This is a genomic window from Kitasatospora sp. NPDC093806, from assembly GCF_040683335.1.
In the GTDB taxonomy this organism is placed as follows: Bacteria; Actinomycetota; Actinomycetes; order Streptomycetales; family Streptomycetaceae; genus Kitasatospora.
The window spans coordinates 1-109,596 of the sequence record NZ_JBFBDO010000013.1 but is presented as its reverse complement, the minus strand read 5'-3'; the positions used below and the strand labels follow the sequence as shown (position 1 = coordinate 109,596).

The 109,596-nt window shown below is 73.8% G+C and carries 98 protein-coding genes and 3 tRNA genes; 45 read left to right on the top strand and 56 right to left on the bottom strand.

Annotation, left to right across the window (positions count from 1 at the left end; translation table 11 throughout):
• On the top strand, window positions 1-217 hold a 217-nt coding region (locus AB0N76_RS10515; RefSeq protein ID WP_363555315.1), incomplete at its 5' end, for a hypothetical protein.
• A gap of 73 nt (window positions 218-290) precedes the next feature.
• On the opposite strand, the gene AB0N76_RS10510 is transcribed toward AB0N76_RS10515, so the two are convergent.
• Window positions 291-1,895, bottom strand: a complete 1,605-nt coding sequence (locus AB0N76_RS10510) for an MFS transporter (protein ID WP_363555313.1) — start codon at window positions 1,893-1,895, stop codon at window positions 291-293.
• A 214-nt stretch (window positions 1,896-2,109) separates the two neighbouring features.
• Here AB0N76_RS10510 and AB0N76_RS10505 point away from each other — a divergent pair, with 214 nt between their 5' ends.
• The 6 genes from AB0N76_RS10505 to AB0N76_RS10480 all read left to right on the top strand — a co-directional run bounded on the left by AB0N76_RS10505 (window position 2,110) and on the right by AB0N76_RS10480 (window position 11,000).
• Entirely contained in the window at window positions 2,110-2,775 is a 666-nt protein-coding gene (locus tag AB0N76_RS10505) for a TetR family transcriptional regulator (protein WP_363555311.1), read from the top strand.
• 66 nt (window positions 2,776-2,841) lie between these two features.
• The gene (locus tag AB0N76_RS10500; RefSeq protein ID WP_363555309.1) at window positions 2,842-4,203 is read left to right on the top strand and encodes a sensor histidine kinase; all 1,362 of its coding nucleotides are present in this window, start codon (window positions 2,842-2,844) and stop codon (window positions 4,201-4,203) included.
• Complete coding sequence (locus tag AB0N76_RS10495; RefSeq protein WP_363555307.1) at window positions 4,200-4,874, top strand: response regulator transcription factor; 675 nt, start codon at window positions 4,200-4,202, stop codon at window positions 4,872-4,874. Before AB0N76_RS10500 ends, AB0N76_RS10495 begins: the two co-directional genes overlap by 4 nt.
• A 253-nt stretch (window positions 4,875-5,127) precedes the next feature.
• Window positions 5,128-7,101 (top strand): galactose oxidase early set domain-containing protein, encoded by a 1,974-nt coding sequence (locus tag AB0N76_RS10490; protein WP_363555305.1) that lies wholly within the window; start codon window positions 5,128-5,130, stop codon window positions 7,099-7,101.
• Window positions 7,102-7,126: 25 nt separating this feature from the next.
• A complete protein-coding gene (locus tag AB0N76_RS10485) occupies window positions 7,127-9,529 on the top strand; it encodes a Dyp-type peroxidase (protein WP_363555303.1) in 2,403 nt (800 codons plus the stop codon).
• Between the two features lie 259 nt (window positions 9,530-9,788).
• Window positions 9,789-11,000, top strand: a complete 1,212-nt coding sequence (locus tag AB0N76_RS10480; protein ID WP_363555301.1) for an alpha/beta hydrolase — start codon at window positions 9,789-9,791, stop codon at window positions 10,998-11,000.
• 90 nt (window positions 11,001-11,090) lie between these two features.
• Here the strand turns inward: AB0N76_RS10480 and AB0N76_RS10475 are convergent, their stop codons facing one another.
• Window positions 11,091-12,059: a WYL domain-containing protein gene (locus tag AB0N76_RS10475; protein WP_363555299.1), complete on the bottom strand. Its 969-nt coding sequence runs from the start codon at window positions 12,057-12,059 to the stop codon at window positions 11,091-11,093.
• Between the two features lie 100 nt (window positions 12,060-12,159).
• Here AB0N76_RS10475 and AB0N76_RS10470 point away from each other — a divergent pair, with 100 nt between their 5' ends.
• Entirely contained in the window at window positions 12,160-12,738 is a 579-nt protein-coding gene (locus AB0N76_RS10470; protein ID WP_363555297.1) for a TIGR03086 family metal-binding protein, read from the top strand.
• A gap of 16 nt (window positions 12,739-12,754) precedes the next feature.
• Here the strand turns inward: AB0N76_RS10470 and AB0N76_RS10465 are convergent, their stop codons facing one another.
• Window positions 12,755-13,216: a MerR family transcriptional regulator gene (locus tag AB0N76_RS10465; RefSeq protein WP_363555295.1), complete on the bottom strand. Its 462-nt coding sequence runs from the start codon at window positions 13,214-13,216 to the stop codon at window positions 12,755-12,757.
• A gap of 84 nt (window positions 13,217-13,300) precedes the next feature.
• Between AB0N76_RS10465 and AB0N76_RS10460 the strand changes: the two genes are divergently transcribed.
• Window positions 13,301-14,134, top strand: a complete 834-nt coding sequence (locus tag AB0N76_RS10460; protein ID WP_363555293.1) for a serine hydrolase domain-containing protein — start codon at window positions 13,301-13,303, stop codon at window positions 14,132-14,134.
• 2 nt (window positions 14,135-14,136) lie between these two features.
• Here AB0N76_RS10460 and AB0N76_RS10455 read toward each other — a convergent pair whose 3' ends face one another.
• On the bottom strand, window positions 14,137-14,913 hold the full coding sequence (locus tag AB0N76_RS10455) for a pirin family protein (RefSeq protein ID WP_363555291.1): 777 nt from the start codon (window positions 14,911-14,913) through the stop codon (window positions 14,137-14,139).
• A gap of 217 nt (window positions 14,914-15,130) precedes the next feature.
• Here AB0N76_RS10455 and AB0N76_RS10450 point away from each other — a divergent pair, with 217 nt between their 5' ends.
• The 5 genes from AB0N76_RS10450 (at window position 15,131) to fabF (ending at window position 20,143) form a co-directional block, all read left to right on the top strand.
• Complete coding sequence (locus AB0N76_RS10450; protein WP_363555331.1) at window positions 15,131-16,327, top strand: helix-turn-helix domain-containing protein; 1,197 nt, start codon at window positions 15,131-15,133, stop codon at window positions 16,325-16,327.
• Between the two features lie 90 nt (window positions 16,328-16,417).
• Entirely contained in the window at window positions 16,418-17,368 is a 951-nt protein-coding gene (locus tag AB0N76_RS10445; RefSeq protein ID WP_363555289.1) for an ACP S-malonyltransferase, read from the top strand.
• The gene (locus tag AB0N76_RS10440) at window positions 17,365-18,414 is read left to right on the top strand and encodes a beta-ketoacyl-ACP synthase III (RefSeq protein WP_363555287.1); all 1,050 of its coding nucleotides are present in this window, start codon (window positions 17,365-17,367) and stop codon (window positions 18,412-18,414) included. Before AB0N76_RS10445 ends, AB0N76_RS10440 begins: the two co-directional genes overlap by 4 nt.
• Before the next feature lie 79 nt (window positions 18,415-18,493).
• The gene (locus AB0N76_RS10435) at window positions 18,494-18,736 is read left to right on the top strand and encodes an acyl carrier protein (protein ID WP_363555285.1); all 243 of its coding nucleotides are present in this window, start codon (window positions 18,494-18,496) and stop codon (window positions 18,734-18,736) included.
• A 141-nt stretch (window positions 18,737-18,877) separates the two neighbouring features.
• Window positions 18,878-20,143 carry a beta-ketoacyl-ACP synthase II gene (fabF, locus tag AB0N76_RS10430; RefSeq protein WP_363555283.1) on the top strand — a complete coding sequence of 422 codons (1,266 nt, stop codon included), beginning with the start codon at window positions 18,878-18,880 and terminating at the stop codon, window positions 20,141-20,143.
• Window positions 20,144-20,235: 92 nt separating this feature from the next.
• Here fabF and AB0N76_RS10425 read toward each other — a convergent pair whose 3' ends face one another.
• Entirely contained in the window at window positions 20,236-20,730 is a 495-nt protein-coding gene (locus AB0N76_RS10425) for a DUF3145 domain-containing protein (protein WP_363555281.1), read from the bottom strand.
• A gap of 352 nt (window positions 20,731-21,082) precedes the next feature.
• Complete coding sequence (locus AB0N76_RS10420; protein ID WP_363555279.1) at window positions 21,083-22,129, bottom strand: NADP-dependent oxidoreductase; 1,047 nt, start codon at window positions 22,127-22,129, stop codon at window positions 21,083-21,085.
• A 90-nt stretch (window positions 22,130-22,219) separates the two neighbouring features.
• Between AB0N76_RS10420 and AB0N76_RS10415 the strand changes: the two genes are divergently transcribed.
• Together AB0N76_RS10415 and AB0N76_RS10410 are read left to right on the top strand one after the other, a co-directional pair.
• Window positions 22,220-22,684, top strand: a complete 465-nt coding sequence (locus tag AB0N76_RS10415; RefSeq protein ID WP_363555277.1) for a MarR family transcriptional regulator — start codon at window positions 22,220-22,222, stop codon at window positions 22,682-22,684.
• Between the two features lie 152 nt (window positions 22,685-22,836).
• Window positions 22,837-24,366 carry an LCP family protein gene (locus AB0N76_RS10410; RefSeq protein WP_363555275.1) on the top strand — a complete coding sequence of 510 codons (1,530 nt, stop codon included), beginning with the start codon at window positions 22,837-22,839 and terminating at the stop codon, window positions 24,364-24,366.
• Window positions 24,367-24,375: 9 nt separating this feature from the next.
• On the opposite strand, the gene AB0N76_RS10405 is transcribed toward AB0N76_RS10410, so the two are convergent.
• The 3 genes from AB0N76_RS10405 to AB0N76_RS10395 form a co-directional block, all read right to left on the bottom strand.
• Complete coding sequence (locus AB0N76_RS10405) at window positions 24,376-25,290, bottom strand: pyridoxal-phosphate dependent enzyme (RefSeq protein ID WP_363555273.1); 915 nt, start codon at window positions 25,288-25,290, stop codon at window positions 24,376-24,378.
• 74 nt (window positions 25,291-25,364) lie between these two features.
• Window positions 25,365-25,751 (bottom strand): peptidoglycan-binding domain-containing protein, encoded by a 387-nt coding sequence (locus tag AB0N76_RS10400; protein WP_363555271.1) that lies wholly within the window; start codon window positions 25,749-25,751, stop codon window positions 25,365-25,367.
• Between the two features lie 335 nt (window positions 25,752-26,086).
• Window positions 26,087-26,160, bottom strand: a tRNA-Ile gene (locus tag AB0N76_RS10395).
• Between the two features lie 289 nt (window positions 26,161-26,449).
• Between AB0N76_RS10395 and AB0N76_RS10390 the strand changes: the two genes are divergently transcribed.
• Window positions 26,450-27,196, top strand: coding sequence for a trypsin-like peptidase domain-containing protein (locus tag AB0N76_RS10390; RefSeq protein ID WP_363555269.1), 747 nt, complete (start codon window positions 26,450-26,452; stop codon window positions 27,194-27,196).
• A gap of 110 nt (window positions 27,197-27,306) precedes the next feature.
• On the opposite strand, the gene AB0N76_RS10385 is transcribed toward AB0N76_RS10390, so the two are convergent.
• A tRNA-Asn gene (locus AB0N76_RS10385) sits at window positions 27,307-27,379 on the bottom strand.
• A gap of 60 nt (window positions 27,380-27,439) precedes the next feature.
• Window positions 27,440-27,512: transfer RNA gene (locus AB0N76_RS10380), tRNA-Asn, on the bottom strand.
• Between the two features lie 240 nt (window positions 27,513-27,752).
• On the opposite strand from AB0N76_RS10380, the gene AB0N76_RS10375 reads away from it, so the two are divergent.
• The 4 genes from AB0N76_RS10375 to AB0N76_RS10360 all read left to right on the top strand — a co-directional run bounded on the left by AB0N76_RS10375 (window position 27,753) and on the right by AB0N76_RS10360 (window position 32,722).
• Window positions 27,753-28,049: a hypothetical protein gene (locus tag AB0N76_RS10375; RefSeq protein ID WP_363555329.1), complete on the top strand. Its 297-nt coding sequence runs from the start codon at window positions 27,753-27,755 to the stop codon at window positions 28,047-28,049.
• 88 nt (window positions 28,050-28,137) lie between these two features.
• Window positions 28,138-29,571 carry an FGGY family carbohydrate kinase gene (locus AB0N76_RS10370; RefSeq protein WP_363555267.1) on the top strand — a complete coding sequence of 478 codons (1,434 nt, stop codon included), beginning with the start codon at window positions 28,138-28,140 and terminating at the stop codon, window positions 29,569-29,571.
• A gap of 136 nt (window positions 29,572-29,707) precedes the next feature.
• Window positions 29,708-31,114, top strand: a complete 1,407-nt coding sequence (locus AB0N76_RS10365; RefSeq protein ID WP_363555265.1) for a glutamate decarboxylase — start codon at window positions 29,708-29,710, stop codon at window positions 31,112-31,114.
• Window positions 31,115-31,612: 498 nt separating this feature from the next.
• Window positions 31,613-32,722 (top strand): DUF2690 domain-containing protein, encoded by a 1,110-nt coding sequence (locus tag AB0N76_RS10360; RefSeq protein WP_363555263.1) that lies wholly within the window; start codon window positions 31,613-31,615, stop codon window positions 32,720-32,722.
• Here the strand turns inward: AB0N76_RS10360 and AB0N76_RS10355 are convergent.
• From AB0N76_RS10355 to AB0N76_RS10335, 5 genes are all read right to left on the bottom strand, one after another.
• On the bottom strand, window positions 32,719-33,906 hold the full coding sequence (locus AB0N76_RS10355) for an RNA polymerase sigma factor (protein ID WP_363555261.1): 1,188 nt from the start codon (window positions 33,904-33,906) through the stop codon (window positions 32,719-32,721). The two genes, AB0N76_RS10360 and AB0N76_RS10355, sit on opposite strands and share 4 nt — an antisense overlap.
• Before the next feature lie 177 nt (window positions 33,907-34,083).
• On the bottom strand, window positions 34,084-35,991 hold the full coding sequence (gene dnaG / locus AB0N76_RS10350; protein WP_363555259.1) for a DNA primase: 1,908 nt from the start codon (window positions 35,989-35,991) through the stop codon (window positions 34,084-34,086).
• A gap of 81 nt (window positions 35,992-36,072) precedes the next feature.
• Window positions 36,073-37,389: a deoxyguanosinetriphosphate triphosphohydrolase gene (locus AB0N76_RS10345; protein ID WP_363555257.1), complete on the bottom strand. Its 1,317-nt coding sequence runs from the start codon at window positions 37,387-37,389 to the stop codon at window positions 36,073-36,075.
• Between the two features lie 159 nt (window positions 37,390-37,548).
• On the bottom strand, window positions 37,549-38,583 hold the full coding sequence (locus AB0N76_RS10340; protein ID WP_363555255.1) for an SGNH/GDSL hydrolase family protein: 1,035 nt from the start codon (window positions 38,581-38,583) through the stop codon (window positions 37,549-37,551).
• Between the two features lie 174 nt (window positions 38,584-38,757).
• Entirely contained in the window at window positions 38,758-39,702 is a 945-nt protein-coding gene (locus tag AB0N76_RS10335) for a PAC2 family protein (RefSeq protein WP_363555253.1), read from the bottom strand.
• A 722-nt stretch (window positions 39,703-40,424) separates the two neighbouring features.
• On the opposite strand from AB0N76_RS10335, the gene AB0N76_RS10330 reads away from it, so the two are divergent.
• Window positions 40,425-41,153, top strand: a complete 729-nt coding sequence (locus tag AB0N76_RS10330; RefSeq protein ID WP_363555251.1) for a GNAT family protein — start codon at window positions 40,425-40,427, stop codon at window positions 41,151-41,153.
• A gap of 3 nt (window positions 41,154-41,156) precedes the next feature.
• On the opposite strand, the gene AB0N76_RS10325 is transcribed toward AB0N76_RS10330, so the two are convergent.
• Window positions 41,157-42,392: an ADP-ribosylglycohydrolase family protein gene (locus tag AB0N76_RS10325; RefSeq protein WP_363555249.1), complete on the bottom strand. Its 1,236-nt coding sequence runs from the start codon at window positions 42,390-42,392 to the stop codon at window positions 41,157-41,159.
• A gap of 112 nt (window positions 42,393-42,504) precedes the next feature.
• Between AB0N76_RS10325 and AB0N76_RS10320 the strand changes: the two genes are divergently transcribed.
• A complete protein-coding gene (locus AB0N76_RS10320; RefSeq protein ID WP_363555247.1) occupies window positions 42,505-43,506 on the top strand; it encodes a hypothetical protein in 1,002 nt (333 codons plus the stop codon).
• 30 nt (window positions 43,507-43,536) lie between these two features.
• On the opposite strand, the gene AB0N76_RS10315 is transcribed toward AB0N76_RS10320, so the two are convergent.
• From AB0N76_RS10315 to AB0N76_RS10280, 8 genes are all read right to left on the bottom strand, one after another.
• Window positions 43,537-43,851 (bottom strand): transcriptional regulator, encoded by a 315-nt coding sequence (locus AB0N76_RS10315; protein WP_363555246.1) that lies wholly within the window; start codon window positions 43,849-43,851, stop codon window positions 43,537-43,539.
• Complete coding sequence (locus AB0N76_RS10310) at window positions 43,851-44,321, bottom strand: hypothetical protein (RefSeq protein ID WP_363555244.1); 471 nt, start codon at window positions 44,319-44,321, stop codon at window positions 43,851-43,853. The genes AB0N76_RS10315 and AB0N76_RS10310 overlap by 1 nt, the downstream gene beginning before the upstream one ends.
• A gap of 108 nt (window positions 44,322-44,429) precedes the next feature.
• Entirely contained in the window at window positions 44,430-44,969 is a 540-nt protein-coding gene (locus AB0N76_RS10305; protein WP_363555242.1) for a ribonuclease, read from the bottom strand.
• Between the two features lie 236 nt (window positions 44,970-45,205).
• Window positions 45,206-47,959 (bottom strand): pyruvate, phosphate dikinase, encoded by a 2,754-nt coding sequence (gene ppdK / locus AB0N76_RS10300; protein ID WP_363555327.1) that lies wholly within the window; start codon window positions 47,957-47,959, stop codon window positions 45,206-45,208.
• A gap of 520 nt (window positions 47,960-48,479) precedes the next feature.
• Window positions 48,480-49,586: a tRNA dihydrouridine synthase DusB gene (gene dusB, locus AB0N76_RS10295; protein WP_363555325.1), complete on the bottom strand. Its 1,107-nt coding sequence runs from the start codon at window positions 49,584-49,586 to the stop codon at window positions 48,480-48,482.
• A 335-nt stretch (window positions 49,587-49,921) separates the two neighbouring features.
• The gene (locus AB0N76_RS10290; RefSeq protein WP_363555240.1) at window positions 49,922-50,767 is read right to left on the bottom strand and encodes a DUF4097 family beta strand repeat-containing protein; all 846 of its coding nucleotides are present in this window, start codon (window positions 50,765-50,767) and stop codon (window positions 49,922-49,924) included.
• Between the two features lie 2 nt (window positions 50,768-50,769).
• On the bottom strand, window positions 50,770-51,414 hold the full coding sequence (locus tag AB0N76_RS10285) for a response regulator transcription factor (RefSeq protein WP_363555238.1): 645 nt from the start codon (window positions 51,412-51,414) through the stop codon (window positions 50,770-50,772).
• On the bottom strand, window positions 51,402-52,634 hold the full coding sequence (locus tag AB0N76_RS10280; protein ID WP_363555236.1) for a sensor histidine kinase: 1,233 nt from the start codon (window positions 52,632-52,634) through the stop codon (window positions 51,402-51,404). Before AB0N76_RS10280 ends, AB0N76_RS10285 begins: the two co-directional genes overlap by 13 nt.
• A 134-nt stretch (window positions 52,635-52,768) precedes the next feature.
• Between AB0N76_RS10280 and AB0N76_RS10275 the strand changes: the two genes are divergently transcribed.
• Window positions 52,769-53,446 (top strand): hypothetical protein, encoded by a 678-nt coding sequence (locus AB0N76_RS10275; protein ID WP_363555234.1) that lies wholly within the window; start codon window positions 52,769-52,771, stop codon window positions 53,444-53,446.
• 443 nt (window positions 53,447-53,889) lie between these two features.
• On the opposite strand, the gene AB0N76_RS10270 is transcribed toward AB0N76_RS10275, so the two are convergent.
• On the bottom strand, window positions 53,890-54,777 hold the full coding sequence (locus tag AB0N76_RS10270) for a helix-turn-helix transcriptional regulator (RefSeq protein ID WP_363555232.1): 888 nt from the start codon (window positions 54,775-54,777) through the stop codon (window positions 53,890-53,892).
• A 101-nt stretch (window positions 54,778-54,878) separates the two neighbouring features.
• Between AB0N76_RS10270 and AB0N76_RS10265 the strand changes: the two genes are divergently transcribed.
• Window positions 54,879-56,363 (top strand): MFS transporter, encoded by a 1,485-nt coding sequence (locus tag AB0N76_RS10265; protein WP_363555230.1) that lies wholly within the window; start codon window positions 54,879-54,881, stop codon window positions 56,361-56,363.
• A gap of 104 nt (window positions 56,364-56,467) precedes the next feature.
• On the opposite strand, the gene AB0N76_RS10260 is transcribed toward AB0N76_RS10265, so the two are convergent.
• The 4 genes from AB0N76_RS10260 to AB0N76_RS10245 all read right to left on the bottom strand — a co-directional run bounded on the left by AB0N76_RS10260 (window position 56,468) and on the right by AB0N76_RS10245 (window position 60,613).
• Window positions 56,468-56,734 carry a hypothetical protein gene (locus AB0N76_RS10260; protein WP_363555228.1) on the bottom strand — a complete coding sequence of 89 codons (267 nt, stop codon included), beginning with the start codon at window positions 56,732-56,734 and terminating at the stop codon, window positions 56,468-56,470.
• Window positions 56,734-57,273, bottom strand: coding sequence for a sigma-70 family RNA polymerase sigma factor (locus AB0N76_RS10255; protein ID WP_363555226.1), 540 nt, complete (start codon window positions 57,271-57,273; stop codon window positions 56,734-56,736). Before AB0N76_RS10255 ends, AB0N76_RS10260 begins: the two co-directional genes overlap by 1 nt.
• A 266-nt stretch (window positions 57,274-57,539) precedes the next feature.
• Window positions 57,540-57,920: a VOC family protein gene (locus AB0N76_RS10250; RefSeq protein WP_363555323.1), complete on the bottom strand. Its 381-nt coding sequence runs from the start codon at window positions 57,918-57,920 to the stop codon at window positions 57,540-57,542.
• Between the two features lie 245 nt (window positions 57,921-58,165).
• Window positions 58,166-60,613, bottom strand: coding sequence for a hypothetical protein (locus tag AB0N76_RS10245; RefSeq protein ID WP_363555224.1), 2,448 nt, complete (start codon window positions 60,611-60,613; stop codon window positions 58,166-58,168).
• A gap of 201 nt (window positions 60,614-60,814) precedes the next feature.
• On the opposite strand from AB0N76_RS10245, the gene AB0N76_RS10240 reads away from it, so the two are divergent.
• The 3 genes from AB0N76_RS10240 (at window position 60,815) to AB0N76_RS10230 (ending at window position 63,974) form a co-directional block, all read left to right on the top strand.
• Window positions 60,815-61,399, top strand: a complete 585-nt coding sequence (locus tag AB0N76_RS10240) for an NADAR family protein (RefSeq protein WP_363555222.1) — start codon at window positions 60,815-60,817, stop codon at window positions 61,397-61,399.
• Complete coding sequence (locus tag AB0N76_RS10235; protein ID WP_363555220.1) at window positions 61,396-62,544, top strand: hypothetical protein; 1,149 nt, start codon at window positions 61,396-61,398, stop codon at window positions 62,542-62,544. Before AB0N76_RS10240 ends, AB0N76_RS10235 begins: the two co-directional genes overlap by 4 nt.
• 68 nt (window positions 62,545-62,612) lie before the next feature.
• Window positions 62,613-63,974, top strand: a complete 1,362-nt coding sequence (locus AB0N76_RS10230) for a hypothetical protein (RefSeq protein ID WP_363555218.1) — start codon at window positions 62,613-62,615, stop codon at window positions 63,972-63,974.
• A gap of 94 nt (window positions 63,975-64,068) precedes the next feature.
• On the opposite strand, the gene AB0N76_RS10225 is transcribed toward AB0N76_RS10230, so the two are convergent.
• The gene (locus AB0N76_RS10225; RefSeq protein ID WP_363555216.1) at window positions 64,069-65,451 is read right to left on the bottom strand and encodes a glycine--tRNA ligase; all 1,383 of its coding nucleotides are present in this window, start codon (window positions 65,449-65,451) and stop codon (window positions 64,069-64,071) included.
• Between the two features lie 194 nt (window positions 65,452-65,645).
• Here AB0N76_RS10225 and AB0N76_RS10220 point away from each other — a divergent pair, with 194 nt between their 5' ends.
• Genes AB0N76_RS10220 through AB0N76_RS10205 form a run of 4 tightly spaced genes read left to right on the top strand, consistent with a single transcriptional unit; the run spans window position 65,646 to window position 68,762 of the window.
• On the top strand, window positions 65,646-66,608 hold the full coding sequence (locus AB0N76_RS10220) for a metal ABC transporter substrate-binding protein (RefSeq protein ID WP_363555321.1): 963 nt from the start codon (window positions 65,646-65,648) through the stop codon (window positions 66,606-66,608).
• An 11-nt stretch (window positions 66,609-66,619) separates the two neighbouring features.
• Window positions 66,620-67,396: a metal ABC transporter ATP-binding protein gene (locus AB0N76_RS10215; RefSeq protein ID WP_363555215.1), complete on the top strand. Its 777-nt coding sequence runs from the start codon at window positions 66,620-66,622 to the stop codon at window positions 67,394-67,396.
• Complete coding sequence (locus AB0N76_RS10210) at window positions 67,393-68,313, top strand: metal ABC transporter permease (protein WP_363555213.1); 921 nt, start codon at window positions 67,393-67,395, stop codon at window positions 68,311-68,313. Before AB0N76_RS10215 ends, AB0N76_RS10210 begins: the two co-directional genes overlap by 4 nt.
• A 35-nt stretch (window positions 68,314-68,348) precedes the next feature.
• Window positions 68,349-68,762 carry a Fur family transcriptional regulator gene (locus AB0N76_RS10205; RefSeq protein ID WP_363555211.1) on the top strand — a complete coding sequence of 138 codons (414 nt, stop codon included), beginning with the start codon at window positions 68,349-68,351 and terminating at the stop codon, window positions 68,760-68,762.
• Between the two features lie 125 nt (window positions 68,763-68,887).
• On the opposite strand, the gene AB0N76_RS10200 is transcribed toward AB0N76_RS10205, so the two are convergent.
• The 4 genes from AB0N76_RS10200 to leuA all read right to left on the bottom strand — a co-directional run bounded on the left by AB0N76_RS10200 (window position 68,888) and on the right by leuA (window position 73,389).
• Window positions 68,888-69,724 (bottom strand): isoprenyl transferase, encoded by an 837-nt coding sequence (locus AB0N76_RS10200; RefSeq protein WP_363555209.1) that lies wholly within the window; start codon window positions 69,722-69,724, stop codon window positions 68,888-68,890.
• A gap of 4 nt (window positions 69,725-69,728) precedes the next feature.
• Entirely contained in the window at window positions 69,729-70,475 is a 747-nt protein-coding gene (recO, locus tag AB0N76_RS10195) for a DNA repair protein RecO (protein ID WP_363555207.1), read from the bottom strand.
• Between the two features lie 194 nt (window positions 70,476-70,669).
• Window positions 70,670-71,197, bottom strand: coding sequence for a TerB family tellurite resistance protein (locus tag AB0N76_RS10190; RefSeq protein ID WP_363555205.1), 528 nt, complete (start codon window positions 71,195-71,197; stop codon window positions 70,670-70,672).
• 395 nt (window positions 71,198-71,592) lie between these two features.
• A complete protein-coding gene (gene leuA / locus AB0N76_RS10185) occupies window positions 71,593-73,389 on the bottom strand; it encodes a 2-isopropylmalate synthase (protein WP_363555203.1) in 1,797 nt (598 codons plus the stop codon).
• Window positions 73,390-73,752: 363 nt separating this feature from the next.
• On the opposite strand from leuA, the gene AB0N76_RS10180 reads away from it, so the two are divergent.
• Both AB0N76_RS10180 and AB0N76_RS10175 read left to right on the top strand, forming a co-directional pair.
• The gene (locus AB0N76_RS10180; RefSeq protein ID WP_363555201.1) at window positions 73,753-74,772 is read left to right on the top strand and encodes a M4 family metallopeptidase; all 1,020 of its coding nucleotides are present in this window, start codon (window positions 73,753-73,755) and stop codon (window positions 74,770-74,772) included.
• Window positions 74,773-74,861: 89 nt separating this feature from the next.
• A complete protein-coding gene (locus tag AB0N76_RS10175; RefSeq protein WP_363555199.1) occupies window positions 74,862-75,128 on the top strand; it encodes a protealysin inhibitor emfourin in 267 nt (88 codons plus the stop codon).
• Between the two features lie 24 nt (window positions 75,129-75,152).
• Here the strand turns inward: AB0N76_RS10175 and AB0N76_RS10170 are convergent, their stop codons facing one another.
• The 16 genes from AB0N76_RS10170 to hrcA all read right to left on the bottom strand — a co-directional run bounded on the left by AB0N76_RS10170 (window position 75,153) and on the right by hrcA (window position 90,203).
• The gene (locus tag AB0N76_RS10170) at window positions 75,153-75,869 is read right to left on the bottom strand and encodes an alpha/beta fold hydrolase (RefSeq protein WP_363555197.1); all 717 of its coding nucleotides are present in this window, start codon (window positions 75,867-75,869) and stop codon (window positions 75,153-75,155) included.
• Between the two features lie 25 nt (window positions 75,870-75,894).
• Window positions 75,895-76,824 carry a GTPase Era gene (gene era / locus AB0N76_RS10165; protein WP_363555195.1) on the bottom strand — a complete coding sequence of 310 codons (930 nt, stop codon included), beginning with the start codon at window positions 76,822-76,824 and terminating at the stop codon, window positions 75,895-75,897.
• Window positions 76,825-76,879: 55 nt separating this feature from the next.
• Window positions 76,880-77,050: a hypothetical protein gene (locus AB0N76_RS10160; RefSeq protein WP_363555193.1), complete on the bottom strand. Its 171-nt coding sequence runs from the start codon at window positions 77,048-77,050 to the stop codon at window positions 76,880-76,882.
• Window positions 77,051-77,158: 108 nt separating this feature from the next.
• Complete coding sequence (locus AB0N76_RS10155) at window positions 77,159-77,512, bottom strand: cytidine deaminase (protein ID WP_363555191.1); 354 nt, start codon at window positions 77,510-77,512, stop codon at window positions 77,159-77,161.
• A 43-nt stretch (window positions 77,513-77,555) separates the two neighbouring features.
• Window positions 77,556-78,095, bottom strand: a complete 540-nt coding sequence (locus AB0N76_RS10150) for a DUF4383 domain-containing protein (protein WP_363555189.1) — start codon at window positions 78,093-78,095, stop codon at window positions 77,556-77,558.
• A gap of 30 nt (window positions 78,096-78,125) precedes the next feature.
• The gene (locus AB0N76_RS10145) at window positions 78,126-78,362 is read right to left on the bottom strand and encodes a hypothetical protein (protein ID WP_363555187.1); all 237 of its coding nucleotides are present in this window, start codon (window positions 78,360-78,362) and stop codon (window positions 78,126-78,128) included.
• 32 nt (window positions 78,363-78,394) lie between these two features.
• Window positions 78,395-79,720 (bottom strand): hemolysin family protein, encoded by a 1,326-nt coding sequence (locus AB0N76_RS10140; RefSeq protein ID WP_363555185.1) that lies wholly within the window; start codon window positions 79,718-79,720, stop codon window positions 78,395-78,397.
• Window positions 79,721-79,739: 19 nt separating this feature from the next.
• Complete coding sequence (gene ybeY / locus AB0N76_RS10135) at window positions 79,740-80,234, bottom strand: rRNA maturation RNase YbeY (RefSeq protein WP_363555183.1); 495 nt, start codon at window positions 80,232-80,234, stop codon at window positions 79,740-79,742.
• A gap of 14 nt (window positions 80,235-80,248) precedes the next feature.
• Complete coding sequence (locus AB0N76_RS10130; RefSeq protein ID WP_363555319.1) at window positions 80,249-81,262, bottom strand: PhoH family protein; 1,014 nt, start codon at window positions 81,260-81,262, stop codon at window positions 80,249-80,251.
• A 269-nt stretch (window positions 81,263-81,531) separates the two neighbouring features.
• A complete protein-coding gene (locus tag AB0N76_RS10125) occupies window positions 81,532-82,470 on the bottom strand; it encodes a ribonuclease Z (RefSeq protein WP_363555181.1) in 939 nt (312 codons plus the stop codon).
• A gap of 168 nt (window positions 82,471-82,638) precedes the next feature.
• Entirely contained in the window at window positions 82,639-82,992 is a 354-nt protein-coding gene (locus AB0N76_RS10120; RefSeq protein ID WP_363555179.1) for a histidine triad nucleotide-binding protein, read from the bottom strand.
• A 43-nt stretch (window positions 82,993-83,035) separates the two neighbouring features.
• Complete coding sequence (locus tag AB0N76_RS10115) at window positions 83,036-83,671, bottom strand: RDD family protein (RefSeq protein ID WP_363555177.1); 636 nt, start codon at window positions 83,669-83,671, stop codon at window positions 83,036-83,038.
• 118 nt (window positions 83,672-83,789) lie between these two features.
• Window positions 83,790-87,026 carry a PDZ domain-containing protein gene (locus AB0N76_RS10110; RefSeq protein WP_363555175.1) on the bottom strand — a complete coding sequence of 1,079 codons (3,237 nt, stop codon included), beginning with the start codon at window positions 87,024-87,026 and terminating at the stop codon, window positions 83,790-83,792.
• An 80-nt stretch (window positions 87,027-87,106) separates the two neighbouring features.
• Window positions 87,107-87,856 carry a 16S rRNA (uracil(1498)-N(3))-methyltransferase gene (locus AB0N76_RS10105; RefSeq protein ID WP_363555173.1) on the bottom strand — a complete coding sequence of 250 codons (750 nt, stop codon included), beginning with the start codon at window positions 87,854-87,856 and terminating at the stop codon, window positions 87,107-87,109.
• A 93-nt stretch (window positions 87,857-87,949) separates the two neighbouring features.
• Complete coding sequence (dnaJ, locus tag AB0N76_RS10100; protein ID WP_363555172.1) at window positions 87,950-89,092, bottom strand: molecular chaperone DnaJ; 1,143 nt, start codon at window positions 89,090-89,092, stop codon at window positions 87,950-87,952.
• A gap of 76 nt (window positions 89,093-89,168) precedes the next feature.
• On the bottom strand, window positions 89,169-90,203 hold the full coding sequence (hrcA, locus tag AB0N76_RS10095) for a heat-inducible transcriptional repressor HrcA (RefSeq protein WP_363555170.1): 1,035 nt from the start codon (window positions 90,201-90,203) through the stop codon (window positions 89,169-89,171).
• A gap of 262 nt (window positions 90,204-90,465) precedes the next feature.
• On the opposite strand from hrcA, the gene htpX reads away from it, so the two are divergent.
• From htpX to AB0N76_RS10075, 4 genes are read left to right on the top strand one after another with little or no spacing between them, the layout of a single operon-like run.
• The gene (gene htpX, locus AB0N76_RS10090) at window positions 90,466-91,383 is read left to right on the top strand and encodes a zinc metalloprotease HtpX (protein WP_363555168.1); all 918 of its coding nucleotides are present in this window, start codon (window positions 90,466-90,468) and stop codon (window positions 91,381-91,383) included.
• 39 nt (window positions 91,384-91,422) lie between these two features.
• The gene (locus tag AB0N76_RS10085) at window positions 91,423-92,007 is read left to right on the top strand and encodes a hypothetical protein (RefSeq protein ID WP_363555166.1); all 585 of its coding nucleotides are present in this window, start codon (window positions 91,423-91,425) and stop codon (window positions 92,005-92,007) included.
• A 43-nt stretch (window positions 92,008-92,050) separates the two neighbouring features.
• On the top strand, window positions 92,051-92,830 hold the full coding sequence (locus tag AB0N76_RS10080; RefSeq protein WP_363555164.1) for a DUF2785 domain-containing protein: 780 nt from the start codon (window positions 92,051-92,053) through the stop codon (window positions 92,828-92,830).
• Window positions 92,831-92,850: 20 nt separating this feature from the next.
• Window positions 92,851-93,684 carry a DUF3097 domain-containing protein gene (locus AB0N76_RS10075; protein WP_363555162.1) on the top strand — a complete coding sequence of 278 codons (834 nt, stop codon included), beginning with the start codon at window positions 92,851-92,853 and terminating at the stop codon, window positions 93,682-93,684.
• On the opposite strand, the gene AB0N76_RS10070 is transcribed toward AB0N76_RS10075, so the two are convergent.
• From AB0N76_RS10070 to AB0N76_RS10060, 3 genes are read right to left on the bottom strand one after another with little or no spacing between them, the layout of a single operon-like run.
• Window positions 93,675-94,232 (bottom strand): Uma2 family endonuclease, encoded by a 558-nt coding sequence (locus tag AB0N76_RS10070; RefSeq protein WP_363555160.1) that lies wholly within the window; start codon window positions 94,230-94,232, stop codon window positions 93,675-93,677. The two genes, AB0N76_RS10075 and AB0N76_RS10070, sit on opposite strands and share 10 nt — an antisense overlap.
• Window positions 94,233-94,272: 40 nt before the next feature.
• Window positions 94,273-95,502, bottom strand: coding sequence for a radical SAM family heme chaperone HemW (gene hemW / locus AB0N76_RS10065; RefSeq protein ID WP_363555158.1), 1,230 nt, complete (start codon window positions 95,500-95,502; stop codon window positions 94,273-94,275).
• 58 nt (window positions 95,503-95,560) lie between these two features.
• On the bottom strand, window positions 95,561-97,483 hold the full coding sequence (locus AB0N76_RS10060) for a long-chain fatty acid--CoA ligase (RefSeq protein WP_363555156.1): 1,923 nt from the start codon (window positions 97,481-97,483) through the stop codon (window positions 95,561-95,563).
• 380 nt (window positions 97,484-97,863) lie between these two features.
• On the opposite strand from AB0N76_RS10060, the gene AB0N76_RS10055 reads away from it, so the two are divergent.
• From AB0N76_RS10055 to AB0N76_RS10040, 4 genes are all read left to right on the top strand, one after another.
• Entirely contained in the window at window positions 97,864-99,597 is a 1,734-nt protein-coding gene (locus AB0N76_RS10055) for an ABC transporter ATP-binding protein (RefSeq protein ID WP_363555154.1), read from the top strand.
• Window positions 99,598-99,725: 128 nt separating this feature from the next.
• Entirely contained in the window at window positions 99,726-101,624 is a 1,899-nt protein-coding gene (locus AB0N76_RS10050) for an ABC transporter ATP-binding protein (RefSeq protein ID WP_363555317.1), read from the top strand.
• A gap of 121 nt (window positions 101,625-101,745) precedes the next feature.
• Window positions 101,746-102,675 (top strand): sigma-70 family RNA polymerase sigma factor, encoded by a 930-nt coding sequence (locus AB0N76_RS10045; protein WP_363555152.1) that lies wholly within the window; start codon window positions 101,746-101,748, stop codon window positions 102,673-102,675.
• A gap of 114 nt (window positions 102,676-102,789) precedes the next feature.
• Window positions 102,790-103,869, top strand: a complete 1,080-nt coding sequence (locus tag AB0N76_RS10040; protein ID WP_363555150.1) for an FAD-dependent oxidoreductase — start codon at window positions 102,790-102,792, stop codon at window positions 103,867-103,869.
• A 77-nt stretch (window positions 103,870-103,946) separates the two neighbouring features.
• On the opposite strand, the gene lepA is transcribed toward AB0N76_RS10040, so the two are convergent.
• Window positions 103,947-105,815: a translation elongation factor 4 gene (lepA, locus tag AB0N76_RS10035; RefSeq protein ID WP_363555148.1), complete on the bottom strand. Its 1,869-nt coding sequence runs from the start codon at window positions 105,813-105,815 to the stop codon at window positions 103,947-103,949.
• A gap of 273 nt (window positions 105,816-106,088) precedes the next feature.
• Here lepA and rpsT point away from each other — a divergent pair, with 273 nt between their 5' ends.
• Together rpsT and AB0N76_RS10025 are read left to right on the top strand one after the other, a co-directional pair.
• Entirely contained in the window at window positions 106,089-106,355 is a 267-nt protein-coding gene (rpsT, locus tag AB0N76_RS10030) for a 30S ribosomal protein S20 (protein WP_363555146.1), read from the top strand.
• Between the two features lie 380 nt (window positions 106,356-106,735).
• The gene (locus tag AB0N76_RS10025; protein ID WP_363555144.1) at window positions 106,736-107,554 is read left to right on the top strand and encodes a hypothetical protein; all 819 of its coding nucleotides are present in this window, start codon (window positions 106,736-106,738) and stop codon (window positions 107,552-107,554) included.
• A 73-nt stretch (window positions 107,555-107,627) separates the two neighbouring features.
• Here the strand turns inward: AB0N76_RS10025 and holA are convergent, their stop codons facing one another.
• Window positions 107,628-108,626, bottom strand: a complete 999-nt coding sequence (gene holA / locus AB0N76_RS10020) for a DNA polymerase III subunit delta (protein WP_363555142.1) — start codon at window positions 108,624-108,626, stop codon at window positions 107,628-107,630.
• 71 nt (window positions 108,627-108,697) lie between these two features.
• Here holA and AB0N76_RS10015 point away from each other — a divergent pair, with 71 nt between their 5' ends.
• The gene (locus AB0N76_RS10015; RefSeq protein WP_363555140.1) at window positions 108,698-108,994 is read left to right on the top strand and encodes a hypothetical protein; all 297 of its coding nucleotides are present in this window, start codon (window positions 108,698-108,700) and stop codon (window positions 108,992-108,994) included.
• Window positions 108,995-109,596 lie beyond the last annotated feature (602 nt).

Below are 109,596 nucleotides of genomic sequence, written 5' to 3'. Positions count from 1 at the left end.
CCGGAACCGTTCCACCACCGCCGCCGCGGCCGGAGCGGTGGTCCTGACCGGCGCCCTGGTGCTCGCCGGATCGGGCAGCGCCGCCGCGCAGACCACCGCCCCGACGACCCCCGGCCACCCGGGCGGGACCCTGTCCGAGGAGGAGTACTGGCAGCGGGCCGAGGCCTGCTGGAGCGCGGCCGAGACCGATCCGACCCTCGACTGCCCGACCTCCTGAACCGCACGCTCCCGCGCGATGCCCGACGGCCCCGGACTCCGCCGAGTCCGGGGCCGTCGGGCCGAGGGCGCCGTCAGATGTGGACGGCGGGCCCCGCGTCGGTGCTGCCGCGCCGGGTGAGCAGGCCGAGCAGGGCGGCGGCGAAGGCGACCACCGAGGCCACCGCGAAGGCCAGCGACATGCCGCTCACGAAGGACTCGTGGACGGCCCCGGCCATCGCGTCGACCACCTGCTGCGGGGTGCCGGCCGGGGCGGGCGGGGCGATGCCGAGTTGGGCGGCCAGGTTGAGGCCCTCGGCGTGCGCCGGGTCGACCGGGGGCAGCCCGGCCCCGGCCCAGTTGCCGGGCAGCACGTCGGTGACCTTGGCGGCCATCATCGCGCCCAGCGCCGCGGTGCCGAGGCTGCCGCCGACCTGCATCGCGGACTGCTGGAGGCCGCCGGCCACGCCGGAGAGCTCCAGCGGGGCGTTGCCGACGATGACCTCGGTGGCGCCGACCATGACCGGGCTGATGCCCAGGCCCATCAGGATGAACCAGAGCGACATCACGCCGGTGCCGGAGCCGGTGTCCAGGGTGGACATGCCGAACATCGCGACGGTGGTGAGCAGCATGCCGGTCACGATCGGGATCCGCGGGCCGAGCTTGCCGATCGCGATGCCGGCCACCGGCGAGCCGACGATCATCATGCCGGTCATCGGCAGCAGGTGGACGCCCGCCTGGACCGGCGTCATCCCGTGCACGTTCTGCAGGTAGAAGGTGACGAAGAAGATCGCGCCGAAGAACGAGAAGGCCATCAGCACCATCAGCAGGGTGCCGGCCGACAGCGGCACCGAGCGGAACAGGCCGAGCGGGATCAGCGGCTCCCGGGCCACCCGCTGCCAGAGCGCGAAGGCCGTCATCAGCACGACCGCGCCGCCCAGGAAGAGCAGGGTGGAGACGTCGCCCCAGCCCCACTCGGGGGCCTTGATGATGCCGAAGACGAGCGCGAACATCGCCGCCGAGAGCAGCACGATGCCGGGGATGTCGAAGGACTTGGCGGCGTTCTCGGCCCGCACGTCCTTGACCACCCACAGGCCGAGGGCCAGCGCGAGCAGGCCGACCGGGATGTTGATGAAGAACACCGACTCCCAGTTGACGTGCTCGACCAGCAGGCCGCCGACGATCGGGCCGGCCGCGGTGGAGGCGCCGATCACACCGCCCCAGATGCCGATCGCCATGTTGAGCTTCTCGGCCGGGAAGGCCCCGCGCAGCAGCCCGAGCGCGGCGGGCTGGAGCAGCGCGCCGAACAGGCCCTGCAGGACCCGGAAGGCGATCACGGTCTGGATGTTGCCGGCGAAGCCGATGGCGGCCGAGGTGGCGGCGAAGCCGACCGCGCCGACCAGGAAGGTGCTCTTGTGGCCGAACCGGTCGCCGATCTTGCCGGCCGTGATCAGGAAGACCGCGAGGGCCAGCAGGTAGCCGCTGGTCACCCACTGGATCTCGGAGGGCGCGGCCTTGAGGTCGGCCTGGATCACCGGGTTGGCGATCGCGACGATCGTGCCGTCCAGGGCGACCATCATCACGCCGACGGCGACCGTGAGCAGGGTCAGCCAGGGGTGCCCCTTGAGGCTCCTCCCGGCGGGTGCGGTGGGCGGCGGCGGTCCGTCCGCCGTTGCGCTCTTGGTGAGGGACTGGCTCATCTGGGCCCTCCGGGGGCTGGCAGCGGACGGACGTGGTCGTGGCGCCCCCGGCCCACCCGTCCCCACGAGTGCCCGGCCCGAGGGGCGCCACCCGGCAGATTATGGCAGGCTCTGCCATTCGGCAAACACTGACTTCTGACCTGCTCTGCCATTTGTCAGAGGGCTACAGTAGTTTTCGGAACGCCCGCTCCAGCACCCTCCGGAAGGCCCCGCCATGGCCGTTCAGCCCGCCCCTCCCCCCGCCACCCGGGAGCCCGGACTGCGGGCGCGCAAGAAGCAGCGCACCCGCGAGGCCCTGATCGAGGCCGCCCACCGGCTCTTCCTCAGCCAGGGCTTCGCCCGGACCACCGTCGACGAGATCGCCACCGCGGTCGACGTCTCGCAGCGCACCTTCTTCCGCTACTTCGCCAACAAGGACGAGGTCGCCCTGGCCGTCCTCGCCGACGCCGAGGACGACTTCATCGCCCGGCTGCGGACCAGGCCCGCCGAGGAGAGCCCGCTGCGGGCGCTGCGCGCCGCGATCGTCGAATCCTGGCGCGAACTCGGCTCCTCGCACCGCACCGGCACCGGCACGGTGACCGCCGCGCTGGAGCTGCTCCGGCTGATCGAGGGCACCCCCACCCTGCTCGCCGCGCACCTGTGCCGGGTCACCGAGCAGGAGCGGGTGGTCGCCCGGGTGATCGCCGAGCGCGAGGGCCTCGACCCGGCCACCGACCTGCGGCCCACCGTGGTCGCCGCGGCCTTCGGCGGCGTCCTGCGCACCGCCCACCTCTCCTGGACCGCCGACCAGGAGGAGACCGGGCCGGAGGGCATGATCGCGCTGATCGACCGCCACCTGGACCAGCTCGGCCCGGCCCTGGCGGGCGACTGGCGGCACTGAGGCCCGGCGCCCGGCACCTGACGTCCGGCAGCTGACGTCCGGTCGGCCCCGCCCTACCCTGGCCGAATGATCAAGCCATCCGCCGGGCCGCCCCCGGGCGGGCGCGGACGCGCGCTGCTCGCCGCGCTCACCCGGCCGTCCGCCGACCGCACCCCGCTGCTCGCCCGGGCCGCCCGGCGCCCGGTCCGCGCCCTCCCGTACGCGCTCGCGGTGGCCGCGATCCTCGCCCTGCTGCCCAGCGCGGTGAACGTCCTCGGCCACGACTACGGGCTCGGCACCGGACCCGCCGTCGCCCTCGCGGCCGGCCAGACCGTGCCGCTGCTGCTCGCGGTCACCCGGCCGCTGCCCGCCTGGTGGCTGATCGGCGGCACCGACCTGCTGGCCTCCGTGCTGATCCTCGCCACCACCGACGGCGGGGGCGGGAGCACCGACCCCTGGCCGTGGCCGCCCACCGCGCTGGTCGGCTACCTGCTGCTGATGGTGCCGCTCGCGCTGCGCGAGTCCCGGCCCACCCTGGTCGCGGTCTGGCTGGTCACCGCCGTGGCCGGCCCGGTGCTGTCCCTGCTCGGCTCCGGCGACCGCTCCGGCGTCGACAACAGCGGGCTCGCCCTGGTCCTGACCGGGCTCGTCCTGCTGCTCGGCTGGTCGGTCCGCGACCGGGCCGAGACCCGCCGGCGGCTGGTCGAGCAGGAGCACATCAGCGAGGCCGAACGGGAACGGCGGACCCTGCTGGAGGAGCGCTCCCGGATCGCCCGCGAGCTGCACGACGTCGTCGCCCACCACATGTCGGTGATCGCCGTACAGGCGGCCAGCGCGCCGTACCGGATCACCGGTGTCCCGGCCGAGGCCGCCGAGGAGTTCACCGCGATCGCCGGCACCGCGCGCGAGTCGCTGGCCGAGATGCGGCGGCTGCTCGGGGTGCTGCGCAGCGAGGACTCGGACGCCGAGAAGGCCCCGCAGCCGGGGATCGGGCAGCTCCCCCAGCTGGTCGAGACGGTCCGCCGGGCCGGGGTGGCGGCCGAGCTGGCACCCGCCCCGGAGCCGGGCGTCGGCACCCTGCCGCCGGCCGTCGGGCTCTCGGTCTACCGGATCGTCCAGGAGGCGCTGGCCAACGTGGTCCGGCACGCCCCCGGCGCCGAGGCCCGGGTCTCGCTGACCGCCGCGGACGGATCGCTGCTGGTCACGGTGGTGAACTCGGCCCCGCCCGAGCGCACCCGGTCGCTGGAGGCCGCGGCCGAGGGCACCGGCCAGGGGCTGGTCGGGATGCGCGAGCGGGTCCGGCTGCTGGACGGCCGGCTGGAGACCGGGCCGCTGCCCGACGGCGGGTTCCGGGTGGCCGCCGTCCTGCCGGTCGGCGAACTGACGGATACTCGGTCCGATCGGCCGCAGGACGGACCGCGGCACACCCCGGGGGAGAACACCGTATGAGCATCCGCGTGATCATCGTCGACGACCAGGCGATGGTGCGGGCCGGCTTCGCCGCACTGCTCGGCGCGCAGGACGACATCGAGGTGGCGGGGGACGCCGCGGACGGCGCCCAGGCCCTGGAGCTGAGCGGCCGCGTCCACCCGGACGTGGTGCTGATGGACGTCCGGATGCCCGTGCTGGACGGCCTGGAGGCGACCCGCCGGCTGCTCGCCCCGGCGGCGGACGGCACGCACCGCCCGAAGGTGCTGATGCTCACCACCTTCGACGTCGACGACTACGTCTACGAGGCGCTGCGGGCCGGCGCCAGCGGCTTCCTGCTCAAGGACGCGCCGCCGGCCGACCTGATCGCCGCCGTCCGGGTGGTCGCGGCCGGCGAGGCGCTGCTCGCCCCCTCGGTGACCCGCCGGCTGATCGAGGACTTCGCCCGGACCAGGCCGGCCAAGCGGCACGACCCGACGCTGCGGGTGGACGGGCTGACCCCGCGCGAGACCGAGGTCCTGGAGCTGATCGCGCGCGGCCTGTCCAACCAGGAGATCGCCGCCCGGCTGGTCCTCGCCGAGCAGACCGTGAAGACCCACATCGGCCGGATCCTCGCCAAGCTCGACCTGCGCGACCGCGCCCAGGCGGTGGTGCTCGCCTACGAGTCCGGCCTGGTGACCCCGGGTCAGTAGGGGCGCTCCGAAGCGACGGACGGGCGCGGGCCGGACGGCTCGCGCCCGTTCGCGCGTTCCCGCACGCGCCCCCCGACAGCCCGCACACCCCCGCTCACCCGCTTGCGGCGCCCACCCGTCGAACGCAGTGACTCCGCATGCGAACCACCACCCACCGTGATGTCCTGTGACGGTCGGCGACCGCCCCTGCCCGCGCCCGCCCACGGCCCGGCCGCCCCGCGCGCCCACCACCCGCCCCGCTCAGAGGAGATCCATGTCCCCGTCCCCACCGCGGCCCACCACCGGACCGCGGCCCCGCCGGCGGTTCCCGGCCGGCCTCGCCACCGCCGTGGCCTGCGCCCTGACCACCGGCACCGTGCTCGCCTCGGCCGGCCCGGCCGCCGCGCTGACCGGCACCCACGGTCCCGGCGGCCACGGGAGCCCCGCCACCGACAGCCCGGCCGCCACCGCCCCGCGGATCACCGACCCCCGGGTCCAGGCGGAGCTGCGCGACGACGAGGTCGCCGCGCTCGGCCAGGAGCACGCCGAGGAGCACGCCCGGCTGCGCGCGGCCGTCCGCGGCGTCGGCGACTACCCGCAGACCACCCGCACCAACCGGTTCAACGCGCTGACGGAGTCCCAGGCCACCCACAACCGGGCCTTCGCCCCGGGCACCTTCGGGAAGTTCGACCAGTACTTCCCCTCCCCCGACTTCGGCGACCACATCGCGCTGCTGCCCACCGGCAAGGTACTGCTGTTCTCCTTCGAACGGATCGAGACCAACCCGGAGAAGGAACCCGCCCCCACCCAGACCATCGGCAAGGAGAACGCCGGCCGGGCCTTCCTCTGGGACCCGGCCAAGGGCTACGGCAAGGACTCCTTCAAGCAGGTCAACCCGCCGGTGGTGAACATGCCGGACGGCCTCGACCAGCCCCGCCCGGCGCCGTTCTTCTGCGCCGGCCACTCCTTCCTGCCCAACGGCATGCTCGGTGTCTTCGGCGGCAACCTCGGCGGCAACGGGGGCACCGGCGCCAAGCTGTCGCTGGTCTTCGACCCGTGGACCGAGACCTGGACCAGGAACCCCGACATGGCCGTCGGCCGCTGGTACCCCTCGGTGGTGACCGGCGCGGACGGACGGCAGCTGATCATGTCCGGCCAGTCCGAGCTCGGCTACGGCACCCCCACCCCGGTGGTGGAGCGCTTCCCCGCCAAGTCCTTCCCGGTGCCGCTGAAGAAGACGGACGTCCCCCGGGACACCCCGGTCGAGCGGTTCAAGGCCGACGCCCCGTTCAGCTTCGACTACCCGCACCTGTTCTCGCTCAACGACGGCAACGTCTACGGCTTCGGCCGCGCGGCCGGCGAGCAGTGGCGGTTCGACCCGGTCGCCGAGTCCCGCAGCGACCTGACCGCCCGGCCCGACGGACGCAAACGCAACTACGGCTCGGCCGTGCCACTGCCCGCCGGCGTCAACGGCCCGGACTCCGCGCTGATCCTCGGCGGCGACCGGGACAACCCGAGCACCCTGCGCTTCTCCAACGGCAACTGGACCGCCGAGAAGCCCCGCGCCTTCGGCCGCACCCAGGACGACACCCTGCTGCTGCCCAACGGCCGGCTGATGACCGTCAACGGCGCCTACGACATCCGCGACTACGGCAACGGCCCGTACAACCCGAACTCCGACCTCAAGTACCGCCAGGTCGAGCTCCGCGACGACCAGGGCAACTGGACCCTCGGCCCGGTCCAGCGGCTGCCCCGCGGCTACCACTCCAACGCCGTGGTGCTGCCCGACGGGCGGGTCCTGGTGACCGGCGACGAGCTCCAGCAGATCGCCAACAACCCGGACATCGACGGCACGGTGAGCGGCATCCCCGGCACCACCGGCCCGACCACCATGAACGGCACCATCGAGATCTACGAACCCGCCTACCTGCACCAGGGCGACCGGCCGGCCCTGGCCAACCCGCCCACCACGCCGGTCGGCTACGACAAGCGGTTCACCGTCACCAGCACCACCCCGGGCCTGGCCGCCAAGGCCGTCCTGCTGGCGCCGACCACCTCCACCCACTCGGTCAACACCAGCCAGCGCCACATCGAGCTGCGGCTCACCAGCCGGGCCGGCAACCGGCTGGAGTTCCAGGCCCCGCCGGACGCCAAGGCCGCGCCGCCCGGCTGGTACCTGCTCTACCTGCTCAGCGACCGGGGCGTGCCCAGCGTCGCGCAGTGGATCCAGCTCGTCCCCCAGTCCTGACTCCTCCCCCAGAAAGGAACCCGCCATGGCAACGGATCCGGTCCTGCGCGACAGCGAGGAGATCCAGGGCGACATCCTGGCCGGCTTCAAGAAGGACAACGTCAGCGTGCTGTTCCTCAAGTTCGAGGACGCCGCCCGGGCCCGCGACTGGCTCCGGCAGCTGACCCCGCAGATCGCCCACACCCGCGAGGTCGCCGCCTTCAACGCGGCGTTCAGCGAGGCCCGCAGGACCTCGGGCGGCGACGACCCGAGGACCCTCAAGGCCACCTGGCTGGGCGTCAGCTTCACCTACGACGGCCTGCGGACGCTCGCCGGCAGCGACCCGTTCCCGCAGCCCCCGCGGGTCGGCGGCGGCCTGGAGGCGTTCAAGGAGGGCTCGGCCGGCCGGGCCGGCGCGCTCGGCGACACCGGCGACAACTCCCCGGAGAACTGGCTCTTCGGCAACGGCCGGACCCAGCCCGTGCACGCCGTGCTGAAGCTCTCCGCGGACACCGAGGACGACCTGCGGGCCGCCGTCGAGGCGCAGCGCATCGCGGCCGCCGAGTGCCGGGTGCTGATCGTCTACCAGCAGAACGCCCAGACCCTGCTGGGCAGCCGCCGCGGCAAGGAGCACTTCGGCTTCAAGGACGGCATCAGCGAGCCCGGCGTCCGGGACTTCGACCGGCCCGACCCGAACCGCCCCGAGGAGGCCGAGGGCCACCCGGGCACCCGGCTGATCCCGCCCGGCGAGTTCGTCTGCGGCCTGGACAACGACCCGTTCAGCGGTCCCAAGGAGCAGTACCCGGACTGGGCCCGCCTCGGCTCCTTCCAGGTGGTCCGCCGGCTCGCCCAGGACGTCCCCGGCTGGTGGTCGCAGGTCTCGGTCAAGCTGCGGGAGCTCAAGCTCGCCAAGGCCGTCCCGGACGGCGTGACCACCGAGTGGCTGGCCGCCCGGATGGTCGGCCGCTGGCGCTCCGGCGCCCCGGTCTGCCACTTCCAGGACCGGGACGTGCCGAACAACCCGAGCGCGGCCTCGGACAACGACTTCGACTTCCGGGACGACCCGGAGGGCCTGGTCACCCCGCTCTGGTCGCACCTGCGCAAGACCAGCCCGCGGGCCGGGCTGCAGGAGGACCCGGACAAGCCGCCGTTCGACGCCGGGATCCTCGACGGCCGGCGGATCATGCGCCGCGGCACGCCGTACGGGGCGCCGTTCGACCCGGCCGCCGAGGGGCCGGGCGGCCCCGACGACCCGCGCGGCCTGCTCTTCATCTGCTACCAGGCGGACATCCAGCGGCAGTTCGAGTTCATCCAGGCCGACTGGATGGACCAGCCGAACTTCCCGCCGAACCGGGCGACCGACCCCGCCCCGCCCGGGCACGCCGATCCGCGGCCCGTGCCCGGCAAGGACCCGGTCACCCAGGAGGCCCCCGACGTCGACTTCGAGAGCCGGGACGCGAGCGGGCTGATCAAGCACACCCCGGTGAGCTTCCAGCAGTTCGTGCAGACCACCGGCTCGGTGTACGCCTTCATGCCGTCGATCAGCACCCTGAAGGGGCTCTGCGACGGCCGGCTGGTCGGCCCGCCCCAGGGCCAGACCTCCTCGGGCAGCACCGGCAGCCAGAACGGTGGGCAGACCGGCACCGGAACGCAGACCGGGACGCAGACCCAGCAGGGCGGCCAGACCACCCCGTCGTCCGGCCCCGGCTACCCGTGCGACGACATCGTCGCCGTCCCGGACCAGTGGCGGCGCGGCAACCAGAGCCAGTTCTGGGCCTGCCACGGCGACCGCTACCGGAAGATCTCGGTGGCCGACGGCGCCGCCCACACCGACCGGGTGGTCAACGGCGACCGCCCGCTGAGCAGCCACCCCTGCTTCCAGGGCATCGACCGGATCGACTGCGTCCTGCCCATGCCCGACCGCCAGGACCCGGGCGGCAAGAGCTGGTACTGGGTGTTCCACAGCACCGGCGGGCGCCAGCGCTACCGGGCCGTCTCGATCACCTGCGGCAGCACCCACACCGGCACGCTGGAACGCCCGGACCGCGACCTCACGGCCTGGGGCTCGCTGGGCGGCGTCGACCGGGTGGACTGCTTCCTCCCCGTCCCCGACCAGCAGCGGGTCGGCGGCAAGAGCTGGTACTGGTGCTTCCACAGCACCGGCGGCCGCCAACGCTACCGGCTGATCTCGGTGGCCGACGGCGCCGCCCACACCGACGTCCTGGAGCGCACCGACCGGGAGCTCTCCCAGTGGGGCTCGCTGACCGACGTGGCCAAGGTGGACTGCTTCCTGCCCGTCCCGGACTGCCAGCGGACCGGCGGCAAGAGCGAGTACTGGGTGTTCCACGGCGACACCTACCGCCGGATCTCGGTGGCCGACGGCAGCGGCCACCCGGACCGGCTGGTCGGCGGCGCCCGCTCCTGCGCCGCCTGGAACTCGCTGAGCTGAGCCGCCCCGCCCCGACCCGACCCGAGTCCGTCCGCCCCCGCCGCCACCCGGCCGCGGGGGCGGACCGGCGTCCGCGGGCGGTGCCCACCCGAACGATCCGGGACCGCCCAGGACACTCCGCGTTCATGTGATCCATCCCACAGTTTAAGGAAGGCCGGGTACCGCTCCGGCCCCCTACGCTTGCGGTGGGAAGTTGGCAGTCGTACCACCCTTCGGGCCCCGCCCGTGGATCGGTGACGGGACTCTGGGAGTTGAGGCGATGCGCCGTCGGCGGTGGAAGCACGTCCTGATCGGCGCCTTCGCGGGCGCCGCCGTCCTCGCCGACGCCGGCGCGGCCGCCGCCCAGGCCGCGGCCGCCACCGAGCAGTTGGCGATCTCCACCCCGCCGGCCGGCAGCGCCGCCTGGGTCGAGGACCACTCCTACGGGCTCGACCTGCCCGACCCGGCCACCACCGCCCCGGCCGCCGCCGCCGAGTTCTTCGCCCGGCTCACCCCCGCCGAGACCGACCGGCTGGTCGAGGCCTACCCGCTGGTGGTCGGCAACTTCGACGGCGCCCCGCTCGCCCTGCGCTACCGCGCCAACCGGGTGGCGCTGGCCGCCGAACGCGACCGCGCCCGGGCCCGCGCCGCCGACCCCAAGCTCGACCGGGACCTGCGCGCGCTCGCCGTCTCCCGGGCCAACGACGTGCAGAGCCTGCTCGCCCCCGGCCGGCAGATCCTCGCCTTCGACCCGCGCGGCCGCGGCCTGCTCACCGAGGTCTGGGGCGACCTCGGCGCCGCCGACCGGGTCGCGGTGATCGTCCCCGGCTCGGACGCCGACCTCGGCCACTTCGACCAGGCCGTCGAACCGCTCCGCTCCCCCGCCGGGATGGCCCGCGCGCTGTACGAGGAGGAGCACCGGCAGTCCCCGGGCACGCACACCGCGGTGGTCGCCTGGACCGGCTACGTCACCCCGTCCGGCCTCGGCCCGGACGCCGTCACCTCCCGGCTCGCCGACGTCGGCGCGCCCCGGCTGCGGCGGCTGCTCGCCGGGCTGAAGGAGACCACCCGGCCGGAGGCGCCGCCCGCGCTGTTCTGCCACTCCTACGGCTCGGTGGTGTGCGGCACCGCCGCCCCGGACGTCCCGCGCGCCGCCGCCTCGCCGTCCGACACCTCCGGGATCACCGACCTGGTGGTGTTCGGCTCCCCGGGCATGGGCGTGGAGAGCACCTCGGAGCTGGGCGACGGCGTGCACGTCTGGGCCACCCGCAACGAGAGCGACTGGATCGGCAACGTGCCGTACCTGGAGGTCGGCGGGCTCGGCCACGGCGCCGACCCGACCTCGGCGGACTTCGGCGCCGAACAGCTCTCCTCGGCCCGCTCGGCCGGCCACAACGGCTACTTCGCCCCCGGCACCGACAGCCTGCACAACTTCGCGGCCGTCGCCCTCGGCACCTACCAGGACGTCATCCGCCCGAACCCCGAGGCCTGAGCCATACCCCCCGTTCCCCGCCCCGAGCCGCACACCGTCGGCGAGCGGGCGACCCCGCCCCGAGCCGCACACCGTCGGCGAGCGGGCGAATTACTGGTACAGCCGGACGGCCTCCGCCGCGGCGCGGGCCAGCTCGCGCCGGGCGGCCGGCGGGGAGAGCACCTCGGCGTCCGCGCCGAAGGCGAGCAGCGCCCGGACGGCCGGCAGGGACTGGAAGCCCAGCGCGAGCTCGATCCAGTCCTCCGGCGCCCCGCCCCCGTGCTCCGGCGGGGGCGCGGTGAGCCGGGTGCCGTGGATCCGGACGAACATGTCCAGCCGTCCGCGCCGCACCCGCACCTTCACCGGCACCTCCTTCGGCAGCCGCTCCACCTGCTCGCGCAGCACCCCCCACACCTCGCCGAGCCCCACCCCCGGCCGCCGCCGCACCGGCTCCTCGGAGGTCTCCGCCTCCACCACCCGGTCGGCCCGGAACAGCCGCGGCTCGCCGTGCAGATCGGCCACCAGGTACCAGACCGCGGCCTTGCTGACCAGGCCGTACGGGTCGACGGTGTACTCGACCGGGGCGGGCGTGCCGCTGTGCCGGTAGCGCAGCCGCAGCCGCCGGTCGGCGAACACCGCGTACTGCAGCTCGCCGAGTTCCGGCCCGGGCGGGGCGCCGGCCTGGAGCCAGCGCGCCGGATCGACCAGGACCCGCTCGCTGATCCGTTCGGCGCCCGGCCGGTGCGGGGCGGGCAGCGCGGCCATCACCTTGCGCAGCGCCGAGCCGAGCGCCCCGTCCAGCCCGAGGTCGCTGTGCGCGCCCTGGGCGGAGAGCACGAACAGGGCGCGCGCCTCATCCGCGGTCAGTCCGCTGACGTCGGTGCGGTAGCCGGGCAGCAGGCTGATGCCGCCGTGCCGGCCCCGTTCGGTGTAGACGGGCACGCCGGCCGCGGAGAGCGCCTCGACGTCGCGGTAGATGGTGCGCACCGAGACCTCCAGCCGTTCGGCCAGTTCGGTGGCGGGCACCCGGCCGCGGGTCTGGAGCAGCAGCAGGATCGAGAGCAGGCGGTCGGCCTTCATGACACGAGGATCCCAGCAATCCTGACGGCGGTTGTCAGGTTTTACCGGGAGATTGCCTCCCGAAACGAAAAACCTTCGGTACCGATGGAGTTGACACCGCATGGACACCACCCAGGACCCGCGCCCGCTGTACCTGCTCGCCCTCGACCAGCTGGAGAAGCTGATCGCCGAAACCGGCCCGGAGAACCTGGACCGGCCCACCCCGTGCAGCGAGTACGACCTGCGCGCCCTGCTCGGCCACGTGGTCGGCGGCATCCACCGGCTCGCCTACCTGGGCGAGGGCGGCCGCTCCGAGGACGTCGCGGCGATGACCGGTGAGCTGGCCGACGACGCCTGGCCGGCCGCCCTGGACCGGGCCCGCGCCCGGGTGACCACCGCCTGGGCCGAGGACGCCAAGCTGGACCTCCCGGCCGTCGCCCCCTGGGGCGAGGTGCCCGGCCGGGCCGCCGTCGGCGGCTACGTCCTGGAGACCACCACCCACGCCTGGGACATCGCCCGGGCGCTCGGCAGCACCGTCCCGCTGGACGAGCGGCTGGGCGAGGCCGCGCTGGCGATCGCGCTCGCCGTGGTGCCGACCGAACCGCGCGGCGGCGCCGTCCCGTTCGGCCCGGTCCGCCCCGCCCCGGCCGACGCCGACGCGTACACCCGGCTCGCCGCCCACCTCGGCCGCGAGGTCTGACGCCGGCCCTCCCGCGCTACCGGGCCGGGTCGCCCGCCGCGATCCGCCCGGTGTAGTGGTCGATCTTGTGGTCGAGCACGGCCAGCGTCGCGTGCAGGTCCGCGATCTGCTGCCGCACCGCCTCCCGGTGGGCGAGCAGCAGGTCGCGGCGCCGCCCGGAGGTCCGCTCGCCCTCCCGGGCCAGCTCCACGTAGCGCAGCATGTCGGCCACCGGCATCCCGGTCAGCCGCAGCCGCCCCAGGAAGGCCAGCCGGTGCAGGTCGGCGTCGCGGTACCGGCGCTGGCCGGAGGAGGCCCGGTCCACCGGGTCGAGCAGGCCGATCCGCTCGTACCAGCGCAGGGTGTGCGCGGTCAGCCCGCTGGCCGCCACGACCTCGCCGATGGTGTGCCGGGGCGTCCGGTCGGGTTCGCCGACCGGATCCCCGAACACCTCGTCGCAGCTGCGCAGGCCGATCGCGATCGGTGCGAGGACGGGCATGGTCGGACCCCCCGGTGACGTCGAGTGCACTCGGGGCAAGCCTGCCATCCCGGCGGCCCCGGCCGCCCGGTTAGAGTCGGCGCCATGGAGAGCTTGCGGATGATCGAGACCTGGCCGGTGCCGAACGCGGCGGCGGCCGTCGTGCGGGGCGCGGACGGCGCGGTGCTGGGCGCGCACGGTCCGCAGGACCACCTGTTCCCGCTGGCGTCGGTGACCAAGCTGCTCACCTCGTACGCCGTGCTGGTCGCGGTCGAGGAGGGCGTCTTCGAGCTGGACGACCCGGCCGGCCCGGCGGGCTCGACCGTGCGGCACCTGCTGGCCCACACCTCGGGCCTGGCCTTCGACGAGCACCGGGTGATGGCCGAGCCCGGCAACCGCCGGCTCTACTCCAACGCCGGCTTCGACGTGCTGGCGCGGACCCTGGAGGAGGCCGCCGGGATCGAGTTCGGCCGGTACGCCGCCGAGGCCGTGTTCCAGCCGCTCGGCATGCACGCCACCCTGATCAACACCGCGCACCGCTCCCCGGCCGGCGCCGGCGGCCTGTCCACCGTCGCCGACCTCACCCGGTTCGCCGCCGAGCTGCAGTCCCCCAAGCTGCTGGACCCGGGCACGCTGCGCGCCGCCACCCGCGAGGTCGCCTTCCCGGGCACCAGCGGCGTGCTGCCGGGCTACGGCCACCGCCGGCCGAACGACTGGGGCCTCGGCTTCGAGATCCGCGACGGCAAGGCGCCGCACTGGACCGGCACCGGCAACTCCCCGGCCACCTTCGGCCACTTCGGGCAGTCCGGCACCTTCTTCTGGGTGGACCCGGAGGCCGGCGCGGCCTGCGTGGCGCTCACCGACCGGGACTTCGGCCCGTGGGCCGCCGAGGTCTGGCCGCAGCTCTCCGACGCCGTCCTGGCCGAGCTCGGCGCCTGAGCTCAGCCGTACGAGACCGGCGAGTGCATCTCCCACAGGAGCAGCTCGGCGCCGGTCTCGCCGGCCGTCGGCGCCGCGAAGGCGTCCCCGGTGATCCGCACGCTGTCGCCCGGCACCATCGAGCGGCCGCCGCCCTGCGGCCCGGGCACCGTCCGGTAGCCGAGCGAGCCGGCCGTCAGGTGCGCGTACCGCCAGGCGGCGGCCGGCAGCGCGGGCAGCGGCTGCCAGGGGCCGGCGGTCACCAGCCAGAGCGCGGCGTCGCTCCGGCGCAGCCGCAGCGCGTCGGTCGCGGCGTCCCGGTCCAGCCCGGAGGCGAGCAGCGTCAACCCGTCGTCCGCCCGCTCCACCCTGCGCAGCCCGTACGCCGGGGGCGCGTCGAAGACGTCCGGCTGCAGCCACATCTGGACGAAGCGGACCGGGCCGTCCGCGCCGCCGACGTTGCGCTCGGTGTGGGTGACGCCGGAGCCGGCGCTCAGGTGCTGGACCAGGCCGGCCCGGACCACGCCGCTGTGGCCCTGGGAGTCCCGGTGGGCCAGCGCGCCCTCCAGCACCCAGGTGAGGATCTCGGTGTCCCGGTGCTTGTGCTCCTCGTACCCGGCGCCGGGGGCGAGCAGCTCCTCGTTGCACGCGAGCAGCGCGCCGAAGTGCGTGTTCTTCGGGTCGTAGTGCCCGGAGAAGGAGAAGGCGTGCCGGGTCTCGACCCCCTCGGCGGGGTGCGAGAGGTAGCGCTCGGCGGTGCGGCGCTGGTCGGCACGGGGGCGGGCGGGCGCGTCGGTCACGGCCCCACCGTAGTGGGTGCGGGGCGGGTGTGACCGGTACCACGGTGCCGCTCCGCCGGGGCCTGTGCACGAGCAGTCACTCCGGTGAGGCAGTCTTGTCCCTGTGCCAGCCGCTTCCGCGAACTCCCAGAGCGATCCGACCGCCGCCCCCGACAAGAGCGGGAAGGCCCCGACCCCCGGCGCCGGGAGAGACCGGCCCGGGCGGGCGGCGCCGCGCCTGACCGCGCAGGAGCGCCGGCTCGCCGCCGAGCGCGCCGAGCGCCGGGCCGCGACCCTCAAGCGGCTGGAGAAGTCCTCGGGCAAGCTCGCCTCCGCCGCGATCGCGCGGATGGACGACCAGCTCGGCTGGTACCGGCGGATGCCGCCGGAGCACCGCTCCTGGATCGGTCTGGTGGCCCAGGCCGGCATCGCCGCGTTCACCGAGTGGTACCGCAAGCCGGACGCCCCGCAGGCGATCTCCACCGACGTCTTCGGCACCGCGCCGCGCGAGCTGACCCGGGCGATCACCCTGCGCCAGACCGTCGAGCTGATCCGCACCACCATCGAGGTGATGGAGGAGGCCATCGAGGAGGTGGCCGCCCCCGGCGACGAGGCCGACATGCGCGAGTCGGTGCTGGTCTACGCCCGGGAGATCGCCTTCGCCACCGCCCAGGTGTACGCCCAGGCCGCCGAGGCCCGGGGCGCCTGGGACGCCCGGCTGGAGGCGCTGGTGGTCAACTCGCTGCTCTCCGGCGACGCCGACGAGGGCGTGCTGTCCCGGGCCGCCGCGCTCGGCTGGGGCCAGCCGAGCCAGGTCCGGGTGGTGATGGGCTCGGCGCCGGACGGGGACAGCGAGCTGGTGGTCGAGGCGATCCGCCGGGCCGCCCGGTACGCCAAGCTGCACGTGCTGACCGGGGTGCTGGGCAAGCGCCTGGTGGTCGTGGTCGGCGGCGAGAAGGAGCCGGTGCACGCGGCCCGGGCGCTGATCGGCCAGTTCGCGCCGGGCCCGGTGGTGGTCGGCCCGACCGTGCCGGACCTGCTCTCGGCCACCCGTTCGGCGCACGCCGCGGCGGCCGGTCTGCGGGCCTGCGCGGCCTGGCCGGACGCCCCGCGCCCGGTGCTGGCCGACGACCTGCTGCCGGAGCGGGCGCTGGCCGGCGACCAGGCGGCGCGGCGCCAGTTGGTGGAGGAGATCTACACACCGCTCGACGAGGCCGGATCGGCGCTGCTGGAGACGCTGAGCGTCTACCTGGAACAGGCCTCCTCGCTGGAGGGAGCGGCCAGAATGCTCTTCGTCCACCCCAACACAGTGCGCTACCGGCTCCGACGTGTGACCGACGTCACGGGCTACGCTCCCTCGGACGTTCGTTCGGCCTTCACCCTGCGGATCGCACTGGCGCTGGGACGGCTCACGGACGCCGGGGAGTCAAGCTGACCCCGATGTAGGGACCTTACAATCCCGGATGCTTTTCTTCGTTACCGTCGCCTACCCGCCCCCGGGCGTCTGGCGAGAGAGGGTTGAACCGTGCTCGTAATCGTCGCCCCTGGACAGGGTGCTCAGACCCCCGGTTTCCTCAGCTCCTGGCTGGAGCTCGACGGTGTCGCCGACCGCCTGAACGGCTGGTCGGAGGTCGCCGGTCTCGACCTCGTGCGCGCGGGCACCGAGGCGGACGCCGAGGAGATCAAGGACACCGCCGTCGCCCAGCCGCTGCTGGTGGCGGCCGGCCTGGTGACCGCCCGCGAGCTCTTCCCGGACGAGGCCGCCGCCCGCGCGCTGGTCGGCGCCGTGGCCGGTCACAGCGTCGGCGAGATCACCGCCGCCGCCGGCGCCGGTGTGCTGAGCGCGCACGACGCGCTGACCTTCGTCCGCGAGCGCAGCCTGGCCATGGCCGAGGCCGCCGCCGTCACCGAGACCGGCATGATCGCCGTGCTCGGCGGCGAGCCGGAGGTCGTCGCCGCGAAGCTGGCCGAGCACGGCCTGACCGCGGCCAACAACAACGGTGGCGGCCAGATCGTCGCGGCCGGCACGATCGCGCAGCTCGACGCGCTGCGCGAGGACCCGCCGACCGGTGCCCGGCTGATCGCCCTCAAGGTCGCGGGCGCCTTCCACACCGAGCACATGGCCCCGGGCGTGGAGCGGCTGGCGAAGCTGGCCCCGACCCTGACCGTGGCCGACCCGCAGGTCCGCTACGTCTCCAACCGGGACGGCGGGGTCGTCGGCTCGGGCACCGAGGTGCTGGACCGCCTGGTGTCGCAGGTCTCCAACCCGGTCCGCTGGGACCTCTGCATGGAGACCCTGCGGGAGCTCGGCGCGACCGCCGTCATCGAGCTCGCGCCGGCGGGCACCCTCACCGGACTGGTCAAGCGCAACCTCAAGGGTGTGGCGACGCTTGCCCTCAAGACCCCCGCCGACCTGGACAAGGCCCGCGCGCTCGTCGCGGAGCACGGCGGGCAGGAGCAGGAGCAGCAGGCATGACCGACACCCCGCAGATCCGCCCGGCCACCGGCGCGCAGTACTCGCGCATCCTCGGTGTCGGCGGCTACCGCCCGGTCCGGGTGGTCACCAACGCCGAAGTGCTGACCTGGATCGAGTCCTCGGACGAGTGGATCCGCACCCGCAGCGGGATCGCCGAGCGCCGCTGGGCCGGTCCGGACGAGTCGGTCACCGAGATGTCGGTGCAGGCCGCCGGAAAGGCGATCGCGCAGGCCGGGATCGACCCGGCGCAGATCGGCGGCGTCATCGTCGCGACCGTCTCGCACCTCAAGCAGACCCCGGCCGTCGCCACCGAGATCGCCGAGCGGCTCGGCTGCGGCACCGCCCCGGCCTTCGACATCTCGGCCGCCTGCGCCGGCTTCGGCTACGGCCTGGGCCTGGCCGACGGCATGGTCCGCGGCGGCAGCGCCGAGTACGTGCTGGTGATCGGCGTGGAGCGGCTCAGCGACCTGACCGACACGTCGGACCGCTCGACCGCGTTCATCTTCGGCGACGGCGCGGGCGCGGCGATCGTCGGCCCGTCCGAGACCCCCGGCATCGGCAAGGTCATCTGGGGCTCGGACGGCTCGCAGAAGGACGTCATCACGCAGACCAAGGCCTGGGACACCGCCTTCGGCAAGGAGGGCGCCATCAACGGCGTCGCCGAGGACGAGGCCGCCGGCCTGGGCGTCTGGCCGACGCTGCGGATGGAGGGCCAGACGGTCTTCCGCTGGGCGGTCTGGGAGATGGCCAAGGTGGCCCAGCAGGCGCTCGACGCCGCCGGGATCACCGCCGACCAGCTCGGCGCCTTCATCCCGCACCAGGCCAACATGCGGATCACCGACGCCATGATCAAGGCGCTCAAGCTGCCGGAGTCGGTGCCGGTCGCCCGCGACATCGCGGAGACCGGGAACACCTCCGCGGCCTCCATCCCGCTGGCGATGGAGCGCATGCTGGAGAGCGGTGAGGCCCGCAGCGGCGACCTCGCGCTGATCATCGGGTTCGGGGCGGGTCTCGTGTACGCGGCGGCAGTCGTTACGCTCCCCTAGGCGTTTTCGCCCGAACCACCCACAAACCTGCGTCCGTCCGCCGGGCGGCCGCATTCAACACCGAAGAGGAGCAGCCAGTATGGCTACCAAGGACGAGGTCCTGGAAGGTCTCGCGGAGATCGTCAACGAGATCGCCGGCATCCCGACCGAGGACGTCGAGCTCGACAAGTCCTTCACCGACGACCTGGACGTCGACTCGCTGTCCATGGTCGAGGTCGTCGTCGCCGCCGAGGAGCGCTTCGACGTCAAGATCCCGGACGACGAGGTCAAGAACCTGAAGACCGTCGGCGACGCGGTGGACTACATCCTCGCCAACGTCTGAGCGGTCGACTCGTTCGACGCCTGACATCGGCCGGCTCCCCCCGAGTCGGCCGACCCGCCGGCCGGGACGCCCCACCGGGCGCCCGGCCGGGCTCACCCTCGGCCCGCCGCCGACCCCGCACAACGTGAGAGAAGAAGACCAGTGACCGTTGAAAACCGTACCGTGGTCGTCACGGGTATCGGCGCCTTCACGCCGCTGGGCGGCGACGCCGCCACCACCTGGGAGAACCTGCTCGCCGGGCGTTCCGGGGTGGCTGCCCTGACCGAGGAGTGGGCCGCCGAGCTGCCCGTCCGGATCGGCGCGCGCGTCGCCGTCGAGCCGGGCGAGATCCTCCCCCGCCCGCTGGCCCGCAAGCTGGACCGCTCGGCGCAGTTCGCGCTGATCGCCGCCCGCGAGGCCTGGGCCGACGCCGGGTACGAGACCCCGGCCACCGACGAGTCCTCGAAGCTGGCCCCGGAGCGCCTGGGCACCGTGATCGCCTCCGGCATCGGCGGTGTGACCACCCTGCTCGACCAGTACGACATCCTGCGGGAGAAGGGCGCCCGCAAGGTCTCCCCGCACACCGTCCCGATGCTGATGCCGAACTCCCCGGCGGCCAACGTCGGCCTGGAGGTCGGCGCCCGCGCGGGTGTGCACACCCCCGTCTCCGCCTGCGCCTCCGGCGCCGAGGCGATCGGCTACGCGATCGAGATGATCCGCACCGGCCGCGCCGACGTCGTGGTGGCCGGCGGCACCGAGGCCGCGATGCACCCGCTGCCGATCGCCGCCTTCGCCGCCATGATGGCGATGTCCAAGAACAACGACGACCCGCAGCACGCCTCCCGCCCGTACGACAAGGCCCGGGACGGCTTCGTGCTGGGCGAGGGCGCCGGCGTGGTCGTGCTGGAGTCGGTCGAGCACGCCGAGGCCCGCGGCGCCCGGATCTACTGCGAGGCGGTGGGCCAGGGCCTGTCCTCGGACGCCCACCACATCGCCCAGCCCGAGCCGACCGGCGCCGGCGTGGCCCGCGCGCTGGCCGACCTGTTCGAGCGCAACGAGCTGGACAAGGCCGAGATCGTGCACGTCAACGCGCACGCCACCTCGACCCCGCAGGGTGACACCGCCGAGCTGAAGGCGCTCCGCAAGGAGCTGGGCGAGGACCTCGACCACATCGCCATCTCGGCCACCAAGTCGATGACCGGCCACCTGCTGGGCGGCGCCGGCGGCATCGAGACCGTCGCCACCGTGCAGGCCCTGTACCACCGCGTCGCCCCGCCGACCATCAACGTCGACGAGCTGGACGACGACGTGACGGCGGACATCGTCCGCGGCGAGCCGCGCAAGCTGCCCGAGGGCCGGATCGCCGCGCTGAACAACTCGTTCGGCTTCGGCGGCCACAACGTGGTGCTGGCCTTCCGCACCCGCTGACCCGGCCGCGGGCCGCATCGGCCGTACGCCACACGGAAGGGGCCGGCGCTCATCGCGAGCGCCGGCCCCTTCCGGCCGTTCGGGACCGCCGCTCAGACCACCTGGTGCAGCCAGCGCACCGGCGCGCCCTCGCCGGCGTACCGGAAGGGCTCCAGCTCGTCGTCCCAGGGCTTGCCGAGCAGCATGGCGATCTCGCCCTCCAGGTCCGCCCCCTCGCTGCGGGCGCGCAGCAGGACGGCCCGCAGCCGGTCCTCGGGGATCAGGATGTCCCCGTGGATGCCCGTGACGGCGTGGAAGATGCCGAGCGTGGGCGTGCTGCTGTACCGCTCGCCCTCGGCCGTGGCGCAGGGCTCGCTGGTGACCTCGTACCGCATCAGCTGCCAGCCGCGCAGCGCGGAGGCGAGCTTCGAGGCGGTGCCGGGCTCGCCCTGCCAGGACAGCTCGGCACGCCAATGCCCGGGCGCGGCCGGCTGGCGGATCCAGTCCAGGCTCACCCGCACACCGAGCACCCCCGCGACGGCCCACTCGACGTGCGGGCACAGCGCGCGGGGCGCGGAGTGGACGTACAGGACTCCACGTGTCGTCACCGGGACCTCCAGGCTGTGGACGAGGGTCGCCTTCCCCAGCTGCCTCGCGTTCGTGCCCGTAGTTGATCCACAGTTACCCACGTTAGCCGACATTAAGCCACTAAATTGAGCAAAACGGACAGGCTTTCGCTCAATGCTAGTCGAATCCGCAACAGGGTCCACCCCTCGGTCGGATCTCTCCCCCGAACGGCCCCATCGCCAGGCGGGACCACCGTACCGCGCCGCCCCGCACCACGGCTGACGCACTTTCGGATCCGGCCGGAATGCGGTAGTGCGACCGGATCCCCTCCGCCGGGTACGCAAACCGCCCCGCGTCGGCGGGCGACGCGGGGCGGTTGCGGGTGACGGCGGGTCAGCCGTCCAGGCGGACCACCATCTTGCCGGTGTTGCCGCCGCGCAGCAGGTCGAGGAAGGCCTCGGGGGTGTTCTCGAAGCCGTCCACCACGGTCTCGTCGAAGCGCAGGCCGCCCTCCTTCAGCCAGCCGGCGACCTCGGCGACGAACTGCGGCTGGAGCGCGGCGTGGTCGCCGACCAGGATGCCCTCCAGGCGCAGCCGCTTGCCGATGGCCATCGCCAGGTTGCGCGGGCCGGCCGGGGCGGAGGTGTCGTTGTACTGGGCGATGGCCCCGCACAGCACGGCGCGGCCGTGCACGCCGAGGGCGCTGATCGCGGCCTCCAGGTGGTCGCCGCCGACGTTGTCGAAGTAGAGGTCGATGCCGTCCGGGGCGGCCTTGGCGAGCTGCTCGCCGACCGGGCCGTCCTTGTAGTTGAAGGCGGCGTCGAAGCCGTAGTCCCCGGTCAGCTTGGCGACCTTCTCCGCCGAGCCGGCCGAGCCGACCACCAGCGCGGCGCCCTTGAGCTTGGCGATCTGGCCGACCAGCGAGCCGACCGCGCCGGCCGCGCCGGAGACGAAGACCCGGTCGCCCTCCTTGAGCGCGCCGACCGACAGCAGGCCCGCGTAGGCGGTGAGGCCGGGCATGCCGAGCACGCCGAGGTAGGCGGAGAGCGGCGCGGCCGCCGGGTCCACCTTGACCGCGAGCTTGGCCGGGACGGTGGCGTACTCGCGCCAGCCGAGCCCGTGCAGCACGGCGTCGCCCGGGGCGAAGCCCTCGGCCTCGGAGGCCACCACGTAGCCGACGGCGCCGCCGTCCATGGCCCGGCCGAGCTGGAACGGCGGGATGTAGGACTTCATGTCGTTCATCCGGCCGCGCATGTAGGGGTCGACCGACAGGAAGGCGTTGCGGACCAGGACCTCGCCCGGGCCCGGGGTCCGGACCGGCGCCTCGACCAGGGCGAAGTCGGCCGGGACCGGCCAGCCCTGGGGGCGGGCGGCGAGGTGCCACTCGCGGGCGGTGGCGGGCGCTTCCGACGCGGTGGGCGCGGTCGGGTCGGCGGCCATGATGATCTCCCTACCTGAAAGGTTGAATCGGTGAAGTAACAATGGGCATGAAAGGTTCACCTTGTCAACTGTTCAGGTAGACTGGTGACCATGGAGACCCAGCCGACCCGGTCCACCGCACCGCAGTCCGACGAGATCACCCGCGAGGTCGTCGACCTGATGGCCAATCTGGTCGCGCTCTTCCACCGCGAGTACGAGGAGGCCGCCGCCGCCCGCTCGCTCACCGGAGCGCAGGCCAAGGTCCTCGCCCTGCTCCGGCGCGGGCCGATGCCCATGCGCCAGATCGCCCAGACGCTCAGCTGCGAGCCGTCCAACATCACCGGCATCGTCGACCGGCTGGAGACCCGCGGCTTCGTCACCCGGCAGGCCGACCGGCAGGACCGCCGGGTCAAGCTGGTCGCCGCCACCGACACCGGCGCCACCGCCTCCGAGGAGCTGCGCGAGTCGCTCAACTTCGCCCGCGAACCGCTGGCCGCGCTCGGCCCGGAGGAGCGGACCCAGCTGCGCGACCTGCTCCGCCGGATGCTGACCGGCGCCGCCGACACCGGAGCGTGAGCAGCATCACAGCACCGGCGCCGGAATTGGCCGCCGATCGGAGGTAACCGAACACTCCCCTGGAACGTCTAACGTTCGAAGACCAGGCACCTGTCCGCCCCATCGGACGGTGCGGGGTGGGAACGAGAACGGAAAACGGGGGGACGGGAAGGATGAGCGCCAGCTCGCGCCGTCGGCGTGTCGTACGGACCGTGATAGGCCTCGCCGCCGTCCTGGTGCTGACCGTGGCGGGTGCCGGAGCCTGGTTCTACCACCGGCTCGACACCAACATCACCACCTTCGACGCCGGCGGCGTCGCCACCGAGCGGCCGCCCGCGCCGGTCCCGGTCACCCCGGGCGCCTCGGTGCCGGTCAACGTCCTGCTGCTCGGCTCGGACACCCGCAACGACGGCAACGCCGACCTCGGCGGCGGCGACGAGGGCGTCGGCCACTCCGACACCGCGATCCTGCTGCACATATACGCGGACCGCAAGCACGCCGTCGGCGTCTCCATACCCCGGGACACCCTGGTCACCATCCCGGCCTGCCGGCTGCCGAACGGCGACTGGACCAAGCCCAAGGCCAACCAGATGTTCAACGAGGCGTTCACCATCGGCGCCTCCGCCAACGGCAACCCGGCCTGCACCCAGAACACCGTCGAGGCGCTGACCGGCCTGCGGGTGGACCACACCATCGTGGTCGACTTCAAGGGCGTCTCCGCGATGACCGAGGCCATCAACGGCGTCGACGTCTGCGTCCCCAACGACGTCAACTCGCACAACATCAAGCTCAAGAAGGGCCCGCAGAAGATATCCGGCCCGCCGGCCGTCGACTACCTGCGCGCCCGCTACGGCTTCGGCGACAACTCCGACATCGGCCGGATGAAGCGCCAGCAGGCCTTCCTCTCCTCGATGATCCGCAAGATCCAGGGCCAGGGCTTCTCACTCCCCACCCTGCTCCCGCTCGCCGACGCCGCCACCAAGTCGCTCACCGTCGACGAGGGCCTCGGCACCGCGATGAAGCTGGTCGACTTCGCCCAGTCGCTGCAGCAGATCAAGCTCTCCGACATCACCTTCGTCACCACCCCCTGGCGCTACGCCGGCGACCGGGTCGCCCTGGTCCACCCGGACGTCGACACCCTGTGGCGGCTGCTGCGCGAGGACCGCACCCTGGACGGCCAGAGCACCGGCCAGGTCGCCGACGGCGCGACCGCCACCCCCTCGCCCTCGGCCTCCGCCGGTGCGCAGACCCCCGCGCCGACCGCCACCCCGCTCAGCGCCGAGCAGCTCGCCGCCCCGGTCACCGTGATCAACGGCGTCGGCACCGACGGCCTGGCCGGCCGGGGCTCCGCGGCGATCCGCGCCCAGGGCTTCCAGAACGTCTCGCTCGGCCAGACCACCGGCGGCCGGCTGCGCACCGAGATCGCCTACGACCCGCCGTTCAAGGCCGTCGCCGACCAGCTCGCCGCGCTCTTCCCGGGCGCCCGGCTGACCGAGGAGCCCGGCTCCGAGGGCGTCACCGTCACGCTCGGCCGCGACTACCGCCCGGCCGCCGGCGCGCCCACCGCCGACGCCACCCCGGGCGCCCCCGGCACCCCGGCCGCCGCGCCCACCGGGCCGCTCCCCAGCGCCATGCCCAGCGGCATCGCCGAGAACAGCCGCACCGCCGACACCGACCCCTGCGCCAACCTCACCTTCGGCTGACCGAGCCCGTCAGACCGGGTCCGGCAGGCCGGTGACCACGGCGGTCAGCCGGGTGCCGGGCGGGAAGGCGCCGGCCGCCGCCAGGTCGTACAGGGCGGCCAGCAGCTTGGCCACGTAGCGGCGCTCCAGGGCGACGCCGTGCCGCCGTTCGAAGCCGGCCGCGAACTCCTCCAGCGCGGCCGGCACCCGTCCGTACCCGCCGCCGTGGTGGTCGTGGTCGATCCGCCAGCCGGCGAACTCCCGCCCGTACGCCTCCCGGTGCAGCCGGGCCACCTCGCCCTCCAGGTAGCCGGCCCCGCCGCGCAGCACCGCCACCCCGAGCGCCCGCGCGCCCGGCGGCAGCCCGGCCGCGATCCCGGCCAGCGTGCCGCCGGTCCCGACCGGGCAGCAGACCACGTCCCGCTCCCCGAGGTCGGTCAGCTCCGCGGCGACCGCCGCCGCCCCGCGCGCCGCCAGGGCGTTCGACCCGCCCTCGGGCAGCACCAGGCACCGTCCCCAGCGCTCCAGCCGCCCGGCGTCCCCGGCGGGGCCGAGGGCGCTCCGTCCGGCCGCCTCCCGGTAGTCGGCCCGGGACAGGAACACCAGCTCCATCCCGGCCGCCTCGGCGGCCCGCAGCGACCAGTTCCGCGGCGCGTCCGCCAGCTCCTCCCCGCGCACCAGTCCGACGCTCGCCAGCCCCAGCGCCCCGGCCGCCACCGCGACCGCCCGCAGGTGGGTCGAGTACGCGCCGCCGAAGGTCAGCAGCCGGGTGTGGCCCTGCTCGACCGCCGCCGCCAGGTTCGGCGCCAGCTTGCGCCACTTGTTCCCCGGCACCAGCGGGTGCGCCAGGTCGTCCCGCTTCAGCCGCAGCTCCACCCCCGCCCGGGCCAGCGCCTCGTCGGGGCAGTCCACCAGCGGGGTCGGCAGTCGGGCGGCTTCGAGCATCCGCCCAGGATACGAAAGGCGCCCGCCGCCCCCTCCCGGGCCGGGGAGGGGGCGGCGGGCGCCGGTGCCGGGCCTCAGCTCCAGGTCGGCATGACCGAGTAGCAGTACGGGTCGGAGGTGTGCAGGTTCGCCCAGTACAGCCGGTCACCGGTGTTCGGGCCGACCACGCCGTCCGCGTCGAGGCCCTGCGCCGACTGGTAGGCCTTCAGCACCCGCAGCGTCTCGCCGCCGAACTGCCCGTCCACGCTCAGGGCCATCTCGGGATGCGGCATCGAGCGGGTCGAGTTGTAGTGGTTGAGCGCCAGCTGGACGCAGGTCACGGCCGAGCCGCGGTCGCCGTAGCGGATGTTGCGCGCGCCCACCTTGGCACTCGCCGCCGAAGCGCCGGCGCCGACCACCAGGAGCGCCGCGGTCAGCGCGACCGCCCCCTTGCCCAGAGCCGCCTTCGTGTTCAGCTTCATGGTGCGTTCCCCAACTCTCGTACGGTGTGCGGGCCGCCGGACCCCCTGCCCGGCGACGGCCCAACCGTAGGCGCGCCCGCACCCCCTCGAACGCCGTCCGAACGCCCGCCGGCCCCGTCCCACCCCGTCCCAGGCCGCTGAGCTGCGCTTTGGGACGCCGTCCCGGATCGCATTGGAGACGGCCCACCCGGGCCCGGGGCGTCAACGCGCACCCGGCGCGGACCTGTTCGAGTGACTCCCCGCCTGTCGATGCGGTCGGGGGCGGCGGCGGTCACTAGAGTTCGTGCAGATGACCGCACCTGGTCAAGTCCGGTCAATCCGGACGACGGCGAAGGTGGGGCGGGTGGGACTCGAACCCACGACCAAGGGATTATGAGTCCCCTGCTCTAACCGGCTGAGCTACCGCCCCGGTTCGGCCGCGCGCGACGGCGAGGCGGTCGCGGCAGCAGCAGACGGCCCCGAAAGGCCGTCCCGGGCAGCATAGCCGGTCGATCACCCGTGGTGCGCGCCAGGGGCGCACATGGGTGCGCGCGCGGGCGGCGGCGGCCCGGCGCCCGTCGGCGGGGCGCCTGACGGGGCGGGTGACGGGGCGTGAGGGGGCGGCGGTGGCGCGGACCGGCCCCGCCTGGTAGATCTTCCTCTCGAACGGCGGACCGCATCACCCGCAGCGCCCGCCCCGAGGACGAGACGGAGCCCCGATGGCCTCCCGCCCGGTACGGCCCGCGCGCGCGGCCAGGACGGTCGCCCTGGCGGCCCTGCTGCTGGCCGCCGCGATGGCCTGCGGCGGGGAGCAGCGGGACCGGACGGCCGAGGTGGCCCCGCCGAACCCGGCCTGGGACCGGGTCGGCACCCTGTCGGTGCGCACCGCGCAGGGACCCAGGGCGTGCACGGCGAGCGTGGTGCAGAGCCCGCGGCGGAACCTCCTGGTGACCGCCGCGCACTGCGTGCAGAGCCGCCGGATCGGTCTGCTGGACGGCCTGGTGTTCACCCCGGGCTACCGCAACGGCTACTCCCCGTACGGGAGTTGGCAGGTGGAGTCGGTCACCGTCGATCCGCGCTGGGTCGCCGACGACGACCCCGAGTACGACGTGGCGTTCGTCACCGTGCGGGCGCTCAACGGCCGGCAGGTGGAGGACGCGGTCGGCGGCAACCCGCTGGGCACCGGCCAGGGCTTCGGGCTGGCGGTCTCGGTCACCGGCTACCCCAACGAGCGCGACGAGCCGATCACCTGCTCGGGCCTGACCAGCTCGCAGAGCCCGACCCAGGAGCGCTTCGACTGCGGCGGCTACACCGACGGCACCAGCGGCAGCCCGTGGCTGACCACCAACGGCCGGGTGATCGGCGTGATCGGCGGCTACCAGGAGGGCGGCGAGACCGAGGGCACCTCGTACAGCGTCGCCTTCGACGACCGGGTCGCCGAGCTCTACCAGCTGGCCGTGGAGTGAGCGCGGAGTGAGCACCGTCACCCCGTGCGGGGGTCCCGGAGCAACACGAAGGCCCCCCGGTCATCCGAGGGGCCTTCGCTCTGAGCAGTCACCGGGCGCACCCGGTGCAGCTCCCGCATTTGGACTCGAACCAAAAACCTGCCGGTTAACAGCCGGCTGCTCTGCCAATTGAGCTATGCGGGATCGCGGTACACAACTGCCGTACCACGGCTGGGCGGTGGACCCTAGGGGCCGCCACCCGAGCTCCCCCAATTGGACTCGAACCAATAACCTGCCGATTAACAGTCGGCTGCTCTGCCAATTGAGCTATGGGGGATCGAGCTTCCCGCTCCGGCTCCCGGTCTCCCGGGCTCCTCGGCGTTCGCTGCGGGACATACATTAGCGCACTCGGGGGGGTGGTCCGCCAATCGCTTTCCCCGGCGCCACCGACGACCGCCCGGCGCGCCCCCCGCGCGCCCGGCGCACCGCCCGTGGATGCTGGGGTCACCGACGGTTCACCGTCCCGACAGACGGGTAGGGCAATGCGGCAATGGCCGCCAGGAGAGGGTGGAATCCGATCATGTGGAAGCTGTCGTTCGGCGTCGGACTCGCGACGGGCTATGTCCTGGGCACGCGGGCGGGGCGCCAGCGGTACGAGCAGATCGCCAGGATCACCCGGCAGGTCGCCCAGAACCCCACGGTCCAGGGCGCGGCCGACAAGGCGAGGCAGCAGGCCGGCGCGGTCGCCGGGAAGGCCGCCGGAGCCATCACGGACAAGGTCGGCGACCGGCTGCCCAGCGCCGTCACCGACCGGGTGCCGTACTTCAACCGGCCCAAGGCCGAGGACGACGCCTGGGGCACCTTCCGGCCGTAGGACCCGTTCCGGGGCGCGGTGACCGGCCGGGGCGGATATTTCCCCGGCCGGGCCGCGCCCGGACGACCGCTGAGGCATGATCTCGACTATGGCCATCGTCGCGGGGATAGACAGCTCGACCGGTCGCACCCGGATCGTCGCGTGCGACTCCGAGACCGGCGCGGTCCTGCGCTCCGGCAAGGCCCCCCACCCCGTCGCGGAGGGCCCGGACACGCGGCCCGGCGAGACCGACCCGCAGCTGTGGCTGCACTCGCTCGGCGACGCCGCCGCCGGCGGCCTGCTGGAGGGCGTCCGGGCGATCGGCGTCAGCGCCCAGCAGCACGGCATGATCGGCCTGGACGCCGGCGGCGTCCTGGTCCGGCCCGCGATCCTCTGGAACGACCCGCGCTCCAGCGGCGCGGCCGCCACCCTGCTGGACGCGCTCGGCGGCCCGGCCGCCTGGACAGCGGCCATCGGCGCCGTCCCCGGCCCCACGTACACCATCGCCAAGCTGCGCTGGCTGGCCGAGTTCGAGCCCGCCAACGCCCGCCGGATCGCCGAGGTGCTGCTGCCGCACGACTGGCTGGTCTGGCAGCTGCTCGGCCACCCCAAGCGCCGCACCACCGACCGGGGCGACGCCTCCGGCACCGGCTACTGGTCCCCGATCACCGGCGAGTACCGGCAGGACCTGGTCGAGCTGGCGCTCGGCCACCCGCTGCGGGTCCCGGACGTGCTCGGCCCGGCCGAACCCGCCGGCCACACCCCCGAAGGCCTGCTGATCTCGGCCGGCACCGGCGACAACATGGCCGCCGCGCTCGGCCTCGGCCTCGGCCCCGGCGACGCGGTGGTCTCGCTGGGCAGCGCCGGGACGATCTTCGCGGTGCACGAGCAGGCCGTGGTGGACGCCACCGGGCTGGTCTCCTCCTTCGCCGACGCCACCGGCCGGCACCTGCCGATGGTCGCCACCCTGAACGCCGCCCAGGTGCTCCGCTCCACCGCCGCCCTGCTCGGCCGCGACCTGGAGGGCCTCAGCGACCTCGCGATGCAGTCCTCCCCCGGCGCGTACGGGCTGGTGCTGCTCCCCTACCTGGACGGCGAGCGGACGCCCGCGCTGCCGCACGCGGCCGGCACCCTGACCGGTCTGCGGGCCGAGTCGATGGCCCCTCAGCACCTGGCCCGGGCCGCCGTCGAGGGCATGCTCTGCAACAGCGCCGACGCCCTGGACGTGCTGCGCGCCCGGGGCGTCGAGATCAAGCGGGTCTTCCTGCTGGGTGCCGCCGGGCGGCTGCAGGCCGTCCGGCACGTCGCCCCGCAGCTGTTCGGCGTCCCGGTGGTGGTCCCGCCGCCCGGCGCGCACGCGGCGCGCGGCGCGGCCCGGCAGGCCGCCTGGGCGCTGGCCGGCACGCCCGAGCCGCCGCGCTGGGAGCTGCCGGAGGCGGTCACCGCCGCCCCGGACGGCGAGCACGACCTGCCGGTCGGTTCGGCGGTCCGTCAGCAGTACCGGGCCGCCCGCGAGCAGATCCACCCGGAGACCGCCGGCTGAGCCGGCCGGACGCGAGCCGACGGACGGGAACCGGACGGGGAGCGGCACCCGGCCGGGCGGTGAAGATGCGTCACCCGGCGGCCGGTGGCAGCGTGGGAGGCGACGCGGCCACCGGACGGAAGGGCGGCAGGATCCCATGGCACTCCACGAGGGAGCCGGTGACGACCGCCGGCTGAACGTCGGCCCGTTCGTCGGCACCGCCGCCGACCCGCTCGGCGCGATGGAGCTGGCGCCGCCGCTGCACCGGCTCGGCGACGGCCCGGTCCCGGCCGACACCGCGTACCAGCTGATCCACGACGAGCTGATGCTGGACGGGAACGCGCGGCTCAACCTGGCCACCTTCGTCACCACCTCGATGGAGGTGCAGGCCACCCGGCTGATGACCGAGTGCCTCGACAAGAACATGATCGACAAGGACGAGTACCCGCAGACCGCCGAACTGGAGCGGCGCTGCGTGGCGATCCTCGCCGACCTGTGGCACGCCCCCGACCCGGACGCCGCCGTCGGCTGCTCCACCACCGGCTCCAGCGAGGCCTGCATGCTGGCCGGCCTCGCGCTCAAGCGCCGCTGGATGCAGCGCAACGCCCACCGCTACGCGGCCGGCGCCCGGCCCAACCTGGTGATGGGCGTCAACGTGCAGGTCTGCTGGGAGAAGTTCTGCACCTTCTGGGAGGTCGACGCGCGCACCGCCCCGATGGAGGGCGAGCGCTTCCACCTCGGCCCCGAGCAGGCGGTGGCGCTCTGCGACCGGGACACCATCGGCGTGGTCGGCGTACTCGGCTCGACCTTCGACGGCTCCTACGAACCGGTCGCGGAGATCTGCGCCGCGCTCGACGACCTCCAGCGGCGCACCGGCCTGGACGTCCCGGTCCACGTGGACGGCGCCTCCGGCGGCATGATCGCGCCGTTCCTGGACGAGGAGCTGGTCTGGGACTTCCGGCTGCCCCGGGTCGTCTCCGTCAACACCTCCGGCCACAAGTACGGGCTGGTCTACCCCGGCGTCGGCTGGGCGCTCTGGCGCGACCACGAGGCGCTGCCCGAGGAGCTGGTGTTCCGGGTCAACTACCTGGGCGGCGAGATGCCGACCTTCGCCCTGAACTTCTCCCGGCCCGGCGCCCAGGTGATCGGCCAGTACTACACCTTCCTGCGGCTCGGCCGGGCCGGCTACCGGGCGGTCCAGGGCGCCTGCCGGGAGGTGGCCGGCTACCTGGCCGGGGCGATCGAGGAGCTCGGCGACTTCCGGCTGCTGACCCGGGGCACCCAGCTGCCGGTGTTCGCGCTCACCACGGCGGACGGCGTGCCGTTCGACGTCTTCGACGTGTCCCGGCGGCTGCGCGAGCGCGGCTGGCAGGTGCCCGCGTACACCTTCCCGGCGAACCGGGAGGACCTCTCGGTGCTGCGGGTGGTCTGCCGCAACGGCTTCTCCCGCGACCTCGCGGACCTGCTGCTCGGTGATCTGGGCCGGCTGCTGCCGGAGCTGCGCCGGCAGCCGGTGCCGCTCCAGGAGCTCGGGGTGCCGGCCCGGACGGGCTTCCACCACTGAGGAGCGCGGTCCCCGCTCTCGTGGGCGGCCGGTCTCGTGGGCGGCCGGTCTCGTGGGCGGCCGGTCTCGTGGGCGGCCGGTCTCGTGGGCGGCCGGTCTCGTGGGCGGCCGGCGGATGATCGCGGCGGGGAGGGCGGCACGCAAGCGCGACCTCCCCGCCGCGCGTCCCTGTGGCCCGGGGCAGCCTCCCCCCGTGAGGCTGCCACGGACCCGTGGGGGCCAGGAACGGCAGAGCGTCAGGGCCCGTACGAACGGTGCCCGGACGAAGGAACCGGGCGGCGAACCGCACCGGCCAGAGAACAATGCCCCACGAGCACATGAATGTTCGAGCGTCTCCCGGGGTTGTGAGACACTTCCGTCCGTCTCAGCGCCGGGACCAGGCTTTTGGGACGCCGGGCCGCTGAGGTTTGAGACGCGAGACGCCCACCCGGGCCCGGAGCAGGGCCCCGACGGGCCCGCCGCTCCCGCCCCGCCCGCCTCGGATGTTTGGAAGAACGCATGGGTTCCGCCTGGAAGCAGCTGCCGGACGACCTGTCCGCCCCCGCCGGACGCCTGACCGAGGAGCTGCGCGCCGTCAAGGACGCGACCGGGCTCTCGCTCTCCGAGCTGGCCGCCCGCACCCACTACAGCCGGGCCTCCTGGGAGCGCTGGCTGAACGGCAAGCGGGTCATCACCGAGCAGGCGCTCGACGCGCTGATCGGCGCCGTGGAGTGCGACGGTCCGGCGCTGCGGGCGCTCTGGGCGGAGTCCGTGGCCGGGGAGCCGGCGGCGGAGGCCGTGGCCGCCGTGGCGGCCGTGGCACCGGTGGAGACGGTCGAGCCGGCGGAGCCGGTCGAGCCCGAGGTCGCGCCGTCCGGGGCCGAGGAGCGGGAGACCGGCACCGGCCCCGAGGTCACGGCCGCGCCCGTGGTGGTCGCGGAGGCCGCCGTCCCCGAGCCCGCGGCCCCGGCGACCGGCCGGGTGCTGGGCCGGCCGGTGGCACTGATCACCGCCGCGGTGGTGGCGGTGCTGCTGCTGGTCCTCGCCGTGGTGCGCTACACCTCGTTCGCGGAGGGGGAGGAGGTGACGCCGACCACCGCCGGCGGACAGCCGACCGCCTCGGCGGACACCGGCACCCCGACCAACCCGGTCGCCCCGGTCTCCCCGCCCTCCCCCGCCGTCTCCTCGGCCACCAACCCCGCGCCGCCGGTCCCCGCCTGCCAGGCGATCGGCTGCTCCCACAAGGACCCCAAGGCGACCGGCTGCGGCGGCGACGCCCGGACCCTGCAGACCACCAACATCGGCAAGGTCGTCGTCTACCTCCGCTACAGCCAGAAGTGCCAGGCCGCCTGGGCCGCGATCACCGAGGGCCAGCCGGGCGACCAGGCGACCGTCACCACCAGCTCCGGTGAGACGGAGACGGCGCTGATCCACTGGGGCTACGACAACTACTCGTGGATGGTGAACGCGGCCGACCCGGCGGTCACCTTCCAGGTCTGCGGCCGCCAGAGCCAGCCCGAGGGCGCCTCCTGCACCAACAGCGTCGCCAACCTGGCCCGGCTGGTCGCCTCCACCCCGATCCCGATCGGCCCGGCCTCCCCGCCCCCGGCCACCACCCCGGCGTCCTAATCCAGGTAGCCGCGGAGCTGGGCGGCGAAGGCGTGGTCGCGGAGCTTGACCAGGGTCTTCGACTCGATCTGGCGGATCCGCTCCCGGGTGACGCCGAACAGCACGCCGATCTCCTCCAGCGTGCGCGGCCGCCCGTCGTCCAGGCCGTAGCGGAGCTGGACCACCTGGCGCTCGCGCTCGCCGAGGGTGGCCAGCACCGCCTCCAGGTGCTGACGCAGCAGCAGGAAGGCGGCGGACTCGGCGGGTGAGGCCGCGTCGGCGTCCTCGATCAGGTCGCCGAGCGCCACGTCGTCCTCCTCGCCGACCGGGGTGTGCAGCGAGATCGGCTCCTGGGCCAGCCGGAGCAGCTCGCGGACCCGGTGTTCGGTGAGTTCCAGGACGGCCGCGATGTCGGCCGGGCCCGGTTCGGTCCCGCGCTCCTGGAGCAGCGAGCGCTGCACCCGCACCACCCGGTTGATCAGCTCGACGACGTGCACCGGCACCCGGATCGTCCGGGCCTGGTCGGCCAGCGCGCGGCTCATCGCCTGGCGGATCCACCAGGTCGCGTAGGTGGAGAACTTGTAGCCGCGGGCGTAGTCGAACTTCTCCACCGCCCGGATCAGGCCGAGGTTGCCCTCCTGGACCAGGTCGAGCAGGGTCAGGCCGCGGCCGACGTAGCGCTTGGCGACGGAGACCACCAGCCGCAGGTTGGCCTCGATCAGCCGGCGCTTGGCGAGCCGGCCGATCACCACCAGGGTGTCCAGCTCGCGGGCGAGTGCGTCGGCGGGCGGCGGGTCCCGGTCCAGCCGTTCCTCGGCGAAGAGGCCGGCCTCGATCCGGCGGGCCAGTTCGACCTCCTCGACGGCGGTGAGCAGCCGGACCCGGCCGATCTCGCGGAGGTACTGGCGGAGCAGGTCGGCCGCCGGGCTGCTCGAATCGGTGCCGGTCCCGGGCTCTGCCTCTGTCTCCGCCTCGGGCTCGGTGTCCGGATCGGGGTCGGGGTCGGCGGGGTCGGCGGGCTCGGCCTCGGCTTCGGCGGCCTCGGGGTGGCCGGCCGGCCGGTCCTGTGCGGGCACCCGGGCCCCGTCCGGGGGCGGTGTGCCCGCCCGGCCGTGGGCCTCGGGCGGGCCGGGGTCGTCGTGCGGAGGAGGCGGGGCGAGCGGGTCGGTGGTCGGCTGGGCGGTCGCGGCAAGGCCTCGGTCCACGGGCATCCCTCGGGGCGGGCGCGACTCTGGCGGACCCGCGCTGTACGGAGGTAGGACGCCCTCCAGTGTGCGGCACGCCACACTCCGTGGCCGAGACTCGTGCGCGGACTTTCTGCGCCCGGCCCCGCGCCGGGTAGCACGCCCGGCCCGCGCGGCCGGGGCCGCGGGGAGCGCCCGTCAGAGCGCGGCGGAGCCCTGGCTGCGCAGCAGCTGCCCGTACTGCTGGAGCTGCCACAGCTCGGTCTGCACGGCGTGCAGCGCCTCGGGCTCGGCCCGGTTGCCGAGCCGCTGGAGGTGGGCGCGGACCTCGTTCACCCGCCGGTCCACGGCCAGCAGCCGCAGCTTGACCAGGAACTCCCCCGCGTAGATCGCGTCCACCTTGCGGCGCGAGCGCACCGGTTCCACGGTCAGCTCGGTGACCAGCGACCGCACCTGGTCGTCCGGGCAGGCCTCGCGCACCACGGCGGTGAAGTCGGCCAGGGTGGCCCCGTACGCGGCGCCGCCGGCCTGGCCGAGCGCGCGGCGCACGGCCGTGTACGGCGGGGTCGGGAACTCGTCCTCGCCGTAGTTGTCGAAGGCCGGGGCGACCAGGTCCGGGTGCTGGAGGGCCAGCTTGAGCAGTTCGCGCTCGACGAACTGGGCCGGGTCGCGCGGGTTGAGCACGAAGGCGGGCCGGGCCGGGCGGACCTGCTGGGCCGGCTCGGGGCGGCGGAGCTGGCCGTTGCCGCGCGGGTTCTGCTGGCGCTCGCGGTCCCAGCGGGCCAGCTGGGAGACCCGGCGGACCACGAACGGCTCGTCCAGGATGCCGAGCATGCCGGCCAGCCGGACGGCGTACTCGTGCTGGATCGAGCGGTCCTTGATCTTGGCGACGATCGGCGCCGCCTCCTCCAGCGCCGCCGAGCGGCCCTCGGGGATGTCGACCCGGTGCTTGGCGACCACCGAGTGCAGCGCGAACTCGAACAGCGGGACCGGGTTGTCGATCAGCTCGCGGACCGCGTCGTCGCCCTTGGCCAGCCGCAGGTCGCACGGGTCCATGCCGCCGGGGCTGACCGCGATCGAGGTCTTGGCGGCGAACTTCTGGTCGTCCTCGAAGGCGCGCAGGGCCGCCTTCTGGCCGGCCGCGTCGCCGTCAAAGGTGAAGACGGTCTCGCCGCGGTACTGCGAGGTGTCCATCAGCAGCCGGCGGATGATCTTGATGTGGTCCTCGGCGAACGCCGTGCCGCAGGTCGCCACCGCCGAGGTCACCCCGGCCAGGTGGCAGGCCATCACGTCGGTGTAGCCCTCGACCACCACCGCCCGGCCCGACTTGGCGATCTCCTTCTTCGCCAGGTCGATGCCGTAGAGCACGTGCGACTTCTTGTAGATCGGCGTCTCGGGGGTGTTGAGGTACTTCGGCCCGTTGTCGTCCTCGCGCAGCCGCCGGGCGCCGAAGCCGACCACCTCGCCGGCGATGTCGCGGATCGGCCAGACCAGCCGGCCGCGGAACCGGTCGATCAGACCGCCGCGCTGGCCCTGCGAGGCCAGGCCGCCGAGCAGGATCTCCTTGTCCGTGAAGCCCTTGCCGCGCAGGTAGCGGACCAGGTTCTCCCAGCCGGCCGGGGCGTAGCCGACGCCGAAGGTCTTCGCGGCCTCCTCGTCGAAGCCGCGCTCGGCCAGGAAGCGGCGGCCGATCTCGGCCTCCGGGGAGCCGAGCTGCTCCTGGTACCAGGCGGAGGCCACCTTGTGCGCCTCGACCAGGCGGGTGCGCTCGCCCTGCTGGTGGCGCGGGCTGTAGCCGCCCTCCTCGTAACGGAGGGTGATGCCGGCCTGGGCGGCCATCCGCTCGACGGCCTCGGCGAAGGTGAAGTGCTCGATCTTCATCAGGAAGGCGATGGTGTCGCCGTTCTCCTGGCAGCCGAAGCAGTGGAAGACGCCCTTGGCGGGGTTGACGTAGAAGGAGGCGGACTTCTCGTCGTGGAAGGGGCAGACGCCCTTGTACTCGCCACCGCCACCGTTGGTCAGCTGTACGTAGTCGCCGACCACCGCGTCGATCGGCAGTGCGCTCCGCACCGCCTGCACGTCTTCGTCCCTGATCCGCCCGGCCACCCCGGAAGTCTACTGGGGCGGCCGGGGTTTCCGGCGGGCCGTTTCCGCCCGCCCGCCGTCACCTCCGGGCCGGGCCCGCCGTCACGTCCAGGCCGCGCCGACCAGCTTGCCGTGCAGGGCCAGGGCGGAGGCGTCGGTGAGGGTGGCGATCTGGTCGATCACCGCGCGCAGGGCGGCCCGGTCGTCCTCCGCCTCGTGGTACTGCGCGGCGAACACCGGGTCCAGCCCCTCGGGCGCGCGCTCGTTGAGGACGTAGGCCAGCTCGGCGATCACGATCCGCTGCCGGGCCCGGAGCTGGGCCTGCTCGTCGCGCTGCATCACGAACCGGACCGCGACCGCCTTGAGCACCGCGCACTCCAGCCGCACCTCGCGCGGCACCACCAGCTCGGCCCCGTACCTGGTCAGCCGGCCGGGGCCGTAGCGGGCCCGGGTGGCCTGCTCGGCGGCCAGGCAGAACCGGCCGATCAGCTGGCTGGTGAGGTCCTTCAGCCCGGCCCGGGCGCGGGCGGTGCCGTCGTACGAGCGCGGCCACCACTCCTGGGCGAGCAGCCGGTCCAGGGCGGCGGCCAGCTCCTCGGGCTCGGCGTCCCGGGCGTAGCGCTCGGCGACCTTGAACAGCTCGGCGCGCTCGCTCGGGGCGTGCAGCACGGCCGGGTCGATGTGGCCGGCCTGGAGGCCGTCCTCGACGTCGTGGGTCGAGTAGGCGACGTCGTCGGACCAGTCCATCACGGTGGCCTCGAAGCACTTGCGCCCGGCCGGGGAGCCGGCCCGCAGCCAGCGGAACACCGGCAGGTCGTCGGCGTAGACGCCGTACTTGGGCGAGGCCGGGTCGGTGGGGTGGGCGCCGTGCGTCCACGGGTACTTGGTGGCGGCGTCCAGCGCGGCCCGGGTCAGGTTGAGGCCGACGCTGCGGCCGGGCCAGGGGGCGAGCCGGGCGGGCGTCTCGTCCTGCGGGGCGAACCGCTTGGGCTCCAGGCGGGTCAGGATGCGCAGCGACTGCGCGTTGCCCTCGAAGCCGCCGCAGGCCTCGGCGGCCTGGTCGAGCGCCTCCTCGCCGGTGTGGCCGAACGGCGGGTGGCCGATGTCGTGGGCCAGGCAGGCGGTCTCGACGAGATCCGGGTCACAGCCGAGGGCGGCGCCCAGCTCCCGGCCGACCTGGGCGCACTCCAGCGAGTGGGTCAGCCGGGTGCGGGGGAAGTCGCTGCGCATCGGGGCGACCACCTGGGTGGTGCCGGCCAGCCGGCGCAGGGCGGCGGAGTGGAGCACGCGGGCGCGGTCGCGCTGGAACCCCGTGCGGCCCGGGCGTTTGTCCGGTTCGGGCACCCAGCGGGCCTCGGCGGCGCGGTCGTACGGGTTCGGAGTCGGGGCGGCGGTGAGGCGGTGCGCGGTGTCATCCATATGAGCCTCACGGTACGCCGCGCCTCCGACAGCGGAAGTGTGCCGCGCGCGACGGCGCGTGGGCCGGGGCGTGAACCCTTGGCCGTGCGCCGGGCGCGCCGGGCGGGTCGGGCGGGTCGGGCGGTGACGGCCCGCCCCTGCCCCGTCCGCCCTGCCCCGTCAGCCCCGGACCGCCTTGAGGACAGCCGCGGCGGCCCCCTCCTGCCCCCTGGCGTTCGGGTGGATCGCCGCCAGGCCGTGCGCCGGGAACGGCGGCTCCACCCAGCGGGCCTCCTCGCCCGCGCACATGTCGTGGCCCGCCGAGGGCGCCGCCAGGTCCACGAAGACCGCGCCGGCCGCCTCCGCCCGCCGCTTCAGCATGGCGTTGAGCTGCTGCTCCTTCTCCACCAGGAAGCCCAGGTCGGCGCCGGCCACGGCGGTGCCCAGCACCGGGACGCAGCCCGCCGGGTCGGCCGGCAGCAGCGACGGGTAGCCGACCACGTAGACCCGGGCCTGCGGGGCGCGGCGCCGGACCTCCTTCAGCGTCTCGCCCAGCCGCTCGCCCGCCGCGTCCACCTTGCGCTGCACCTGGTCGCCGCCGCCCGCGACCGCGTACGAGTCCCGGCACGGCGACGGGGCCCGGTCGGAGCCGACCAGGCCCTTGAGCGCGTCCACCAGGTTCTCCTTGGCGCACTGGCCGACGACCTCCATGAACCCGGCGTCGTTGCCGCCGATCCCGACCGTCACCAGCCGGGTGGCGGGGGTGAGCGCGTCCAGCTGCGGCGGGTTGGTGCCGCCGTCGGTCGACTGGGCGCCGGTGAGGTCGCCGGTCCGGGCGCCGCTGCAGCTGACGTCGCGGAACTGCGCCTCCGGCAGGCCGAGCGCCCTGGCCACCAGCGACGGGTAGTTGACCGACGAACGGGCGCAGCCCTTCGGCTCCCCCACCTGCGGGCTGATCTTCAGGCCCGCCGTGTAGGAGTCGCCGAGCGCCACGTACGGGCCGGTGGGCCGGGGCGTCGGGGTCGGCGTCGGGGTGGGCGTCGGGGTGGGGGCGGCCGTGCGCGCCGGTCCGGCGGGGGCGGCCGACCCGGCCGCGGCGCGCGCGGTGTCGGTGCCGGACGAGCCGGAGCAGCCGGCGACCAGCACGACGGCGAGGCCCGCGGTCAGCGCGCCGGCGAGCGCGCCGCCGGGGCGCACCGGCCCCGGGCCGCGCATGAACCTCGGACGTACCGGCGTCGGGCGTACGGACAGTGGCACGGGATCCCCCCGGGTAGGAGCCGTTGGCGTTCTTCCCACGACAGCCCGTCCCCCGGGCACCGCAGTGCCCAACGGACGGGCTCGCCGGATCGCTCCCGCCCGGGGCGGGGAATCCGCGGTACCGGCCCCGGCCTACTCCGGCCCGCGCTCGTGCTCGGCCAGGAACTGCTCGAACCGCCGGCCCAGCTCGTCCGCCGACGGCAGGTCCACCGGCTCGGCCAGCAGGCTCTCCCAGCCCTCGGCGCCCGCCACCGCGTCGTACTGGCCCTCCATGCCGCGGATCGCCGAACGCAACTCGCCGTCGCCGTGCGCCAGCTGCTCCTCGATGTCGGCGTAGACCTCGTCCACCCGCTCGCGCAGCAGCGTGCCGGGCAGCACCAGCCCGGTCGCGGACTGCACCGCCTCCAGGATCAGCACCGCGGCCGCCGGGTACGCCGAGCGCGCCACGTAGTGCGGCACGTGCACGGCGAAGCCCAGCACGTCGTGCCCGGCCTCGGCGAGCCGGTACTCCAGCAGGGCCTGCGCGCTGCCCGGGACCTGGGCCTGCTCGAACCACTGCGGGTAGCCCGCCGCGAGGTCCAGCCGGTTGCCGTGCGGGGTCAGGCCGACCGGGCGGGTGTGCGGCACGCCCATCGGGATGCCGTGGAAGTCGAGCGTCAGTCGGACGTCGAAGCGCTCCACCAGCTCGCGGACGGCCGCGATGAACCGCTCCCACTCGACGTCCGGCTCCGGGCCGGTGAGCAGCAGGAACGGCGAGCCGGCCGCGTCGTGGACCAGCTGGAGCAGGATCTCCGGCGGGTCGTAGGACTGCCAGTGCTCGCGGTCGAAGACCATCGCGGGGCGGCGGGCCCGGTAGTCCACCAGGCGGTCGTGGTCGAACCGGGCGACCACCTTCGGCTCGCCGGTCTCCAGCAGGTGGTCGACCACCTGGGCGCCCGCCTCACCGGCGTCCATGAAGCCCTCGAAGTGGTGGAGCAGCACCAGGCCCGCGCCGGTGTCGGCCAGCGCGGCCCTCGCCGCGGCCACGGCCGCCACGCCCTGCTGGTCCAGCTCGTACAGCGCCTGGGGATCACGCACCGCTCACCCACACCCCGTTTCCCTACTCGTCGCAGCTCGCTGCGCGTCGTCCACCGCCGGTCGGACTCGTGCCCGGCTCTCCTCGTGCAGCGTGCGGGGCGCCGCCGGAATTCCCGTCGCCCCCGGGTACGTTTCCCGCCATCGCCGCCGGGCCGGCGGCCGCCGGCGGGCGTTCGGCGCGCCCGACCGCGGGCCGACCGGACCATGATCGCACCCAGCGGGAAAACCCCTGGTCAGGAGCGGGCGGACGGCCGATCCGGGCCGCTCGGGGCCTGATCCGGCGGCCATTCGTGTGCCGCGAAGTGACGCACCGCCTTCTGGCGGGTATCGTCCTCTCGCTGCCTCGCATCGTCGCGTCGTCGTCACGTCGTCCGTAACGCCGTCGATCACGTCCCGGACCGGTGCTCGGCCAGCCACCCACGACGCATCTTGCCTTCACCTGGCCGCCTGCTTCCCTTCGCGCTCTCGTTTCCTCTTCGGCCATCTCGCGGACGCACACTGTCCCCTCGCTCAGCCCGCCGGACCGGTCCGTGGACCCGTGTCCGTTCCGGCACCGCGCTGCCCGTCTCCGGGCCGTCGCCCCCCGCCCCGCCCGACCGGACCTCCGGCGTGCACGGGTACCGGTGGGCGCACTCCGGGGCGGGGCGAACCGTCCACCGCTGATCCGAGCCGCATCCCGGCGCGGGCCAGCGCCCTCCGACCGATGAAGGACCGAAGGTTCCGTGCCCGTACCTGTCATCCTCACCGGCCGCACCGTGCGGCTGGAGCCCCTCGCCGCGCACCACGCCGAGGCCATCGCCAAGGCCGGCGCCGAGGACCGTACGACTTACGCCTTCACCCCCGTCCCGCACGGCCTGGAAGCGGCCCGGGAGTACATCGCCCGCGCCCTCGCCGACCAGGCCGCCGGCCGCTCGCTGCCGTTCGCGACGGTGAGCCAGGCGGACGGCCGGGTGGTGGGCTCCACCCGTTTCCTGGAACTCGATTACTGGCGGGGCCCGCTGGTGTGGCCGCCGGTGCCGGGCGTGCCGTTCGGCGATCCGGCCACCGCCGTCCCGGACGCCGCCGAGATCGGCAACTCCTGGCTCTCCCCGCGCGCCCAGGGCAGCGGCATCAACACCGAGGCCAAGCTGCTGATGCTGCGCCACGCCTTCGAGGCCTGGGGCGTGCAGCGGATCTCGCTCCGCGCCGACGCCCGCAACCTGCGGTCGCGGGCGGCCATCGAGCGGCTCGGCGCGACCTCCGAGGGCGTCCGCCGGGCGCACTCGCGCGGGTTGGACGGGGTGGTCCGGTCCACCGCGTTCTACTCGATCCTGGACGCCGAGTGGCCGGCCGTCCGGGACATCATCGAGCTCCGGATCGCCGCCGCCACCTCGCCGAGCGCCCCGGACCCGGCGATCAACCAGGAGTGCCTTAGACACGGCGGCGGCGCCGGGCACCTGATCACGGCCTGACGGTCAGGATCCGGTTCCGGCGGCGGCCCGCAGCAGGCGGGCCAACAGGTCGGTGTTCCGGCCGTCCCCCGACTCGGGCGCGCGACTGCGGCACGCCTCGACGACAGCGGACACCGGACGCCACCCGTCCCGGCCGGGAGTGATCGTCAGCTCCCAGCCGGGGCGGCCGTCGGCGTCGCACAGCCGGAGCCGGCCCTCGTGGGTGCGGACCCGCCAGCGGCCGTCCGGGCCGTCCGCGACCGCCCCGGTCCGGAGCCGCCGCCACTGCTCGTCGGTCCACACCACGTCCGGCACCGGACACGGCCGGGGCGCCGACAGGTCCGGCGCCCCCGCGACACCGCCCGGCTCGGGGAAGGCCCAGGCCGGCAGCGGCTCGCGGGCGGCCAGCCAGGCGGCGGGGATGCCCGCCGTCCCGGTGCGCGCGGCGACCACGCCGCCGGTGATCGCGGCCACGGTGTCCATGTCCCCACCCGCGCCCACCGCCTCCCAGACCGCCCCGGGGTAGTCGGTGAGCCGGCGGGCCGCGCACCAGAGCGCGTACGGCACGGTGTCGGCCGCGCTGGTCCGGCTGCCGTTGCCGAGCACCCGCGCGACCACCCGGAAGTCCGGCTCCCCGAGCAGCGCGAGCGCCTCGGTGAGCCCGTCCCGGACGGCCCCGGCCGGTGTGAGATCACGCACGCTCTCCAGGTAACCCCCCGGCGTCACCGGCCCGCTCCGCGCCCGCACCGCACACGCCGCCGCCACGGCCACGGCGACCGCCCCGGCCACCGCCTGCGGATGGGTGTGCGTGATCACCGCGGTCGCGGCCGCCGGCTCCACCACGGCGGCCGGGTCGTCCGCGTACGCCGCGCCGAGCGGGGCGACCCGCATCGCGGCGCCGTTGCCGAACGACCCCTGACCGTCGAACAGTTCCCCGGCCAGCGCCCGCGCGTCACCCCCCTCCCGGATCAGCCGCAGCAGCCGGTTGGCGGCCGGCCCGTAGCCGCGGTCGAAGTCGTGCCGGCGGGCGAAGGCGTGGGTGAGGTCGAAGGTGTCGACGGCGCCGCGCTCGGTGTGCGCGGCGTACACCGAACAGGCCATCTCGGTGTCGTCGGTCCACGGCCAGGGGCCGGGCGGGGCGGTGCGGACGGTGAGGTGGGTCCGCGCGGTGGCGGGGACGAAGAACTGGGCGCCGAGGGCGTCGCCCACGGAGAGGCCGTCGAGGGCGTCGAGTGCGCGGGTGGGGTGAGTGGTCGTCATCGCCGGCCAGCTCAGCGGTTCGGCGGACGGTTCGTCAATCCCGTTTGACCGGGGGCACCCCCGGCGGGCGATGTTCCGCATACCGCCGAACCGGGCGGGAAGCACCCAGGGCATGACCCGTGCCACCGGCTTCGTCGACCCGCTGCTGCTGCTCGGCGCTGACCAGCAGCACATCGCCACCCGCGCCCAGCTGCGCGGGCTCGGCGTGCCGTCCGGCACCATCGCGCACCGGCTGCGGCCGGGCGGGCCGTGGCAGCAGGTGCTGCCCCGGGTGATCTGCCTGCAGACCGGGCGGTTGACGGCGCATCAACGGCTGCGGGCGGCGCTCGCGTACGCCGGCCCCAAGGGGCGGGCCGCGGTACCGGCCGGGGAGGTGCTGCTGACCGGGGCGGCGGTGCTGGCCGACGCCGGACTGCCGTCCGCCGGGCACCCCGCCGACCTCACCGAGGTCGACGTGCTGATCCCCGGGCCGCGCCGGGTCGCCGACCACGGGTTCGTCCGGATCCACCGGGCGGGCGGGGCGATGCCCGGCGGCTTCGAACGCGACGACGGGCTCTGGAGCACCTCGGTCGCCCGGGCCCTGGCCGACCTCGCGCCCCGGGAAAGCGGACGGCGCCGGTTCCGCGCGCTCTGCGCCGAGGCCGTCCAGCGCCGGCACTGCGAACTCGGCGAGCTGCTGGACCAGTTGCTGGCCCGGCCGGACGCCCTCGAACTGCCCAGGCTGGCCGGGGTGGTGGAGGAACTGACCGCCGGAGTGCGGTCCGTGGTCGAGGGCGAGGCCCGGGACGCGGTGCGCGGCGCCGGGCTGCCCGAGCCGCTCTGGAACCCGGTGCTGTTCCTGGACGGGCGGTTCCTGGCGGTGCCGGACGCCTACTGGCCGCGGGCCTGCGTCGCGCTGGAGATCGACTCCCGGGCCTGGCACCTGCGCCCGGCCGACCACGAGCGGAGCCTCACCCGGGCCAACCGGCTCACCGCCGCCGGCCTCCCGGTCGTCCGCACCACCCCGCTCCAGCTGCGCCGCGACCCGGCGCCCGTGCTGCAGGAGCTGGCCACCCTGCTGGCCGGCGGCCCGCACGGCCCGCACTCCCGGATCAGCTGGCGCCGCGCCCGCTGAGCGGCGTCCGTCCGCCCGTCGGTCAGTCAGTCAGGAGGGTTCGTCGACGGCGGACCCGGCCGCCTCGGCGGCGGCGACCAGCCGCTGGAGCTCGGCGAGGTGCTCGGCCAGGGCCCGGCGGCCGGCCCTGGTGACGGAGAGCCAGGTGCGGGGCCGCTTGCCGACGTAACCCTTCTTCACCTTGAGGTAGCCGCCCTCCTCCAGCGCGCTCGCGGCCTTGCTGAGCACCGAGTCGGACACCTGGCAGTAGTCCCGGACGGCGGAGAACTCGGCCTCGATGCAACCGCCGAGGAACGCCACCACGGTGAGCCGGGTGGGGTGCTGGAGCAGCGGATCGAGCGCCATCAGAGCGTCACCGCGTCCCGGCGGATCCGGGCGTTGAGGCGCTCCATCCCCAGCCAGAACAGCGCCCCGGCGGTGACGCCGGCCGAGCCGAACACCCAGCGCGAGTCGGCGCCCAGCGCCCAGACCAGGGCGGCCACCGCCAGGGCGCCCGCGAACACCCGCACCACCACGAAGGTCGCCTGACCGCCGTAGCCGGGCGTCCAGCCCCTCGCCACGCCGCCGCGGCGGGTCACCACGGAACCGAGCGCCCCGCTGAACGCCGCGAAGCCGGCGCCCAGCACCCCGGCCATCCAGCTCACATCGGCCCACAGCGCGAATCCGAGCGCGATGCCGTAGAGCGAGAAGCCGACCGCGAAGGTGACGCCGTACCAGGTGGGCATCGTCTGGGGTGCCTGCGCCGCGGCGCGCGCCCGCTCGGCGAGGTGCAGTGCTTCGGCCGCGGGCAGCGCGCCGGACGTGGAGTCGCTCATGGAAGTCCCCCTGACGATCGGCGCCCCGGTGGCGCGCCTCGGTGATTCCACTATGGCATCTACTTTCTGGAATGGAAAGTACTTTCAGCGCCCCGGGTCCAGCCGGGTTCAGCAGCGGGAGTCGATCTCCTGGAAGGTGGCGTAGTGGTCGGCGGTCCAGTACTGCTCGCCGGAGTCGCCGGTGACCACACGGCGGGCGCCGCGGTCGGCGGAGCCGGGGGTGACCACGGTGAACTCGTGGTAGTAACCGGAGGCCTTGCGCGGGAGGCGGCTCTCGCGGTTCTCGAAGACGATGCCGTCCGAGCGGTAGGGGTACGGGCCGCCCTTGGCGATCAGGCCGAGGGTGTCGGCGGCCTGGCTGGGCAGCTTGGTGCGGCAGACGTCGGCCAGCGCGGGGTCGGTCGGCACCCAGGTCGCGGTCGCGGCGGGGGTGGCGGGGGCCGCGGAGCCGCCCGGCGGGGTGGGCTTGGGGGCGGCGGACCGGGTGGCGGCGGTCGCGGAGGTGCTCGCGGATGAGCTCGCGGAGGTGCTCGCGGCGGCCTTGGGGGCGCCGGCGCCGCCGTCGTCGGAGACGAGGTACCCGACCACCGCGGCGAGCGCGAGGAGCAGCACGGTCAGGCCGGTGAACAGGCGGTTTCTGCTGGTCATGGGCCACAGCTTGGCAGCCGGCGGGGCCGTGGCGGGCGAGCCACACGCGTGGTGGCAGCCACACCCGCCGGGGAAACGCACGCGGCCGGGGCGGGTACGGACGCCATTGTCCGTTCCCACCCCGGCCGCCTCACGTACGCCGGTTCTCCTGCGCCGAGCTCCGGTGTACGCCCCTCCCCGATGGAGGGGACGCGGTCAGCGTTCCGGCCGGGCCGAGGGGCTCAGAGCCCTCGGCCTCAGCGCGAGTCGCTGCCCGCAGACTCGATGGCGGCGCGGCCGGCCTCCAGGCGCGCCACCGGGATCCGGAAGGGGGAGCAGGAGACGTAGTCCAGCCCCACCTCGTGGAAGAAGTGCACCGACTCCGGGTCGCCGCCGTGCTCGCCGCAGACGCCGAGCTTGAGGTCGGGGCGGGTGGCCCGGCCGGCCTGGACGGCGTGCTTGACGAGCGCGCCGACGCCGTCGCGGTCGATGGTCTCGAACGGGGAGACCCCGAAGATGCCCTTCTCCAGGTAGGCCGTGAAGAAGGAGGCCTCGACGTCGTCGCGGGAGAAGCCCCAGACCGTCTGGGTGAGGTCGTTGGTGCCGAAGGAGAAGAACTCGGCGGCCTCGGCGATCTGGCCGGCCGTCACGGCGGCGCGCGGCAGCTCGATCATGGTGCCGAGCTTGATGTCCAGCCGGACGCCGGTGGACTGGGCGACCTCGGCGAGGACGCGCTCGCACTCGTCGCGGACCAGCTCCAGCTCCTGGACGGTGCCGACCAGCGGGATCATGACCTCGGGGCGCGGGTCCCCGCCGGCCAGCTTCCGCTCGGCGGCGGCCTCGGCGATGGCGCGGACCTGCATGCCGAACAGGCCGGGGATGACCAGGCCGAGGCGGACGCCGCGCAGGCCGAGCATCGGGTTCTGCTCGTGCAGCTTGTGCACCGCCTGGAGCAGGCGCAGGTCGTTCTCGTTCGGGTCCTTGCGGGCCTCGGCGAGGGCGACGCGCACCGACAGCTCGGTGATGTCGGGCAGGAACTCGTGCAGCGGCGGGTCGAGCAGGCGGACGGTGACGGGCAGTCCGTCCATCGCCTGGAAGAGCTCCAGGAAGTCGCCCTTCTGCAGCGGCAGCAGGGTGGAGAGCGCGGCCTCGCGGTCCTTGTCGTTGTCCGCGAGGATCAGGTGCTCGACCTCCTTGCGGCGCTCCTCGCCGAGGAACATGTGCTCGGTGCGGCACAGGCCGATGCCCTGGGCGCCGTAGCGGCGGGCGCGCCCGCCGTCCTCGGCGCCGTCGGCGTTGGCGCGCACGGCGAGCCGGCGGCGGCCGTCGGCGTGCGACATCAGCCGGTGCACGGCCTGGACGAGGCCGCCCTGGACGTCGGCGCCGGCGTGCAGGGTGCCCTCGAAGTACTCCACCACCGCGGAGGGGAGCACGGGCACCTCGCCGAGGTAGACCTTGCCGGTCGCGCCGTCGATCGAGACGACGTCGCCCTCCTCCAGCACCAGGCCGTCGGCGGTGGTCATCCGGCGGCGCTTGGTGTCGACCTCCAGCTCCTCGGCGCCGCAGACACAGGTCTTGCCCATGCCGCGGGCGACGACGGCGGCGTGCGAGGTCTTGCCGCCGCGCGAGGTGAGGATGCCCTCGGCGGCGATCATGCCGTCCAGGTCGTCGGGGTTGGTCTCACGGCGGACCAGGATGACCTTCTCGCCGGAGCGCGACCACTTCACCGCGGTGTAGGAGTCGAAGACGATCTTGCCGATCGCGGCGCCGGGCGAGGCGGCGAGGCCCCGGCCGATCTGCTTGGACTCGGCGTCGGGGGCGAAGCGCGGGAACATCAGCTGGGAGAGCTGGCCGCCGGTGACCCGCATGAGGGCCTCGTCCAGGTCGATCAGGCCCTGGTCGACCAGCTGGACGGCGATCCGGAAGGCGGCCGCGGCGGTGCGCTTGCCGACCCGGGTCTGGAGCATCCAGAGCTTGCCGCGCTCGATGGTGAACTCGATGTCGCAGAGGTCGCGGTAGTGGTTCTCGAGCGTCTGCATGATCGCCATGAGCTCGTCGTACGACTTCTTGTCGAGCTTCTCCAGCTCGGCCAGCTGCAGCGTGTTGCGGATGCCGGCGACGACGTCCTCGCCCTGGGCGTTGGACAGGTAGTCGCCGTAGACGCCCTGGGCGCCGGTGGAGGGGTCGCGGGTGAAGGCGACACCGGTGCCGGAGTCCTCGCCGAGGTTGCCGAAGACCATGGTGCAGACGTTGACCGCGGTGCCCAGGTCGTTCGGGATGCGCTCCTGGCGGCGGTAGAGCCGCGCCCGGTCGCCGTTCCAGGAGTGGAAGACGGCGTGGATGGCGAGGTCCATCTGCTCGCGCGGGTCCTGCGGGAAGGCCCGGCCGGTCTCGCGCTCGACGATGCCCTTGAACTCCTCGACCAGCTGCTTCAGGTCGTCGGCGGTCAGGTCGAGGTCGTTGACGGTGCCCTTGGCGTGCTTGGCCTCGTCCAGGGCCTCCTCGAACAGCTCGCCGTCGACGCCCAGCACGGTCTTGCCGAACATCTGGACCAGGCGGCGGTAGGAGTCCCAGGCGAACCGCTCGTTGCCGGACTGCGCGACCAGGCCGGCCACCGAGACGTCGGAGAGGCCGATGTTCAGGACGGTGTCCATCATGCCGGGCATGGAGAACTTGGCGCCCGAGCGGACCGAGACGAGCAGCGGGTTGTCGGCCTGGCCGAGCTTCTTGCCCATCTCCTGCTCGAGGGCGTCCAGGTGGGCGCTGATCTCCTCGTGCAGCGAGGTGGGCTCGCTGCCGGTCTCCAGGAAGACCTTGCAGGCCTCGGTGGTGATGGTGAACCCCGGAGGAACAGGGAGGCCCAGGTTGGTCATCTCGGCCAGGTTCGCACCCTTGCCGCCAAGAAGATCCTTGAGGTCCTTGTTTCCTTCAGTGAAGGAGTAAACAAACTTCTGCTGGGACGCCACGGGTCTGTTCTCCTCGCACACGGTTGCCCTGACGCCGGAGAACATACCCATTTCGAAGGCACTTCCGCGCTGCCAATAGGCCGTACGTGGCCAGGATCGGCAAGTAACCCGATAGATCCAATGCGCGTAAAGGCGTTCACCTCTGGTGGTGAAATCGTCCGGATGACGCTAGCGAGCGTTCAACTCTTGAAGGCGGGGAAACCGGAAGATCACACGACCGGAACGCAGGGTAGCGGTCGACGGTCCGGCCTGACGGACCGGCTTGATTTCCTGCACCCTCAGTGGCCGATCCGCCGTCGCACCCCTTCGGGAAGCGATCCACCTCCGACTTGTTCATTTCGTCCTGTCGGCCGGCTTCGGCGGCCAGGGTATGTGGCAAGCGTCACGAGCACATCTCACCGATCGAGCGTAGGTCGACTCCGCCCATCGTCGCACTCCGTCCAGAAACGTGCCCGCTCCGTGACATTCGAATGCCAAAAAGGAGCCCTCTTGGCCAGATTGTCCAAGAGGGCTGGGATGGGGTGGCAGGCGACCCCGAGGGGTCGTTTTTGCCGGTCCGTCTAGATCATCCGCCAGAGGTGTCCGATTCGGCGTCCTCGCCCGGCCGAGCACAGTCGTACGGATCGTCCAACCAGCCCTCCGGCAGAACGACCCGGTTGTTGCCGCTGGTCCGCCCGCGCGGGCCGTCGGCCCCGGCCGGCCAGGCCTGCGACTGCTCCACCAGGGCCAGGGTTTCGGCCAGTTCGGCCAGCGAGGACGAGTTGGCCAGCTTCACCCGCAGCTCCGAACCGACCGAGAAGCCCTTGGTGTACCAGGCGACATGCTTGCGGAAGTCGATCACACCGCGGGCCTCGCCGCCCAGCCACTCGCCGAGCAGCTGCGCGTGCCGGACCATCGCCCGCGCCACGTCGGCGAAGGTCGGGCGGGCGTAGTCCACCTCGCCCTCGAAGATCGCCACCAGGTCCTTGAACAGCCACGGCCGGCCCAGGCAGCCGCGGCCGACCACCACGCCGTCGCAGCCGGTCTCGCGCATCATCCGCACCGCGTCGTCCGCCGACCAGATGTCCCCGTTGCCGAGCACCGGGATCCCCGCCGGGACGGCCTCGCGCAGCCGGGCGATCGCCGACCAGTCCGCGGTGCCGCCGTAGTGCTGGGCGGCGGTGCGCCCGTGCAGGGCGATCGCGGAGACGCCCTCCTCCGCGCCGATCCGGCCGGCGTCCAGGAAGGTGAGGTGGTCGTCGTCGATGCCCTTGCGCATCTTCATGGTCACCGGCAGGTCCCCGGCGTTGGCCACCGCCTCGCGCAGGATCTCGCGCAGCAGGTTGCGCTTGTACGGCAGCGCCGAGCCGCCGCCCTTGCGGGTCACCTTGGGGACGGGGCAACCGAAGTTGAGGTCGATGTGGTCGGCCAGGCCCTCGTCCGCGATCATCCGGGCCGCCTTGCCGACGGTCACCGGGTCCACGCCGTACAGCTGGATCGAGCGGGGCTTCTCGCTCGGGTCGAACTTGATCAGCTGCATGGTCTTGGCGTTGCGTTCGACCAGGGCCCGGGTGGTGATCATCTCCGAGACGTACAGCCCCTTGCCGCCGCTCTGCTCGCGGCAGAGGGTGCGGAACGGCGCGTTGGTGATCCCCGCCATCGGGGCCAGCACGACGGGCGGCCAGACCCGCATCGGGCCGATGGTCAGCGGCGCGAACTCGCCGCCGGGACCGTCGCCGGGGCCGGTGGCCGCGGCGACGTCGGCCGGGACGGCGGCAGTGGCGCTGGCGGTGGCGCTGGCACCGGTGGCCGTGGCGGCGGGGCCGGCCGGGACGCCGGTCGCGGGGGTCGGCTCGGTGGGGGCGGGCGTGGCTGTCATGCGCGGCTGACCTCGGGGACGGCTGGACGGCGGTTCGGGACTCTTCATTGTCCCCCACCCGGCGTAAGGCCCTCCGGAGCTCCGGCCGAGCCCTGGCCTGGGGCAGCCGCCCGGCCCGGCGTCCTCCCCGGCTCGGCTCCCCGGCGTCCTCAGCCCGTCACGTTCAGATCACCGCCCTTCGAGAAGACCGACACCGTGCCGCTGCTCACCGAGATCCGGACCTTGTACGGACTGGAGTGGTCGGCCAGCGTCGGATCGATCCGGCCCCGCGGGGCCGACCCGCCGTCGAAGTCGTAGCGGGAGCCGGTCGGCAGGGCCATGGTCACCGAGCCGGAGGTCACCCCGATGTCCACGTTGTGCGGCGGCACGAGGAAGCCCAGCTCGACCGAGCCGGAGGTCGCGGCCACGTCCAGCTTGGCCGAGCTGAGCTCGCTGCCCCGCACCGAGCCGGAGGTGCTGCGGACGGTCACCGGGCCGGAGAGCCCGGCCAGCCGCACCTCCCCCGAGGTGGAGGCGAGGTCGACCGCCCCGGTCAGCCCGGCGAGGTCGATGACGCCGGAGGACTGCTTGCCCTCCACCGCGACGCCGGCGGGCACCTCCAGCTCGATCAGCGCGCCGCAGCCGAGGTCGGTCACCGGGAGCACCTGGTTGCAGCGCATCCTGACCTCCAGCCCGTCCTGGTCGAAGAGCGCCGAGACGACCGGCTTGCGGATCATCCAGTCCAGGTGCTGGCGGACCACCACCCGGCCCTCCGACCCGGGCCGGATGGTGACCACGGCCGAGCCGGTGTCCAGCCGCACCCTGGTCACGGCCACCGGGTAGGTCCGCTCCGAGTCCGTCCGCTGCTGCACCGCCATCGCCCACGTCTGCACGGCGCCGACGACCAGCGTCACCGTGAGCGCCAGCGTCCCGAACACCTTCCAGCGCCGGCGGCTCTGCCTGGCCCGGGCGGCCCGCTCCGCCGCGCTCTCCACCGCCCCGCCCCCCGTCGTCATCCTCAGCCCACTTCCAGGAAGCGCAGCACCGCCAGCACCCGGCGGTGGCTGTCGTCGGCCGGCGGCAGGTCGAGCTTGGTGAAGATCGAGTTGATGTGCTTGGCCACCGCGCTGTCGCTCACCACCAGGGCGGCGGCGATCGCGGTGTTCGACCGGCCCTCCGCCATCAGGCCCAGCACGTCCCGCTCGCGCGGGGTCAGCCGCTCCAGCGGATCACGGTGGCGGCGGACCAGCAGCTGGGCGACCACCTCCGGGTCCAGCGCGGTGCCGCCCTCGGCGACCCGCTGCAGCGCCTCCACGAAGTCGTCCACATTGGCCACCCGCTGCTTGAGCAGGTAGCCGACCCCGCTGGTGTTGGTCGCCAGCAGGTCGGCGGCGTAGCGCTCCTCCACGAACTGGGAGAGCAGCAGCACCGCGACCCGCGGCCACTGCCGGCGGATCAGCAGCGCGGCCCGCACCCCCTCGTCGGTGAAGCCCGGCGGCATCCGGACGTCGGCCACCACCACCTGCGGCTGGTGCTCCTCGACGGCGGCCAGCAGCGCCTCGGCGTCCCCGACCGCGGCGGCCACCTCGAAGCCCACCGCCTCCAGGACCTTGACCAGACCGACCCTGAGCAGGACCGAGTCCTCGGCGATCACAGCACGCACGGCAACTCCACGGTGATGGTGGTCGGGCCCCCGAGGGGGCTGAGAACGGAGAGGGTGCCGTCGACGGAGGCGGCGCGCTTGCCCAGGCCGGTCAGCCCGGTGCCGCGCGCGGCGTCCGCCCCGCCCACGCCGTCGTCGCTGACGACCAGGCGCAGCCGGCCGCCGACCGTCCGCACCGAGAGGTCGACCCGGGAGGCCCGGGCGTGCTTGGCGACGTTGGTCAGCGCCTCGGAGACGGTGAAGTAGGCGACCGCCTCGACGGTCGGCGCTATCCGCTCGGCCAGCTGGACGTCCAGCCGGACCGGCAGCGGGGCGCGGGCCGCGATGCCGGAGAGCGCCGCGTCCAGCCCGCGGTCCTCCAGCACGGCCGGGTGCAGTCCGCGGACCAGGTCGCGCAGCTCGTCGATGGCGGCCTGGGCCTCCTCGTGCGCCTCGACGATCACCTGCATCGCCGCGGGGGAGGCGTCCTTGAGGGTGCGCCGGGCCAGCCCCAGGTTCATCGCGAGCGAGGTGAGCCGCTGCTGGGCGCCGTCGTGCAGGTCCCGCTCGATCCGACGGCGCTCGGCGTCCACCGCGTCGACCAGGCCGGCCCGGCTCTCGACCACCTCCTCGATCCGGTGCTCCAGCGCCTCCCGCCGGCCCGGACCGAGCATCCGGACCGCGGCCAGCTCGTCCAGCCGGGCCAGCAGCGCGACCGCCCCGGGCAGCACGGCCAGCAGGGCCAGGCCGCCGGCCGTGAGCGGGACGTCCAGCTGGTACCACTGGTGCCGGACCGGGGCGGTGGCCGGCATCAGCCAGGCCCAGCCGAGGACGGTCGAGCCCACCAGGCCCGCTCCCCAGGCGTACACCAGGGCGACCGCGCCGGCCGCGACCAGCGGGCCGACCAGCAGGTGGTAGCCGACCTGACGCCAGCTCACACCGGTGCGCAGCGTGAGCAGCAGGCCCGCCGGGCTCCCGACCGGCCGCAGCAGCGGCGGCACCTCCACCCCGCGCAGGGCGCGCAGCCGGCCGCGCTGGAGGCCGGTGAGCGGGCGGATCAGGAGCAGGAGCAGGCCGAGGACGATCAGCGTCACCACCTTGGGCGCGGTGACGATCAGCCAGGTCGGCAGGGCCAGGGGGATTCCGGCGGCGATGAAACGGGTGTCGCGCCAGACCGCCGCCGACCACGGCGGCCGGGCGGCGCTCCTGGCGAGCGTGCTGCGCAGCGTCGTGGAGGGCATGGCGGACAGCCTAGAGCGGCGTGATCGGCGTCCACCATGAAGGGGAGTGCCGAGAAAAGGTGTAGCTGGGTACACCCCCGATTCGGATTGGTGCACTACCGACAAGGCGGCTCCGGACGACGAGTCTTGACGGCATGACGAGCACCGCATCGCACTCCGCCAACCCGCCGCACGGGCGCCCCGTCCAGGGCGCCGCCTCCGCCGCGGCCGCCGTGGCCGCCCTGGCCGCCGTGGCCGAGGGGCGGCTGCCGGTCGGGCCCGCGGGCCTGCCCGGCGGGCCGGCGTGGTCCGGTGGGCCGGGCGCGCTCGGCGGGCCGGCCGGGCCGGCCGGCCCGTGGTCGGTGCGCAGCGTCGCGGCGGGCCGCGACCGCGGCCGGGCGGCGCTGGAGGTGTACGAGCACGGCGAGTTGGTGGACGTGCTGGTCGCCTCCCGGCTCGGCGGCGGCCTGCTGCGCGGCGCCCGCGCCTGGGCCGGGCCCGGCACGGGTGCGGGGCTGGGCCTGGGTGCGGGGCTGGGCGCGCGTCGGCGGCGGCGGCACGGGCTCGCCTGGGGGCGGCTGCCGAAGGGCGGCACCGTGCCGGTCGTCGGGTTCACCGGTCGGCGGCTGCTCCGGCTGCCCGGGCGGCCCGCCCCCGCCCCCGTCCCGGCCGAGGTGGTCACGGTCGCCGGGGAGTTCTGGCTCGGCTGGGCCGAGGGCGTCTTCGACGGCGTGCTCGTCGAGGCGGCCGGCGGTGCCGCGGCCGAGCGGAGCCCGCTGACCAGGGCCCTCCCGGTCGCTCCGCTCGCCGGACGGCTCGGAGGTGCCCGATGAGGTCGCCCGCGTCGCCCGCGTCGTCCAGGTCGTTCACGTCGTTCAGATCGCTCACGCCGCTCGCCGAGCGGGTGCCGGTGTTCGCCGCGCTGGCGCTGCTGCCCTGGCTGGCCGTGCTCGCGGCGGCCGGCGAGACCGCCTGGGTCGTCCTCGACCTGCTCGAACTCACCGCCCTGCTCTGGCTGGACACCGCCCTGTGCCGCCGCAGCCCGTCCGCCGCCCGGCCCGCCACCGCAGTCGCCCTGCTGCTCGTCGGCGACGCCCTGCTCGACGTCGCCACCGCCGGCCCGGGCCACGAGGTGCTCGCCGCCCTGATGATGGCCGGCTGCGTCGAACTCCCGCTGGCCGCGCTGTGCCTGGCCCTCGGTCTGACCCTGGGCGGCCCCCGGGCCGGCGGCGCCCGGAAGCCCGCCTCCCGCGCCCGCACCCGCCCCGGCCGCCGGTCAGCGGCCCTCGGCCGACGGCAGCCGGGTGGGCAGCCGCGCCACCAGCGCGCGGGTCTCCTCGTCCCTGGGGGTGTAGACGATCATCCGCGAGCCCTGGGTCGGGCCGAGCCAGAAGCTCGTGTAGTCCAGCCGCAGCAGCCCCACCTCCGGGACGAGGAAGCGCTTCAGCCCGTTGCCCGGCCGCAGCACGTCGTGCCGCTGCCAGGCCGCGTCGAAGGCCGGCGAGGCCTTGCGCAGCCGGCAGAGCAGCGTCCGCCAGGCGGGCTCGGCACCGTGCTCACCCATCCCCGACCGGAACCGCGCCACCATGACGTGCCGCTCCTCCTCGTGGTCCACCAGCACTTCGTGGAAGCGCGAGGGGGTGAAGGCCAGCCACATCAGGTTCCGGTCCTCGGGCGGCAGCGCCTCCAGGTCGCCGACGATCCCGGCGTACTGGGCGTTGTGGGCCAGCACGTCGTAGCGGGAGTTGATCACCGCAGCCGGGTAGGGCGCCATCTGCTCCAGCGTCATCCGGACCCCGGGCGACACGGTCGGGCACTCCACCACCGGCGTCGGGTCCTCCGCGCCGGCCAGCGCGAACAGATGGGCCCGCTCGCTCGCGTCCAGCAGCAGGGCCCGCGCCACCGCGTCCAGCACCTGGACGGACACCTGGATCTCCCGGCCCTGTTCCAGCCAGGTGTACCAGGTCACCCCGACGGCGGCCAGCTGCGCCACCTCCTCACGGCGCAGCCCCGGCGTCCGCCGCCGTCCGGTCATCGGCAGGCCCACCTGCTCCGGGGTGATCCGCTCACGCCGGCTGCGCAGGAAGGCCGCCAGCTCGTTCCTCCGGGGATCGGCGGGCGCCTTCGCGGCGGCTACCGTGCTGGTGGCGGTGGTCAGACTCATGCCACCAGCATGCGCCACCCGTCATCCTGTTGCCAGGTACTTCTTATACCTGGATAAGCACACTCTGGTACCAGGGTCCAGTACGCCGGATCGTAGGACCCGTGACCCAGCCACTGACCCTCGCCAAGTCCACGAAGGCTTCCTCGGCCTCACCGTCGTCCGCCGCCTCAGCCACCTCCGCCGGCTCCCCCTCCGCTCCCTCCTCCCCCACCCTCGGCACCGCCGGGTTGATCACCGTCCTGCTCGGGGCCTTCCTCCCGATGCTCGACTTCTTCATCGTCAACGTCGCCCTGCCCACCATCGACCAGGACCTCGCCGCCGGCCCCGCCGTCCTGGAGCTGGTCGCCGCCGGGTACGGCATCACCTTCGCCGTCCTGCTGGTCCTCGGCGGCCGGCTGGGCGACATCTTCGGCCGCCGCCGCCTCTTCGTCGCCGGAGCCGCCACCTTCGCCCTGACCTCGCTCGCCTGCGGGCTCGCGCCCGGCGCCTGGACCCTGGTCGCCGCCCGCGCCGCCCAGGGCGCGTCCGCCGCCCTGCTGATCCCCCAGGTCCTCGGCACCATCACCGCCGCCACCCACGGCGCCCGGCGCGGCCGCGCGCTCTCCGTCTACGGCGCGGTCGGCGGCATCTCGGTGGTGATCGGCCAGGTGCTCGGCGGGATGCTGGTCGCCGCCGACCTCTTCGGCACCGGCTGGCGCTCGGTCTTCCTGCTGAACGTCCCGTTCGCCCTGCTCGCCCTGGTCCTCGCCCTGCGCTACGTCCCGGAGAGCCGCGCCGAGCAGGCCGCCAAGGTCGACGTCGCCGGCACCGTCCTGCTCACCGCCGCGCTGCTCGCCCTGCTGGTCCCGCTGATGGAGGGCCGCGCAGCCGGCTGGCCGCTCTGGTCCTGGGTGCTGCTCGCGCTGTTCCCCGTCCTCGCCACCGCCTTCGCCCTGGTCGAGCGCCGGGCCGAGCGAAACGGCGACACCCCGCTGGTCCCGCCGGCCCTGCTGCGCATCCCGGAGATGCGGCGCGGCCTCGGCATCGCCCTCCCCTTCTTCGGGGGCTTCGGCGGCTTCATGTTCGTCATCGCGGTCGCCCTCCAGCAGGGCCTCCACCTCGGCCCGGTCGCGGCCGGCTGGGCGCTGGTCCCGATGGCCGTCGGCTACTTCAGCGCCTCCCTCTCCGGCCCGCGCCTGATCGGCCGCTTCGGCAGCCGCGTCCTCACCGCCGGCGCCGCGATCCAGGCCCTCGGCCTCGTCACCCTGGCGGTCACCGTCCTCGCCGACTGGGACGCCCTCTCCCCGCTCCGGATGGCCCCCGGCGTCGCCCTCGCCGGCATCGGCCAGGGCCTGATCGGCACCCCGCTGTTCCGGGTCGTCCTCTCCAAGGTGCCCGCCGCGCGGGCCGGCGTCGGCAGCGGTGTCCTCGCCACCAGCCAGCAGGCCAGCCTGGCCCTCGGCGTCGCCACGCTCGGCTCCCTCTACCTGTCGCTCTCCCCGAGCCTGGGCCTCGACCGGACGCTCGCCCTCTGCCTGGGCATCCAGCTGCTCGGCTCCTTCACCGTCCTCTACCTCACCACCCGCCTCCCCCGCTCCATCGGCTGACGGCCCGCCGGCGAGTCTGGGACACACCGCGCGCCGCGACCACCCGCCCCCGGGTGGTCGCGACGCGCCTGCTTCCGTCGTTTCCCCTGTTTCCTCTATTCGCGCTACTTCCCCGCCCCCACCGTCAGCTCGCACCGCCCGTCGACGCACGCCCGCTTCAGCCGCCCCCGCGACACCGTCTCCGCCAGCCCGATCGCCCAGCAGGTCGGACAACCCCGCAGCGCGACCGCCCCGACCGGCAGCAGGAGCAACGCCACCGGCCCGGCGAACGGCAGCAGCGCGAACGCCCCGACCAGCGCGCCGAACCCCACCGCGCCCCTGGCCAGGTGCCCGGCCACGGTCTTGCTCGCGAACCCCGAGGCCCCGGCCATCACCGCTCCCCGCCGGCCGTCGCGTCCCGCAGGGCCGCCCGCGCCCGGTGCAGCCGCGACTTCATGGCCGCGGTGCTCAGCCCCAGGGCGTCGGCGACCATCCGCCCGCCGAGCCCCTGCACGTCCCGCATGATCAGCACCCGCCGCTGGTCCTCCGGCAGCGCGGCGATCGCCTCCGCCACCCGGCCGGCCTCCAGCCGCCACAGCACCTCGTCCTCCGCCGACCGGGACACCCCCACCCCGGCCGGCGGACGCTCCCGCAGCACCAGGCGGGCCCGCCGCAGGCACTCGTTCCGCACGATCCGGAACATCCACGAGGCCAGCGCCCCGGTCGCCCGCAGCATCCCGATCTTGCGGTACAGGACGATCAGCGCCTCCTGCGCCGCGTCCTCGGCGTCCTCCGGCGTGGCGCACAGCGACCGCGCGAACCGCTGCACATGCGGATGCGCCCCCGACACCAGCGCGGCGATCGCCTCGACGTCCCCGCACTGGGCCGCCGTCACCACCGCGTTCCCCGGCCACTCCCGCACCTCAGCCACGGCGGCGCCCCCACTTCCGCAGCACCGTCACGCTGCACGCCCCGACCAACAGCACGCCGACGGCCACGACCACCCACACCATCACGACAACCTCCTCGTCCCGCCCCGGTCCGCACCGAAGCCACCCATAAGAGGCCGCCGCCCCCAGAAAGGATTCACCCCGTCGCCGAAGCCGTGGCGGGTCGGGTCGGGTGGGGATGGTCCACACGGGCGGGGTGAAGAGGGCGAGTTGGAAGCCGGCCCGGGCCTCGCTACCCCGCCGCGGGCTACTCCGGCGGGGTGCCGAGTTCGGTGAAGAGGGTGAGTTGGAGGGCGGCGGGGGCTTCGAGGCGGGAGTTGAGGGAGTTCCAGGGGGTGCGGACCGGGTCGGCGATCACTTCGGCGCCGGCGGCGGCGAGTTTGGCGGTGGTGGCGGTGGAGTCGTCGACCTGGAAGGCGACCCGGATGGGGCCCGCGACGCGGCGGCCGACCTCGACCTCGTCGATGAAGTCGGCGTGGCCCGGGTCGGCGATCTCCAGGGTGGCGCGGCCGGCTTCGAGGATGGTGACCCGGCCGTCGGGGGAGGCGAAGGCGGCGCGTTCGGGGAGGCCGAGGACGTCGCGGTAGAAGTGCAGCGCCTGCTCGTAGTCGGCGGCGGTGACCACCAGCCGGAGTTCACGGACGGCGGAAGCGGGCTGGGGCTCGTCGGACTGCTGGGGCTCGTCGGACTGCTGGGGCTCGTCGGGCACGTGGGCTCCTCGTGAGTAGCGGTACGGGAGCGTCAACCGGCGGGCCCGGCAGCCGATTCCCGGGCGGACGAACGGGCGGACGAACGGGCGGACGAACGAACGGGCGGCCCCACCGAAGGCTTCGGTGGGGCCGCCCGCGCTACGGGGTCAGCGGGGTCGGGACGTCAGTGCCGGTGGCGCCGACGGCTGGAGGCCAGGACGAGCAGCGCGCCGCCGAGCGCGACCGCCGCGCCGATGCCGCCGATCACGGCGACCTGGGTGCCGGTCTCGGCGAGCGGGCCGCCCCCGCCCGGGTGGTGCGGCTTGTCGGTGGGCACCGGGTGGTGGCTGGGGCCGTGGCTGCCGGTCGCGGTCGGCGAGGGCTCGGTGGTCGGCTCCGGCGAGGGGGAGCCGGACGGCGAGGAGGTGGGCGACGGGGAGGAGGTCGGGGAGGCCGTGGGCGACGGCGACGGCGCGGTCACCGTCACCGTGGCGGTGCACTCCCCCGCCGTCGACCCGGGCGGGCAGTTGCCGCCGGGCCGGTCGGCCACCACGGTGTTGCGCAGCGTGTGGTCCCCGGCGGCCGGGTCCTTGACCTTGACGGTGTAGGTCACCCGGGAGCTGCCGCCGACCGGCAGGTCGCCGGTCCAGGACAGCACCGGCGCCGCGTAGGACGGCGTGCCGACGGTGGCGCTGGCGTCGCCGCCGTACGTCGCGTCGTCGAGGACGGCGCTCAGGTCGTCGGTGACGGTCAGTCCGGTGAGCGGCGCGTTGCCGGTGTTGGTGATGTCGACCCGGTAGCCGACGGTGTCGCCGGGCGCGGCCTGGGCCCGGTCGGCGGTCTTGGTGACCCGGTAGCCGGCCTGCTCGCTGACGGTGTTGCGCACGGTGTTGCTGGTGCGCTCCTGGTCGCGGCCGGTCTGGGCGCCGCGGTAGGCGAGGGAGGCGGTGTCGTCGAGCTTGGTGCCCGGCGCCAGGCCGGCGTCGACGCGGGCCTTGAAGGAGATGGTGGTCTCGGCGCCCGGGGCGAGGTCGGCGGCGGTGCAGGTGACGTTCCGTCCGGAGGCGGTGCAGCCGGGGCCGGAGCCGTCGACGTAGCTGGTGCCGGCGGGCAGGGCGTCGGTCAGGGTGACGCCGGTGGCGGTGTCGAGGTCGGCGCTGGTGCCGTCGGCGTGCCGGTTGGCGATGGTGAAGGTGTAGGTGATCTCGCCGCCGGGGGCGACCAGGCCGGGCGGGGTGTCGGTGGTGCTGCCCGCCGGGTCGTTGGCCTTGGTGAGCCGGAGGTCGGGTTCGCGGGCCTCGACGGCGAGCCAGACGACCTGGGGTTCGAGCGCGTCGCCTTGGCCGGTGACGCGCAGCACGGCCTGGTTGGCGCCGGCCGGGAGCTTGCCGGTGACGTCGATCATCCGGGCGTCGTAGCCGACGTTGTTGACCGGGTTGGGGTTGCGGTCGGTGAGGTTGGTGCCGGTGCCGTCGGCCGCGACCCGGTCGATCCGGCTGGTGAAGGCGTTGTCGGGGACGGGCCCGGTGGCGGTGGGCATGAGCAGCGCGGTCAGGCTGCCGGTGTCGGGGCCGACCTCCAGCGAGTCCCCGGCGATCGGGGCGTCGCCGTCGCCGACGATGACGCCCATGGTGCCGGCGGCCGGCCGTCCGGCCGGGGTGCGGATGCCGGCCAGGGTCATCGTGATGCTGGGCGTGGGCGGGCGGATCAGCTGGTAGCCGTCCCAGATCTGCAGGTAGCGCAGCGGCTCGGCGGGGTTCTCGTAGGCGACGACGAGGGACCAGCCGCCCCAGCAGCCGACGTTCTGGCCGCCGAAGTCGGAGGTGGAGGAGCGGCCCTGACAGGCCTGGATGTCGGCGACGGTGTACTCGCCGGAGCCGGCGGCGCTCACCAGGTCGGTGACGTCCTTGACGCCGGCGTGGGCGGTGAGCGGGGCCGGGGGCGTGCCGCCGGTGTTCTGGTCGAACCAGTCGTAGGTGTCGGCGGTGAGCCGCTGGTAGCCGCCGGCGCCGGGGACCTTGAGCTCGACCTGGTTGGCCTTCGAGGCGTCACCGGAGGTCGAGGTGAGCGAGGTGCCGACGGGGTTGAGCTGCCAGTACAGCCGGGCGTTGAGCACCTTGGCGCCGGCCGGGATGGTCAGGGTGGCCGCGGAGGCGGTGTTGCCGGGGGCGGCCGGGTCGCTCTTGACCCAGTTGACCCGGTTGTTGTTGTAGGCGTTGAGGTCGCAGGGGCTGTCCTCGGGGTCGCAGGAGACGACCGAGTTCGAGGCCATGGTGAGGTTGCCGTGCGCCAGCAGGTCGAGCACCGGGGCGGGGCCGATCGGCCGCTCGGTGCCGAGCCCGCGTCCGGCCCGGCCCTGCTTGCCCGCCTTGCCGGCCTTCTCCGAGGCGGCGCCCTTGGCGCTGCCCGTCGCGGACCCGCTGCCCGTCGCGGACCCGCTGCCCGTGGCGGACGCGGTGGCCGACGAGGGTGCGGACGGCGCGGCCGGCGGGGCGGCGAGCGGCGCGGACGGCGCGAGCGCGAGGGCCGAGGCGGCGAGCGCACCGAGGACCGCGCGCCCGGGCACCCGCCGGGCCCGGGCTTCGGGTACCGGGCGTGCCCCGCCCGTGGTGGGTGGCGTGCGGTCGCTCAAGGTGGGACTCCAGGGGTGTTCGAGGGTACGGGAGGGTGAGGGTCCCCTCCGGGGCGAATCGTGACGATAAGTCCGAATTCGGCCAGAGCGAATAATATGTCACATCCTGACCGCTTCGAACTGACGCGCCGACCGCCACCCAACCGGCGCCACGGGAAAACCCGTTGGCCCCATCGCCCCCCTTCGTGTCAACATGACGATATGAGCGACGAACGCGTGATCGACCCCGCCGACACCCGCAACCGCGCCGACCTGACCGCCCTCGTCGCCGTCGGCGCGCAGCCGAAGTGGCTGATGTTCTGGGGCCACCGACCGCAGCCGGACGGATCGCCCGGGCCCGGCACGCTGAGCCAGTGGTGGCCCGAACACCCGTTCACCGTCGACGGCGTGGCCTACGCCACCGCCGAGCACTGGATGATGGCGGGCAAGGCGCGGATGTTCGGCGACGAGCGGACGCTGGCCCGGATCCTCGCGGCCGCCACCCCCGCCGAGGCGAAGAAGCTGGGCCGCCAGGTCCGCGGCTTCGACGAGGCGACCTGGACGGCCGGGCGCTTCGAGCTGGTCGTCGAGGGCAACGTCGCCAAGTTCGGCGGCCACCAGGAGCTCCGCGACTACCTGCTGTCGACCCGTCAGCGCGTCCTGGTGGAGGCCAGCCCGGTGGACCGGATCTGGGGCATCGGCCTCGGCGCCGACGACGAGCGCGCCGGGCGCCCGGCCGACTGGCGCGGCGAGAACCTGCTCGGCTTCGCCCTGATGGAGGCCCGCGCCCGCCTCGCCGCCCGGTGAGCCCGGTCGCCCCGGTCCTCGACGCCACCGTCGCGGTGTCGACCGTCGCCGGACTGGCCTTCGCGCCCCGGGTCCTGCAGAAGGAAGGGGAACAGCGGCGACCACCGCGCGGCCTCCGGTTCGGACCGGACGCCGCGCTGGCCGTCGTGGTGGCGCTGTTCCTGCTCAACCAGGTCGCCTTCACCGTCTACGTCCAGCGCGTGCACGGCGGCGACGTCTCCTTCATCGCCCGCCACCTGCCGCCCGGCTGGTTCGCCGTGCCGCGCGGCAACGCCCTCCTCGACCGGCTGGCCGCGCTCACCCCGGCGCCCGGCCTGCTCGCGCCGTCCGTGCTGCGCGTCCAGGCCTTCCTCGAACTCCCGCTGGTCCTGCTGGCGTTCGCCGCCGTCCTGCGCCGGCTCGACGCCCGGCTGTACCGGGCCGTGCTCCGCTCGCCGCTGCTCCCGCTCGCGGCCGCCTCGTACACGGTGGCCTTCTGCGCCGTCGAATGGGACCTGCGCAACCCGTACACGGTGGACGACCTCCTGCTCCGGACGGCCTCCGCGCTGCTCACCCCGCCGCTGCTGCGCCGGCTCGCCGCCCGGGAGGAGGCGGGGCCCGAACGGCCGCGCACCGTCCGCGGGCTGCTCCTCTTCGCGGTCGACCTGTGGGCGTACGGCTGCCTGATGCTGGTGCTCTACGACACCGTGCTGCTCTACGACCTCGCCCGGCTGGGCGAGCGGCTGCCCGCCGCCCTCCTCGCGCTCGCGCTGCTCACCGCCACCCGCCTGGTGCCGGCCGGGGGCCGGGAGGCCGGACCCGCCGTCACCGCGCTGGCCGACGCGCTCGCGGCCGGACTGGTGCTGTTCCTGGTGCCCGCGCTGGCGATCCGGTACGCGGGGAGCTTCGGCACGCCCGGACTCGCCGCCGCGGCCGGGCTGGTGGTGCTCGGCGCCGCCGCCCGGCGGACCGGCGCGCCCGCCCTGCTCCGGCTCGCGCCCGCGGCCGTCGGCGGCGCGGCGGCGGGCTGGGCGGCCGTCCACTGGGTCACCGACCCCTACTACGAGGCGGCGCTCCTACGGGGCGCGTGCGCCGGGGTGGTGAGCACGCTCGCGCTCTGTGCGCTCCTGGACACCACTCGCAAGCCACTGGACGCACTGCCGTAACGCGATCGCCGTATATCGACGCCAGGATGACTCGCAGTCAGGGCCAAGTTGGACAGGTTGCGGTGATCATGCGTACACGGCACACAGAACAGCCCCTTTCCCCGGACGCGGTCGGCGGCGGGACCGAGCAGGACGCCTTGGAACTCAGGGCCGAACTGGACGAGTTACTACGCGCCCGGCAGTACGCGGGCCAGCGCGAACGGCGGCTCCTGGAGGCCGTCCGGGCGGTACCGGAGCGGCAGCGGCCGGACGGTGAGCTGGTGCGACAGCTCACCCAGGCGCGGACCCTGCGCGAGGGGCTCGGCACCCGCTGCCTGGAGCTGAGCGACCAGCTCAAGGCGCTGGAGGACCGGCTGCGGCAGCCGGCCCCGCGGCAGCGGATCCCCCGCCAGCCCACCGGAGCCCGGTTCGGCGGCAGCGGCGGCATGGGCGCGTACGACGAGGCGCACGCCCCCTCGGGGCAACCGGCGCCCACCACGCACCCCTCGCCCCCGCCGCCGGCCACCGGCGCGCGCTTCGGACCCCCGAGCGCCCCCGCCGCCGAACCGCGGCAGCCCCGGGAACCGCTGGAGCCGCGGGAACAGCCGGCCGACGCCCAGGAATCCGAGGCCGTCGTCCCGCCGCCCCAGCCCCCGCCCCCGCCGCCGGCCCCGCCCCGCCGGCGCTCCCCCGCCGAGCTCGCCACCCTCGCCGAGCGGATCACCGCCCTGTACCGCCAGACCTCCCCGTCCGAGGCCGCGACCATCCTCAGCCAGGCCGGCGAGCACCTCACCCCGCCCGACACCGCCGCCCTGGCCGCACTGCTGGCCCGCCGCGGACCGGCCGGCTCCTCCGTCCACCTCGCCCGCAGCGCCGCCCACGGCAGCCCGCAGCACGCCGCCGCCACCCTGGCCGAGCTGCGCCAGGCGGGGCTGGCCGAGGAGGCCGCCGACCTGTTCCACGCGCTCTGGTCCTACCCGGTCGCCGCCCTGCCCGCGCTGCTGCGCGAGCTGGAGCGGACCGAGCAGCACGCCGACGGCGCCACCCTGCTCTGGGAGTGGGGCTCCGCCCCGACCGCCGAGCTGGCCGCGCTGGCCACCACCCTGCACCGGGCGGACCGCGCCGCCGACGCCCGGACGCTGCTGCGCCAGGCCGCCGGCCGGCCCACCGCCGACCTCACCGCGCTCGCCACCACGCTGACCCCGCCACTGCCGGGCCTGCTGCTGGGCGAGCTGGCGGCGCTCCGGCCGCCGGCCGAACTGGTCCGGCTGGCCGCCGCGCTGAGCGGCCACCCGGAGCGCTACGACGAGCTGCTGACCCCGCTGCTCGCGGACCAGGCCCGGCACCGCACCACGCTCGCCGCCCTGCGCACCGCCGGCCTGCCCACCACCGTGTCCGCCCGCCCCCGCTCCCGCTGGGGCCGCCGCCAGGCCGGACCCGCCGGCGCCTAGGCAGACACACCGGCGCCCGGTCGGACACGCCGGAGCCCCCGTCCGCCCGAAGGCGAACGGGGGCTCCCGCACGAAAAGCGTCAGCAAAGAGGCGTCAGCAGCCGATCAGACGCGCGCCCAGGTAGGACTTCACCTGGTCCAGCGAGACGCGCTCCTGCGACATGGTGTCGCGGTCGCGGACGGTCACCGCGTTGTCCTCGAGGGTGTCGAAGTCGACGGTGACGCAGAACGGCGTGCCGATCTCGTCCTGGCGGCGGTAGCGCTTGCCGATGGCGCCGGCGTCGTCGAACTCGACGTTCCACGCGGTGCGCAGGTCGGCGGCCAGGCCGCGGGCCTTCGGCGAGAGGTCGGCGTTGCGCGACAGCGGCAGGACGGCGACCTTGACCGGGGCCAGGCGCGGGTCGAGCCGCATGCCGACGCGCTTCTCCATGACGCCCTTGGCGTTCGGCGCCTCGTCCTCGAAGTAGGCGTCGATCAGGAAGGCCAGCATGGCGCGGTTGAGGCCCGCCGCCGGCTCGATGACGTACGGGAAGTACCGCTCGCCGGACTCCTGGTCGAAGTACTTGAGGTCCTGGCCGGAGGCCTCGCTGTGCACCCGCAGGTCGTAGTCGGTGCGGTTGGCCACGCCCTCCAGCTCGGAGAACTCGGAGCCGCCGAAGTTGAAGCGGTACTCGATGTCCACCGTGCGCTTGGCGTAGTGGGACAGCTTCTCCTTCGGGTGCTCGAAGAAGCGCATGTTCTCGGTGCGCAGGCCGAGGCCGACGTACCAGTCCCAGCGCTGCTGCAGCCAGTACTCGTGCCACTGCTCGTCGTCGCCCGGCTTGACGAAGAACTCCATCTCCATCTGCTCGAACTCACGGGTCCGGAAGATGAAGTTGCCGGGGGTGATCTCGTTGCGGAAGCTCTTGCCGGTCTGGGCGATGCCGAACGGCGGCTTCTTGCGCGAGGTCGTCTGGACGGCCTTGAAGTTGGTGAAGATGCCCTGGGCGGTCTCCGGGCGCAGGAACGCCAGGCCGCTCGCCTCCTCGGTGACGCCGAGGTGGGTCTTCAGCATGCCCGAGAAGTCCTTGGGCTCGGTGAACTGGCCCTTGGTGCCGCAGTCGGGGCAGTTGACGTCCTGGAGGCCGTTCGGCGGCGGGAAGCCGTGCTTGGCCTCGTACTTCTCCTCCAGGTGGTCGGCCCGGTGGCGCTTGTGGCAGGAGAGGCACTCGGTCAGCGGGTCGTTGAAGGTCGCGACGTGGCCGGAGGCCTCCCAGACCTCGCGGGCCAGGATCACCGACGAGTCGAGTCCGACGACGTCCTCACGGGCCTGGACCATCGCACGCCACCACTGGCGCTTGATGTTCTCCTTGAGCTCGACGCCCAGCGGCCCGTAGTCCCAGGCGGCACGCGTGCCGCCGTAGATCTCGCTGCAGGGGTAGACGAAGCCACGGCGCTTGCTCAGGCTGACGATCGTCTCGATCTTGTCGGCTGCCACAGTGCTCTCTTCAGTACGTACGGCACGGTCAGGGCACGGCTGGTTGCGCGGGCCCGAATACCCAAGGTTACCGGCCATATGGGTACGGGGTTCAAATCGGTATCGCCGGTACCGGCCCACCCACCGTCACCGCTCGTTCACCCGTCCGAGTGATTTGACAATCATTTCCATCTAATCTGAGAATGGTTGTCATGATGATCCGACGACGTGCCCGCACCGCCATCGCCCTGACCGCCACCGCCCTCACCGCCGCCCTCACCCTGACGGCCTGCGGCGGCAGCGGCGGCGCCCAGGGCGCGGACGGCAAGCTGAACGTCGTCGCGTCCTTCTATCCGATGGCGTTCCTCGCCGACCGGATCGGCGGCGAGCACGTCAAGGTCAGCAACCTCACCGCCGCCGGCGTCGAGCCGCACGACCTCGAACTCACCGCCAAGCAGGTCGCGGGCGTCAAGAAGGCCGACGCGGTGGTCTACCTCAAGGGCCTGCAGCCCACCGTCGACAAGGCGGTCGCCGACTCCGGCGCCAAGCACAAGGTCGACGCCACCGCCGCCAGCCCGCTGGAGGACCACCACCTCCCGGAGGGCCACACCGAGGGCGACGGCCACGACCACGCGCACGACGGCGCCGGCGACCCGCACCTGTGGCTCGACCCGACCCGCTACGCGGCGGTCGCCAAGAGCGTCGGCGCCGAGTTCGCCAAGGCCGACCCGGCGCACGCCGCCGACTACCAGAAGAACACCGACGAGCTGGTCGGCAAGCTCACCGCCCTGGACCAGGAGTTCAAGGACGGGCTGAAGGACGCCAAGACCCGCACCTTCGTCACCAGCCACGCCGCCTTCGGCTACCTCGCCGAGCACTACGGCCTCACCCAGGTCGCCATCAACGGCGTCGACCCCGAGTCCGAGCCCACCCCGGCCCGGCTCGCCGACGTCCAGAAGGCCGCCAAGGAGAACGGCGTCACCACCGTCTTCTTCGAGACCCTGGTCAACCCCAAGCTCGCCGAGACCGTCGCCAAGGACCTCGGTCTCAAGACCGCCGTCCTCGACCCCCTGGAGGGCGTCAAGGACCCGGCCAAGGACGACTACCTCACGGTCATGAAGCAGAACCTGACCAACCTGCAGGCCGCCCTCGGCGCGACCGGCACCCCCTCCAGCTGACGGGACCCCGCATGACCCCCCCGACACCCCCGGCCGTCCGCCTGCACGACGCCGTCGCCTCGCGCGGCGGCCGGCCGGTGCTGCGCGGCGTCGACCTCACCGTCCGCCCCGGTGAGGTCGTCGCGCTGCTCGGCGCCAACGGCTCCGGCAAGTCCACCACCGTCAAGGTCGTCACCGGCGCCGTCCCGCTGGAGCGCGGCACCCTGGAGCTGTTCGGCGAGCCGCTCGCCCGGTTCCGCTCCTGGCACCGGGTCGGCTACGTGCCGCAGCGCACCACCGCCGCCTCCGGCGTCCCCGCCACCGTCCGCGAGGTGGTCTCCACCGGCCGGCTGCCGCTGCACCGGCTGCTGCCGTTCCGCCGTCAGGACCGCACCGCCGTCGACCGCGCGCTCGCCGCCGTCGGCATGCTCGACCGGGCCCGCGACGGCGTCGCCGACCTCTCCGGCGGCCAGCAGCAGCGGGTGCTGATCGCCCGCGCCCTGGCCGGCGCCCCCGACCTGCTGATCATGGACGAGCCGATGGCCGGGGTCGACGCCGGCAGCCAGCAGGTGCTCGCCGACACCCTGCGCGCCGAGGTCTCCCGCGGCGCCGCCGTCCTGCTGGTGCTGCACGAACTCGGGCCGCTGGAGCCGCTGATCGACCGCGCCGTGGTGCTCCGCGACGGCTGCGTCGCGCACGACGGCCCGCCCGTCCCCAACACCGGACTGCACGCCCTGCCCGGGCACGACCACGTCCACCCGCACGCCGACCACGGCCACGGCCACGACCTCCGGGGGCTGCTGTCATGACCGAGATGCTCAGCTACGACTTCATGCAGCGGGCCCTGCTCGCCGCCGTCCTGGTCGGCGTCACCGCCCCCGCCGTCGGCATCTACCTGGTCCAGCGGCGCCAGGCGCTGATGGGCGACGGCATGGGCCACGTCGCGATGACCGGCGTCGGCCTCGGCTTCATCTTCCAGACCAGCCCGGTCTGGATGGCCGTCCTGGTCTGCGTGCTCGGCGCCGTCACCATGGAACTGGTCCGCTCGCGCGGCAACCAGCGCGGCGACATCGCCCTCGCGATGCTCTTCTACGGCGGCATGGCCTGCGGCAAGCTGCTGGTCTCCAAGTCCGCCCAGGCCGGCGCCGGCTCACTGGAGAGCTACCTCTGGGGCTCCATCCTCACCGTCTCCGCCGCCGACCTGGCCACCATCGCCGCGCTCGGCGCCGTCGTCGTCGCCGTCACCCTGGGCCTGCGCCGCCAGCTCTTCGCGGTCTGCCAGGACGAGGACTTCGCCAAGGTCACCGGCGTCCCGGTGCGCTTCCTCAACCTGCTGCTCGCGGTGATGGCCGCGGTCACCGTCACCGTCGCCATGCGGGTGGTCGGCCTGCTGCTGGTCAGCGCGCTGATGGTGGTCCCGGTGGCGGCCGCCCAGCAGCTCACCCGGTCCTTCGCCGCCACCCAGGCCGGCTCGATCGCGGTCGGCGTGCTCGTCGCCCTGGCCGGCGTCACCGGCTCCTACCAGCTGGACGTGCCGTCCGGCCCGGCCATCGTGCTGCTCGCGATCGCCGTCTTCGCGCTGTTCAGCGCGATCGCCGCGCCGCTCGCCCGGCGACGGCACCGGCACACCCCCGACGCCGGACCGCGGGTCTGCGACGTCCAACTGCCCGGCCCGGGCCGGTCCGACGCGACCACTCCGGCGCCCAGTGCGGGACTGGCACAATGAGGTGCGAGATGCCCACACACCCAGGAGGACCCACGGTGACCACCGCAGGCCCGTCGCCGCGAGCCCGATCGACCCGGCAGCGTGCCGCCGTCTCGGCGGCCCTGGACGAGATCGAGGACTTCCGCAGCGCGCAGGAGCTCCACGACATGCTGAAGCACCGGGGGGACTCGGTCGGTCTGACCACCGTCTACCGGACCCTTCAGTCGCTGGCCGACGCCGGCGAGGTGGACGTCCTGCGCACCGCCGACGGCGAGGCCGTCTACCGCCGGTGCAGCAGCGGACACCACCACCACCTGGTCTGCCGCCAGTGCGGCGCCACCGTGGAGGTCGAGGGACCGGCGGTCGAGCGCTGGGCCAACTCGGTCGCCGCCGAGCACGGGTTCAGCGACATCGCGCACACCCTGGAGATCTTCGGCACCTGCCGGGACTGCGCCGCCAAGCAGGCCTGAGCAGGATCCGGCACGTCCGGGCAGGTCCGGGCACGCCCGGGTGACGCGGAAGGGCCCGCGGGAGGTTGACTCCCGCGGGCCCTTCCGCGCCGCCGTCGTGCCGCCGTCGTGCCGCCGTCGCGGACTCAGCGCTGCGCCGGCAGCTCGGCCGCCGCCACCTCGTTCGGGATCGCCCCGCCGAACCGGCGGTCGCGCATCGCGTACTGCTCGCAGGCCCGCCACAGGTCCCGGCGGTCGAAGTCCGGCCAGAGCACGTCCTGGAACACGAACTCGGCGTACGCCGACTGCCAGAGCAGGAAGTTGGACGTCCGCTGCTCGCCGCTGGGGCGCAGGAACAGGTCCACGTCCGGCATGTCCGGGTGGTACAGGTACTTGGCGAGGGTCTTCTCGTTGACCTTCTTCGGGTCCAGCCGCCCGGCCGCGACGTCGGCCGCGATGGCCGCCGCGGCGTCCGCGATCTCGGCCCGGCCGCCGTAGTTGACGCACATGTACAGCGTGACGGCGTCGTTGTCCTTGGTCTGCTCCTCGGCGACCTGGAGCTCCTGGACGACGCTCTTCCACAGCTTGGGCATCCGGCCCGCCCAGCGCACCCGCACGCCCATCGCGTCCATCTCGTCGCGGCGGCGGTGGATGACGTCGCGGTTGAAGTTCATCAGGAACTTCACCTCGTCGGGCGAGCGCTTCCAGTTCTCGGTGGAGAACGCGTACAGCGAGATGTTCTTCACACCGAGCTCGATCGCGCCCTTGAGCACGTCCAGCACGACGCTCTCGCCGACCTTGTGGCCCTCGGTGCGCGGCAGCCCGCGCTCCTTGGCCCAGCGGCCGTTGCCGTCCATCACGATCGCGACGTGGCCGGGGACCAGCTCGCCGGGGATCTTCGGGGGCCGGGCGCCGCTGGGGTGCGGGGTCGGGGGGAGGTAGTCCCGCTGCTTGCCGCCGCCGAAGAGCCGTCGCGCTGCCATGTGCTCACTTCTCCACGTATCTCATCGAGCGGATGCCCCGCTCCAGGTGCCACTGCAGATAGGCCGCGACCAGGCCGCTGCCCTCCCGCCAGTACCTCGGCTCGCAGGCGTCGGCCGTCCGCCAGTCCCCTGACAGCAGCGCGCCGAGCAGTACCAGTGTCTCAGGGGAGGGTACGGCACATCCGGGCACCCGGCAGTCCGGGCAGAGGACGCCGCCCGCCTGGAGCGAGAAGAACCGGTTGGGGCCCTCCATGCCGCACTTGGCGCAGTCGTCGAAGCTCGCGCCGTACCCGTTGACCGCGAGCGAGCGCAGCAGGAACGCGTCCAGCACCAGGTGCGACTCGTGCGCCCCGGCGGCCAGCGTGCGCAGGCCCCCGACCAGCAGCAGGTACTGCTGGACGGCCGGCTGGCCCTCGTTCTCGGCGAACCGTTCCGCCGTCTCCAGCATGGCCGTGCCGGCGGTGTAGCGCCCGTAGTCGGCGACGATCGGGCCGCCGTACGGGGCGATCGTCTCGACCTGGGTGCAGAGCGGCAACCCGCGGCCGACCAGCTCACTCCCCCGGCTGAAGAACTGCACGTCCACGTGCGAGAACGGCTCCAGCCGCGCGCCGAACTTCGACTTGGTCTTGCGCACCCCGCGCGCCACCGCGCGCACCTTGCCGTGGTTGCGGGTGAGCAGGGTGATGATCCGGTCGGCCTCGCCGAGCTTCTGCGCCCGGAGCACCACGCCGTCGTCCCGGAAGAGGCTCATGCGCCCGCCTCGTCACCGCGGCGCTCGAACAGTGTGGACATCCCACCATTGTCGCCCATCCCGCGGCGCAGCCGTGTGGCCCGCACCCGGCCGTGGGGGAGTGCCGAACGGTGCGGGTCACGGCGGGCCCCGGAGGGGGGGAGGGGCCCGGTTCGTGGGGGTCCGGTGGTCTGCCGCGGGAGGCGGACGCTGGTCTAGTACGGGGTCCGGGTGGCCGCTTCCAGCAGCGCCCCGACCCGCTCCCGCGGCAGGTCCAGACAGCGCCCGACGGCGGCCAGCGCGTCCCGCTCCTGCGGCCGGTAGCGGCCGTCGGCCAGGGCGATCGCCGCGCCCTGCAGCAGCAGCCGCTCCCGGCCCTGGTGGGCCAGGTGCGGGGCGAGCGGTTCGAGCACCGCGTGCAGTTCGACGGCCAGCCCGCCGGCCATCCCGTGGGCGTCGTACAGCTCGCCGCCGAGGCCGGAGAGCGCGGCGAGTGCGGCCAGCACCTGGGCCTCGCCGCAGTCCTCGAAGCCGGCCTCCCGGACGGCCGTGCAGGCCGCCTCGCGAGCCGCGCGCCGCGCGGTGCCGCCGGCCGCCAGCATGGCCAGCGCGATCGTGTACTGCGCGTCGCGCAGCATCCCGCCCAGCCGCACGCAGGTCGGCTGTTCCAGGCTCTCCACCCCGAAGCGGCCGTCGCAGCTGGTGCACTGCACACTGCCGACCACCGGTCCGAGCGGGAGCACCGGGGTTCCCAGCAGCCGCAGCCACCGCCGGCCGTGTTGCCGGCGGTAGTTGCGGTCCCCGCCGCAGCCCGGGCAGAAGAAGTCACCGAGAACGTCAGTCCGCCACCGCGGGCGAACACCCCACATCCCTGTCACGGCGCCACTCCCCAGACATGGCAGGCGGCCTGCGCAACAATGCGCAGGTCACGCGACCGGGCACCGGGCCGTCCCACCGACCCGCCGTTCCGGTGGGACGATGTTGCCACGGTTGCCGACAGGTGTCAGTACCTCGAACGGCCCGAACAGCGAAAAAATGTGGCGCAGGACACAGGCCTCCGGCGGATCGCCGCACCCCGTCCCGGGAACGCCGCCGGGCCGCCCCGCTGGGACGGCCCGACCGCTCTCACTCGTACGAACTACCCACGCCGCGCCCGGTTGACGGCGCTGATCATCGCCTTCAGCGAGGCCAGCACGGTGTTGCCGTCGATGCCCACGCCCCACAGCACCCGGCCGTCCACGGCGCACTCGACGTACGCGGCGGCCTGGGCGTCGCCGCCCTCGCTCAGCGCGTGCTCGGCGTAGTCCAGCACCCGTACGTCCACGCCGATCTGCGCCAGCGCGTCGGCGAAGGCGGAGACCGGGCCGTTGCCGGTACCGGCCAGGGTGACCGGGGCGCCGTCGACCACGGCCTCGGCGGTCAGCGCGTCCCGGCCGTCCTCGGTGGTCAGGGTGCGCGAGCCGGCCAGCGAGATCCGGCCCCACGGGTTGCCGGTGGTCGGCAGGTACTCGTCCTCGAAGACCGCCCAGATCGCGGCCGGGGTGACCTCGCCGCCCTCGGCGTCGGTCTTGGCCTGGATGATCCGGGAGAACTCGATCTGCATCCGGCGCGGCAGGTCCAGCTTGTGGTCGTTCTTCAGGACGTACGCGACGCCGCCCTTGCCGGACTGGCTGTTGACCCGGATGACCGCCTCGTAGCTGCGGCCGACGTCCTTCGGGTCGATCGGCAGGTAGGGCACGCCCCAGGTGTGCTCCCCGACCGGCACCCCCGCCGCGCGCGCGTCCGCCGCCAGCGCGTCGAAGCCCTTCTTGATCGCGTCCTGGTGCGAGCCGGAGAAGGAGGTGTAGACCAGGTCGCCGGCGTACGGGTGGCGCGGGTGCACCTCCATCTGGTTGCAGTACTCGGCGGTGCGGCGGATCTCGTCGATGTCGGAGAAGTCGATCTCCGGGTCGACGCCCTGCGAGAACAGGTTCATGCCGACGTTGACCAGGTCCAGGTTGCCGGTCCGCTCGCCCTGCCCGAACAGGCAGCCCTCGACCCGGTCGGCGCCGGCCATCACGGCCAGCTCGGCGGAGGCCACGCCGGTGCCGCGGTCGTTGTGCGGGTGGGTGGACAGGCAGACGAACTCGCGGCGGGACAGGTTCCGCGACATCCACTCGATCTTGTCGGCGTAGACGTTCGGGGTGGACCGCTCGACCGTGGTCGGCAGGTTCAGGATGATCTCGCGGCCCTCGCCCGGCTGCCAGACGTCCATCACCGCCTCGCAGACCTCCAGCGCGAAGTCCAGCTCGGTGTCGATGAAGATCTCCGGCGAGTACTCGTAGCCCAGCACGGTCTCGTCGCCCAGGATCTTCTCGGCGTACTCCATCACCAGGCGGGTGCCGTTCACGGCGATCGCCTTGATGTCGTCCTTGCTGCCCTTGAAGACCACCCGGCGGAACAGCGGCGAGGTCGCGTTGTACAGGTGGACGGTGGCCCGCGGGGCGCCCTTCAGCGACTCCACGGTCCGCTCGATCAGGTCCTCGCGGGCCTGGGTCAGCACCGAGATGGTGACGTCCTCCGGGATCGCCCCCTCCTCGATCAGCGAGCGGACGAAGTTGAAGTCGGTGGCGCCGGAGGACGGGAAGCCGACCTCGATCTCCTTGTAGCCCATGCGCACCAGCAGGTCGAACATCTTGCGCTTGCGGGCCGGGGACATCGGGTCGATCAGCGCCTGGTTGCCGTCCCGCAGGTCGGTGGAGAGCCAGCGCGGCGCCTTGCTGATCACCTGCGACGGCCACCGGCGGTCCGGCAGGTCGACGGTGCCGAAGGGCTGGTAGCGGCCGTACCGCATGCCGGACGGCCGCTGGCGCACGGAGTCCGCGGTGATCGGGGTGGGACGGTCGACGTAGGCGCGACCGGCGGGGATGGACGCGGCGGGGCTCTGCTCGGTCATGGAGGTGAGTCTCGGCTTCCTGTGGATGCGTGGTGCGGGCTGGTCGGGGTGGGGTCCTCACCCGACTCGGCCGGCCTGCTGCCGCCATGTCGCGACCCGCCGTTGGATCGCCCGATTCAGCGCACAGCACAGTCCCCGCGGCGAGGGAGCCGGCCCTTGGTGGACTACAGGCCCTCGACGCGGCAGCTAAGCAGAAGCAGCCCGTTGCGCATGATGCCGTCCAGCGTAGCCCAGCGCCGCGCGGGCCCGAAGCGGACCGCGCCGACTTCCCACTCCGTGAGACGGCGCGCGGACCGGCCGGGACGGCGCACGAGCGCGTCCGCGCCGGTGACAACAGGTCATCGATGCCTCACTCTTGGCCACATGACAGCCGAACCGACGCTCTGCGCGATCGTTCCGCCGTACGTCCTGGACCGCCTCGCCGAGGACGGTCACGCCCCCGCCGCCCGCTCCCTCGCCCTCGACGCCGCGCACCGCACCGCGCGGCTCACCGCCGTCCCCCGCCAGGCCCCCGCCGACCGCCTGGAACGGGTGATCAGCGACGCCGGGCACCGCGAACGCCTGCCCGGCCGGACCGTCCGCCGGGAGGCCGACGGCCCCGTCCCCGACCAGTCCGTCAACCACGCCTACGACGGCCTCGGCGCCACCTGGACGCTGTTCTCCGCCGTCTACGGCCGGCACTCCATCGACGACCAGGGCCTGCGCCTGGACGCCACCGTCCACTACGGCCGGGACTACGACAACGCCTTCTGGGACGGCCACCGGATGGTCTTCGGCGACGGCGACGGCGAGGTGTTCGGCGACTTCACCGCCTGCGTCGACGTCATCGGCCACGAACTCGCCCACGGCGTCACCCAGTTCACCGCCGGACTGGAGTACCACAACCAGCCCGGCGCGCTCAACGAATCGGTCTCCGACGTCTTCGGCTCCCTGGTGAAGCAGTACGCGCTGCACCAGGACGCCGCCGACGCGGACTGGCTGATCGGCGCCGGACTGCTCGCCCCCGGCGTGCAGGGGGTCGCGCTGCGCTCGATGAAGGCGCCCGGCACCGCGTACGACGACCCGCGGCTCGGCAAGGACCCGCAGCCCGCCCACATGCGCGACTACGTGCAGACCGGCCGGGACAACGGCGGGGTGCACATCAACTCCGGCATCCCCAACCACGCCTTCTACCTGCTCGCCGACGCGCTCGGCGGCCCGGCCTGGGAGCGCGCGGGCCGGATCTGGTACGACGCGCTGACCGGCCGGCGGCTGCCCGCCGACGCCGACTTCACCGCCTTCGCCCGGGCCACCGTGGCCGCCGCCCGGGCCCGCTACCCGGAACCCGAGGTGGCCGACACGGTCACCGCGTCCTGGGCGAAGGTCGGCATCAGCCCGACCTGAGCCCGGCTTCAGTCCGACTTGAGGCCGGCTTGAGTCAAGGTCCGGGAAAACCCCGGCAAACGCCATCCCTGGGTAGCACCATGGACACCATGCGTATCCAGGTGACCCGGACCGGCGGCCTCGCGGGACACGTCCGCCACGCGGAGCTCGACACCACCGAGCGGACGGACGCCCCGCACGTGCACGCACTCGCCCGCGAGGCCGTCGCGGGCGGGCTGCGCACGCCCTCGTACGGGGTGCCGGACGGCTTCCACTACGAGATCACCGTCGACGGCCGGACGGTGCACTGCGCGGACCCGAAGCTCACCGAGTCCCAGCGCGAGCTGGTCTCGCTGGTGCTGCGCGAGGGCGCGTAGGGCGCCTAGCCGCCACCGGCCCGGTCAGAGCCAGCCGTCCAGCGAGGCCAGGAAGCCCGGCAGGTCGTCCCGGTGGATGGTGTGGCCGGCCCCGGCGACGGTGCGGACCTCGTAGCCGAGCCCGCGCAGCCGTTCGGCGTCCTCCGGCGCGATCACGAAGCCCCGGCCCGCGACCTGCACCAGCGAGGGCACCGCCGGCGCCGTGCCGGGCAGCTCGGCCCGGTCGGCCAGGGCGGACAGCGCCAGCGCGCTGTCCGGGTCCCAGTCGGCCAGGGTGGCCAGCTCGTCGTCCACGTCGGCCGCGCTCCAGCGCGGGTTGAGCGCGGCGATCTGGGTCCGCCCGGCCCGCTTGAACTGGGTGAAGATCCCCGGGTCGAAGACCCCCGGGCGGGCGAACTTCCAGGCCGGGTCGGAGTAGACCGCCCGGGCCGGGCGGAGCCGCTCGACCGCGTGCAGCAGGGTCAGCCCGCCCAGCGAGTGGCCGAGGGCGAGCTCGGCGCCGGCCGGCAGGGTCTCGACGAGGTCGTCGGCGAACCGCTCCGGCGCGTACCGGTCGACCGGGGTGGCGCCCTCCCCGCGCGGGGAGGCGCCGTGGCCGCGCAGGTCGACGGCGATCACCCGGTAGCCGCGCGCGGCCAGCGCCGGGCCGACCGACCGCCAGCTGCGGTGGTCGGACATGATCCCGTGGACCAGCAGCGCGACCCGGTCGCCGGTGCCCCACTCGCGGGTGTGCAGCCTCATCCCGGCTCCCCCCTCGGCGGCCCGCTCAGAAGCCGAGCTTGCGCAGCTGCTTCGGGTCCCGCTGCCAGTCCTTGGCCACCTTGACGTGCAGGTCCAGGTAGACCGGCGTGCCGAGCAGGGCCTCGATGTGCTTGCGGGCGGTGGTGCCGACGTGCTTCAGACGCGCGCCCTTGGCACCGATCACGATGGCCTTCTGGCTCTGCCGCTCGATGTAGACGTTGGCGTGGATGTCGAGCAGCGGCCGGTCGGCCGGGCGGCCCTCGCGCGGCAGCATCTCCTCGACCACGACGGCCAGCGAGTGCGGCAGCTCGTCCCGGACGCCCTCCAGGGCGGCCTCGCGGATCAGCTCGGCGACCATGATCTGCTCGGGCTCGTCGGTGAGGTCGCCGTCCGGGTAGAGCGGCTGGCCCTCCGGGAGCAGCTTGCTGATCAGCTCGCCGACCAGCTCCACCTGCTTGTCGCCGACCGCGGAGACCGGGATGATCTCGGCCCACTCGATGCCCAGCTCGGCGCCGAGCTGGTGGACGGCGATCAGCTGCTCGGCCAGCCGCTTGGAGTCGACCAGGTCGGTCTTGGTGACGATGGCGACCTTGGGGGTCTTCTTGATCTCGGCGAGCTCCTTGGCGATGAACTTGTCGCCGGGGCCGAGCTTCTGGTCGGCGGGCAGGCAGAAGCCGATCACGTCGACCTCGGCCCAGGTGCTGCGGACCAGGTCGTTGAGGCGCTCGCCGAGCAGGGTGCGCGGCTTGTGCAGACCGGGGGTGTCGACCAGCACCAGCTGGGCGTCCGGGCGGTGCACGATGCCGCGGACGGTGTGCCGGGTGGTCTGCGGACGGTCGGAGGTGATCGCGACCTTCGTCCCCACCAGGGCGTTGGTCAGGGTCGACTTGCCCGCGTTGGGCCGGCCGACGAAGCACGCGAAGCCGGAGCGGTACGAGGAGGAAGGGGCACTCATGGGCTCCATTCTCCCTGATCACCGGGAGCAGCACGGACCGGGCCGTCCGCACCGGTCATTTCTTCCCGCCGCCCCCGCCCCCGAACACCGCGCCCAGCCCCCAGCCGAGCACCAGCAGCAGGAAGGCGACCGAGCCCCAGAGCCAGAACGGCGAGCCGGTCTCCTGCCACTTGCCCATGCCCATCACGCCCAGCAGCAGCCCCGCGAAGAACGCGAACGGCCCCATCGCCCAGCCCCCTCACCGCGCCAAGTCCCCGGTGAGATTATCTGCTGGATTCACTCGAATGGGTGCCCGGTCCTCTCGGCGCCGGGCCCCCACCGCGGCGGCGACCGCTCAGCCGGCCTCGACCGAACGCCGCAGCACCCCGTCCGGCCCGGCCAGCAGCAGCGGCGTCCCCGCCCCGCCGAGGTCCCGGACCGCCGCCAGGTCCTCCGCCGACGGCTCCTGCGCCTCGGTCACCACGGCCGCCGCCTCCAGCGACTTCGCGCCGCTGGCCACCGCCATCGCGACCGCCGTGCGGACCGCGCTCAGCCGCAGCGACTCCAGCGCGACCGTGCCCGCGACGTACGTCCGGCCGGTCTCGTCACGCACCGCGGCCCCCTCCGCGACGCCGTTGCGGGCGCGAGCGGAGCGGGCCAGGGTGATGATCTTCTTGTCTTCGGGGTCGAGCTCGACGATGTCACTCATGCCCAGGAGCATAGGCGGCCGGTGCCGGGCCCGACCGGCGGGTTCAGTGCCCGATCGGGTTCGGCGGCCCCGGCCGCATCACCTTCACGAAGGTCTTGGGACCGGACGGCAGCGCCGCCTCCCGCTCCGAGCGCGCCCGCCAGTACGGGTTGTCGTGCGGCAGGTGGCCGCTGACCCGCCCGTACATCCCGAAGGTGGTCAGCACCACGCCGAAGACGAAGGCGAACAGCACGTTGGACATCCGGAAATTGAGGATGTTGGCGTCCGGCCGGCCGAGCACCGTCAGCCCGTAGAAGCCGGAGAGCACGAACAGCACCCCGGCCGCCATGTTGAGGTTGGCGGCGAAGTTCCCGCCGATGACCGCGCCGGCCACCAGGATCCCGCCCACCACGATGGACAGGACGCTCAGCGCGCCGTTGGTCGACATCCCGGCGATCTCGTCGCCGCGGGTGGACAGGAAGCCCGAGTGGTCGGCCAGCCCCAGGCAGCCGAACACGATCAGGAAGATCCCGCCGAGCCCCGCCCCGATCCGCCAGACCAGGACCAGCCTGTGGTCGACGGGCAGTTCGTCTTGCAGCTTCATGGCGACCTCCGAACGGGTCGTAGCGCCCGGCTAGCTGTAGGGGTGGCTGCCCTGCATGTGCGGCACCTCGTGCATGTACAACGAGCCGCACTGCTGGCAGCACCGGAGCCCGGTCCCCCACTCCCGGTCCGGGCGGGTCTCCGCCTCGACGGCCATGGTCCGGCCGCACAGGGCCGTGGCGGGGTCCCCCTCCCGCACCACGTGCCACACCTTCACCCCGCCCGCCGCCCCCTGCGGGCCGTACTCCGCGCGAAGTTGGTGAGTCATGCCCTCATCGTCGCCCCGGACGTGCCCGGACGCTACTCGCCGGGCTCCTCGCCGCCGTCCGGCTCGGTGCGCACCGGCGCCGCCACCACGGACCCGATCCGGTTGCGGCGCCCGGCCGAGCTCTCCGCGGTCAGCCGGATCGCGGTCAGGCCGCCCGGCACCTCCTCCGGCACCGGGATGTCGCAGGACGAGCCCGGGATCGGCACCCGGCCCAGCCGCTTGGCCAGCAGACCGCCCACCGTCTCGACGTCCTCGTCCGCCAGCTCGATCCCGAACAGCTCGCCCAGGTCCTCCACCAGCAGCCGCGCGGTGACCCGGTAGGAGCCGTCCCCGAGGTCCTCCACCGGCGCGATCTCCCGGTCGTACTCGTCGGTGATCTCACCGACGATCTCCTCCAGGATGTCCTCGATGGTGACCAGCCCGGCCGTGCCGCCGTACTCGTCGATCACGATCGCCACGTGCGAGCGCATCTGCTGCATCTCGCGCAGCAGGTCCGCGGCCGGCTTGGAGTCCGGGACGAAGACCGCGGGCCGCAGCACCGCGCCGACCTCGTCGGACTCGGAGTCCCGGTTGATGTGGGTGCGCCGCACCAGGTCCTTGAGGTAGACGATGCCGACCACGTCGTCCTCGTTGTCGCCGACCACCGGGATCCGCGAGAAGCCCGAGCGCAGCGCCAGGGTGAGCGCCTGCCGGACGGTCTTGTGCCGCTCGATCATCACCAGGTCGGTGCGCGGCACCATCACCTCGCGGACGATGGTGTCGCCCAGCTCGAAGACCGAGTGCACCATCCGGCGCTCCTCGTCCTCGATGACGTCGTTCTTCTCCGCCAGGTCGACCAGCGCCCGCAGCTCCGCCTCCGAGGCGAACGGGCCCTCCTTGTAGCCCTTGCCCGGGGTCAGCGCGTTGCCGAGCAGGATCAGCAGCCGCGGGATCGGCCCGAGGATCCGGGCCAGCGGCAGCAGCACGAAGGAGGCCGCGGTCGCGGTGGTCAGCGGGTGCTGGCGCCCGATCGTGCGCGGCGAGACGCCGACCGCCACGAACGACACCAGCACCATCACGCCGAACGCCAGCAGCACGGCCTGCCAGGTGGTGTCGATGGTGCGGACGGCCACCACGGTGACCAGGACCGCCGCCGCCATCTCGCTGGCCACCCGGATCAGGGTGGCCAGGTTCAGGTAGCGGATCGGGTCGGAGGCCAGCGCCAGCAGCCGGGCCGAACCCCTGCGCCCGGAGCGCACCGCCTCCTCGGCCCTGAACCGGGAGACCCGGGAGATGCCCGCCTCGGCGCACGCGGCCAGCCAGCCGAGCACGACGAGCAGGACGGCACCGAGGATGAAACTCGTACTCTCACCACTCACAGGGGTTCGGGCTCCGCGCTCAGTGGGTGGTGGGGGCCGGCGAGATGCCGCCGAGACCGCGCAGGGCCCGCCAGCCGTCGAGGATCGCCTTCTGGAGGCCGAACATCTCCTCCTCCTCGTCCGGCTCCTCGTGGTCGTAGCCGAGCACGTGCAGCACCCCGTGGACGGTGAGCAGCTGCAGCTCCTCGTCCATCGAGTGCTGGGACGGGGCCGCCTTGCCCTGCTGCTCGGCGACCTCGGGGCAGAGCACGATGTCGCCGAGCAGGCCCTGCGGCAGCTCCTCGCCCTCCTTGCCGGGACGCAGCTCGTCCATCGGGAACGACATCACGTCGGTCGGGCCCGGAAGGTCCATCCACTGGATGTGCAGCTCCTCCATCGCCGCACCGTCCACCAGGATCACGGACAGTTCGGACTGCGGGTGGATCCGCATCTTGTCCAGGGCGTAGCGGGCGACGTCGAGGATGGACTCCTCGTCGACGTCCCAGCCGGACTCGTTGGCGATGTCGATCGACATGACGGGCTGGTTACTCAGCTTTCGGTGCGATGGGACTGTCGGGGTGCGCGCGAGCCGCGACGCTGGGCGGGCTTGGCCGGGAGCGGGCGCTCGTCGGCCTCCTGCCGGGCGTCCCAGCGCTCGTACGCGTCCACGATCCGGCCGACCAGCTTGTGGCGGACCACGTCGGTGCTGGTGAGGACGGAGAAGTGGATGTCGGGCACGTCGGCCAGGATCTCCTGGACGACCTTGAGGCCGCTGCGGGTGCCGCCGGGCAGGTCGATCTGGCTGGTGTCGCCGGTCACGACCACCCGGGAGTTGAACCCGAGGCGGGTGAGGAACATCTTCATCTGCTCGGGCGAGGTGTTCTGGGCCTCGTCGAGGATGATGAAGGCGTCGTTGAGGGTGCGGCCGCGCATGTAGGCGAGCGGCGCGACCTCGATGGTCCCGGCGGCCATCAGGCGCGGGATGGAGTCCGGGTCCATCATGTCGTGCAGCGCGTCGTACAGCGGGCGCAGGTACGGGTCGATCTTCTCGTAGAGGGTGCCGGGCAGGAAGCCCAGCCGCTCCCCCGCCTCGACGGCCGGGCGGGTCAGGATGATCCGGTTGACCTCCTTGGCCTGGAGGGCCTGGACGGCCTTGGCCATCGCGAGGTAGGTCTTGCCGGTACCGGCCGGGCCGAGGCCGAAGACGATCGTGTGCTTGTCGATCGCGTCGACGTAGCGCTGCTGGTTGAGGGTCTTGGGACGGATCGTCCGGCCCCGGTTGGACAGGATGTTCGCGGTGAACACCTGCGACGGCGCCGGGCTGTCCGGGTCCTCCGCGGCACCGCGGAGCATGGCGATGGAGCGCTCCACGGCGTCCTCCGTCAGGGGTTGGCCGGTGCGCAGCACCAGCATCATCTCGGTGAAGAGCTGCTTGACGAGGGCCACCTCGGCGCGGTCGCCGGTGGCGGTCACCTCGTTGCCGCGGACGTGGATGTCGGCCGCCGGGAAGCCCTCCTCGATCACCCGCAGCAGCGAGTCCGCGGCGCCGAGCAGGGTGACCATCGGGTGCTTCTCGGGGATGACGATCCGGGCGCTGACGCGGCCGTCGTCGGCCGGTTCGGGGCGCGACTGACCATTGGTACGGGTCTGCGATGTGTCACTCATAGGTCGGCGCTGGGGCCTGCCTCATCCCATCCGTGTCTCGTGGTGCCGCTCGGTCTCTCCGGGGCACCAGGGTACGCCGCGCACGTGATCGCCGCGGCGGGCGGCAGGGCCGCACCCGACGATGCTGCGGCAGATCGCCGGGCGGCGCGAGCGGTTTTCCGCCCTGTTCACGGACCCTCTCCGGGTCGGTACTGCCGGGGCGGTACTGGTACCCGCAGGAGGTCCTCGGCAAGCACGATCGGGCCGTCGAAGTGCTTGCGGGCGTCGGCGAGGTGCTGGCCGAGGTCCGGGTAGCGCTGGGAGAAGTGGGTCAGCACCAGGGTGCGGGCGCCGGCCTCGGCGGCGACCTTCGCGGCCTGGCCGGCGGTGAGGTGGCCGTGGTCCTCGGCGAGCCGGGCGTCGGCGTCGGTGAAGGTCGCCTCGATGACCAGCAGGTCGGCGCCCTCGGCGAGCTCGTGCACGCCCGCGCAGAGCCGGGTGTCCATGACGAAGGCGAACCGCTGGCCGGGCCGCGGCTCGCTGACCTCGTCCAGGGTGATCCGCCGGCCGTCGACCTCCAGCGCGCCCTGGTGCTGGAGCCGGCCGACCTCCGGGCCGGCGAGGCCCAGCGCGGCGAGCCGCTCCGGGACCAGCCGGCGGCCGTCCGGCTCGCTCAGCCGGTAGCCGAAGGACTCCACCGGGTGCGACAGCCGGACGGCGTCCAGCGCGAACCGGGCGCCGGGCACCGGCAGCGGGCCCGGCTCGTCGATCGGGCGGGGGCGCAGCACGGCCGTCTCGTGGAAGGCGGTGGCGTGCCGCAGCCGCTCGAAGTACACCTCGCCGGAGGCCGGGAAGTAGACGTCCACCGGGTGCGGGACCCGGTCCAGGTTGATCCGCTGGATCACCCCGGCCAGGCCCAGGCTGTGGTCGCCGTGGAAGTGCGTGACGGCGATCCGGGTGAGCTGGGTGGCCGAGACCCCGGCGTGCAGCATCTGCCGCTGGGTGCCCTCGCCGGGGTCGAAGAGCAGGCCCTCGCCGTCCCAGCGCAGCAGGTAGCCGTTGTGGTTGCGGTGCCGGGTCGGGACCTGGCTGGCGGTGCCGAGGACGACGAGTTCGCGCTGCGACACTCCGGTCAGGTCCTCTCTTTCGGATCACGTCGGATCAGCGGGCGTCGTTGGAGTGCGTGCATCGGCGGTGCGGAGGAGGGAGTCCATGCGGAGCATCGGCGACCGACGACAAGCCGGCGAGGTGCGTGCTCCGGCGGCGACCGCCCGGCGTGATCCGCAAGAGAGGGCCTAAACCATGCGCTCGGTCATCGACGTGCCGCCGAGCACGTGGACGTGCGCGTGGAAGACCGTCTGCCCGGCGTCCGCCCCGGTGTTGAAGATCAGCCGGTAGTCGGTGATGCCCTCGTCCCTGGCGACCTCGCCGGCCTCGGCGAGCAGCTCCCCGGCGACCTCCGGCTCGGCGGCGGCCAGCGCGGCGGCGTTCGGGTAGTGGGCGTGCGGGATGACCAGGACGTGCACCGGGGCCTTCGGCGCGATGTCGCGGAAGGCCAGTATCCGGTCGGTCTTGCGCACCACGGTGGCCGGGATCTCGCCCGCCACGATCTTGCAGAACAGGCAGTCGGGCTGCGGCTCGCCGGCCATCGGGGTCTCCTCGCGGTGTCGGTCGGGGGCGTACGGCGGCATGCTAGCGGAGCCGGGCGGTCGCCTGCCGGTACTCGCGCAGGTGCTTGCGGCGGACCACCCGGACCCCGACGGCGGTGCCCTCCGACTCCGGGTCCTCGGTGAGCAGTCCGACGACGACGATCACGAAGCCGAGCAGCCAGCGCTTGGTGAGCCGCCAGGTGTGCGGACGGCTCGCGTCCTTACGGCGGATCGAGCGCAGGGCCAGCAGGCCCTTGCCGAGGCTGAAGCCGGTGAGGCGGGTGAGCAGCACCTGGTTGGCGAAGGAGGCGGCCAGGAAGACGGCGGGCAGGGTGGCGAAGTAGGTGGCCGGGCTGCCGTCCGGGCCGGCGGCCGCCTTGGCGGCGGCGAAGCCGGCACCGGCGGCGAGCGCGGCGTCGGCGGTCGCGGCGAGGAAGCGGCGGATCGAGCCCGCCTCGGCCGGCCGGGGCACCGTCGGCTGCTGCGGCCGGGCGTGCTGCGGCGCGCCGTGGTGGGGAGCGCCGTACTGGGGGGTGCCGTACTGGGGGGCGCCGTACTGGGGGGCGCCGTAGCCGTACTGCTGCTGCTGACCGTACTGCTGCGGCGGCGGGCCGTACTGCTGCGGCGGGCCGTAGTGGCCCGGTGCCGGTGCGGGTGCCTGCGGATACCCCTGTGCCATCTGCTCCCCCGTGAGCGGTGTCGATCAAGATCAGCCCCGCATCGTACCCGGCCCGGGGCGTCACCCCGGAGTGGGAAGTCGGACCGGCCGACCTCCCACTCCGCCGCGGGTCGCCCGGCTACTCCCAGGGCAGCACCGGCGGGGTCTTCGCCGGGGTGGCGGCCAGCGCCGCCAGCGCCAGCCGGACGCCCTCGGCGAGCTGCGGGTCCTCCCCCGCCGCCCACTCGTGCGGGGCGATCGGCACCTCGACGTCCGGGTCCACCCCGTGGTTCTCCACGCCCCAGCCGTGCCGCTCGCCCCAGAACGCGTACTTCGGCTGGGTCACCAGGGTGCCGTCCACCAGCGAGTACCGGCTGTCGATGCCGATCACCCCGCCCCAGGTGCGGGTGCCGACCACCGGGCCGATGCCCAGCGCCTGGATCGCCGCGTTGACGATGTCGCCGTCCGAGCCCGAGTACTCGTCGGCCAGCGCGACGACCGGCCCGCGCGGCGCGTCCGCCGGGTACGGCACCGGCGAGGCGGTGTCCCGGGCGACGTTCCAGCCGATCACCTTCCGGGCCAGCTTCTCGATCACCAGCTGCGAGGTGTGCCCGCCCCGGTTGCCCCGGATGTCGACGACCACGCCCTCGCGGGCCATCTCGGAGCGCAGGTCGCGGTGGATCTGCGCCCAGCCGGTGGTCTGCATGTCCGGGATGTGCAGGTAGCCGAGCCGCCCGTCGGACAGCTCGCGCACCACCGCCCGGCGGCCGGCCACCCAGTCGTGGTAGCGCAGCGCCTCCTCGTCGGCGATCGGCACCACCACCGGGTGGCGCTGGTCGGTGCCGTCCTTGCCGGCCACGGTCAGCTCGACCGGCTGCCCGGCGGTGCCCGCCAGCAGCGGCGCCGGGCCGGTCACCGGGTCGACCGGGCGGCCGTTGACGGCCAGCACCGCGTCCCCCGCGCGGACCGCGGCGCCGGGTGCGGCCAGCGGCGACCGGGCCCGCGGGTCGGAGGACTCGCCGGGCAGGATCCGGGCGATCCGCCAGACCTCGCCCTCCTTGACCAGGTCCGCGCCGAGCAGGCCCTGCCGGCGGGCCGGCTCGGTGTGCGCGCCGTAGGGCACCACGTAGGCGTGCGAGGTGCCCAGCTCGCCGTGCACCTCCCAGAGCAGGTCGACCAGGTCGTCGTGCGAGCCGAGCCGCTCCACCAGCGGGCGGTAGCGGGCCAGCGCCCCCGCCCAGTCCACCCCGTCGAGGTCCGGGCGCCAGAAGTTGTCCCGCATCAGACGGCCGTTCTCGTCGAACATCTGCCGCCATTCGGCCGCCGGGTCGACGGTCACCCGCAGCCGGGTCAGGTCGACGTCGACCTCGTCGTCCTCGCCGGCCGCCTTGTGGTCGGCGGGCACGATCCGCAGCTCGCCCTCGTCCAGCACGGCCAGCCGGCTGCCGTCGCCGCTCACCGCGAACCCGTCCAGGCCGTCGACCAGCTGCTCGGCCCGGCGCTTGCGGAAGTCGAAGCGCTCCAGGGTGGGGCGCGGCCGCTCGTCCTCCAGCGAGGCCGCCTCGTCGCCGAGCTCGCCGACCAGCGGGACCCTCGTCCACAGCACGCCGTCCTTGGCGGCCCGCAGGCTGCCGAACCGGCCGCCCTCCACCGGGAACGGCACGATCCGGTCGGCGATGCCGTCCAGGTCGACCCGGGTCACCGGCGGCGCGTCGGCCGCGCCGTCCTCGCCCTCGGCCTTCTTGCCCTTCGGCTCGTCGTCCTCGCCGCCGACCGCCCGGCCGGCCCGGCGCGGCCCGAACGGGGACGGCGTGTCCGCGGCCAGGGTGATCAGGTACGGGCGGCAGCCGTTGGGGAACGACAGGTCGAAGACGTGCGAGTCGTACACCGGGTCGAAGTTGCGCACCGACAGGAACGCCAGGTGCCGGCCGTCCGCGGTGAACGCCGGCGAGGTGTCGATGAACCGCTGCGGGGTCACCTCGGAGACCGTCCGGGTGGCCAGGTTGGCCAGCACGATCTGGCGCAGCGACCACGGCCCGAGGGTCGGCCGGGACCAGGCCAGCCACGCCGAGTCGGGGCTGAACGCCAGGCCGCTGACCTCGCCGTCGGTGCTGCGCGCCAGCTCGTGCACGGCGCCGTCGGCCAGCGTCACCAGCAGCACCCGGCCGTCGTGCGAGCCGACCGCCAGCTGCTTGCCGTCCGGCGAGACCAGCAGCGTGCGGACCCGGCCGAGCCGCCCGGCGGCCAGCCGGCGGCGCTCGGCGCCGAGCACGGCGGGCGCGTACTCGATCGCGTCCTCGCCCTCGGCGTCGGTCACCCACAGCACGCCCTGGCCGGCGTCCTCGCCGGAGCCCGGCACCACCCGGGCGAGCCGGCCGCGCACCCCGGGCGTCTCGTCCAGGACCCGGGCCGGGCCCTCCCGGTGGGTCAGCCAGTGCACGGTGCCGCGCACCACGACGGCGCCGGCCCGGCCGGTGCGGTCCGGGGCGGCGGTCTCCAGCCAGAACGAGGCCGGCACCGGGCGCGGGCGGCGGCCGGTGCGCGGACCGGCCAGCCGGACGTCCAGCCGGCGCGGCTCGGCGCCCTCCAGGTCGTCCAGCAGCCACAGGTCGCCGGCCGCGTGCCAGACCACCCGGGTGCCGTCGGTGGTGGCGTTGCGGGCGTAGAAGCCCTCCGGGGAGGTCGAGTGGCGGCGCAGGTCGGTGCCGTCGGGGAGGCTGGAGTACAGCGCGCCGACGCCCTCGTGGTCGGAGAGGAAGGCGATCCGCCCGCCCACCCAGAGCGGCGACTCGATGTTGCCGTCCAGCTCGGCGTGGACCCGCTCGAAGCGGTCGGCGCCGATCCACAGCTTGCCGGTCCGCCCGCCCCGGTACCGCTTCCACCAGGCCGGCTCCACGCCGAACGCCGAGACCAGCAGCGCCCGGTCGCCGTCCGGTTCGAAGGCCAGCCCGCCGACCGGCCCGTACGGCAGCCGAGCCGGCTCGCCGCCGTCCAGCGGCACCGCGTACGCCCAGGTGCGGCGCAGCGAGGCCTGCCCGGCGGCGGTGGTGGCGATCGGCCGGCCGTCCGCCGTCCAGCCGCGCAGCTGGGTCTGCGCGTCGCCCCAGTGGGTGAGCCGCCGGGACGGGCCGCCGTCGGCCAGCACGACGTGCACCTCGGGCGCGCCGTCCCGGGTGGAGGTGAAGGCGACGTGCCGCCCGTCCGGGGAGAACCGGGGGCGGCGGACCGGGAGGTGATCGGCCGTCAGCCGCCAGGCCCGGCCGCCGTCCAGCGGGGCGAGCCACACGTCGTTCTCGGCGACGAAGGCGATCCGGTCACCGTGCAGGTGCGGGTGGCGCAGGTACGCGCCGGCGGAGGTGCTCTCGGGTTCGGTCACACCCGTCACCCTAGGCACGCACCCCGCCGGTGCGCCCGGTTTTCGCCGACCACGAACCCCTGCGGGGGATCGCGGGGGATTCAGCTCCAGCGGCCGGTGCGGCCCAGCAGCAGCGCGCCCGCGGCGACCCCCGCGGTGGAGGTGCGCAGCACCGACGGGCCGAGCCGGTAGGGCCGCGCGCCGGCCTCGGCGAAGGCGGCCAGCTCCTCCGGGGAGACCCCGCCCTCCGGGCCGACCACCAGCACCAGGTCCCCGGCGGCCGGCAGGGCGGCCCCGGCCAGCGGCTCGGCGCCCTCCTCGTGCAGCACGCCGGCGAACGCGGCGGCGGCCAGCAGCGGGGCCAGCTGCCGGGTCGTCATCGGGTCGCGGACCTCGGGGAAGCGCAGCCGGCGGGACTGCTTGCCGGCCTCCCGCGCGGTGGCCCGCCACTTGGCGAGCGCCTTGGCCCCGCGCTCGCCCTTCCACTGGGTGATGCAGCGGGCGGCCGACCACGGGACGACCACGTCCACGCCGACCTCGGTCATGGTCTCCACGGCCAGCTCGCCGCGGTCCCCCTTGGGCAGCGCCTGGACGACGACGATCCGCGGCGCCGGCTCCGGCTCGCGGCGCACGGCGGCCACCGCCACCTCGATCGCGTCCTTGCCGTGCACCGCCGCGACGGTGCCGTCCACGCCGAGGCCGAGCCCGTCGGCCAGGGTGACCGCCTCGCCCGGCTCCAACCGCTTCACGGCGGCGGCGTGCCGGCCCTCCGGCCCGTCCAGCCGGACCAGCGCGCCCGGCGCGGCGGCGGCGATCCGCTCGGTGTCGACGACGAACACGGGCGCGGTCATGCGGGGAACCTCCGGGGGCGGGGTGAAGCGGGACAGGGGGTCGGGAACGCGAAAGGGGTGCCGAGGAAGCCTCGGCACCCCCCTGCGGGACGGCTAACGGCCGTTGAAGGCGTCCTTCAGCCGGGAGAACAGCCCCTGCTGCCCGGGCGCGAACTGGCCGGACGGCCGCTCCTCGCCGCGCAGCACCGCGAGCCGGCGCAGCAGCTCCTCCTGCTCGGCGTCGAGCTTGGTGGGCGTCTGCACCTCGACATGCACTATCAGGTCACCGCGGCCGCCGCCGCGCAGGTGGGTGATGCCCCGCCCGTGCAGCGGGATCGACTGGCCGGACTGGGTGCCGGGCCGGATGTCGACCTCCTCCAGCCCGTCCAGGGTCTGCAGCGGCACCTGGGTGCCGAGCGAGGCGGCCGTCATCGGGATGGTGACCGTGCAGTGCAGGTCGTCGCCGCGGCGCTGGAAGACGGCGTGCGTGGTCTCGGCGATCTCCACGTACAGGTCGCCGGCCGGGCCGCCGCCGGGGCCGACCTCGCCCTCGCCGGCCAGCTGGATCCGGGTGCCGTTGTCGACACCGGCGGGGATCTTGACGGTCAGGGTGCGGCGGGCGCGGACCCGGCCGTCGCCGGCGCACTCCGGGCACGGGGTCGGCACGACGGTGCCGAAGCCCTGGCACTGCGGGCAGGGCCGGGAGGTCATGACCTGGCCCAGGAAGGACCGGGTGACCTGGGAGACCTCGCCCTTGCCGCGGCACATGTCACAGGTCTGCGCGGAGGTGCCGGGGGCCGCGCCCTCGCCGCTGCAGGTGGTGCAGGTGACGGCGGTGTCGACCTGGAGCTCCTTGGTGGTGCCGAACGCGGCCTCCTCCAGGGTGATCTCCAACCGGATCATGGCGTCCTGGCCGCGCCGGGTCCGCGAACGCGGGCCGCGCTGGCCGGAGGCGGCGCCGAAGAAGGCGTCCATGATGTCGGAGAAGCCGAAGCCCGCCGCGCCCGCGCCGAAGCCGCCCGCGCCGCCCCCGCCGTTCGGCGAGAGCGGGTCGCCGCCGAGGTCGTAGACCTGGCGCTTCTGCGGATCGGAGAGCACCTCGTAGGCGGCGTTGATCTCCTTGAACCGCTCCTGCGTCTTCGGGTCCGGGTTGACGTCCGGGTGCAGTTCGCGTGCCAGGCGCCGGAACGCCTTCTTGATCTCGTCCTGCCCCGCATCCCGTCGGACGCCGAGTACCGCGTAGTAGTCCGTGGCCACCAAATGCTCCGCTTGTTCCGCCTGTAAGAGTGCTTGCGATTCAGGGCGCCGTTAAGTCTTTTAACGGCACCCGTTCCTACGACTCGGCCAGGATCTGGCCCACGTACCGTGCCACCGCTCGCACCGCCCCCATTGTGCCCGGGTAGTCCATCCGGGTCGGACCGATCACACCCAGCTTGGCCACGCTCTCGTCGCCCGAACCGTAACCGACCGAGACGATCGAGGTGGAATTCAGCCCCTCGTAGGCGTTCTCGCGGCCGATCCGGACCGTCATCCCCGCGTCCGCGGTCTCACCCAGGAGGCGGAGCAGGACGACCTGCTCCTCCAGCGCCTCCAGCACCGGCTGGATGGTCAGCGGGAAGTCGTGGCCGAAGCGGGTCAGGTTGGCCGTGCCGGCCAGCATGATCCGCTCCTCGTTCTGCTCGGCGAGCGTCTCGAAGAGCGTCGCCAGCACGGTCGAGACGGTCGGCCGGTCGGCCGCCTCGAACAGCGCGGGCAGCTCCTCCAGCAGCCCCGGCACGTCCGGCAGCCGCTGGCCGGCCGCCCGCGTGTTGATCCGGCTCCGCAGGTCCGCCAGGACGGTCTCGCCGACCGAGCCCGGGCAGTCGACCATCCGCTGCTCGACCCGGCCGGTGTTGGTGATCAGCACCAGCATCACCTTGGCCGGGGCCAGCGCCACCAGCTCGATGTGCCGCACCGTGGAACGGGTCAGCGAGGGGTACTGCACCACCGCGACCTGGCGGGTCAGCTGGGCCAGCAGCCGCACGGTACGGGCGACCACGTCGTCGAGGTCCACCGCGCCGTCCAGGAAGTGCCGGATCGCCCGCCGCTCGGGCGCGCTCATCGGCTTGACCTCCGCCAGCCGGTCGACGAACAGGCGGTACCCCTTGTCGGTGGGGATCCGCCCGGCGCTGGTGTGCGGCTGGTGGATGAAGCCGTCCTCCTCCAGCGCCGCCATGTCGTTGCGGACGGTCGCCGGGGAGACCCCGAGGTTGTGCCGCTCCACCAGGGCCTTGGAGCCGACCGGCTCCTCCGTCCCCACGTAGTCCTGGACGATCGCGCGAAGCACCGCGAGCTTGCGGTCGTCGAGCTGGCGGACCTCACCGGCCATGGGGCACGCACCTCCGTCTGCACGCGTTGTCCGTTGTGACATGTGTCCGTTTCCGAGCGGTTCGAGCCGATCCGGCAAGGCCCCGGTCTTGGCACTCTGAACACACGAGTGCCAGAACCGTACCTGCCAGTGTAAGGCCCGGGTCCGACGGCAGGAACGGCCCGGCCGGGGTGATCCTGCCCGCAATCCGCGCCGCGCGGGTGATGCCGCCGGCCCGGCCGGGTGGCAGCATCGAAAGCGGACGGCGAACGGAGGACCAGCGATGTCGAGCCCGGGCCAGCCAACCCGATTCGCCCCGGACCGCGGCCTGACCGGCCGGATGGTCGGGACGATGTTCCTGATCGGCCTGCTGTACGTCGGATTCACCGGCCTGCTGATCGTGCTGCTGCGCGGCGCCTGGCCGATCGTGGTCCTGATCTCCGGCGGCCTGTTCGTCGCCCAGTTCTGGTTCAGCGACAAGATCACCGAACGGGCGATGGGCGCCCGCCCCGTCACCCCCGAGCAGTACCCGCAGCTGCACGGCGCCGTCGACCGGCTCTGCGCGCTCGCCGACATGCCCAAACCCCGGGTCGCGGTCACCGACACCGACATGCCGAACGCCTTCGCCACCGGCCGCAACCCGAACAACGCGGTGGTCTGCGTCACCACCGGCCTGCTGCGCCGGCTCGAACCGGAGGAGCTGGAGGGCGTGCTCGCCCACGAGCTGTCGCACGTCGCCCACCGGGACGTCGCCGTCATGACGGTGGCCGGCTTCCTCGGCGTGCTGGCCGGCGCGATGACCCGGATCGCCATGTACGGCGGCTTCCTCGGCGGCCGCAACAACAACGACTCCAACGCCGCGATCGCCGCCCTGGTCATCCCGCTGGTGTCGGTCGCCGTGTACGCGATCAGCTTCCTGCTGACCCGGCTGCTCTCCCGCTACCGCGAACTGGCCGCCGACCGGGCCGCCGCCCAGCTCACCGGCCGGCCCAGCGCGCTCGCCTCCGCGCTCACCAAGGTCACCGGCCAGATCGCCGCCATCCCGACCAAGGACCTGCGGCAGGCCCAGGCCTACAACGCCTTCTACTTCGCCCCCGCGCTGAGCGCCCGGGAGGCCGCCACCCAGCTGTTCTCCACCCACCCGACGCTGGAGAAGCGACTGGCCCAGCTGGCCGAGATCTCCACCCGGCTCGGCCACTGAGACACCCCTCCCCCGCCCCCGCCCCGGGAAAGGACCGCCGTGGGAATCCTGGACGCGCTGTTCGGCCGCACCAAGCCCGTCAAACCCGACCTCGACCAGCTGTTCGGCGTGCCCTCCGCCGCCCTCACCCTCGAAGCCGGGGCCGGCTTCCGGCCCACCGGGATCGGCTCGGTCTGCTTCGCCTCCGTCGAGGGCGGCGCCTTCGACGAGGTCGAACGGCAGGTCCGGGCCCTGCTCGACGCCGACACCGGCCGCGGCGGCGTCCCCGTGGAGGCGTCCACCGACGCCTACGGCTACTCCTGGCTGCTCGCCCGGCACGCCCCCGAGGAGCTCCCGGAACTCGTCAACGACCTGCACGCGGTCAACAGCGAACTGGAGGCCAACGGCTTCGGCCCGCAGCTGCTCTGCTCGCTGATCGGCTTCCGCGACGCCCGGGAGCGGCCGCTGGCCCTGGTCTACCTGTACAAGCGCGCCGCGTTCTACCCCTTCGCGCCGCTGCCCGGCGGCGCGGAGAAGCGCGACAGCCCGCTGGAGCTCCAGGTCAACGCGCTGCTCGGGAACGACCTGCGGCTGGAGAAGGACCTCACCCGCTGGTTCCCGGTCTGGGGCGCCCCCGGGCTGTGAAAATCCGGTGGCCCCACCGGCGCGCTCCCCCTAGGGTCCGCCCGTGATCAACTGGAGCGCGATCGAGTCCGCCGACCCCACCCCCGAGACCCTCGCCGCCGTGAGCGCCGCCCTGCGCTCGCCCGACCCGCACGTGCGCGACAGCCTCGCCTACGAACAGCTGTGCCGCTGGGTGCCCCTCCTCACCCCCGAGCAGCGCCTCGCGCTCGGCGACGAGATGGCCGAACGCCTCACCGACCCCGAGATCCAGGCCCGCACCTTCGCCCCGCTCGTCCTCGCCGACCTCGTCGACCTCGGCGCCTACCGCCCGGCCTGGCTGGAGGCCTTCGCCCACTGGTACGTCGGCGAGACCGACCTGCGCGGCTTCGACCCCGAACTCGGCTGGCTGCACGCCGTCGCGCACGGCGCCGACCTGCTGGCCGCCCTCGGCCGCGGCCCCCTGCTCGCCGACCCGACCCCGCTGCTGGACCTGGTCACCGCCCGGCTGCTCGCCCCCACCGACCACGTGCTGGACGCCATGGAGGACGACCGGCTCGGCCGCGCCGTCGCCCAGATCCTCACCCGGCCGGACCTGACCGAACGCCAGGCGCTCGACTGGCTCGACCCGATCGCGGCGCAGCCGCCGCGCCGCCCGTCCGCGACCACCGGCGCCGTGCCCGCCGTCGTCTCCAACACCCTGCGCACGCTGCGGATGGTGTACGTGCTCGCCGACCGGGGCGTGCGGACGGAACGCGGCGCCGACCCCGTGCCGCTGCCGCACTCCGCCGCCCTGCGGGCGCGGATCGCCGGGATCCTGGTGCTGAACTCGCCGTTCACGGGCTGACGCCTCGTAGACTCCGGGACATGCGCAGCCGCTCGTACGGACCCGACCTGACCCCGCCGTGGAAGAAGCAGGCCCCCGCCCCGGAGGTGCCGGCCGAGCGGGACCTGGTGGTCGAGGAGGCGGCGACCGGCTACTGCGGGGCGGTGGTGCGCTGCGAGAAGACCGCCGAGGGGTTCACCGTCACCCTGGAGGACCGGTTCGGCAAGCACCGGGTGTTCCCGCTGGTCCCGCGCGGCTTCCTGCTGGAGGGCCGGGTCGTCACCCTGGTCCGGCCCACCGGCCCGGCCCCCGCCCGCACCCCCGGCCGCACCGCCTCCGGCTCGGTCGCCGTCCCCGGCACCCGGGCCCGGGTCGCCCGCGAGTCCCGGATCTACGTCGAGGGCCGGCACGACGCCGAGCTGGTGGAACGGGTCTGGGGCGACGACCTGCGGATCGAGGGCGTGGTCGTCGAGTACCTGGAGGGCGTCGACGACCTGCCCGCGATCGTCGCCGACTTCGCCCCCGGCCCCGGCCGCCGGCTCGGCGTCCTGGTCGACCACCTGCTCCCCGGCACCAAGGAGCACCGGATCGCCGCCCGGGTCACCGGCCCGGCGGTCCTGGTCGTCGGCCACCCCTACATCGACGTCTGGCAGGCCGTGAAGCCCGCCTCCGTCGGCATCCCCGCCTGGCCCGCCGTCCCGCGCGGCGAGGACTTCAAACTCGGCACCTGCCGCCGCCTCGGCTGGCCCGAGAACACCCCCGCCGCCTGGAAGCGCATCCTCGCCGCCGTCGACTCCTTCAAGGACCTGGAACCGGAGCTCCTCGGCCGCGTCGAGGAACTGATCGACTTCGTCACCCAGCCGGATCAGGAATAGGGCTGGAACTCCGTGGTGTCAAGCGTGATACCCAGCAGATCCAACGGCACCGGCTCGCCGAACTTGGTGGTCCGCTCGACCACGTAGTCCGGCAGCCCCGAGGCGGCGGCCCGGGTCGGCTCGGTGAGCAGGACGCACAGGCCCTTGATCGGATCGACGATCAGGCACACGGGGATCGCGCCCTCGGCGTACAGCTCCCGCTTGGTCCGGTAGTCGCGGAACACACTGGTTTTGGAGACCACCTCGACCGCCAGCGTCACTGCGGACGCGGACAGCAACCGCCCGGACTCCTCGACCGCCCCGCGTTCGAACACGACCAGGTCCGGCTGGGGCTCGCTGACCGCACCAACGAAGGCCACGTCCTGTGTGGTCAGGGCGTTCCACCGGTCGTACGGTGTCTGATGCTGGATGGCGCGGATGATGAGGTTGTGGACCATGTCACGCCCTGCCATCATCACGATTTCCCCCCTGATGAGCTCGGCCTTGAAGCCTTCCGGGACCTCCAGGTTTTCGAAGATCCCAGTCATCCGGTCATCGATGGCGGTCATTGCGCGCTCCCTCCGACGGCTGACACCACGTTAACGACTATCAGTCCACCAGGTCACGTACCACCGCGTCCGCCAGGAGGCGGCCCTGGAGGGTGAGGGTGGCGCGGCCCTGGGCGTAGGTGTCGGGGGCGAGGAGGCCGTCGGCGAGGTGGCGGGTGGCGGCGGCGCGGCCGGCGGCGGTGAGGAGGTCGAGCGGGATGCCCTCGGCGAGGCGCAGTTCGAGCAGGACGCGCTCGACCCGGCGGTCCTCGGCGGTGAGCCGTTCGCGGCCCTGGGCCGGGGTGCGGCCCTCGGCGAGGGCCCGGGCGTAGCCGGCCGGGTGCTTGGCGTTCCACCAGCGGACGCCGCCGACGTGGCTGTGCGCGCCCGGGCCGGCGCCCCACCAGTCGGCGCCGGTCCAGTACAGCTCGTTGTGCCGGCAGCGGCCCTCCGGGGTGGTGGACCAGTTGGAGACCTCGTACCAGGAGTAGCCGGCGGCGGCGAGCGCCTCCTCGGCGATCAGGTAGCGGTCGGCGTGCACGTCGTCGTCGATCATCGGCAGTTCGCCGCGCTTGACCCGGGCGGCGAGCCTGGTGCCGTCCTCGACGATCAGCGAGTAGGCGGAGACGTGGTCCGGCCCGGCGCCGATCGCGGCGTCCAGGGAGGCCCGCCAGTCGTCGTCGGACTCGCCGGGGGTGCCGTAGATGAGGTCCAGGTTGACGTGCTCGAAGCCGGCCGCGCGGGCCTCGGCGACGCAGGCCTCGGGGCGGCCGGGGGTGTGGTGGCGGTCGAGCAGCTTCAGCACGTGCGGGCGGGCGGACTGCATGCCGAAGGAGATCCGGTTGTAGCCGCCGGCCCGCAGTTCGGCGAGGTAGGCGGGGTCGACGGACTCCGGGTTGGCCTCGGTGGTGACCTCGGCGTCCTCGGCGAGCCCGAACTCGTCGCGGATCGCGGCGAGCATCTTCACCAGGTCGCGGGCGGGCAGCAGGGTGGGGGTGCCGCCGCCGAGGAAGACGGTGCGCACCGGCAGGTCGGCGCCGCCGAGGACCTTCCGGGCGAGCCGGATCTCGGCGACCACGTTGTCCGCGTAGGTCTCCTGGGAGGCTACCGCCCCCGAGGAGCGCAGCTCGGTGGCGGTGTAGGTGTTGAAGTCGCAGTAGCCGCAGCGGCTCGCGCAGTAGGGCACGTGCAGGTAGAAGCCGAACGGCCGGGAGCCCAGCCCGTCGAGGGCGTGCGCGGGCAGGGAACCGTCGGACGGCACCGGTTCGCCGTCGGGGAGTGCGGAGGGCATGCACCCATTGTCCCGTACGGCCGGAGTGTTCCTCCGGGCCGTACGGGACGGGGGCGGCTCAGGCCTCGTTGGAGCCCGCGTACATCGCGGTGACCGCGTCCGCGTAGGTCCGCTCGACCACCGGGCGCTTGATCTTCAGGCTCGGGGTGAGCTCGCCGTGCTCGACGTCCAGGTCGCGCGGCAGCAGGTGGAACTTCTTGATCGTCTGCCAGCGCTGGAGCGAGCCGTTGAGCCGCTGCACGAAGCCGTCGATCAGCTTGTGCGTCTGCGGGTCGGCGACCACCTCGGCGTAGGACTTCCCGGCCAGGCCGTGCTCGGCGGCCCACGGCATGATCGCCGCCTCGTCCAGGCCGATCAGCGCGGTGCAGAAGTTGCGGCTGGCGCCGATCACCAGGACATTGCTGACGAACGGGCAGACCGCCTTGAACTTGCCCTCCACCTCGCTGGGCGCGACGTACTTGCCGCCGGAGGTCTTGAACATGTCCTTCTTGCGGTCGGTGATCCGCAGCACGCCGTCCGGGGACAGCTCGCCGATGTCCTCGGTGTGGAACCAGCCGTCCGCCTCCAGCACCTCGGCGGTCTTCTCCGGCAGGTTGTGGTAGCCGCGCATGATGCCCGGGCCGCGCAGCAGGATCTCGCCGTCCTCGGCGATCCGCACCTCGGTGCCGGGCAGCGGACGGCCCACCGTGCCGACCCGGATGTCCTCGGCCCGGTTGACGCAGGAGCCGGCGCTGGTCTCGCTCAGGCCGTAGCCCTCCAGGATCGGCACCCCGGCGCCGACGAAGAAGTAGCCGATCTCGGGGGCCAGCGCGGCGCTACCGGAGACCGCCCCGCGCAGCCGCCCGCCGAACGCCGCCCGAATCTTCGCGAACACGAGTCTGTCGGCCAGCGCGTGCTTGAGCCGCAGGCCCAGCGGGGCGCTCCCGACGCCGGTGGCCACCCGGTTCTCCTGGACCGTGCGCGCGTAGTCGCGGGCGGTGGCCGCCGCCCACAGGAAGATCTTGTACTTGGCGCCGCCCTCGGCGCGGGCCTTCCCGGCGATGCCGTTGTAGACCTTCTCGAAGATCCGCGGCGCCGAGGCCATGATGGTCGGCCGGATCACCGGCAGGTTGTGGATGATCCGGTCGACCCGGCCGTCCAGCGCCATCACGTGCCCGGTGGCGATCTGCCCGGAGATCAGCGTCTTGCCGAACACGTGCGACAGCGGCAGCCACATGAACTGCACGTCGTCGGCGGCCAGCAGCCCGGTCAGCTCCTGGGCCCGCCCCTCGTACGCCCAGCAGTCGTGCACCAGGCGCACGCCCTTGGGGCGGCCGGTGGTGCCGGAGGTGTAGATCAGGGTGGCCAGCTGCTCCTTGTCGAGCGCGGCGACGGTCTTCTCGACGGCGTCCGGCCGCTCGGCCAGGTGCTCGGCGCCGAGCCGCTCCAGTTCGGCGAAGCTGAGCACCTTCAGCCGGCCGGCCTCGGGGGCCTCGGCGGGCGCGTCGAACAGGACGACGGTCTCCAGCTCGGGCAGCCGGTCCAGCGCGGGGACGATCTTGGCGAGCTGGGCGGCGTTCTCGGCGAACAGGGCCCGGGAGCCGGAGTCGGAGAGGATGAACGCGGTCTCGTCCGCGTTGGTGCTCGGGTAGATGGCCGTGGTGGCGGCGCCCGCGCACATGTTGCCGAGGTCGGCGAGGACCCACTCCAGGCGGGTCGAGGAGGCCAGCGCGACCCGGTCCTCGGCCCGGATGCCCAGCGCCAGCAGGCCGGCCGCCACCCCGTACACCCGGGCCGCGGTCTGCGCCCAGGTCAGCGAGCGCCACTGCTCGGCGCCGGGGGCGCCGTCCGCGGCCTGCTCGTCCACCGGGGCCGGATAGCGGTAGGCCTCGGCGCCCGGGGTCAGGGCGACCCGTTCCTGGAACAGGTGCGCGACCGAGGCCGGACGCCCGGCGATGATGTCGGCACTGCCGGAGTCGATCAGGGACTGCGCGGAACTCAACGAGGACCTCCGGGGGCGGGTGGCCGTCTGAGGGACTGGCTCTGAGGCTGGGGATCGTCTCCGAGACCGGGACACGGCTTCCGTGGGGGCGGTCGCCGACACTCTTGGCAACCTGGCCGATACCGACGAGTAACAAGAGGGCAGTCAGCAGCCTAGGGGGAAACCGGTCATTCCGTAAGAGGGCGGGCCGAGTCGACACCCTCCCGGATCACGAGTGCCCGCCGCCATACCCGTGGCGCCCCGGCACCACCGCGCCCACCGGGACGTTCGGCAAAGGACTGGACAAAGATCCGGCTCGCTTGCCCGGAATCGCGGGCACGAGCCGCGCCAGCACCGAGAATTGGGATGCCAACGCCGCCGCCGACGACAAGAGTGAGCCAGTGCTGATCAGACTGCTCAGGGCGTACCTACGCCCCTACACCCGACCGATCACCCTGCTGGTGCTCCTCCAGCTGGTCTCCACCCTCGCACTGCTCTACCTGCCCACCCTCAACGCCGACATCATCGACAACGGCGTGGTCAAGGGCGACACCGGCTACATCCTGCGCGTGGGCGCCGTCATGATCGGCGTCACCCTGCTGCAGACCCTCTGCTCCATCGTCGCCGTCTACTACGGCGCGCGCACCGCCATGGCCGTCGGCCGCGACCTGCGCGCCGACGTCTTCGACCGCGTCCAGGGCTTCTCCGCCCGCGAGATGGGACAGTTCGGCGCCCCCTCGCTGATCACCCGCACCACCAACGACGTCCAGCAGGTCCAGATGCTGGTCCTGATGGCCTTCACCCTCATGGTCGCGGCGCCCATCATGTGCGTCGGCGGCATCATCATGGCCCTCAACCAGGACGTGCCGCTCTCCGGGCTGCTGCTGGCCGTGATCCCCGCGCTCGGCGCCGTCGTCACCGTCCTCGTCCGCGCGCTGCGCCCGCGCTTCCGCAGCATGCAGGAGAAGATCGACACCGTGAACCGGGTGCTGCGCGAGCAGATCACCGGCATCCGGGTGATCCGCGCCTTCGTCAAGGACGACCACGAGCAGAACCGGTTCGCCGACGCCAACGGCGACCTCACCGGCGTCTCCCTCCAGGTCGGCAAGCTGATGGCCTACCTGTTCCCCAGCGTCATGCTGGTCGTCAACGTCTCCAGCGTCGCCGTGCTCTGGTTCGGCGCCCACCGGATCGACAGCGGCGACATGGAGATCGGCGCGCTCACCGCCTTCCTCTCCTACCTGCTGCAGATCCTGATGAGCGTCATGATGGCCACCTTCATGTTCATGATGGTGCCGCGCGCCGAGGTCTGCGCCGAACGCGTCCAGGAGGTGCTCACCACCTCCTCCAGCGTCGTCCCGCCCGCCGCGCCCGTCACCGAGGTCCTGCGCCGCGGCCACCTCGAACTGCGCGACGTCGACTTCCGCTACCCCGGCGCCGAGGCGCCCGTCCTGCGCGGCATCGACATCAGCGCCCGCCCCGGCGAGACCACCGCCGTCATCGGCTCCACCGGCAGCGGCAAGTCCACCCTGCTCGGCCTCGTCCCCCGGCTCTTCGACGCCACCTCCGGCCGGGTCCTGCTCGGCGGCGTCGACGTCCGCGACCTCGCCCCCGAGACCGTCGCCGACAGCGTCGGCCTCGTCCCGCAGAAGCCCTACCTGTTCTCCGGCACCATCGCCGGCAACCTGCGCTACGGCCGGCCCGACGCCACCGACGAGGAACTCTGGCACGCCCTGGAGATCGCCCAGGCCAAGGAGTTCGTCGAACGGCTGCCCGAAGGCCTGGACGCGCCCATCGCCCAGGGCGGCAGCAACGTCTCCGGCGGCCAGCGCCAGCGCCTGGCCATCGCCCGCACCCTGGTCCGCCGGCCCGACATCTACCTCTTCGACGACTCCTTCTCCGCGCTCGACTACGCCACCGACGCCAAGCTGCGCAAGGCCCTCGCCCGCGAGACCTCCGACGCCACCGTGCTGATCGTCGCCCAGCGCGTCTCCACCATCCGCGACGCCGACCGGATCATCGTCCTCGACGAGGGCGCCGTCGTCGGCACCGGCACCCACCGCGAACTCATGGCCGGCAACCCGACATACCGGGAGATCGTGCTCTCCCAGCTCACCGAGCAGGAGGCGGCGTGACCACCCCCGACAAGCCCGCACCCGACCTCCGCAAGGGCCCGCCCGCCGGGGGCGGCAAGCCGGTCCCGCAGGCCGGCGACTCCCAGGCCGCCGCCGCCCGCCGCGGCCCCGCCGGCCCCGGCCGCTTCATGGGCGGCCAGGGCGCCGAGAAGTCCATGGACTTCAAGGCCTCCGGCAAACGCCTGCTCAAACTGCTGCGCCCCGAACGCGCCCTCATCACCGGTGTCCTCGCCCTCGGCACCCTCAGCATCGGCGCCGCCATCACCGGCCCCAAGATCCTCGGCCACGCCACCGACCTGATCTTCGCCGGCGTGGTCAGCGCCCGCTTCCCCGCCGACACCTCCAAGCAGCAGATCGTCGACGGCATGCGCGCCCGCGGCGACACCGACCTCGCCGACCTGCTCTCCTCCGTCGACTTCACCCCCGGCCAGGGCATGGACTTCGACGCCATCGGCTCCGTCCTGCTCTGGGTCCTCGCCCTGTACGTCGCCTCCGCCCTCTTCGGCGTCGTCCAGGGCCGGCTCGCCGCCCGCGCCATCCAGCGGGCCGGCTACCGGCTCCGCCAGGACACCGAGGCCAAACTCGCCCGGCTGCCGCTCAGCTACTTCGACAAGCAGCCGCGCGGCGAGGTCCTCAGCCGGGTCACCAACGACATCGACAACATCAGCCAGACCATGCAGCAGACCATGGGACAGGTCGTCAACTCGCTGCTCACCGTCGTCGGCGTGCTCGCCATGATGTTCTGGATCTCGTGGCTGCTCGCCCTCATCGCGCTGATCGCCGTCCCGCTCTCGGTGGTCGTCGCCACCCGCGTCGGCAAGCGCGCCCAGCCCCAGTTCGTCCAGCAGTGGAAGTCCACCGGGCAGCTCAACGCGCACATCGAGGAGATGTACACCGGCCACACCCTGGTCAAGGTCTTCGGCCGGCAGCGGGAGTCCGCCGCCACCTTCCGCGAGCACAACGAGGCCCTCTACGCCTCCAGCTTCAAGGCCCAGTTCATCTCCGGCGTCATCCAGCCCGCGATGATGCTCATCGGCAACCTCCAGTACGTGCTGATCGCCGTCGTCGGCGGCCTGCGGGTGGCCAGCGGCGCGCTGTCCATCGGCGACGTCCAGGCGTTCATCCAGTACTCCCGGCAGTTCAGCCAGCCGCTCACCCAGGTCGCCAGCATGGCCAACCTGGTGCAGTCCGGCGTCGCCTCCGCCGAACGCGTCTTCGAACTCCTCGACGCGCCCGAGCAGACCCCCGAACCGGCCATGCCCGAACGCCCCGACACCCTGCGCGGCCGGGTCGTCTTCCAGGACGTCGCCTTCCGCTACGAGGCCGACAAGCCCCTCATCGAGGACCTCTCGCTCAAGGTCGAACCCGGCCAGACCGTCGCCATCGTCGGCCCCACCGGCGCCGGCAAGACCACCATGGTCAACCTGCTGATGCGGTTCTACGAGGTCAGCGGCGGCCGGATCACCCTCGACGGCGTCGACATCGCCGCCATGTCCCGCGAGGAACTGCGCTCCGGCATCGGCATGGTCCTCCAGGACACCTGGCTGTTCGGCGGCAGCATCGCCGACAACATCGCCTACGGCGCCGAGGGGGCCTCCCGCGAACAGGTCGTCGAAGCCGCCAAGGCCGCCCACGTCGACCGCTTCGTCCGCACCCTGCCCGACGGCTACGACACCGTCATCGACGACGAGGGCGCCGGCGTCAGCGCCGGCGAGAAGCAGCTCATCACCATCGCCCGGGCCTTCCTCGCCCAACCGTCGATCCTCGTCCTCGACGAGGCGACCAGCTCCGTCGACACCCGCACCGAGGTGCTCATCCAGCGCGCCATGGCCCGGCTGCGGACCGGCCGCACCAGCTTCGTCATCGCGCACCGGCTCTCCACCATCCGGGACGCCGACGTGATCCTGGTGATGGAGAGCGGCTCCATCGTCGAACAGGGCACCCACGACGAACTGATCGCCGCCGGGGGCGCGTACGCCCGGCTCTACCAGGCCCAGTTCGCCGAGGCGGTCGCCGAGGTCGAGTGAGCCCCCGGGAGCCCGGGGCGGTGGCGCGGCCACCGCCCCGGGCTCTCCCGTCCCCCGGCGGGTCCTTTCGCGTTCCCCGGCGGTCTTCATGATCGCGGGGCCGGACGCTACGGTAGGGCCCGTGAGTGACGACCCGTCGGCGGCAGCCGCGACCCAGCCCGGCGACACGCCCGCCCCGGACGCCTTCGAGACCTACCGGCGCTACCTCGGCTCCGTCGCCTACCGGCTGCTCGGCTCCTTCACCGACGCCGAGGACGTCCTCCAGGAGGCCTGGCTGCGCTGGCGCGCCACCGACCGCACCGCGGTCGCCGACCCCCGCGCCTACCTCACCACCGTCGTCACCCGGCTCTGCTACGACCAGCTCGGCTCCGCCCGGGCCCGCCGCGAGGCCTACTACGGCGAATGGCTGCCCGAACCGACCGTCACCTTCCAGGACACCCCCGCCTCCCCCGCCGAGCTCGCCGAACTCGGCGAGTCCGTCTCGATGGCCCTGCTCGCCGTCCTGGAACAGCTCAGCCCCGCCGAACGCGCCGCGTTCGTGCTGCACGACGTCTTCGCGGTCGGCTTCGACGAGATCGCCGCCTCCCTCGACCGCACCCCCGACGCCGCCCGCCAGCTCGCCTCCCGCGCCCGCCGCCGGGTCAAGGACGGCGGCCGCCGGTCCAGCGCCGACCGCGCCGAGCACCGGCAGGCGGTCGAGGCGTTCGCCGCCGCCAGCACCCGCGGCGACATCGAGGGCCTGCTCGCCGTCCTCGACCCCGAGATCGTCTGGCACTCCGACGGCGGCGGGATCGTCCGGGCCGGCATCCGCCCGGTGCTCGGCTCCGACAAGGTCTCCCGGCTGGTCCAGGGTCTGGTCGCCAAGTGGTTCACCCCCGGCATGCGGCTCGACTTCGCCCTGGTCAACGGCGAACCCGGCCTGCTCTGGATCGACGAGTCCGGCCGGGTCGGCGGCGTGCTGGCGTTCACCGTCGCCGACGGCCGGATCACCGAGGCGTTCACCGTGGTCAACCCGGAGAAGCTCACCCACCTCAACCCGGCCGGCGCCTGAGCCACCCCGCGGCCGGCCGGGGTGTGACGCGGGTCACCGTCACACTCCGGCCGGCCGCGTCGTCCCCTTCCCGAACAGCGCCCCGAGGGCGCGCACGGAATGGAGGCGGACGAGATGAGCAGCACCACCACCGGCAAGCGGATCGTCGTCCTGGGCGCCGGCTACGCCGGACTCACCGCGGCCAAGGGCGCCGGACGGCAGCACAGCGTCACCCTGGTCGCCCCCGAGGAGCGGCTCCTGCACCGCATCCGCCAGCACGAGGAGGCGGCCGGCCGCGGCCGCGACTGGCCCGCCATCGGCGACCTGACCCGCGGCCGCGGCATCCGCCACCACCGGGCCCGCGCCGTCGAACTCGACCTCGCCGGACACAAGGTCCTGCTCGACGACGGCACCGCCCTCGACTACGACACCCTGGTCTATGCCCTCGGCAGCCGCACCGCCTGGCACGGCGTCCCCGGCGCCGTCGAGCACGCCCACCCCGTGGAGCGCGCCGCCGAGGTCCGCCGCCGGATCCGCGAGGCCGACCGGCCCGGCACCCTCGCCGTGGTCGGCGGCGGCGCCACCGGCATCGAACTGGCCACCGAACTCGCCGAGGCCCACCCCGACTGGCGGGTGCGGATCGTCTCGGCCGGACAGGTCGGCGGCATCTACTCGCCCAAGGGCCGCGCCCACGTCCGCCGCGTCCTCGACCGGCTCGGCGTCGACGTCCACGAGAACGCCACCGTCACCGAGGTCACCCCCGACGGACCGCGCACCACCGCCGGCCCGGTCGACGCGGACCTCACCGTCTGGGCCGCCTCGCTGGAGCCGCACCCGCTGGCCGCCGAGGCCGGACTGGCCGTCGACGAGCGCGGCCGGGCCCTGGTCGACGACCACCTGCGGTCGGTCTCGCACCCGGACGTCCACGTGGTCGGCGACGCCGCCGCCGTCACCGTCCCCGGCGTCGGCACCCTGCGGATGGGCTGCGCCACCGCCCTGCCGCAGGGCCAGTACCTCGGCAAGCTGCTCGCCGGGCGCACCGCGAAGCCGTTCGCGTTCAAGTACGTGGTGCAGTGCGTGAGCCTCGGCCGGAAGGACGGGCTGCTCCAGCTGGTCCACCCGGACGACCGGATGAAGCCCACCGTGTTCACCGGGACGGCCGGGCGGCTGGCGAAGGCCGCGATCGTCGGCGTCGTCTACAGCGCGCTGAAGTAGCGCGCGGGAACGCGGAAGGGCCCGGGCGGGATGCCCGGGCCCTTCCGCACGCGCCTACCGGATTGCTTCTTCCCGGACTACTTCTTCTCCTTCGGCGCCTCGGCGTCGGTGGACAGCGCGGCGATGAAGGCCTCCTGCGGGACCTCCACGCGGCCGACCATCTTCATCCGCTTCTTGCCTTCCTTCTGCTTCTCCAGCAGCTTGCGCTTACGCGAGATGTCACCGCCGTAGCACTTCGCGAGGACGTCCTTGCGGATCGCGCGGACGGTCTCGCGGGCGATCACGCGCGAGCCGATCGCCGCCTGGATCGGCACCTCGAACTGCTGGCGCGGGATCAGCTTCTGCAGCTTGCCGGCCATCATCACGCCGTAGTTGTAGGCCTTGTCCTTGTGCACGATCGCGGAGAACGCGTCCACCGCGTCGCCGTGCAGCAGGATGTCGACCTTCACCAGGTCGGCGCTCTGCTCGCCGATGGGCTCGTAGTCCAGCGAGGCGTAGCCGCGGGTCTTGGACTTCAGCTGGTCGAAGAAGTCGAAGACGATCTCGGCGAGCGGCAGGGTGTAGCGCAGCTCGACCCGGTCCTCGGACAGGTAGTCCATGCCCTGCAGGTTGCCGCGGCGGGACTGGCAGAGCTCCATGATCGCGCCGACGAACTCGTTCGGCGCCAGGATGGTGCCGCGCACGACCGGCTCGAACACCTCGGCGATCTTGCCGGTCGGGAACTCGCTCGGGTTGGTGACGGTGTGCTCGGAGCCGTCCTCCATGACCACCCGGTAGACCACGTTCGGGGCGGTGGAGATCAGGTCCAGGTTGAACTCGCGCTCCAGCCGCTCCCGGATGATCTCCAGGTGCAGCAGGCCGAGGAAGCCGCAGCGGTAGCCGAAGCCGAGCGCGACGGAGGTCTCCGGCTCGTACACCAGCGCCGCGTCGTTCAGCCGCAGCTTGTCCAGGGCGTCGCGCAGCAGCGGGTAGTCCGAGCCGTCCAGCGGGTAGAGGCCGGAGAACACCATCGGACGCGGGTCCTTGTAGCCGCCCAGCGCCTCGGTCGCACCCTTGTGCATCGAGGTGATGGTGTCACCGACCTTGGACTGCCGGACGTCCTTCACACCGGTGATGATGTAGCCCACCTCGCCGACGCCCAGGCCGTCCGCGACCTTCGGCTCCGGCGAGATGACGCCGATCTCCAGCAGCTCGTGGGTCGCGCCGGTGGACATCATCGCGATCCGCTCGCGCTTGGTGAGCTGGCCGTCCACGACACGGACGTAGGTGACCACGCCGCGGTAGGAGTCGTACACCGAGTCGAAGATCATCGCGCGGGCCGGGGCGTCCTTGACGCCGACCGGGGCCGGGACGGTGTTGACGATGTGGTCCAGCAGGTCCTCGACGCCCAGACCGGTCTTGGCGCTCACCTGGAGGACGTCCGACGGGTCGCAGCCGATGATGTGCGCGATCTCCGCGGCGTACTTCTCCGGCTGGGCGGCCGGCAGGTCGATCTTGTTCAGCACCGGGACGATCGTGAGGTCGTTCTCCAGCGCCAGGTACAGGTTGGCGAGGGTCTGCGCCTCGATGCCCTGGGCCGCGTCGACGACCAGGATCGTGCCCTCGCACGCGGCGAGGGAACGCGACACCTCGTACGTGAAGTCCACGTGGCCCGGGGTGTCGATCATGTTGAGGATGTGGGTGGTGCCGGCCTCGGGACCGGTCTTCGGCGCCCACGGGAGTCGGACCGCCTGCGACTTGATGGTGATGCCGCGCTCGCGCTCGATGTCCATGCGGTCGAGGTACTGGGCGCGCATCTGCCGCGGGTCGACCACACCGGTGATCTGCAGCATCCGGTCGGCGAGCGTCGACTTGCCGTGGTCGATGTGGGCGATGATGCAGAAGTTGCGGATCAGCGCCGGGTCGGTACGGCTGGGCTCTGGCACATTGCTGGGGGTCGCGGGCACCTTGGTCCGATTCTCCGTTGGTCCGGGGGCCGGGGGTGTCCGGATCATCGCTGACCGGCTTCCCGGGCGACCGGACGGTCGTCCGATCGAGATAGTTCCTCCCATCTTCCCACTTCCCGCGAGCGGGGCGCGCGCCACCGTTCGGTTTGGGGCGCACCCGCCGCCCCTGGTAGCGTGGGCGGCTGCACCTGGCCTCGGCATGCCCTCTCAGCAGAACCGACGGCCGCGCGGCGCAACCCCGTTCCAACCGATTACACAGACTGAGGCTCCTTCGTGGCGAACATCAAGTCCCAGATCAAGCGCAACAAGACCAACGAGAAGGCGCGCCTGCGCAACAAGGCCGTCAAGTCCTCGCTGAAGACCGCTCTGCGCAAGGCCCGCGAGGCCGCTGCCGCCGGCGAGACCGAGAAGGCCGTCGTGCTGGCCCGCGCCGCCTCCAAGGCGCTCGACAAGGCCGTGAGCAAGGGCGTCATCCACGCCAACCAGGCCGCCAACAAGAAGTCGGCCATCACCAAGCGCGTCAACACCGTCCAGGCCTGACGCCCCCGGGGCCGCCTCGACGGCCCCACCCCCCTCGGGACGAACCGGCCCTCTACCCGGTACCCCGAGGCGCGACACGACTCGCACCGCACGCGGCCTGCGTTCGCCACGCGGGTGCGGTGCACCTGAGATCCACCGGAAGTGCCTGCTCGCAGGCCCTCCCGCCACTGCCCGACCGGTCCCCACCGGCCGGGCAGTCCGCGTTTCCGGGCCCCTGCGGGCCGCCTGCTCCGTCCGCCCGCTCAGCCGACCCGCTCAGTCGGCGGCGCGGGGCGACGACGGCGCCTGTCCCGCCGTCCGGGGGGACCGCTATGGTCTGGTTCTCCGGCATCCGCGTCATCGCCGATACGTCCACGCCGAGGGCCCGAGGGGGGCACACATTGGGGACACCGCCGCCGACACCGCCGACACCTCCGCCACCACCACCGCCGAGCGGCCAGCCGGGGTTCGGGCCGCCGCCCGGCCTGCCCAGCGCGCCCGGACGGCCCGGCGCCGGCGGCCTGCCCGGCGCCGCCACCGTGCCGGGCACCCCCGCCGTCGGCGGCCGCCGGGGCGGGAACCTGCGGCGCAACGCGATCTGGGCGTTCGTCGGCGCGCTCCTCGCCTCGGCCGTCTGGACCGGCACCGTCGCCGTCGTGCCCGGCCTCGTCCGGGGCGACTCCGCCGCGAAGAGCATCCACGGCTACCACCCCGTCGACCGGATCTGCGACGCGGGCAAGCTCACCGCGTTCCGGGGCAAGTACAAGATGGTGGACAACTACCCGCTGGAGCACACCGGCCGGAGCGATTCCATGGACATCATGCGCTGCTACGCCCTGATGAAGCGCACCACCGGCGACAGCGACCCGACCGACTACGCCACCCTCGACATCCGCGTCGAACTGCACAAGGCGCTCGACTCCGTCCCCGAGTACGCCGCCACCCGGCGCTTCTTCGAGCAGCAGAAGTACGAGATCACCGATGTGCCGGGCCTCGGCGAGGAGGCCTACTTCGCCTACGGCGACGAGCCGACCAACTCCGACAAGACCTTCCACGACATCAACCACTACCTGCAGGTCCGGGACGGCGGCATGACGTACTCGCTGTACTGGACCGACAACTACCAGGTCGGCAAGAACCGCACGCTGGACCGCGAGACCGTCCGCCGCGCGATGCTCGACGACACCCGGGACATCCTCAAGGCCATCGGCGGCGGGTAACCGCCCCGGCCGGCCGCTCCCCCGGCCGCCTCCCGTGCGGCAGGCCCGTTACGGGAGGCTCGGTGCGGGGGGCTCAGTACGACGGACGGGAGCCGGCCCGGGAGGCCCTGGCCACGGCGACCACCGCGCGCTCCAGCGCGAAGGCCGGGTCGTCGGAACCGCCCTTGACGGCGGCGTCCGCCTGCGCGATCGCGGTCAGCGCCACGGCCACGCCGTCGCCCGTCCAGCCGCGCATCTGCTGGCGGACCCGCTCGACCTTCCACGGCGGCATGCCCAGCTCGCGCGCCAGGTCCGCCGGCCGCATGTTCCGCCCCGTGGTCGCCAGCCGCCCGATGCTGCGCACGCCGGACGCCAGCGCGTAGGTGATGCCGGTCGGCGGCTGGCCCACGGCGAGCGCCCAGCGCAGCCGCTCCAGGGCCTCGGCGGCCCGGCCGGTGACCGCCAGGTCCGCCACCTCGAAGCCGGTCGCCTCGGCGCGGCCGCTGTAGTAGCGGGCCACCACCGTCTCGTCGATGGTGCCCTCGACGTCCGAGGTGAGCTGGCTGCACGCCGCCGCCAGCTCCCGCAGGTCGCTGCCGAGCGCGTCCAGCAGCGCCTGGCAGGCCTCCGGCGTCGCCGACCGGCCGAGCGTCCGGAACTCGCCGCGCACGAACGCCAGCCGCTCGTTCGCCTTGGCCAGCTTGGCGCAGGCCACCTCACGGCCGCCGGCCTTGCGGCCCGCGTCCAGAAGCCCCTTGCCCTTGGCGCCGCCCGCGTGCACCAGGACCATGATCACTTCCTCGGCGGGGGCCTCGATGTAGGCCTTGACCTCCTTCACCGAGTCGGCGGAGAGGTCCTGCGCGGCCCGGACCACGATCACCTTGCGCTCGGCGAAGAGCGAGGGCGTGGTCAGCTCGGCCAGGCTGCCGGGCTGCAGGGCCCCGGGCGCGAGATCCCGCACGTCGGTGTCCGGGTCCGCGGCCTTCGCGGCCGCCACCACCTGGGCGACCGCGCGGTCCAGCAGCAGCTCCTCCTGGCCGACCGCGAGGGTCAGCGGGGCGAGCAGGTCGTCGGGTGCACTCTTCCTGGCCATCGCCTACCAGCATCCCACGGGGGACGGACACCCCCGGCCCGGCCGCCCTCGGCGCACGGGACAATGAGCGGGTGACCGAAAGCCCCACCACCACCGACCTGCCGGACGACTTCGACCCGCACGGGCGACTGCTGCTCGTCCTGCCCGACCGCGACGCCGCCGAGGAGGCCTCGGAGGAGCTCAGTGCCGACCACCCGGACCTCGGCGAACTCGAGATCGTCCGCGACGCCCTGGCCGGCGAGGACGACGCCGAGGACGCCCAGTGGCTGGTCGTCGTGGAAGCGCCGGAGACCGGCTGGACGCCCGCCCACCTCCGCGCCCTCGACGCCGTCGCCGTCTCCCACGAAGGCTGGCGCGAGGAGGGCTGAGCGCCTTCCTTCCCCTGCGCACAGGAAGTCGGCGGATCCGACTTCCTGTGCGCACCCGCTGTCGGGCATCACACCCACGCCCCGCCCGCCCGGAGCCCGGCGAATCCGGTGGCCGTGGTCCTCGCACCACACCCGAGCCACCCTGGAACTCGCCCGGCCCGAGCCCCACTCGGGCCGGGCGAGCCGACCACACCTCTCCGGGTCCTCCCTGACCGCCTGCGCAGCTACCCATTGATGGCCATGGATCATCAGGGCGGCGCGCACTGGCCGCAGCCAGCGCGCGCCGCGAACACCCGTGTGCCCAGCTCCCACGTCGTGTTGGCCCACCACCCGTAGCGGAAGAAGGAGGGACCTCCTTCGGTGTGCCCCGGGAACTCGGCTCTGACAGTCGCATCGGAGCCCGGCGCAGCCGGCAGCCGAGGAGGCCCAGTTGCCCCTGCACAGGAAGTCGGCGGATCCGACTTCCTGTGCAGACCCCACCGTTCCTGCCAGGGTCGGACCGGCACTCGCTCCGGTGTTGGGCATCGTGTCCACATTCCCTCCCCTCGCCGTGGGGGGGGGGGGGCCGCCGCCCCCCCCCTGGCCGCGCCCCCCCCCCCCCC

Excerpts from the sequence above, each read along its gene's own strand:
- AB0N76_RS10130 (WP_363555319.1), bottom strand. The coding sequence starts at position 81,262 with ATGGTCACCCTGCTCGGCGCCGCGGACTCGCTGCTGCGGGTGATCGAG.
- AB0N76_RS10490 (WP_363555305.1), top strand. The coding sequence starts at position 5,128 with ATGTCCCCGTCCCCACCGCGGCCCACCACCGGACCGCGGCCCCGCCGG.
- recO (WP_363555207.1), bottom strand. The coding sequence starts at position 70,475 with ATGAGCCTCTTCCGGGACGACGGCGTGGTGCTCCGGGCGCAGAAGCTC.
- AB0N76_RS10115 (WP_363555177.1), bottom strand. The coding sequence starts at position 83,671 with ATGGCACAGGGGTATCCGCAGGCACCCGCACCGGCACCGGGCCACTAC.
- AB0N76_RS10435 (WP_363555285.1), top strand. The coding sequence starts at position 18,494 with ATGGCTACCAAGGACGAGGTCCTGGAAGGTCTCGCGGAGATCGTCAAC.
- AB0N76_RS10175 (WP_363555199.1), top strand. The coding sequence starts at position 74,862 with ATGCGTATCCAGGTGACCCGGACCGGCGGCCTCGCGGGACACGTCCGC.
- dusB (WP_363555325.1), bottom strand. The coding sequence starts at position 49,586 with ATGCGGGTCTGGCCGCCCGTCGTGCTGGCCCCGATGGCGGGGATCACC.
- AB0N76_RS10070 (WP_363555160.1), bottom strand. The coding sequence starts at position 94,232 with ATGACCGCCATCGATGACCGGATGACTGGGATCTTCGAAAACCTGGAG.
- AB0N76_RS10480 (WP_363555301.1), top strand. The coding sequence starts at position 9,789 with ATGCGCCGTCGGCGGTGGAAGCACGTCCTGATCGGCGCCTTCGCGGGC.
- AB0N76_RS10145 (WP_363555187.1), bottom strand. The coding sequence starts at position 78,362 with ATGACTCACCAACTTCGCGCGGAGTACGGCCCGCAGGGGGCGGCGGGC.
- AB0N76_RS10120 (WP_363555179.1), bottom strand. The coding sequence starts at position 82,992 with ATGGCCGGCGAGCCGCAGCCCGACTGCCTGTTCTGCAAGATCGTGGCG.
- AB0N76_RS10340 (WP_363555255.1), bottom strand. The coding sequence starts at position 38,583 with ATGCGCGGCCCGGGGCCGGTGCGCCCCGGCGGCGCGCTCGCCGGCGCG.
- AB0N76_RS10305 (WP_363555242.1), bottom strand. The coding sequence starts at position 44,969 with ATGACCAGCAGAAACCGCCTGTTCACCGGCCTGACCGTGCTGCTCCTC.
- AB0N76_RS10220 (WP_363555321.1), top strand. The coding sequence starts at position 65,646 with ATGATCCGACGACGTGCCCGCACCGCCATCGCCCTGACCGCCACCGCC.
- leuA (WP_363555203.1), bottom strand. The coding sequence starts at position 73,389 with ATGACCGAGCAGAGCCCCGCCGCGTCCATCCCCGCCGGTCGCGCCTAC.
- AB0N76_RS10495 (WP_363555307.1), top strand. The coding sequence starts at position 4,200 with ATGAGCATCCGCGTGATCATCGTCGACGACCAGGCGATGGTGCGGGCC.
- AB0N76_RS10325 (WP_363555249.1), bottom strand. The coding sequence starts at position 42,392 with ATGACGACCACTCACCCCACCCGCGCACTCGACGCCCTCGACGGCCTC.
- htpX (WP_363555168.1), top strand. The coding sequence starts at position 90,466 with ATGTCGAGCCCGGGCCAGCCAACCCGATTCGCCCCGGACCGCGGCCTG.
- hemW (WP_363555158.1), bottom strand. The coding sequence starts at position 95,502 with ATGCCCTCCGCACTCCCCGACGGCGAACCGGTGCCGTCCGACGGTTCC.
- holA (WP_363555142.1), bottom strand. The coding sequence starts at position 108,626 with ATGGCCAGGAAGAGTGCACCCGACGACCTGCTCGCCCCGCTGACCCTC.
- AB0N76_RS10215 (WP_363555215.1), top strand. The coding sequence starts at position 66,620 with ATGACCCCCCCGACACCCCCGGCCGTCCGCCTGCACGACGCCGTCGCC.
- AB0N76_RS10440 (WP_363555287.1), top strand. The coding sequence starts at position 17,365 with ATGACCGACACCCCGCAGATCCGCCCGGCCACCGGCGCGCAGTACTCG.
- AB0N76_RS10180 (WP_363555201.1), top strand. The coding sequence starts at position 73,753 with ATGACAGCCGAACCGACGCTCTGCGCGATCGTTCCGCCGTACGTCCTG.
- AB0N76_RS10270 (WP_363555232.1), bottom strand. The coding sequence starts at position 54,777 with ATGAGTCTGACCACCGCCACCAGCACGGTAGCCGCCGCGAAGGCGCCC.
- AB0N76_RS10360 (WP_363555263.1), top strand. The coding sequence starts at position 31,613 with ATGGGTTCCGCCTGGAAGCAGCTGCCGGACGACCTGTCCGCCCCCGCC.
- AB0N76_RS10155 (WP_363555191.1), bottom strand. The coding sequence starts at position 77,512 with ATGAGTGACATCGTCGAGCTCGACCCCGAAGACAAGAAGATCATCACC.
- AB0N76_RS10150 (WP_363555189.1), bottom strand. The coding sequence starts at position 78,095 with ATGAAGCTGCAAGACGAACTGCCCGTCGACCACAGGCTGGTCCTGGTC.
- AB0N76_RS10320 (WP_363555247.1), top strand. The coding sequence starts at position 42,505 with ATGACCCGTGCCACCGGCTTCGTCGACCCGCTGCTGCTGCTCGGCGCT.
- AB0N76_RS10275 (WP_363555234.1), top strand. The coding sequence starts at position 52,769 with ATGACGAGCACCGCATCGCACTCCGCCAACCCGCCGCACGGGCGCCCC.
- AB0N76_RS10310 (WP_363555244.1), bottom strand. The coding sequence starts at position 44,321 with ATGAGCGACTCCACGTCCGGCGCGCTGCCCGCGGCCGAAGCACTGCAC.
- AB0N76_RS10160 (WP_363555193.1), bottom strand. The coding sequence starts at position 77,050 with ATGGGGCCGTTCGCGTTCTTCGCGGGGCTGCTGCTGGGCGTGATGGGC.
- AB0N76_RS10105 (WP_363555173.1), bottom strand. The coding sequence starts at position 87,856 with ATGACCGCGCCCGTGTTCGTCGTCGACACCGAGCGGATCGCCGCCGCC.
- AB0N76_RS10400 (WP_363555271.1), bottom strand. The coding sequence starts at position 25,751 with ATGAAGCTGAACACGAAGGCGGCTCTGGGCAAGGGGGCGGTCGCGCTG.
- ppdK (WP_363555327.1), bottom strand. The coding sequence starts at position 47,959 with ATGTTCTCCGGCGTCAGGGCAACCGTGTGCGAGGAGAACAGACCCGTG.
- AB0N76_RS10040 (WP_363555150.1), top strand. The coding sequence starts at position 102,790 with ATGAGCAGCACCACCACCGGCAAGCGGATCGTCGTCCTGGGCGCCGGC.
- AB0N76_RS10365 (WP_363555265.1), top strand. The coding sequence starts at position 29,708 with ATGGCACTCCACGAGGGAGCCGGTGACGACCGCCGGCTGAACGTCGGC.
- AB0N76_RS10510 (WP_363555313.1), bottom strand. The coding sequence starts at position 1,895 with ATGAGCCAGTCCCTCACCAAGAGCGCAACGGCGGACGGACCGCCGCCG.
- AB0N76_RS10465 (WP_363555295.1), bottom strand. The coding sequence starts at position 13,216 with ATGCCCGTCCTCGCACCGATCGCGATCGGCCTGCGCAGCTGCGACGAG.
- AB0N76_RS10345 (WP_363555257.1), bottom strand. The coding sequence starts at position 37,389 with ATGGATGACACCGCGCACCGCCTCACCGCCGCCCCGACTCCGAACCCG.
- AB0N76_RS10410 (WP_363555275.1), top strand. The coding sequence starts at position 22,837 with ATGAGCGCCAGCTCGCGCCGTCGGCGTGTCGTACGGACCGTGATAGGC.
- AB0N76_RS10075 (WP_363555162.1), top strand. The coding sequence starts at position 92,851 with ATGCGCAGCCGCTCGTACGGACCCGACCTGACCCCGCCGTGGAAGAAG.
- AB0N76_RS10485 (WP_363555303.1), top strand. The coding sequence starts at position 7,127 with ATGGCAACGGATCCGGTCCTGCGCGACAGCGAGGAGATCCAGGGCGAC.
- AB0N76_RS10280 (WP_363555236.1), bottom strand. The coding sequence starts at position 52,634 with ATGCCCTCCACGACGCTGCGCAGCACGCTCGCCAGGAGCGCCGCCCGG.
- AB0N76_RS10505 (WP_363555311.1), top strand. The coding sequence starts at position 2,110 with ATGGCCGTTCAGCCCGCCCCTCCCCCCGCCACCCGGGAGCCCGGACTG.
- AB0N76_RS10260 (WP_363555228.1), bottom strand. The coding sequence starts at position 56,734 with ATGGCCGGGGCCTCGGGGTTCGCGAGCAAGACCGTGGCCGGGCACCTG.
- era (WP_363555195.1), bottom strand. The coding sequence starts at position 76,824 with ATGAGTGCCCCTTCCTCCTCGTACCGCTCCGGCTTCGCGTGCTTCGTC.
- AB0N76_RS10315 (WP_363555246.1), bottom strand. The coding sequence starts at position 43,851 with ATGGCGCTCGATCCGCTGCTCCAGCACCCCACCCGGCTCACCGTGGTG.
- AB0N76_RS10415 (WP_363555277.1), top strand. The coding sequence starts at position 22,220 with ATGGAGACCCAGCCGACCCGGTCCACCGCACCGCAGTCCGACGAGATC.
- ybeY (WP_363555183.1), bottom strand. The coding sequence starts at position 80,234 with ATGTCGATCGACATCGCCAACGAGTCCGGCTGGGACGTCGACGAGGAG.
- AB0N76_RS10475 (WP_363555299.1), bottom strand. The coding sequence starts at position 12,059 with ATGAAGGCCGACCGCCTGCTCTCGATCCTGCTGCTGCTCCAGACCCGC.
- AB0N76_RS10460 (WP_363555293.1), top strand. The coding sequence starts at position 13,301 with ATGGAGAGCTTGCGGATGATCGAGACCTGGCCGGTGCCGAACGCGGCG.
- AB0N76_RS10390 (WP_363555269.1), top strand. The coding sequence starts at position 26,450 with ATGGCCTCCCGCCCGGTACGGCCCGCGCGCGCGGCCAGGACGGTCGCC.
- AB0N76_RS10170 (WP_363555197.1), bottom strand. The coding sequence starts at position 75,869 with ATGAGGCTGCACACCCGCGAGTGGGGCACCGGCGACCGGGTCGCGCTG.
- AB0N76_RS10240 (WP_363555222.1), top strand. The coding sequence starts at position 60,815 with ATGAGCGACGAACGCGTGATCGACCCCGCCGACACCCGCAACCGCGCC.
- AB0N76_RS10370 (WP_363555267.1), top strand. The coding sequence starts at position 28,138 with ATGGCCATCGTCGCGGGGATAGACAGCTCGACCGGTCGCACCCGGATC.
- AB0N76_RS10230 (WP_363555218.1), top strand. The coding sequence starts at position 62,613 with ATGCGTACACGGCACACAGAACAGCCCCTTTCCCCGGACGCGGTCGGC.
- AB0N76_RS10470 (WP_363555297.1), top strand. The coding sequence starts at position 12,160 with ATGGACACCACCCAGGACCCGCGCCCGCTGTACCTGCTCGCCCTCGAC.
- hrcA (WP_363555170.1), bottom strand. The coding sequence starts at position 90,203 with ATGGCCGGTGAGGTCCGCCAGCTCGACGACCGCAAGCTCGCGGTGCTT.
- AB0N76_RS10405 (WP_363555273.1), bottom strand. The coding sequence starts at position 25,290 with ATGCTCGAAGCCGCCCGACTGCCGACCCCGCTGGTGGACTGCCCCGAC.
- AB0N76_RS10290 (WP_363555240.1), bottom strand. The coding sequence starts at position 50,767 with ATGACGACGGGGGGCGGGGCGGTGGAGAGCGCGGCGGAGCGGGCCGCC.
- AB0N76_RS10420 (WP_363555279.1), bottom strand. The coding sequence starts at position 22,129 with ATGGCCGCCGACCCGACCGCGCCCACCGCGTCGGAAGCGCCCGCCACC.
- AB0N76_RS10500 (WP_363555309.1), top strand. The coding sequence starts at position 2,842 with ATGATCAAGCCATCCGCCGGGCCGCCCCCGGGCGGGCGCGGACGCGCG.
- AB0N76_RS10200 (WP_363555209.1), bottom strand. The coding sequence starts at position 69,724 with ATGGCAGCGCGACGGCTCTTCGGCGGCGGCAAGCAGCGGGACTACCTC.
- AB0N76_RS10050 (WP_363555317.1), top strand. The coding sequence starts at position 99,726 with ATGGGCGGCCAGGGCGCCGAGAAGTCCATGGACTTCAAGGCCTCCGGC.
- AB0N76_RS10210 (WP_363555213.1), top strand. The coding sequence starts at position 67,393 with ATGACCGAGATGCTCAGCTACGACTTCATGCAGCGGGCCCTGCTCGCC.